At 64.8% G+C, this 115,343-nt stretch carries 93 protein-coding genes, 1 tRNA gene and 2 pseudogenes (1 of these 96 cut by a window edge); 40 read left to right on the top strand and 56 right to left on the bottom strand.

Annotated elements, in window-relative coordinates:
- Positions 1-863: 863 nt before the first annotated feature.
- From ACQR0U_RS02570 to ACQR0U_RS02555, 4 genes are all read right to left on the bottom strand, one after another.
- Positions 864-1,376 carry a GNAT family N-acetyltransferase gene (locus ACQR0U_RS02570; RefSeq protein WP_315715168.1) on the bottom strand — a complete coding sequence of 171 codons (513 nt, stop codon included), beginning with the start codon at positions 1,374-1,376 and terminating at the stop codon, positions 864-866.
- 460 nt (positions 1,377-1,836) lie between these two features.
- Positions 1,837-3,138, bottom strand: coding sequence for a flavodoxin-dependent (E)-4-hydroxy-3-methylbut-2-enyl-diphosphate synthase (gene ispG / locus ACQR0U_RS02565; RefSeq protein WP_434842563.1), 1,302 nt, complete (start codon positions 3,136-3,138; stop codon positions 1,837-1,839).
- A 13-nt stretch (positions 3,139-3,151) separates the two neighbouring features.
- Complete coding sequence (locus ACQR0U_RS02560) at positions 3,152-4,105, bottom strand: DMT family transporter (protein WP_315715166.1); 954 nt, start codon at positions 4,103-4,105, stop codon at positions 3,152-3,154.
- A gap of 194 nt (positions 4,106-4,299) precedes the next feature.
- Positions 4,300-4,791: a Fur family transcriptional regulator gene (locus tag ACQR0U_RS02555; protein ID WP_315751916.1), complete on the bottom strand. Its 492-nt coding sequence runs from the start codon at positions 4,789-4,791 to the stop codon at positions 4,300-4,302.
- A gap of 173 nt (positions 4,792-4,964) precedes the next feature.
- Between ACQR0U_RS02555 and ACQR0U_RS02550 the strand changes: the two genes are divergently transcribed.
- From ACQR0U_RS02550 to ACQR0U_RS02540, 3 genes are read left to right on the top strand one after another with little or no spacing between them, the layout of a single operon-like run.
- A complete protein-coding gene (locus ACQR0U_RS02550) occupies positions 4,965-5,444 on the top strand; it encodes a MarR family winged helix-turn-helix transcriptional regulator (protein ID WP_315715164.1) in 480 nt (159 codons plus the stop codon).
- Positions 5,437-6,594, top strand: a complete 1,158-nt coding sequence (locus tag ACQR0U_RS02545; RefSeq protein WP_315715163.1) for an HlyD family secretion protein — start codon at positions 5,437-5,439, stop codon at positions 6,592-6,594. Before ACQR0U_RS02550 ends, ACQR0U_RS02545 begins: the two co-directional genes overlap by 8 nt.
- Before the next feature lie 4 nt (positions 6,595-6,598).
- Positions 6,599-8,155, top strand: a complete 1,557-nt coding sequence (locus ACQR0U_RS02540) for an MDR family MFS transporter (RefSeq protein WP_315751914.1) — start codon at positions 6,599-6,601, stop codon at positions 8,153-8,155.
- Positions 8,156-8,418: 263 nt separating this feature from the next.
- Here the strand turns inward: ACQR0U_RS02540 and ACQR0U_RS02535 are convergent, their stop codons facing one another.
- The 6 genes from ACQR0U_RS02535 to pcaF all read right to left on the bottom strand — a co-directional run bounded on the left by ACQR0U_RS02535 (position 8,419) and on the right by pcaF (position 15,608).
- A complete protein-coding gene (locus ACQR0U_RS02535) occupies positions 8,419-10,110 on the bottom strand; it encodes a flotillin family protein (RefSeq protein WP_434842562.1) in 1,692 nt (563 codons plus the stop codon).
- A gap of 36 nt (positions 10,111-10,146) precedes the next feature.
- Positions 10,147-10,797: an OB-fold-containig protein gene (locus tag ACQR0U_RS02530; RefSeq protein ID WP_316234936.1), complete on the bottom strand. Its 651-nt coding sequence runs from the start codon at positions 10,795-10,797 to the stop codon at positions 10,147-10,149.
- Between the two features lie 22 nt (positions 10,798-10,819).
- Positions 10,820-11,992: a PspA/IM30 family protein gene (locus ACQR0U_RS02525; protein ID WP_316171118.1), complete on the bottom strand. Its 1,173-nt coding sequence runs from the start codon at positions 11,990-11,992 to the stop codon at positions 10,820-10,822.
- 257 nt (positions 11,993-12,249) lie between these two features.
- Entirely contained in the window at positions 12,250-13,314 is a 1,065-nt protein-coding gene (locus ACQR0U_RS02520) for a phosphotransferase (RefSeq protein WP_434842561.1), read from the bottom strand.
- A gap of 60 nt (positions 13,315-13,374) precedes the next feature.
- Complete coding sequence (locus ACQR0U_RS02515; RefSeq protein WP_434842560.1) at positions 13,375-14,268, bottom strand: dioxygenase; 894 nt, start codon at positions 14,266-14,268, stop codon at positions 13,375-13,377.
- 131 nt (positions 14,269-14,399) lie between these two features.
- Entirely contained in the window at positions 14,400-15,608 is a 1,209-nt protein-coding gene (pcaF, locus tag ACQR0U_RS02510) for a 3-oxoadipyl-CoA thiolase (protein ID WP_434842559.1), read from the bottom strand.
- Positions 15,609-15,968: 360 nt separating this feature from the next.
- Between pcaF and mutS the strand changes: the two genes are divergently transcribed.
- Together mutS and ACQR0U_RS02500 are read left to right on the top strand one after the other, a co-directional pair.
- Positions 15,969-18,713: a DNA mismatch repair protein MutS gene (mutS, locus tag ACQR0U_RS02505; protein ID WP_434842558.1), complete on the top strand. Its 2,745-nt coding sequence runs from the start codon at positions 15,969-15,971 to the stop codon at positions 18,711-18,713.
- Positions 18,714-19,107: 394 nt separating this feature from the next.
- Positions 19,108-20,106, top strand: coding sequence for a hypothetical protein (locus ACQR0U_RS02500; protein ID WP_434842557.1), 999 nt, complete (start codon positions 19,108-19,110; stop codon positions 20,104-20,106).
- A gap of 3 nt (positions 20,107-20,109) precedes the next feature.
- Here ACQR0U_RS02500 and ACQR0U_RS02495 read toward each other — a convergent pair whose 3' ends face one another.
- The 5 genes from ACQR0U_RS02495 to ACQR0U_RS02475 all read right to left on the bottom strand — a co-directional run bounded on the left by ACQR0U_RS02495 (position 20,110) and on the right by ACQR0U_RS02475 (position 24,628).
- Positions 20,110-20,907 carry a hypothetical protein gene (locus tag ACQR0U_RS02495; RefSeq protein ID WP_434842556.1) on the bottom strand — a complete coding sequence of 266 codons (798 nt, stop codon included), beginning with the start codon at positions 20,905-20,907 and terminating at the stop codon, positions 20,110-20,112.
- A gap of 219 nt (positions 20,908-21,126) precedes the next feature.
- A complete protein-coding gene (locus ACQR0U_RS02490) occupies positions 21,127-21,636 on the bottom strand; it encodes an OsmC family protein (protein WP_315715155.1) in 510 nt (169 codons plus the stop codon).
- A 57-nt stretch (positions 21,637-21,693) separates the two neighbouring features.
- Positions 21,694-22,479 (bottom strand): ABC transporter ATP-binding protein, encoded by a 786-nt coding sequence (locus ACQR0U_RS02485; protein WP_315715154.1) that lies wholly within the window; start codon positions 22,477-22,479, stop codon positions 21,694-21,696.
- Positions 22,479-23,327 (bottom strand): ABC transporter permease, encoded by an 849-nt coding sequence (locus tag ACQR0U_RS02480; RefSeq protein WP_315751905.1) that lies wholly within the window; start codon positions 23,325-23,327, stop codon positions 22,479-22,481. Before ACQR0U_RS02480 ends, ACQR0U_RS02485 begins: the two co-directional genes overlap by 1 nt.
- A 326-nt stretch (positions 23,328-23,653) precedes the next feature.
- Positions 23,654-24,628 (bottom strand): aliphatic sulfonate ABC transporter substrate-binding protein, encoded by a 975-nt coding sequence (locus ACQR0U_RS02475; protein ID WP_315751904.1) that lies wholly within the window; start codon positions 24,626-24,628, stop codon positions 23,654-23,656.
- A 196-nt stretch (positions 24,629-24,824) separates the two neighbouring features.
- Between ACQR0U_RS02475 and ACQR0U_RS02470 the strand changes: the two genes are divergently transcribed.
- The 3 genes from ACQR0U_RS02470 (at position 24,825) to ACQR0U_RS02460 (ending at position 29,686) form a co-directional block, all read left to right on the top strand.
- Positions 24,825-27,620, top strand: a complete 2,796-nt coding sequence (locus ACQR0U_RS02470; protein ID WP_315715151.1) for a [protein-PII] uridylyltransferase — start codon at positions 24,825-24,827, stop codon at positions 27,618-27,620.
- 94 nt (positions 27,621-27,714) lie between these two features.
- A complete protein-coding gene (locus tag ACQR0U_RS02465; protein ID WP_315825557.1) occupies positions 27,715-28,080 on the top strand; it encodes a DUF1304 domain-containing protein in 366 nt (121 codons plus the stop codon).
- Between the two features lie 379 nt (positions 28,081-28,459).
- Positions 28,460-29,686 carry an ABC transporter substrate-binding protein gene (locus ACQR0U_RS02460; protein WP_315715149.1) on the top strand — a complete coding sequence of 409 codons (1,227 nt, stop codon included), beginning with the start codon at positions 28,460-28,462 and terminating at the stop codon, positions 29,684-29,686.
- A gap of 255 nt (positions 29,687-29,941) precedes the next feature.
- Here ACQR0U_RS02460 and ACQR0U_RS02455 read toward each other — a convergent pair whose 3' ends face one another.
- The 4 genes from ACQR0U_RS02455 to ACQR0U_RS02440 all read right to left on the bottom strand — a co-directional run bounded on the left by ACQR0U_RS02455 (position 29,942) and on the right by ACQR0U_RS02440 (position 31,991).
- The gene (locus tag ACQR0U_RS02455; RefSeq protein ID WP_315715148.1) at positions 29,942-30,559 is read right to left on the bottom strand and encodes an ATP-dependent Clp protease proteolytic subunit; all 618 of its coding nucleotides are present in this window, start codon (positions 30,557-30,559) and stop codon (positions 29,942-29,944) included.
- A gap of 43 nt (positions 30,560-30,602) precedes the next feature.
- A complete protein-coding gene (locus ACQR0U_RS02450) occupies positions 30,603-30,962 on the bottom strand; it encodes an SRPBCC family protein (protein WP_434842555.1) in 360 nt (119 codons plus the stop codon).
- Positions 30,959-31,273: an ArsR/SmtB family transcription factor gene (locus ACQR0U_RS02445; protein WP_315715146.1), complete on the bottom strand. Its 315-nt coding sequence runs from the start codon at positions 31,271-31,273 to the stop codon at positions 30,959-30,961. Before ACQR0U_RS02445 ends, ACQR0U_RS02450 begins: the two co-directional genes overlap by 4 nt.
- Positions 31,274-31,562: 289 nt before the next feature.
- Positions 31,563-31,991, bottom strand: coding sequence for a DUF1330 domain-containing protein (locus ACQR0U_RS02440; RefSeq protein WP_315715145.1), 429 nt, complete (start codon positions 31,989-31,991; stop codon positions 31,563-31,565).
- 154 nt (positions 31,992-32,145) lie between these two features.
- On the opposite strand from ACQR0U_RS02440, the gene ACQR0U_RS02435 reads away from it, so the two are divergent.
- The gene (locus ACQR0U_RS02435) at positions 32,146-34,344 is read left to right on the top strand and encodes a transglycosylase domain-containing protein (RefSeq protein WP_315751901.1); all 2,199 of its coding nucleotides are present in this window, start codon (positions 32,146-32,148) and stop codon (positions 34,342-34,344) included.
- A gap of 49 nt (positions 34,345-34,393) precedes the next feature.
- On the opposite strand, the gene ACQR0U_RS02430 is transcribed toward ACQR0U_RS02435, so the two are convergent.
- The 5 genes from ACQR0U_RS02430 to ACQR0U_RS02410 all read right to left on the bottom strand — a co-directional run bounded on the left by ACQR0U_RS02430 (position 34,394) and on the right by ACQR0U_RS02410 (position 41,475).
- Positions 34,394-37,057 carry an EAL domain-containing protein gene (locus tag ACQR0U_RS02430; RefSeq protein WP_316171016.1) on the bottom strand — a complete coding sequence of 888 codons (2,664 nt, stop codon included), beginning with the start codon at positions 37,055-37,057 and terminating at the stop codon, positions 34,394-34,396.
- 317 nt (positions 37,058-37,374) lie between these two features.
- The gene (locus tag ACQR0U_RS02425) at positions 37,375-38,214 is read right to left on the bottom strand and encodes a M48 family metallopeptidase (protein WP_434842554.1); all 840 of its coding nucleotides are present in this window, start codon (positions 38,212-38,214) and stop codon (positions 37,375-37,377) included.
- A 208-nt stretch (positions 38,215-38,422) separates the two neighbouring features.
- The gene (locus ACQR0U_RS02420; protein ID WP_434842553.1) at positions 38,423-39,751 is read right to left on the bottom strand and encodes a polyhydroxyalkanoate depolymerase; all 1,329 of its coding nucleotides are present in this window, start codon (positions 39,749-39,751) and stop codon (positions 38,423-38,425) included.
- A 123-nt stretch (positions 39,752-39,874) separates the two neighbouring features.
- The gene (locus ACQR0U_RS02415; RefSeq protein WP_315715140.1) at positions 39,875-40,687 is read right to left on the bottom strand and encodes an ABC transporter permease; all 813 of its coding nucleotides are present in this window, start codon (positions 40,685-40,687) and stop codon (positions 39,875-39,877) included.
- Entirely contained in the window at positions 40,684-41,475 is a 792-nt protein-coding gene (locus ACQR0U_RS02410; RefSeq protein WP_316171018.1) for an ABC transporter ATP-binding protein, read from the bottom strand. Before ACQR0U_RS02410 ends, ACQR0U_RS02415 begins: the two co-directional genes overlap by 4 nt.
- A gap of 97 nt (positions 41,476-41,572) precedes the next feature.
- Between ACQR0U_RS02410 and ACQR0U_RS02405 the strand changes: the two genes are divergently transcribed.
- Positions 41,573-42,928 carry an ActS/PrrB/RegB family redox-sensitive histidine kinase gene (locus ACQR0U_RS02405; RefSeq protein WP_315751897.1) on the top strand — a complete coding sequence of 452 codons (1,356 nt, stop codon included), beginning with the start codon at positions 41,573-41,575 and terminating at the stop codon, positions 42,926-42,928.
- A gap of 175 nt (positions 42,929-43,103) precedes the next feature.
- Complete coding sequence (locus ACQR0U_RS02400) at positions 43,104-43,658, top strand: ActR/PrrA/RegA family redox response regulator transcription factor (protein ID WP_315715137.1); 555 nt, start codon at positions 43,104-43,106, stop codon at positions 43,656-43,658.
- Between the two features lie 23 nt (positions 43,659-43,681).
- Here the strand turns inward: ACQR0U_RS02400 and ACQR0U_RS02395 are convergent, their stop codons facing one another.
- The 3 genes from ACQR0U_RS02395 to ACQR0U_RS02385 form a co-directional block, all read right to left on the bottom strand.
- Positions 43,682-44,047: a hypothetical protein gene (locus tag ACQR0U_RS02395; RefSeq protein WP_315715136.1), complete on the bottom strand. Its 366-nt coding sequence runs from the start codon at positions 44,045-44,047 to the stop codon at positions 43,682-43,684.
- Between the two features lie 218 nt (positions 44,048-44,265).
- Positions 44,266-44,562, bottom strand: a complete 297-nt coding sequence (locus ACQR0U_RS02390) for a hypothetical protein (protein WP_315715135.1) — start codon at positions 44,560-44,562, stop codon at positions 44,266-44,268.
- Complete coding sequence (locus tag ACQR0U_RS02385) at positions 44,555-44,824, bottom strand: hypothetical protein (RefSeq protein ID WP_434842552.1); 270 nt, start codon at positions 44,822-44,824, stop codon at positions 44,555-44,557. Before ACQR0U_RS02385 ends, ACQR0U_RS02390 begins: the two co-directional genes overlap by 8 nt.
- Before the next feature lie 504 nt (positions 44,825-45,328).
- Here ACQR0U_RS02385 and ACQR0U_RS02380 point away from each other — a divergent pair.
- The 3 genes from ACQR0U_RS02380 (at position 45,329) to ACQR0U_RS02370 (ending at position 46,190) form a co-directional block, all read left to right on the top strand.
- Complete coding sequence (locus tag ACQR0U_RS02380; protein ID WP_172115158.1) at positions 45,329-45,466, top strand: hypothetical protein; 138 nt, start codon at positions 45,329-45,331, stop codon at positions 45,464-45,466.
- Positions 45,467-45,583: 117 nt separating this feature from the next.
- Positions 45,584-45,826 carry a hypothetical protein gene (locus tag ACQR0U_RS02375; protein WP_315751895.1) on the top strand — a complete coding sequence of 81 codons (243 nt, stop codon included), beginning with the start codon at positions 45,584-45,586 and terminating at the stop codon, positions 45,824-45,826.
- 103 nt (positions 45,827-45,929) lie between these two features.
- The gene (locus ACQR0U_RS02370) at positions 45,930-46,190 is read left to right on the top strand and encodes a DUF1488 domain-containing protein (protein ID WP_315715133.1); all 261 of its coding nucleotides are present in this window, start codon (positions 45,930-45,932) and stop codon (positions 46,188-46,190) included.
- 156 nt (positions 46,191-46,346) lie between these two features.
- On the opposite strand, the gene ACQR0U_RS02365 is transcribed toward ACQR0U_RS02370, so the two are convergent.
- Entirely contained in the window at positions 46,347-46,829 is a 483-nt protein-coding gene (locus tag ACQR0U_RS02365) for an MmcB family DNA repair protein (RefSeq protein WP_315751894.1), read from the bottom strand.
- A 124-nt stretch (positions 46,830-46,953) separates the two neighbouring features.
- Here ACQR0U_RS02365 and ACQR0U_RS02360 point away from each other — a divergent pair, with 124 nt between their 5' ends.
- Positions 46,954-48,675 (top strand): alpha-amylase family protein, encoded by a 1,722-nt coding sequence (locus ACQR0U_RS02360; RefSeq protein WP_434842550.1) that lies wholly within the window; start codon positions 46,954-46,956, stop codon positions 48,673-48,675.
- A gap of 27 nt (positions 48,676-48,702) precedes the next feature.
- Here the strand turns inward: ACQR0U_RS02360 and ACQR0U_RS02355 are convergent, their stop codons facing one another.
- From ACQR0U_RS02355 to ACQR0U_RS02345, 3 genes are all read right to left on the bottom strand, one after another.
- Positions 48,703-49,359, bottom strand: coding sequence for a nucleotidyl transferase AbiEii/AbiGii toxin family protein (locus ACQR0U_RS02355; RefSeq protein ID WP_315825562.1), 657 nt, complete (start codon positions 49,357-49,359; stop codon positions 48,703-48,705).
- Positions 49,331-49,672: a hypothetical protein gene (locus ACQR0U_RS02350; RefSeq protein ID WP_315825563.1), complete on the bottom strand. Its 342-nt coding sequence runs from the start codon at positions 49,670-49,672 to the stop codon at positions 49,331-49,333. The genes ACQR0U_RS02355 and ACQR0U_RS02350 overlap by 29 nt, the downstream gene beginning before the upstream one ends.
- A 239-nt stretch (positions 49,673-49,911) precedes the next feature.
- Complete coding sequence (locus ACQR0U_RS02345) at positions 49,912-51,510, bottom strand: alpha-amylase family glycosyl hydrolase (RefSeq protein ID WP_316174420.1); 1,599 nt, start codon at positions 51,508-51,510, stop codon at positions 49,912-49,914.
- 152 nt (positions 51,511-51,662) lie between these two features.
- Between ACQR0U_RS02345 and ACQR0U_RS02340 the strand changes: the two genes are divergently transcribed.
- The gene (locus tag ACQR0U_RS02340) at positions 51,663-52,331 is read left to right on the top strand and encodes an MBL fold metallo-hydrolase (RefSeq protein WP_316174419.1); all 669 of its coding nucleotides are present in this window, start codon (positions 51,663-51,665) and stop codon (positions 52,329-52,331) included.
- A gap of 44 nt (positions 52,332-52,375) precedes the next feature.
- On the opposite strand, the gene ACQR0U_RS02335 is transcribed toward ACQR0U_RS02340, so the two are convergent.
- Positions 52,376-53,776, bottom strand: coding sequence for an extracellular catalytic domain type 1 short-chain-length polyhydroxyalkanoate depolymerase (locus ACQR0U_RS02335; protein WP_434872080.1), 1,401 nt, complete (start codon positions 53,774-53,776; stop codon positions 52,376-52,378).
- Positions 53,777-53,910: 134 nt separating this feature from the next.
- Between ACQR0U_RS02335 and ACQR0U_RS02330 the strand changes: the two genes are divergently transcribed.
- Positions 53,911-54,192: a hypothetical protein gene (locus ACQR0U_RS02330; protein WP_434842548.1), complete on the top strand. Its 282-nt coding sequence runs from the start codon at positions 53,911-53,913 to the stop codon at positions 54,190-54,192.
- A gap of 45 nt (positions 54,193-54,237) precedes the next feature.
- The gene (locus ACQR0U_RS02325; protein ID WP_315751888.1) at positions 54,238-55,479 is read left to right on the top strand and encodes an LLM class flavin-dependent oxidoreductase; all 1,242 of its coding nucleotides are present in this window, start codon (positions 54,238-54,240) and stop codon (positions 55,477-55,479) included.
- 175 nt (positions 55,480-55,654) lie between these two features.
- Here ACQR0U_RS02325 and ACQR0U_RS02320 read toward each other — a convergent pair whose 3' ends face one another.
- Positions 55,655-56,065: a response regulator gene (locus ACQR0U_RS02320; protein WP_315825568.1), complete on the bottom strand. Its 411-nt coding sequence runs from the start codon at positions 56,063-56,065 to the stop codon at positions 55,655-55,657.
- A 289-nt stretch (positions 56,066-56,354) separates the two neighbouring features.
- Between ACQR0U_RS02320 and ACQR0U_RS02315 the strand changes: the two genes are divergently transcribed.
- The 4 genes from ACQR0U_RS02315 to ACQR0U_RS02300 all read left to right on the top strand — a co-directional run bounded on the left by ACQR0U_RS02315 (position 56,355) and on the right by ACQR0U_RS02300 (position 60,261).
- Complete coding sequence (locus ACQR0U_RS02315; RefSeq protein WP_434842547.1) at positions 56,355-57,173, top strand: outer membrane protein; 819 nt, start codon at positions 56,355-56,357, stop codon at positions 57,171-57,173.
- A 115-nt stretch (positions 57,174-57,288) separates the two neighbouring features.
- Entirely contained in the window at positions 57,289-57,600 is a 312-nt protein-coding gene (locus tag ACQR0U_RS02310) for a hypothetical protein (RefSeq protein WP_315715122.1), read from the top strand.
- A 216-nt stretch (positions 57,601-57,816) separates the two neighbouring features.
- A complete protein-coding gene (locus ACQR0U_RS02305; protein ID WP_434842546.1) occupies positions 57,817-57,975 on the top strand; it encodes a hypothetical protein in 159 nt (52 codons plus the stop codon).
- A gap of 909 nt (positions 57,976-58,884) precedes the next feature.
- Entirely contained in the window at positions 58,885-60,261 is a 1,377-nt protein-coding gene (locus ACQR0U_RS02300; protein ID WP_316166299.1) for a cytochrome P450, read from the top strand.
- 173 nt (positions 60,262-60,434) lie between these two features.
- On the opposite strand, the gene ACQR0U_RS02295 is transcribed toward ACQR0U_RS02300, so the two are convergent.
- On the bottom strand, positions 60,435-61,277 hold the full coding sequence (locus tag ACQR0U_RS02295; protein WP_315715120.1) for an SDR family NAD(P)-dependent oxidoreductase: 843 nt from the start codon (positions 61,275-61,277) through the stop codon (positions 60,435-60,437).
- 181 nt (positions 61,278-61,458) lie between these two features.
- On the opposite strand from ACQR0U_RS02295, the gene ACQR0U_RS02290 reads away from it, so the two are divergent.
- From ACQR0U_RS02290 to ACQR0U_RS02245, 10 genes are all read left to right on the top strand, one after another.
- The gene (locus ACQR0U_RS02290) at positions 61,459-62,427 is read left to right on the top strand and encodes a sensor histidine kinase (protein WP_315825570.1); all 969 of its coding nucleotides are present in this window, start codon (positions 61,459-61,461) and stop codon (positions 62,425-62,427) included.
- Between the two features lie 191 nt (positions 62,428-62,618).
- Positions 62,619-64,397 (top strand): putative bifunctional diguanylate cyclase/phosphodiesterase, encoded by a 1,779-nt coding sequence (locus ACQR0U_RS02285; RefSeq protein WP_315825571.1) that lies wholly within the window; start codon positions 62,619-62,621, stop codon positions 64,395-64,397.
- 134 nt (positions 64,398-64,531) lie between these two features.
- Positions 64,532-65,725 carry a substrate-binding domain-containing protein gene (locus ACQR0U_RS02280; protein ID WP_315715117.1) on the top strand — a complete coding sequence of 398 codons (1,194 nt, stop codon included), beginning with the start codon at positions 64,532-64,534 and terminating at the stop codon, positions 65,723-65,725.
- Positions 65,726-65,791: 66 nt separating this feature from the next.
- Complete coding sequence (locus ACQR0U_RS02275; protein ID WP_315751883.1) at positions 65,792-66,556, top strand: ABC transporter ATP-binding protein; 765 nt, start codon at positions 65,792-65,794, stop codon at positions 66,554-66,556.
- The gene (locus ACQR0U_RS02270; protein WP_315715115.1) at positions 66,553-67,275 is read left to right on the top strand and encodes an ABC transporter ATP-binding protein; all 723 of its coding nucleotides are present in this window, start codon (positions 66,553-66,555) and stop codon (positions 67,273-67,275) included. The genes ACQR0U_RS02275 and ACQR0U_RS02270 overlap by 4 nt, the downstream gene beginning before the upstream one ends.
- Positions 67,272-68,282 carry a branched-chain amino acid ABC transporter permease gene (locus ACQR0U_RS02265; protein WP_315715114.1) on the top strand — a complete coding sequence of 337 codons (1,011 nt, stop codon included), beginning with the start codon at positions 67,272-67,274 and terminating at the stop codon, positions 68,280-68,282. Before ACQR0U_RS02270 ends, ACQR0U_RS02265 begins: the two co-directional genes overlap by 4 nt.
- Entirely contained in the window at positions 68,279-69,349 is a 1,071-nt protein-coding gene (locus tag ACQR0U_RS02260) for a branched-chain amino acid ABC transporter permease (RefSeq protein WP_434841457.1), read from the top strand. Before ACQR0U_RS02265 ends, ACQR0U_RS02260 begins: the two co-directional genes overlap by 4 nt.
- A gap of 203 nt (positions 69,350-69,552) precedes the next feature.
- Complete coding sequence (locus ACQR0U_RS02255) at positions 69,553-72,654, top strand: bifunctional diguanylate cyclase/phosphodiesterase (protein ID WP_434841458.1); 3,102 nt, start codon at positions 69,553-69,555, stop codon at positions 72,652-72,654.
- A 145-nt stretch (positions 72,655-72,799) separates the two neighbouring features.
- Positions 72,800-73,204 carry a YccF domain-containing protein gene (locus ACQR0U_RS02250; RefSeq protein WP_315715111.1) on the top strand — a complete coding sequence of 135 codons (405 nt, stop codon included), beginning with the start codon at positions 72,800-72,802 and terminating at the stop codon, positions 73,202-73,204.
- Between the two features lie 141 nt (positions 73,205-73,345).
- Positions 73,346-73,422: transfer RNA gene (locus ACQR0U_RS02245), tRNA-Arg, on the top strand.
- A 406-nt stretch (positions 73,423-73,828) separates the two neighbouring features.
- Here the strand turns inward: ACQR0U_RS02245 and ACQR0U_RS02240 are convergent.
- The gene (locus ACQR0U_RS02240; protein WP_316166305.1) at positions 73,829-74,926 is read right to left on the bottom strand and encodes an IS256 family transposase; all 1,098 of its coding nucleotides are present in this window, start codon (positions 74,924-74,926) and stop codon (positions 73,829-73,831) included.
- A gap of 814 nt (positions 74,927-75,740) precedes the next feature.
- Here ACQR0U_RS02240 and ACQR0U_RS02235 point away from each other — a divergent pair.
- The 3 genes from ACQR0U_RS02235 to ACQR0U_RS02225 are packed head-to-tail and all read left to right on the top strand — an operon-like array spanning position 75,741 to position 84,126.
- Positions 75,741-77,288: a ShlB/FhaC/HecB family hemolysin secretion/activation protein gene (locus tag ACQR0U_RS02235; RefSeq protein ID WP_434872079.1), complete on the top strand. Its 1,548-nt coding sequence runs from the start codon at positions 75,741-75,743 to the stop codon at positions 77,286-77,288.
- Complete coding sequence (locus tag ACQR0U_RS02230) at positions 77,288-82,579, top strand: filamentous hemagglutinin N-terminal domain-containing protein (RefSeq protein WP_434872078.1); 5,292 nt, start codon at positions 77,288-77,290, stop codon at positions 82,577-82,579. The genes ACQR0U_RS02235 and ACQR0U_RS02230 overlap by 1 nt, the downstream gene beginning before the upstream one ends.
- On the top strand, positions 82,579-84,126 hold the full coding sequence (locus ACQR0U_RS02225; RefSeq protein WP_316202436.1) for a sensor domain-containing diguanylate cyclase: 1,548 nt from the start codon (positions 82,579-82,581) through the stop codon (positions 84,124-84,126). Before ACQR0U_RS02230 ends, ACQR0U_RS02225 begins: the two co-directional genes overlap by 1 nt.
- A 787-nt stretch (positions 84,127-84,913) precedes the next feature.
- On the opposite strand, the gene ACQR0U_RS02220 is transcribed toward ACQR0U_RS02225, so the two are convergent.
- The 21 genes and pseudogenes from ACQR0U_RS02220 to ACQR0U_RS02120 all read right to left on the bottom strand — a co-directional run bounded on the left by ACQR0U_RS02220 (position 84,914) and on the right by ACQR0U_RS02120 (position 110,626).
- Complete coding sequence (locus ACQR0U_RS02220) at positions 84,914-85,315, bottom strand: hypothetical protein (RefSeq protein ID WP_434842711.1); 402 nt, start codon at positions 85,313-85,315, stop codon at positions 84,914-84,916.
- Positions 85,308-85,406: pseudogene (locus tag ACQR0U_RS02215) on the bottom strand (conjugal transfer protein TraD); the annotation flags it as partial. The pseudogene ACQR0U_RS02215 and the gene ACQR0U_RS02220, both read right to left, overlap by 8 nt.
- A 67-nt stretch (positions 85,407-85,473) precedes the next feature.
- A pseudogene (locus ACQR0U_RS02210) lies at positions 85,474-85,665 on the bottom strand (conjugal transfer protein TraA); the annotation flags it as partial.
- Positions 85,666-85,967: 302 nt separating this feature from the next.
- Positions 85,968-86,747 carry a GntR family transcriptional regulator gene (locus tag ACQR0U_RS02205; RefSeq protein WP_434842520.1) on the bottom strand — a complete coding sequence of 260 codons (780 nt, stop codon included), beginning with the start codon at positions 86,745-86,747 and terminating at the stop codon, positions 85,968-85,970.
- A 12-nt stretch (positions 86,748-86,759) separates the two neighbouring features.
- Positions 86,760-88,037, bottom strand: coding sequence for an MFS transporter (locus ACQR0U_RS02200; protein WP_316166460.1), 1,278 nt, complete (start codon positions 88,035-88,037; stop codon positions 86,760-86,762).
- A gap of 283 nt (positions 88,038-88,320) precedes the next feature.
- The gene (locus ACQR0U_RS02195) at positions 88,321-89,679 is read right to left on the bottom strand and encodes a sigma-54-dependent transcriptional regulator (protein ID WP_315715081.1); all 1,359 of its coding nucleotides are present in this window, start codon (positions 89,677-89,679) and stop codon (positions 88,321-88,323) included.
- Positions 89,680-89,697: 18 nt separating this feature from the next.
- Complete coding sequence (locus tag ACQR0U_RS02190; RefSeq protein ID WP_434842519.1) at positions 89,698-91,539, bottom strand: ATP-binding protein; 1,842 nt, start codon at positions 91,537-91,539, stop codon at positions 89,698-89,700.
- A gap of 175 nt (positions 91,540-91,714) precedes the next feature.
- Complete coding sequence (locus tag ACQR0U_RS02185; protein ID WP_434842518.1) at positions 91,715-92,428, bottom strand: GntR family transcriptional regulator; 714 nt, start codon at positions 92,426-92,428, stop codon at positions 91,715-91,717.
- Between the two features lie 259 nt (positions 92,429-92,687).
- The gene (locus ACQR0U_RS02180; protein ID WP_434842517.1) at positions 92,688-95,594 is read right to left on the bottom strand and encodes a helix-turn-helix transcriptional regulator; all 2,907 of its coding nucleotides are present in this window, start codon (positions 95,592-95,594) and stop codon (positions 92,688-92,690) included.
- Between the two features lie 702 nt (positions 95,595-96,296).
- Positions 96,297-101,936: a LysM peptidoglycan-binding domain-containing protein gene (locus ACQR0U_RS02175; RefSeq protein WP_316166310.1), complete on the bottom strand. Its 5,640-nt coding sequence runs from the start codon at positions 101,934-101,936 to the stop codon at positions 96,297-96,299.
- Positions 101,937-102,229: 293 nt separating this feature from the next.
- Positions 102,230-103,279, bottom strand: coding sequence for an EscU/YscU/HrcU family type III secretion system export apparatus switch protein (locus ACQR0U_RS02170; protein WP_315715076.1), 1,050 nt, complete (start codon positions 103,277-103,279; stop codon positions 102,230-102,232).
- Entirely contained in the window at positions 103,276-104,094 is an 819-nt protein-coding gene (gene sctT, locus ACQR0U_RS02165; protein WP_315715075.1) for a type III secretion system export apparatus subunit SctT, read from the bottom strand. The genes ACQR0U_RS02170 and sctT overlap by 4 nt, the downstream gene beginning before the upstream one ends.
- 51 nt (positions 104,095-104,145) lie before the next feature.
- Positions 104,146-104,415: a type III secretion system export apparatus subunit SctS gene (gene sctS, locus ACQR0U_RS02160; protein ID WP_315715074.1), complete on the bottom strand. Its 270-nt coding sequence runs from the start codon at positions 104,413-104,415 to the stop codon at positions 104,146-104,148.
- A 24-nt stretch (positions 104,416-104,439) separates the two neighbouring features.
- Positions 104,440-105,087 carry a type III secretion system export apparatus subunit SctR gene (gene sctR, locus ACQR0U_RS02155; protein WP_315825604.1) on the bottom strand — a complete coding sequence of 216 codons (648 nt, stop codon included), beginning with the start codon at positions 105,085-105,087 and terminating at the stop codon, positions 104,440-104,442.
- A gap of 9 nt (positions 105,088-105,096) precedes the next feature.
- The gene (gene sctQ / locus ACQR0U_RS02150; protein WP_434842516.1) at positions 105,097-106,164 is read right to left on the bottom strand and encodes a type III secretion system cytoplasmic ring protein SctQ; all 1,068 of its coding nucleotides are present in this window, start codon (positions 106,162-106,164) and stop codon (positions 105,097-105,099) included.
- Positions 106,161-106,613: a hypothetical protein gene (locus tag ACQR0U_RS02145; protein WP_434842515.1), complete on the bottom strand. Its 453-nt coding sequence runs from the start codon at positions 106,611-106,613 to the stop codon at positions 106,161-106,163. The genes sctQ and ACQR0U_RS02145 overlap by 4 nt, the downstream gene beginning before the upstream one ends.
- A gap of 32 nt (positions 106,614-106,645) precedes the next feature.
- Positions 106,646-107,989 (bottom strand): FliI/YscN family ATPase, encoded by a 1,344-nt coding sequence (locus ACQR0U_RS02140; RefSeq protein WP_409997691.1) that lies wholly within the window; start codon positions 107,987-107,989, stop codon positions 106,646-106,648.
- Positions 107,989-108,606, bottom strand: coding sequence for a type III secretion system stator protein SctL (gene sctL, locus ACQR0U_RS02135; protein WP_315825608.1), 618 nt, complete (start codon positions 108,604-108,606; stop codon positions 107,989-107,991). Before sctL ends, ACQR0U_RS02140 begins: the two co-directional genes overlap by 1 nt.
- Complete coding sequence (locus tag ACQR0U_RS02130) at positions 108,603-109,265, bottom strand: SctK family type III secretion system sorting platform protein (protein ID WP_315825609.1); 663 nt, start codon at positions 109,263-109,265, stop codon at positions 108,603-108,605. The genes sctL and ACQR0U_RS02130 overlap by 4 nt, the downstream gene beginning before the upstream one ends.
- 63 nt (positions 109,266-109,328) lie before the next feature.
- Entirely contained in the window at positions 109,329-110,186 is an 858-nt protein-coding gene (gene sctJ / locus ACQR0U_RS02125) for a type III secretion system inner membrane ring lipoprotein SctJ (protein WP_434842514.1), read from the bottom strand.
- Between the two features lie 2 nt (positions 110,187-110,188).
- The gene (locus ACQR0U_RS02120; RefSeq protein WP_315825611.1) at positions 110,189-110,626 is read right to left on the bottom strand and encodes a hypothetical protein; all 438 of its coding nucleotides are present in this window, start codon (positions 110,624-110,626) and stop codon (positions 110,189-110,191) included.
- Between the two features lie 343 nt (positions 110,627-110,969).
- Here ACQR0U_RS02120 and ACQR0U_RS02115 point away from each other — a divergent pair, with 343 nt between their 5' ends.
- The 5 genes from ACQR0U_RS02115 to ACQR0U_RS02095 form a co-directional block, all read left to right on the top strand.
- Positions 110,970-111,566 carry a nodulation protein NolW gene (locus ACQR0U_RS02115; RefSeq protein ID WP_315751844.1) on the top strand — a complete coding sequence of 199 codons (597 nt, stop codon included), beginning with the start codon at positions 110,970-110,972 and terminating at the stop codon, positions 111,564-111,566.
- 61 nt (positions 111,567-111,627) lie between these two features.
- A complete protein-coding gene (locus ACQR0U_RS02110) occupies positions 111,628-111,840 on the top strand; it encodes a hypothetical protein (RefSeq protein ID WP_315751843.1) in 213 nt (70 codons plus the stop codon).
- Positions 111,841-112,103: 263 nt separating this feature from the next.
- Complete coding sequence (locus ACQR0U_RS02105) at positions 112,104-112,619, top strand: hypothetical protein (RefSeq protein ID WP_316186535.1); 516 nt, start codon at positions 112,104-112,106, stop codon at positions 112,617-112,619.
- A gap of 513 nt (positions 112,620-113,132) precedes the next feature.
- Positions 113,133-114,122: a SctD/MshK family protein gene (locus tag ACQR0U_RS02100; protein WP_316189443.1), complete on the top strand. Its 990-nt coding sequence runs from the start codon at positions 113,133-113,135 to the stop codon at positions 114,120-114,122.
- A 54-nt stretch (positions 114,123-114,176) separates the two neighbouring features.
- A protein-coding gene (locus ACQR0U_RS02095) for a flagellar biosynthesis protein FlhA (protein ID WP_316189442.1) crosses the window boundary here: on the top strand, positions 114,177-115,343 show its 5' portion. 849 nt of this gene lie beyond the right edge of the window; 1,167 of the gene's 2,016 nt are visible here — the first part of the coding sequence; the start codon lies at positions 114,177-114,179; the stop codon falls past the right edge of the window.

Genomic DNA, 115,343 nt, shown 5'->3' with positions numbered 1-115,343 from the left:
GTCGGCGCCGCACCAACGCATGCGCGTTGGCCCGCTTGCCCGGGACGACAGCGGAGGTTGTCGAACATGGCGCCTCATCCTCGCGCCCGCTTTTCGCGTCCGAGCGTTGATCGGTTTCGCCCTCTCTCGTCGGAGGGCGCAGGGAAGGCCGGGCCCCGACTGAGGCCCGTGGCCCGCCTGCGAAAAGAATGCAGGCGGCAGGTACCACAGGTTCAGCCGGACAAGACCCGGCCTTCCCTGCGCGATGGTTTTAACGGCTGCTTCGCATTCTCCCCGGGGACCGGGCTTGTTTGCCCCCGTCACCAGCGGATCATCACCGCCAGCTTGGCATCAGCATCGGGATGTCAGGACCATGCGACTTGACCGTCCGCGCCATGACGTTCGTCCGCAAGCACTGAAGCTCACTGCGCCACGTCGCGTCCACCGCATCCCGCCTCCACGTTCGTGACGACCGCGAAGCGCCCCTCGTGAGTGAGGCGGGACGGGCGGAAGCATCGATCTGATTTGCCCGACGGCACAAGGCCCGGAGGTGCGACATGGTAACGCGGCGGGCACATCAGCGCTGGCTGCGCCTGCAGCGGCGCAGAAGGAAGCACGCGCTCTCCACGCGTCATTCCGGAGCGCGCGGAGCGCGAGCCCGGAATCCATAGCCACAAGCGGTTACGAGGAGGCGGGATGCCTGTGGCGCCCATCTTCGACCAACGACCGCTTGTGGCTATGGATTCCGGGCTCATTCGCGCTGCTTCAAAATGGCTTCGCCATTTTGCGCGCGAATGCCCCGGAATGACGGCGCGGAGAGAGCCGGGCATAATTTCATCGATGTCAGGTGCTGCACGCGAATGACACGTGCGCAACGCACATCCTCACCGCTCGATCATCCAGCGCGTCACGGCCTGATGGTAGTTCATCGGACCAGGCACGGTCTTGTAGGTCTTCAAGTAACGGAAGCCGGCCTTCTGCAGCGCACGGTTGGGGGCGGTGTTGTAGGCGTGCGGCTCGCAGAACAGCTGCTTGAGCCGCAACCTCTCGAAATAGAAATCGATGCTGCGGCGGACGCATGCAGTGCCGAGGCCGCGGCCGCGCAGCTCCGGTTCGGTGACGTGCAGGTGCATGTGGGCGCGGTTGCCGTAGACGATGCGGTCGCAGCTGGAAAAGCCGATGGCGCGGCCGTCGAGCCGCCAGATCACCAGCAGCGCCGCGCGCTCAGCCAACGGCGTCTCGTACAGTGTCTGGAAGAGTCCGGCCCACACCGGCCTGGTCGGCATCCGCGTCGGGTCGATGCCCATCAGGTCGAGTTGCTCGATGCTCGACGAATAGAAGTAGTCGATGACCAGCGAGGTCTCGGCAAGTTCCATTTCGCGGATATCGAGAGTCATCGAGGCGTCCTCTTCAGCAGGCCTCAAGGTGCTGATCATGCGGGCGGCAGTGGGGCGGCGCCGGCGCGTCCGATTACGTCGGCTGCAGCCGATCCGCGCGCGAAAATTTCAGACCGCGGCGCGCGGCACAAGCAGCCGTCGGTTGCAGGTCGGCTGTCGCTCTCACGGCAGGCCGATTGGACATGAAATCTAGCTGCGGACTCGTTCTCAAGCTCCCCGCCTGCGACTGAGCGATCGCATATGACGATCGGAGTTGTGCGCCCGTCTGCTGCCACATCGTCATGGCCGGGCTCGTCCCGGCCATCCACGCCGCTCGGCATCCTCGGAATGACGTGGATGCCCGGGACAAGCCCGGGCATGACGGAGTAACGAATGGTCAGGCCTTCTCGCCGCAAGCAACCGCGCGATCAACCCAGCGGACAGGAGGCGCCGCTGGCTGAGCCGGGACCAGCGTGCCGCCCTACTCCGCCGCGGTCACGTTCTCCGGCGCTTTCGCGCCGCTGCCGTATCGCTGGTCGATGTAGTCGATCACCAGCGCCTTGAAGTCGGCGGCGATGGTGGGCCCGCGCAGGGTGCGGAACTTCTTGCCGTCGACGAAGACCGGCGCGGCCGGGGCCTCGCCGGTGCCCGGCAGGGAGATGCCGATATTGGCATGCTTGGATTCGCCGGGGCCGTTGACGATGCAGCCCATGACGGCGACGTTGAGCGCCTCGACGCCGGGATATTGCGTCTTCCAGGCCGGCATCTCCTCGCGGATGAAGTCCTGGATCGAGCGCGCCAGCTCCTGGAACGTGGTCGAGGTGGTGCGGCCGCAGCCGGGGCAGGCAGCGACCAGCGGCACGAAGGTGCGGAAGCCCATGGTCTGCAACAGCTCCTGCGCGACCTGAACTTCGAGGGTGCGGTCGCCGCCGGGCTCGGGGGTCAGCGAGATGCGGATGGTGTCGCCGATGCCCTGCTGCAGCAGGATGCCGAGCGCCGCCGAGGAGGCGACGATGCCCTTCGAGCCCATGCCGGCCTCGGTGAGGCCGAGATGGATGGCGTAGTCGGAGCGTGCGGCGAGGTCCTGATAGACCGCGATCAGGTCCTGCACGGCCGAGACCTTGGCCGACAGGATGATGCGGTCCTTGGGCATGCCGAGCTCCTGGGCCCGGGCGGCCGACAGCAATGCCGACTGCACCATGGCTTCGCGCATCACCGCGCGCGCATCGCGCGGGTTCGCGGAAGCCGCGTTCTCGTCCATCAGCTTGCTGAGCAGCTCTTGATCGAGCGAGCCCCAATTGGCGCCGATGCGGACCGGCTTGCCGTATTTGTTGGCGAGCTCGATGATGGTCGAGAATTGCGTGTCCCGCTTGTCCTTGAAGCCGACATTGCCGGGATTGATGCGGTATTTCGCCAGCGCCTCGGCGCAGGCCGGATAGTCGGTCAGCAGCTTGTGGCCGATATAGTGGAAGTCGCCGATCAAAGGCGTGGTGATGCCGCGCTTGTCGAGCTGCTCGCGGATCTGCGGGACGGCCGCGGCGGCCTCCTCGCGGTCGACCGTGATGCGGACCATCTCGGACCCGGCGCGCGCCAGCGCTGCAACCTGGGCCACCGTCTGGTCGACGTCGGCGGTGTCGGTGTTGGTCATCGACTGCACCACGATCGGGGCGCCGCCGCCGACGGCGACGTTGCCGACCATGACGCGGGTGGTCTGATGCCGGGGAGCGGGTCCGGCGACATCGGACGCTGAGGTGTTCTCGGTCAGGATCTCGGGCTTGTTCATGGGCGCTCGGATATCAGGTTTTGGTGACATTCAGCAATGGATCAGTCGCGGCCAGGACCACGCGGTTCGGGCGGTTTACGAGAAAAAGCCCAACGATCACAAGCACGGCAGCCAGGCCAAAGGCCAGCGTCAGGGCGTCATGCAGGATGAAATAGCTCGCCACCACCCCGAATAAAGGGGTGATGAAGGTAAATGCCGACAATTTGCTGGCCGAGTAGGCCTTGATCAGGGCGAACCAGATCGTGAACGTGGTCCCGACCACCCAGATCGACTGGTAGGCCATCAGGCCGATCACGAACGGGCTGGGAACCTGGGTCAACCGCTCCCCGGCAATGAGGGCCGCCAGGGCCATGATCGGGACGGAGACCGCCACCTGGTACCCCAATGCCCGCTCGGGCGCGATGAAGCGCAGCCGGGTGCCTTTGACGAACACCGTGGTCACACCCCAGAGCAGGCCGCCGCCGACCACCAGGAGATCGCCGAGCAGCACGCGGCCGTCGACATCGGCCTGGGGAATGCCGATCGCCAGCGCCACACCGGTGAAGCTGAGCGCCAGCCCGCCCCATTGCGCCGGCCCCATCCGTTCGCCGAGGAAGCGGAACGAGCCGAGCGCGACGAAGAACGGCGCGGTATACAGGAACACGATGGCGCGCGACGCCGAGGTCAGCAGCAGGCCCTGATAGATCAGCACGAATTCCAAGCCGAACAGCAGGCCTGCCACCAGGCCGAGCCCCAGCGTGCCGTCGCGCTCGAACATCTTCACGCCGCGCACCCGCGCGAACACCAGCAGCACCGGCAGCGCACCGAGCGAACGGAAGGTGGCCTGCAGCAGCGGCGGAATTTCAGGCAGCGCGAGCTTCACGGCGATCTGGTTGAACGCCCAGGACAGGCACAGCACGAGGATGACGGCGATCGCGCCCAGACCGAGCGGCCGGGTCGCGGCGGATGAGGTTGACGTTGCGGACACGAGGACGTTGGCTCCCTGGCGCGTTTCGTTTTCTGGACCGCCATCAAGGTGTGGTCAGCTTTGTCTTGGTCGGTCGGAGATGATGCGGACGTAGAGCGGCGGTGCTGGCCTCTCCCTGCGCGCACCGGTCTCGCGCAGAAACTCGAATACGACGGTCATTCACACGTGTACAGCTTGGGCCGCAGTGAGCGTTCTCACGCCGCCTTCTGGCAATGGGCACACAGCCCGGTGATCTCGACGACCGACAGTTTCGGCGTGAAGCCCGATGCCGCGGCGGCCAGCTTCAGGCTTTCCGCGATCGGAGCCGCCGGTACCTCGCCGACGGCGCCGCAGCTCTCGCAGATCAGGAACGCCACCAGCGCGGTCTGCTCGTGGTCATGGGCGCAGGCGAGGAAGGCGTTGCGGCTCTCGATGCGGTGCACCAGGCCGTTCGCCATCAGGAACTCGAGCGCGCGATAGACTGTGATCGGCGCCGGCCGCGCGGCGACCTTGGCAAGTTCCTCGATGATCTCGTAGGCGCCGAGCGGCCGGTGGCTCGACAGCAGCGCCTCCAACACCTGGCGGCGCTGCGGCGTGAACTTCTGGCCGCGCTGGGCGCAGATGCGCTCGGCATGGTCCAGGGCATCGGCCGCGCAGCGGCCATGGTCGTGATCCGGCGCCGGGAAGGTGGGCTTTGCGAGGGTCATTGCCGACAATCTAGCATCTCGGGCCGGTCTCGCCAAAGGCCGCGGCCGAGCCATGCATCTGCGGCGGGGCGGGTGCGCTCGGCAGGGCCATCAAATATTCATAAGCTTGCTTATCATATCCGAGGCTCATTACAGCCAAAGCTTAGTTCCCCCTCTTGGAATCGAGATCAGCCATGACCCGCACGTCGGTGGACGTGAACTTCCTGTTTACGCTCGGCGAGCTGCAGCGCCTGGTGCGCGCCTATGCCGACAAGGAGGCGGCGCGCTTCGGCATGACCCGCGCGCAATGGGCCGTGCTGGCGAAGGTCGAGCGCTACGAGGGGATGAAGCAGTCCGAGCTCGCCGAGCAGATGGAGATGCAGCCGATCACGCTGACACGGCTGATCGACAAGCTCGCCGAGGCCGGGCTGATCGAGCGGCGCGGCGACGACAGCGACCGTCGCGTCAACCGGCTCTATCTGAAGAAGGCCGCGCGCCCGCTGCTCGCGAAGCTCGCGGTGCTGCGCGGCGATCTGACCGACACCGCCCTCCAGGGCATCAGCGCCGGTGATGCCGAGCGGCTGATGACCCATCTCGAAGCCATCAAGGAAAACGTGAGAAACGCGCTGCAGTCGCTGTGCGACGAGCAGCGAAAGGAGCAGCGCTATGGCTGAGCCCGCCCTGAAACTCGCCCCCGACCAGAAGGCCAGCCCGGATGCGGCGCCGCCCGCGGCCGCCGACGCGAAGCCGGCGCGCCCCGGATTGCTGCGCCGCTACCGTCGCACGCTGCTGCTGGTGGTGCTGCCGCTCGTCGCCGCCATCGGCGGCCTCGTGCTGTATCTCAATGGCGGCCGCTACGTGACGACCGACGACGCCTATGTCGGCGCCCAGAAGGTGCTGATCACGCCCGACATCTCCGGCAAGATCGTCAAGGTCGTCGTCAAGGAAGGCCAGCAGGTGCAGAAGGGCGACGAGCTGTTCGAGATCGACCCCGTGCCCTATCGCCTGGCGGTCGACCAGGCCAAGGCGGCGCTGGAGCAGGCGCGCATCAGCTACGACAACCTCACCGCCAACATCAAGATCTACGGCCAGATGCTCGATCTCGCGCAGCAGGGCATCGACCTGAAGCAGAAGGACGTCGAGCGCAAGCAGACGCTCGCCAAGAGCAATTTCGGCTCGCAGCTCGACCTCGACAATGCCGCGAATGCGCTGGTGACCGCCGGCGCACAGGCGCAGTACATCAAGCAGCAGCTGTCGAACGCGAAAACGCAGCTGCTCGGCAATCCCGATCTGCCGCTGGAGCAGTTCCCGCCTTACGTCCAGGCAAAGGCCAAGCTGGACGACGCGCAGCGCGACCTCGACCACACCACCTTGCGCGCGCCGATGCCGGGCATCGCGACCCAGGTCGACCAGATCCAGCTCGGCCGCTTCGTGGCCGCGGGCACGCCGGTGTTCTCGGTGATCGACATCAGCAATCCCTGGGTCGACGCCAACCCGAAGGAGAGCGACTTCACCTATGTCGCGGTCGGCCAGCCGGTCGAGCTCGACGTCGATGCCTTCCCCAACCACCGCTTCAAGGGCACGGTCGGCTCGCTGTCGCCGGGCACCGGCGCGCAGTTCGCGATCCTGCCGCCGCAAAATGCGAGCGGCAATTTCGTCAAGGTCGTGCAGCGCGTGCCGGTCCGGATCTATTTCGACAAGGCCGACAGATTCGTCGCGAAGCTCAAGGCCGGCATGAGCGTCAACGTGTCGATCGATACCGGCCACGAGCGCACGCTGGCCGGGCTGTTCGGATCGGCGCACGCGGCGGACAAGGACGAGTAGCGTCATGACCGCGCCTGCGGCCTCATCCGCAGTTCCGGGCCTCCGCCGGAACATGGTGACGATCTGCGCCATGACGGCGACGATCATGCAGGCGCTCGACACCACCATCGCCAACGTCGCGCTGCCCTACATGCAGGGCACGCTGTCGGCCTCGCAGGACCAGATCAACTGGGTGCTGACGTCCTACATCGTCGCGGCCGCGATCATGACCGCTCCGGTGGGATGGATCGCCAACCGCTTCGGCCGCAAGCGCACCTTCATCGTCTGCTCGGCCGGCTTCACCATCGCCTCCGTGATGTGCGGGCTCGCCCAGGACATCACCCAGATGGTGCTGTTCCGCCTCCTGCAGGGCGTGTTCGGCGCCTCGCTGGTGCCGCTGTCGCAGGCGGTCATGCTCGACTCCTACGCGCTGCATGAGCGCGCCAAGGCGATGGCGATCTGGGGCATGGGCGTGATGCTCGGCCCGATCATGGGGCCGTCGCTCGGCGCCTGGCTGACCGAGACCTATTCCTGGCATTGGGTGTTCTTCGTCAACCTGCCGTTCGGCGCCGTGACCGTGCTCGGCCTGATGGCGTTCATGGAGGAGACCAAGCCGAACGCGGAACTGACCTTCGACTGGTTCGGTTTCGCGGCGCTCGCCATCGGCATCGGCTCGCTGCAGATCGCGCTCGACCGCGGCGAGGACCAGGGCTGGCTGGAGAGCAACGAGATCATCATCGAGTTCATCATCGCCGCCGTCGGCTTCTATTATTTCCTGGCGCATTCGCTGACGACGCAGCGGCCGTTCATCCAGTTCGCGCTGTTCAAGGACCGCAATTTCGTCGGCGGCTGCGTGTTCATGACGGTGATGGGCCTCGTGCTGTTCTCGACCATGGCGCTGTCGTCGCCGTTCCTGCAGAACGTCATCGGCTATCCCATCATCACCGCCGGCGTGCTGCTCGCGACCCGCGGCTGCGGCACCTTCGTCGCGATGATGCTGGTCGGGCGTCTCTTGCGCTATATCGAGGCGCGCACGCTGATCATCGTCGGCCTGGCGCTGACCGCAGTGTCGCTGTTCCAGATGACGGCGTGGACCGACCAGACCGGCGTGCCCGAGATCATCACCATCAGCATCATGCAGGGGTTCGGCTTCGGCCTCGTGTTCGTGCCGCTTTCGACCGTGGCATTCCTGACCTTGCCAGGCGAGTTGCGGACTGATGGAACCTCGATGCTGACCCTGGTGCGAAATGTCGCAAGCTCGATCGGCATCTCGATCGCGATCGCGCAGCTCACCGAGGGAACACGGCGCAACCACGCGATCCTGGTCGAGCACATCAACCCGTTCAATCACGCGCTGCAGATGCCCAATGTTGCCGGCCTCCTGAACCTGTCCACCGATGCCGGGCGCGCGATGGCCGACGCGATGGTGACCGTACAGGCGCAGATCCTGGCATTCTCGCACGACTACCAGCTGGTCATGACGTTCATCCTGGTCTCGATCCCGCTCGCGGTCATGATCGGCTCGACGCGCACCGCGTTGCGCGCGCAGTCCGCCCCGGCCGACCACGCCGTCATGGAGTGACTGCTTCCCCGCGACGGAAAATGCGCGCGCTGTCGAGACACGGTGGGGGCGGGATAGCAAAAAGGTGACCGCGACGTGATGGATTTGTAACTTCAATCCGGCGCGTTTCGGGCTATCTTCTGCCCACCCCACTCGGTTCTGTGCGTATGAGTTGCGCGCAGGGACTGCACTTCATGAGCGCCCCACTCGTGATGTGCCGGGCGGGGGCGGTGGCTCCTCCAGCGCCGCCCCCAGCCCCGGGGCCTCCCTTTTCACATCTTGGCCTACGGCTTCTGCAGCGGCTCGATCTTCGCCGGTGCGGCAGCGGGCCTGGCCTCGGTCGTCGGCAGGATCACGCCGGCCAGCGCCTGCACCGGATCGTCGCCGGGCTTGAAGCCGGACTGCACCAGGATCTCGTCTATCAACGGCTTCAGCGCGTGCACGCGCAGCAGTTCGCCGGCGAGGCCTTCGCCGAAGCCGACATTGCCGCCGGCACCGCCATTGCCGCCGAACGCGCCGCCGGTGTGCAGGATGCGAACGTCCTTCAGATTGGCGATCGGCTTGACCATCTCGCCGAGCGCGGCCGGCATGGTCGCGATGCGCTGCTTGGCGAGCTCGAAATCGATCACGTTGCTGCCGAGCTTGTTCTGGGCTTCGTTCTTCATCAGGATGACCGCGGCTTCCGCCTCGCCGATCTGGCGCACGCCGACGGCCTTGATCTTGTTGGCCTCGGCCTCCGCTTCGGCCAGGGTCTTGGCCGCCGCGCCGCGATCGACCGCGGCGCGCTTTTCTGCCTCGGCGGCAACGGTAATGCCGGTCGAGCGCTGCTCGGCCTCTTTCCGCGCTGCCATGACCGCGGTCTGACGTTCGCGGTCGGCGATTTCGATGGCGCGCGCCGTCGTCACCTTTTCCTCCGCGGAGACCGCAAGCGCCTCGGCCGCCTTGGCGACCGCGCGCGCTTCCGAGGTTTCCTTGCTCTTGGTCGCGATCTGGATGTCGTTGTCCTGGGTGGCGATCTGGATCTCGCGGTCGGCGTCGGTCTTGCGGCGGTTGATCGCGAGATTGCTTTCGATCGCCGCGGTCTCGCGCACCTTCAAGGCTTCCGCCTCGCGCTGCGCGATCTTCTGCTGCGCCTCGATGCGCGCATTCTCCTCGGTCTGCCACGCCGTCTGCGTCGCGCTTGCGACCTCGGCGCGGGTGCTCGCGGTCTTGTTGGCGATGTCGCGCTCCTGGCTGAGCTCGGCCTCCTTCTTGGTGCGCTCGATCTGGAGCGTGAGCTGGCGCGCCTCGAGGTCCTTCTGCGCGATCGCGACCTCGTTGTCGCGCACGATCGCGTTGCGGTCGCGGCGCCGCGTCTCGGTGACCGTCTTCAACAGCGTCAGGCCTTCGGCGTCGAAGAAGTTCTCGGCATTGAAGAACGAGATGTCGGTCTGGTCGAGCTTGGTCAGCGAGACCGATTCCAGCTCCAGGCCGTTGGACTGCACGTCGGCCTCGACTGCGGCCTGGACGTGCTTGACGAAATCCGAGCGCTTCTCCTGCAGGTCCAACAGCTCCATCGTGGCCGCGACCGAGCGCAGGCCGTCGACGAACTTGGCCTCGACCTGGTCGCGCAGCAATTCGGCATTGTTGGTGACGGCGCCGAGCGTCTGCGCCGCCAGTGCGATCGAATCCACGTCGGGCTTCACGCGCACGTAGAACTCGGCGTCGATGTCGACGCGCATGCGGTCCTTGGTGATCAGCGAATCCTTCTTCGAGCGCTCGACGCGGAGCCGCAAGGTCTTGAGGTTGACGCGCGCGATGGAGTGGAAGATCGGCAGCACCACGGCGCCGCCGTCGAGCACCACCTTCTTGCCGCCCAGGCCGGTGCGCACGAACGCCTCGTCGCGGGTGGACCGATGGTAGAGAACGGCAAAGACAGTGCCGAGAACAACCAGCAGCACAACGCCGATCGACGCAGGCAGAACCAGATCAAACATGGGATTTACTTTCGGGTTGAGGAAAGTGTCTTGGAGCTAAAGTGTCTTGGAGTTCGTGAGTTCGTCGGCTGCGGCGATCGCGATGAAGCGGCCATCCTTGCGGTCGACGAGGAGAACCGACGCGCCCACCGGCAATGACGGCGAATCCGGCGCGGCCGAGGCCGTCACCATGTGCCAGTTGCCGTGGACATCCTTGACGCGGACGCGGCCGGGCAGCCCGCCATCGAGCGGGCCGACCGCCACCTCGCCGGTGCGGCCGACGAGATCGGACAGCCCGACCGCATAGCTCTCATCCTGCGGCACCAGCCGCGCCGCGTAGCGCGTCGAGCGCCGCAGCAGCGGCACCGTGACGACGGCGGCGAGCACGCCCGCGGCCGTTGGCGGCAGCGCCACCGCCACCAGCCGCGCGGCATCCTGGATCAGAAAGCCCGTGATCGAGAAGATGCCGAGCGCGAGCAGGATGCAGATCATCAGCGGCACGCCGCCGACATTGATCCAGGACAGCACGTGGCCCACGCTGGTGCTGTGGCCGTCGTGACCGAGATCGACGGTCTGGCCGAGCAGCTCGCTGATCGACAGGCCGATCAGCATCGAGCCGATCTCGACGCCGCCGACCAGAACGATCATCACGGCGGCAATCGCGAACGGCCGCACCTCGGGTTGCATGAAATGGTCGACGATGGTCATGGGACGACGCGCCCCCGCCCGTTCAATTCTGCGATTTCAGCCGCGCCAGCCGCTCGGCGATGTCCTTGTCACGCTTCAGCTTCGACAATTCGTCGATGTCGGGCGACGGCGGGATGCCTTCCGGCACGCCGGTGGCGCGGGCGATGACGCGGGAGGCGCGCGCGGCCTTGGCGAGGCCGGCATCCGGCCCCTTGCGCGATGTGGCCTTCGGCTGGTCGGCGAGCGCCTCGCTGTGCTCGAGCTCGGCGAGACGCGCCTGCGCGTCCTGCAGGCTCGACAGAATCGCACGCAGGGTCGTCAGCACCGCATCGATGCGCTCGGCATTCTCGTCGATCGCCTTCGACAGCACCTCGAACTGGGCTTCGAGATCCATCTGCCGGGCGATGCCGGCGCGGGCGAGGTCGTCGCGGTGCTCGACGATGGCGACGCGGATCTGCTCGGCCAGCACGGTCGTCTCGCGCTCGATCTCGGCGCGGCGTGCATTGAGCCGATATTCCTCCGCGCGCGCATGCGACAGGCTCTCGCGCGATTCGCGCTCGGCCTGCTCGATCTCGCGGATCGCCTGGCTGACCAGCGCGACCCGGTTCTTGTCCTCGGCCTTTTCGATCGCTCCATACGCGATCCCGGCGATGAGGCGCCCGGCGCGTGACAGGAGCGTGTCGGGGGCCGGCGCGTGTTCGGCGAGCATGACGTGGTCCTTTCGTGGGCTGACGGTTGGGCTGAGACGAGCGTGTGACGTTGCGGTAACGCCGAAATGGACTTCGAAGTCATCTTCGTCCGTTCGCACGAGCTGCGCCGGCGTCGCGTGCGGCCAGCCCGCGACGTAGCCGGTCACCTCGAACGGGATCGCGATGCGACCGCGCGCGGTGCCGAGCGACAACATGCCGGCATTCCTGACATTCACCAGACGGTCGTCGAGCGGCAGCCGCGGATTCGAGGCGGCGCGATAGGCGGCACGGTCGCGCAAGCCGAGCGTGACGAGGCGCGACGGCAGCCGCGTGGCCTTGCGGATCGGGTCGTAGGCATGGCCGTGCAGCGCGACGAGATTGGCGCCGATGCCTTTGCCAGCAGCGATCTCGTCGAGCATGTCCATCATCCGGGCATAGTCGGCGAAGGTCGCCTCGATCGCGTCCCGCGCCTCGGGGGAGAGGAGCAGACGGTAGCGAACAGCCTGATCGTAGGTGCTTCCGGCCATCGGGAATGTTAAAGCACAATATCCGTGCTTTAGCAAGCCAGCTCCCGATCCAAGAACGCCGCTCCCTTCCGTGACCATGTCGAACGCCATGCCCATGCCGATATGTCGCGCCGATGCTGGCCGGCGGTTTAAGGCCGGCGAACAATCTCTGGTGATCGTTAAGGGGGCTGCTAGCGACGCCGGCAAATGCACCGCAGTGACGTGTAGCGACAAAGATCTCGCCGCGCGCGTGCGGCCCTGTCGCGAGGGAAGCGCCGTCAGTCCAGCAATTCGCGGCAGCCGAGATCGTCGAACGCAAGGAAGATGCGCTCGAGATTATTCCACCAGATCACCGGCGGGAGCTGGATCGCCCATTGCCAGACCGGCTGGGCGATGTGCCAGAGCACGGCGAGACGATAGTCCTGATCCAGCGCCGCCCTGTCGTAGCCGGTCACACCGCCTGCGACCAATGTCTGATGATAGCTGTCGAGTAACGGCCGCTCGATCCGCGCCCGACGGTCGGGATAGATTTGCAGCGCGATCATGTAGGCGAGATCGTTCGCGGGCACGCCGATCCGCCACTGGTCGAAATCAAAGGCGCGCACGTCGTCGCTGTCGGCGGCCTTCGGCACCAGGAAATTCCAGACATGCGCGTCGCCATGTAAAATGCTGAGGTTTCGCCGCGACAGATAGCGTTCCGGGAGCCGCGGCGTCGCCGCCATCAGGCGTTCGTAGACCGCGCGCCGGTCCGCGCTCAGGCGGTCTCCCAACTGATCGGCGAAGCGCTGGTAGTGGCCGGCAAAGGTCCTGCTGCGCTCGGCGCGCTCGTCCGCGGTCGCGAAGCTGCCGATGGACACGCCGAGCCGCGGATCGTCCCACCACGCCGCATGCAGCCGCGCCAGCGCCCGCACGATCCCCTCGGCCTGGGGCAGCGCGGGCGGCAGCGGCCATGGCGTCGCCGTCTGGTGCGTGTCGGTGAGATCCTCGAGCAGCAAGTGCCAGGTCAGCGCGGCTTCGTCCCACGCGCCGCCGTAAGAGCCGGGCACCAGGCCCGTCGGCATGAGCCGCGCCAGTCCGCGATAAAAATTGACCTCGTGGCGCCCGCCCCGCCACAGCGTCTTGGCGAAGGCCGGCATCGGGATTTTCAGGATCAACGCCTTCGGCGCGTCCGGGGCCGCGCCGCTATAGGACAAGCCAAGGCGGATGATGCGCGACACCAGCATCGGCCGGTCGCTGATTACGGCGACGTCCGAGACCGCGCCGGACTCGAGCACACCCGCCTCACGCATCGTCGCCGTCAACGCGGCGGGCTTGGCGACGGACGGCAAGTCGGTGGAGGACATGTGGGGGCCGTCCCTTCAGGGTTGCAGCTTAGCCCACACTAGCATGGATATTCCGAATCGCTACTTGATCGGCGCGCGCGGCAGCACGGTGTCGCCGATCTCCATCCGGTAGACGTGATCGAGCGAATACCAGGGCGTGGTGACGTCGGGCTCGGTCGGGTGCGGCATGTCGTGGCGAATGAAGTTGCCGAGCAGCGCCTTCGTGACGCCGAACTGCACGTCGCTGTCGATGTGCGGGTCGTTGGGGTCGTAGACCTGCGAGATCAGGACCTTGAATCCCGGCTTGACGATCAGCGCATGCAGATGCGCCGGGCGATAGGGATGGCGGCCCTGGGCCTTCAACAGGCGGCCGACGACGCCGTCGGTCGGAATCGGATAGCCGACCATCATCACGGAGCGAAACCAGAAGCGGCCGTCAGCATCGGTGGTGAGCTTGCCGCGCAGGTTCATGTCGGCCTGATCGGGGTCCTGGTTCTCGTAGTAGCCAACCGGCGAGGCGTGCCAGACATCGACCTCGGCGCCGGCGACCGGCGCGCCATGGGGATCGACCACGCGACCGTGCACGAACAGCGCCGGGCCTGATGTCGCCGAGCGCACGATCGAGCCGCCGTTGTCAGTGCGCGGCGAGTTCAACCGCCAGAACGGGCCGAGCAGCGACTGCGCGGTCTCGGTGTTGCCGCCATCGCCATTGTTGAGCAGGCAGACCAGCGGCGAGACGCCGAGCGAGCCGGCCGTCAGCACGACCTCATTGTGGCTGTCGTTGGTGCGCTGACCGAGCTCGGCGATGATGGCGGCGGCTTCGCGAAATTCGGCCTCGGTAAGCCTGACATCGCGGACGAAGCCGTGCAGGTGCTTGATCAGCGACACCATGATCTCGCGCAGCCGCGGGTTCTCGGTGCGCTCCATCACCGCCAGCACCGCCGGCGTGACGTCCTGCTCGCGGGAGATGGTCATCGTCAGGACTCCCTCATTCCGGGGCGACGCGCCAGCGTCGAACCCGGAATCTCGACACGATAGGACTCATCTCCAGATTCCGGGTTCAGCCCTGCGGGCTGCCCCGGAATGACGAAGCGCTCAGCGCGTCGTCAGTTGATCGTCTCGACCGCCAGTGCGACGCCCTGGCCGACGCCGACGCACATCGTGGCGAGCGCACGCTTGCCGCCGCGGACCTCGAGGCCGTGCACCGCGGTCATCGCGATGCGCGCGCCGCTCATGCCCAGGGGATGGCCGAGCGCGATGGCGCCGCCATGCGGGTTGACGAAATCGGCGTCCTCGGCGACGCCGAGCTGACGCAGGCAGGCGATGCCCTGGGACGCGAACGCCTCGTTCAGTTCGATCAGGTCGAAATCGGTGATCTTGAGGCCGAGCCGCTCCATTAGCTTGCGCACCGCCGGCACCGGGCCGATGCCCATGATGCGGGGCGGCACGCCGGCCGAGGCGAGGCCGAGAACGCGCGCGCGCGGCGTGAGGCCGTGCTTCTTCACGGCGGCTTCCGACGCGAGGATCATGGCGGCGGCGCCGTCATTGACGCCCGACGCATTGCCGGCGGTGACCGTGCCCGGATTGCGCACGATCGGCTTCAGCTTGGCCAGACCTTCGAGCGTGGTCTCGGGGCGCGGATGCTCGTCCTTGTCCACCGTCACAGGGCCGGCCTTGCCGCCGGGCACCATGACCGGCGTGATCTCGGCGGCGAAATAGCCCGAGGCGATGGCCTTTCCGGCGCGCTGCTGGGAGCGGATCGCGAACGCGTCCTGGTCGGCGCGCGAGACCTGGAATTCCTCGGCGACGTTCTCGCCGGTCTCCGGCATCGAATCGACGCCATACTGCTGCTTCATCAAGGGATTGATGAAGCGCCAGCCGATCGTGGTATCGAAGATCTCGGCCGAGCGCGAGAACGCTTCCGTCGCCTTGCCCTGCACGAACGGCGCGCGCGTCATCGATTCGACGCCGCCGGCGATCGCGAGATCGACCTCGCCGGCGCGGATCGCACGTCCCGCCGCGCCGACCGCGTCGAGACCGGAGGCGCAGAGACGGTTCAAGGTCTGGCCGGGAATGGAATCCGGCAGGCCCGCGAGCAGCAGCGCCATGCGCGCGACGTTGCGGTTGTCCTCGCCGGCCTGGTTGGCGCAGCCGAAGAACACCTCGTCGACGGCAGCCCAGTCGAGATTGGGATGCTTCGCCTTGAGTGCCTTGAGCGGGGTGGCCGCGAGATCGTCGGTGCGCACCTTGGCCAGCGCTCCGCCGAACCGGCCGATCGGAGTCCGCACCGCATCACAAATGAACACGTCTCGCATCGCTCTCTCCCGAACTTTCGTGTTTCTGGTCAGAATTGACGGCGGTTTTAGGAGTGCGATCGGGGCAGGTCAAATGACGGGAGCGCGGGGTGGCATGCGCGGCGCTGTCGTATGCGACGCTATCTCAACGCGAGCGGTGCGCCCCCTCCCCCGCTTGCGGGGGAGGGTTGGGGTGGGGGCCGCCCCAAGCGAGAATCCCCGTGAGGAGAGACTTCCCCCACCCGTATCGCATCTTCGATGCGATACGACCTCCCCCGCAAGCGGGGGAGGTGCAACAGCAGGCACCGCTCATCGTGGAAAACCGGGACATCGCCTGCAAAGCGGTAGGACCGTCCGGGCAAATTGGCTAGTTTCCGCGCCATGACGATCCAGCAGCCCATCTCCGCCCCGGTTCCGCAAGAATCAGTGCCTGCGGCCGCGCCCGCCGAGGCGCCGGCCAAGCTCACGCCGATGATGGAGCAGTATCTCGACATCAAGGCAGCGCATCCGGGGCTGATGCTGTTCTACCGGATGGGCGACTTCTACGAGCTGTTCTTCGAGGATGCGGAAGCCGCCTCGAAAGCGCTCGGCATCGTGCTGACCAAGCGCGGCAAGCACCTGGGCCAGGATATCCCGATGTGCGGCGTGCCGGTGGAGCGCTCCGAGGACTATCTGCATCGCTTGATCGCGCAAGGCATCCGCGTCGCCGTCTGCGAGCAGATGGAGGATCCGGCGGCGGCGCGGGCGCGCGGCAACAAGAGCGTGGTCAAGCGCGGCGTGGTGCGCGTGGTCACGCCGGGCACGCTGACGGAAGACAATCTGCTCGATGCGCGCGCCAACAACTACCTGCTAGCGATCGCGCGCAGCCGCGGCTCGTCCGGCGGTGACCGGCTCGGGCTCGCCTGGATCGACATCTCGACCTCGGACTTCATCGTCACCGAATGCGCGTTCGCCGAGATGACGGCGACCTTGGCGCGGATCAATCCCAACGAAGTCATCGTTTCCGACGCGCTGTATTCGGACGAGGCCTTCGAGCCGGTGCTGCGCGAGCTCGCCGCGGTGACGCCGCTGACCCGCGACGTGTTCGACGGCGCCACCGCCGAACGGCGGCTGTGCGACTATTTCGCGGTCGCCACCATGGACGGCCTCGCGGTGCTGTCGCGTTTGGAAGCGACCGCGGCGGCCGCCTGCGTCACCTATGTCGAACGCACGCAAGTGGGCCAGCGCCCGCCGCTGGCGCCGCCGGCGCGCGAGGCGACCGGCAGCACCATGGCGATCGATCCGGCCACCCGCGCCAATCTCGAGCTGACGCGCACGCTCGCCGGCGAGCGCCGCGGCTCGCTGCTCGACGCCATCGACTGCACGGTGACCTCGGCCGGCTCGCGCCTGCTGGCGCAGCGGCTCGCCGCGCCGCTGACGGAGCCGGTGCAGATCGGCCGGCGGCTCGATGCCGTCAACGTCTTCGTCGCCGACAGCGCCGCGCGCGAGGACATCCGCTCGATCCTGCGCGGCGCGCCCGACATGACCCGTGCGATGGCGCGGCTGTCCGTCGGCCGCGGCGGTCCGCGCGATCTCGCCGCTCTGCGCGACGGTATCGTTGCGGCCGACCAGGCGCTGGCGCGGCTCAACGCGCTCGATCAGCCGCCGCAGGAGGTGGCGTCGGTCATGTCCGCGCTGGCGCGGCCGGCGCGTGCACTCGCTGAGGAGTTCGCGCGCGCGCTCGACGAGCAGCTGCCGCTGATCAAGCGCGACGGCGGCTTCGTGCGCTCCGGTTACGACGCGACGCTCGACGAGACGCGCAATCTGCGCGACGCCTCGCGCCTCGTCGTCGCCTCGATGCAGGCGCGTTACGCCGACCAGACCGGCGTGAAAGCGCTCAAGATTCGGCACAACAACGTGCTCGGCTACTTCGTCGAGGTCACCGCGCAGCACGGCGACAAGCTGATGTCGGCGCCGTTGAACGCGACCTTCATCCACCGCCAGACGCTGGCGGGCCAGGTGCGCTTCACGACATCAGAGCTCGGCGAGATCGAGGCCAAGATTGCGAATGCCGGCGAGCGCGCGCTCAATCTCGAGCTCGAGATCTTCGACCGGCTGTGCGCACAGGCGCTCGCGATCGGCGACGATCTGCGCGCCGCCGCGCACGGCTTCGCGATGCTCGATGTCGCGACCGCGCTGGCGAAGCTCGCGGTCGACGACAATTATGTGCGCCCGGAGGTCGACGGCTCGCTGGGCTTCGCCATCGAGGGCGGCCGTCATCCGGTGGTGGAGCAGGCGCTGAAGCGTGAGGGGCAGCCGTTCATCGCCAATTCCTGCGACCTGTCGCCGACGCCGGGGCACAAGAGCGGTCAGCTCTGGCTGCTCACCGGGCCGAACATGGCGGGCAAGTCGACCTTCCTGCGCCAGAACGCGCTGATTGCGCTGCTGGCGCAGATCGGCTCGTTCGTGCCGGCGAGCCGGGCCCGCATCGGCATCGTCGACCGGCTGTTCTCGCGCGTCGGCGCCGCCGACGATCTGGCGCGCGGACGCTCGACCTTCATGGTCGAGATGGTCGAGACCGCGGCGATCCTCAACCAGGCCGGCGAGCGCGCGCTGGTCATCCTCGACGAGATCGGGCGCGGCACCGCGACCTTCGACGGCCTCTCAATCGCCTGGGCGGCGATCGAGCACCTGCACGAGAGCAACCGCTGCCGCACGCTGTTCGCCACGCATTATCACGAGCTGACGGCGCTCGCCGCCAAGCTGCCGCGGCTGTTCAACGCCACGGTGCGGGTCAAGGAATGGCAGGGCGACGTCGTGTTCCTGCACGAGGTGCTGCCCGGCTCCGCCGACCGCTCCTACGGCATCCAGGTGGCGAAGCTCGCCGGCCTGCCGCCGGCCGTGATCAGCCGCGCCAAATCGGTGCTGGCGAAGCTGGAGGCCGCCGACCGCGGCCAGAACGCCCGCGCGCTGGTCGATGATCTGCCGCTGTTCGCGGTGCCGTCGCGCGCAGCCGTGGAGCCGACAATGTCGAAGGACACGGAGGAGCTGATCGCCGCGGTGACGGCACTGCATCCGGATGAGATGACGCCGCGCGAAGCGCTGGATGCGTTGTATCGATTGAAGGCCAAGCTGCCGCCCAATTGATGTGTTTCTCCGTCATTCCGGGGCGCGCATCAGCGCGAACCCGGAATCCATCTCTCGTCAGCGCACGCAGCCCAATGGATTCCGGGCTCACGCTTCGCGCGCCCCGGAATGACAGCGGTGGGTGGGGAGACGCGTGCGGCCACACTCACCGTCATTGCGAGGCGCCCTTGCGCCGAAGCAATCCAGAGTCCCACCCGAGCCCCTGGATTGCGTCGCTTCGCTCGCAATGACGGCGAAGAGAACGATCGGGGCTGCGGCGATTTATCGGGCGGATAGCGGGAGGCCAACGGCAGGCTTGTCAGCAGTGATGGAGCGATGTCCGCTTCCAAAACCGGCACGAGACTGCCATCCTGGCCAGATGACGACGCATCCTCGAACAGCGCTGCCTCGCGCCTTGATCGCCAAGCTGTCCGCGCTGACGTCCACTCGCGAAAACTGGGATGACGAGTTGCCGGCGATACTGACCGAGCTGTCTGCTTTGCCACCACAGCTTGTCGTCCTGGCTTCGCGCCAGATCGCGCTGGCCGCCCATCTCGGCTGGCCGACATCAATGGATCGGCTGATCCCTGGATTTTTCGGTGAACGTATCTATTTCCGCGAGCTCTCCATCATGCGACGAACTCCGGAATGTGCGTGGATTTTCCTGTTTCATCCAAACGGCCATGTCCGCGAGGCGGCGCTCGACACGCTACAGACACCTCCCTTATCGGCGTTCTTTCTCGCCGCCGTAGCGTGGCGGTTGAACGATTGGGCCGAGCCGGTCCGGCGCGCCGCCGCGCGCTATGTGCAGCGCGTCCAGCGGCAGATTGCGCCGGATGTGGCAGCAAGCAGTGCCCCCTATCTCCTTGATCGCCGACACAGCTGGGGACGCTGGGGTAGCAGCGAAGCCGACCTGCTCGACGAGGTTTTCGGCAGACCGGACGTGCTGCCGATCATCGCCGGCTTTCTGCAACGGACGGCCAACGGCTCGCTCGCCAAGTATCTGCGTCTCGTGGTGCGCTATCCTGCCATCGATCAGTATCTGCCCGCGCTGGCCGCATCGGCGATCCAGCCGCAGGTCAGAGCCATTGCCTATCGCTGCCTGCTGACAGGTAGCGTCACATGGTTTGCGGGCTACGGATTGGAATGGATCGACAAGGTCTACGGCATCAGGAAGCGCATTCCGAAATTCGATCGCCGTCCCCTGCAGGACATCGCACTGCCGCCTGGTCTGTTCTGGCAGGCGGCGCGCGACGCATCGGTGATCGTGCGGCGTGCCGCAGCCGATGCGCTGATCGCCAGTCGTGCGGCCGTACCCGATGAAGACCGGCTGATCGCGCATTTCGAGCAGGACAAGAACCCATCAGTGCGATCGCGCGCCGACTTCCTGCGCCGGCGGCGACGTCTATCGTAACGATCAGACGCCCGCCGCTTTCCGTCGCCCCAGCCACCATAGTCCGAGATTCCAGCCGACGCAGGTCGCCAGCGCGCCGCTGAGGCCGACCGCCGCGCCGAGATGCAGGCTGCCGAGATGCAGCACGACGACGGCCAGCGAGAAGCCGATCAGGCCCCAGGCGCCGTTGGCCAGCACGGCCGCCGTCGCCGGCCCGCCGATGCGCGGCTGCAGGATCAGCATCATCGAGGTGAAGACGATCGGAAAAAGCGCCAGGATGCCGGACACGCTGGCGCCGGCCCAGCCGGACACCGAGGTGACGGTGGCAACGAGCGTTGCCACCAGCGAGGCGCGCAAGGGCACGTCGTACCAGCGCCGGGTGATCAGCGGCATCTTCGCATGGCGATAGCGCTGCAACAACGGCAGGCAGATCGCGAAAGTGACGATGTTGGCGACGATGCCCATCAAGAGCGTCCATTGCACGCTCTTGATCAGCGCGGCGAGACCGAGCCACACCGCGACCGCGGTGGCGCTTGCCACCAGCACGCTGCGGCGCTGCGCCAGCACGGCATAGGCAAGGCTGAGGAAGATCGTCGCGGCATTGATCGGCAGGCTGGTCAGCGCGCCCTGCGCGATGAAGGCGGCATCGTGATCCAGCGCCAGGAAAACGTAGGTCGGGCCGGCCGAGATCGGCAGGGTCGCGACCAGCGCGCCGATCACCGGGCCGGTGCGCTCGGCGATCATCGACGCCGACACCACGAACGACGCCGCGATCGCCATGCGCAGAGCCAGCAGCAGCAGGAAGGAGGGATCGAGGGACATCAGTTCATGCTGCGCAGGCGGTGGGCTCCCTCCCCCGCCTGCGGGGGAGGGCTGGGGTGGGGGCGCGGCTCGGGTGGCGATGATGGGGTGTGCCGTGTGGAGAGAAGTCCCCCACCCGCCTCGCATCGGCGATGCGAGGCGACCTCCCCCGCAGGCGGGGGAGGCGCAGACCGAGCGAGCCTCAACAGCTTGTCTCCTCAGAGGCAGCGCCGCCGCGCACTACACCCGCTTCAAGCTGACAGACACCTTCGGGCCGTTCTTGATGGTCTGATAGACCACGCAATAGCGCTCGGTGAGCTTGAGCAGGAGGTCGAGCTTGTCCTGCGGCGCGTCGGTGTCGACCTCGAAGCGCAGACGGATTTCCTGGAAGCCGACCGGCGCCTCCTTGTCGACGCCGAGCGTGCCGCGGAAATCGAGATCGCCTTCGGCGAACACGTGGCCGCTCTTGAGCGGCACCTCGACGGCGGTCGCGACCGATTTCAAGGTGACGCCGGCGCAGGCCACCAGAGCCTCCAGCAACATGTCGCCGGAGCACAGCTCGAGCCCCGAGCCGCCGGTTCCGGGATGCAGGCCGGCCACCGCCATCGCGCGCCCGGTCTCGAGCTTGCAGGTCAGCCCCTCCTGCCCGACCTCGCCCTTGGCCTTCAAGGTGATCACGGCGGCGGACGGGTCGGCCTTGTAGCGTTCCTTGATCGGCGCCTGCATGGCGCGCAGCTCGGCAGCATCCATTTGTCGTTCTCTCCCGGATTTATTTCAGACGAGATGTACCGGGCCGGGCCGCCAAAGTCACCACCACAGGCCGCCGCCGGGCTCACGCCTGCCCTGCGTGTCCGGCATCGTCCGGTCGAGCGAGCGGTCCAGCGCGGTCAAGACATGCCGCTTGAACTGCTCGAACAAGGGCGCGTTGCGGTCGCGCGGCCGCGACAGATTGATGGTGATCTCCTCGAACAGCCGGCCCGGATGCGGCCGCATCACCAGCACGCGGTCGGCCAGCACCACGGCCTCCTCGACGTCGTGGGTCACGAGCACCAGCGTCGGGCGCGTATCGGCCCAGAGATCGAGCAGATGATCCTGCAGATCCTTGCGGGTGAAGGCATCGAGCGCAGAGAACGGCTCGTCGAGCAGGAGCACCTCCGGCTGCGCCACCAATGCGCGGGCGATCGCGACGCGTTGCGCCTGGCCGCCGGACAGTTCGCGCGGCCAGACCTTGGCCTTGTCGGCGAGGCCCACACGTTGCAGCGCGCGGGCGACACGGTCGCGACGCTCGGCTGCCGGCAGCTCGGACAGGCCGAAGCCAATGTTGTCGGCGACCGTGAGCCACGGCAGCAGCCGCGGCTCCTGGAAGATGATGCCGACCTTGGGATGCGGCGCAATGATCGCCTCGCCGTCGAGCGTCACGGTGCCGGCGCTGGCGCGGTCGAGCCCGGCGATGGTGCGCAACAACGTGGACTTGCCGCAGCCGGAGCCGCCGATGATGGCGATGATCTCGCCGAGCTGGATCCCGGCCGAGAACCGCTCCAGCGCGTGGACACCGTTGGGATAGACCTTGGTGACGGATGCGAGCTGCAGCATCAGGCCGCCCCGCTCTGGCGCGCGAAACTGTCCTGCCAGCGCAACAGCGGCGCGGTTGATATCTCCAGGAGCCAGTCGGTGACCTTGCCGATGATCGCGAAGATGACGATGGCCGCCACGATCTGTGCCGGCTTGCCGAGCTGCTGGCCGTCGATCAGGAGGTAGCCAAGCCCTTCGGAGGCGCCCATGAACTCGGCGGCAACGACGAACATCCACCCCAGGCCGAGGCCGACGCGCAGCGCCACCACATAGGCCGGCAGCACCGCGGGCATCAGGATGCGGCGGATCATGGCCGGTCCGGACAGGCGGAAAACGCGGCCGACCTCGACGATCTTGCGGTCGACCGAAAGAATGGCACCGGTCAGGCCGAGATAGACCGGGAAGAACACGCCGACTGCGATCAGCGCCACCTTGGAGGTCTCGAAGATGCCGAGCCACAAGATGAACAACGGCACCCAGGCGATCGACGGAATCGCACGCAGCGCCTGGATCGTCGGATCGACCAGCCGGCGCGCGAAACCCCAATAGCCGCAGATGCCGCCGAGCAGCGTGCCGGCGGCGACGCCGAGGCCGAAGCCGATGCCGACGCGGGTCAAGGTCATCGTGATGTGGCGGGAGAGTTCGCCGGAGCGGGCGAGCTCGGCGATGGTGGTGAAGACCTTCGAGGGCGGCGGCACCAGCCGGCCGTTGGACCAGCCGGCCCGGACGGCAAGCTCCCAGGCGAGTGCGAGCGACAGCGGCAGCAGCAAGCCGAGCAGCGGGCGCATCAGCCGCGTGAGCCATGGCTGGCTGGCGGTCTGCGGTGTGGCCGCCGCGGCGGGGGCCTGGAGTTCGACGGTCATGGTCATAGTGAGAACAGCGCTCGGGTGCGAATGCAAGGCGTGGGGGCGGATGGCGATGGAGGCCAGGGACGGCGCCCCAAAACTCGCTGTCGTCCCGGCCTTGCGCCGGGACCCATACTCCGCGGCGGTCGTTGTGGAGCGAGATGCCGCTCAAGCGTGGTCAACAACAGGCGTCACGGAGTATGGGTCCCTGTGTCTGGAAAGTCTGCCGGATCTGCGCCCGCCAACGCTATCGCGTTGGCGAGCTTGTCCGGGACGACACCGGTTTTTGATCGCCGGCTCTTGGCATAGGCGATTTGGCGCAGCGGCCTATTGCCCGAGCCGCGCAAGTCCTAATTCGTCGGCAACGGGACCTGGTCGTCGATCAGGGCGTCCAGCGTGGCCTTCACATCCACCTTGGCATCGACGACACCGGCCTGCTGCAGCGCCAGGCCCGCAGCCAGAATCGACTCGCGCTGGGGTGCGCCGATGCGGCTATGGGTCAGCTCGGTGCGCTCCTTGAGCTGCTTGTCGACCACCGTCTCAGGCAGCTTCGTGACGGCGATGAAGGTCTTCTTGAGGTCGTCGTAGTTGGCCAGCGCGTCCTTGCGCGCGACCTCGTAGGTGGCGAGCACGCGGCGGACGATCTCCGGATTATCCTTCAGGAACTGCTCGCGCACGTTCAGGATGCCCCAGGTGTTGGCGTCGGCCTTGCGGTAGAACAGCCTGGCGCCCTCCTCGACCTCGGCCTGCGCCATCATCGGATCGAGCCCGGCCCAGGCGTCGACGTCGCCGCGGATCAGCGCCGCCTTGCCGTCGGCGTGCTGCAGCAATACCGGCGTGATGTCCTTGTCGGTGAGGCCCGCCGACAGCAGCGCGCGCACCAGGAAGATGTGCGGATCGGTGCCGCGGGTCACCGCGACCCGCTTGCCCTTGAGGTCGGCCACGGAGGCAATCTTGGAATCCTTGGCCGTGACCAGCGCGGTCCATTCGGGCCGCGAATAGACGTAGACCGACTTGATCGGGTTGCCGTTGATCCGGGCGACCAGCGCGGCGGAGCCGGCGGTCGAGCCGAAATCGAGCGAGCCGGCGTTGAGGAATTCGAGCGCCTTGTTGGAGCCGGCCGACTGCACCCAGACGATGCTGATGCCGTCCTTGGCGAACTCCTTCTCCAGAAGTCCTTTCTGCTTCAGCACCAGCGACACCGGATTGTAGGTCGCCCAATCCAAGCGGATCTCCTTCACCGGCTCGGCTGCGCGTGCAGCGCCGCATCCCAGTAGAACCACGGCCGCAACCGCAGCAAATCCGCGCCTCGACAATCCACCCATCGTCACCCCTCCAACCCTCAAGAAACATTGCTGTTGTTTCAATGAGTTATGCCAGGGGCGCGCGAGAATTGCTTTTCCTTTCGACGGCGCCGTTCAGAACGATCATCATCCCGTGAGCACCGATGACAGCATGGATCGATTGTTGCATTGGAAGTTTCGTGACAGCACAGGCCTTGTTCGATATCCGGTTGCATCCATGGACAGCGTCGCCCCCCATTCCCACCCTGATAGCCTTTCCGATTTCGACAGCGCCGGCATCGCGGCTGCGGTCGACGCGTTGGCCGCGCAGCATTCGGGACGCGAGGACATGTTCCGCGCCGCCGTGGTGCAATTCCTCAAGGCCGAGCTGGTCAAGGCGCGCGCGGCGGCCCAGGCGCAACTGTTGAAGGACCGCCACGGCCGGCGCTGCGCCGAGCAGCTCTGCTTCGTGCAGGACGAGATCATTCGCATCCTCTACGCCGCCGCCACCCAGCACCTCTATCGCTCGCAGGTGCCGAGCGGCGCCGAGCGCATGGCGGTGGTCGCCACCGGCGGCTATGGCCGCGGCCTGATGGCGCCGGAGTCCGACATCGATCTCCTGTTCATCCTGCCCTACAAGCAGACCGCCTGGGGCGAGCAGGTCGCCGAAGCCATTCTGTACTCGCTGTGGGACATGGGATTGAAGGTCGGCCACGCGACCCGCTCGGTCGACGAGTCGATCCGCCAGGCGCGCGGCGACATGACCATCCGCACCGCCATCCTGGAGACGCGCTATCTCGCGGGCGACCGGCCGCTCTATGACGAGCTGGTCGCGCGCTTCGACACCGAGGTCGTGCAGGGCACCGCAGCCGAGTTCGTCGCCGCCAAGCTCGCCGAGCGCGAGGAGCGGCACCGCCGCGGCGGCCAGTCGCGCTATCTGGTCGAGCCCAACGTCAAGGACGGCAAGGGCGGCCTGCGCGACCTGCACACGCTGTTCTGGATCGCCAAATACGTCTACCGCGTGCGCGAGACCGCCGAATTGGTCGAGCGCGGCGTGTTCGACGCGCATGAATACCGCACCTTCCGGCGCTGCGCGGACTTCCTGTGGTCGGTGCGCTGCAACCTGCATTTCGTCAGCGGCCGTCCGGAAGAACGGCTGTCGTTCGACCTGCAGCGCGAGATCGCGGTGCGGCTGGGCTACACCAGCCATCCCGGCATGCAGGATGTCGAGCGCTTCATGAAGCACTACTTCCTGGTCGCCAAGGAGGTCGGCAATCTCACCGCCATCCTGTGCGCCAAGCTCGAGGACCAGCAGGCCAAGCCGGCGCCGGTGCTGAGCCGGATGATCTCGCGCCTGACCACCGGCGCCACCTGGCGGCGCGTGCCGGAGAGCGACGACTTCATCGTCGACAACAACCGCATCAACCTCGCCGCGCCCGACGTCTTCAAGCACGATCCGGTCAATCTGATCCGCATCTTCCGGCTGGCGCAGAAGCACAACCTCGCCTTCCATCCCGACGCGATGCGCGCGGTCACGCGCTCCTTGAACCTGATCAACACCGAGCTGCGCGACGATCCCGAGGCCAACCGGCTGTTCATGGAGATCCTGACCTCCAACGATGCCGAGGTCGTGCTCCGGCGGATGAACGAGACCGGCGTGCTCGGCCACTTCATTCGCGCCTTCGGCCGCATCGTCTCGATGATGCAGTTCAACATGTATCATCACTACACGGTCGACGAGCACCTGATCCGCTGCATCGGGTTCCTGCAGGAGATCGAGCGCGGCGGCATCGACGAGTTCACCCTGGCCTCCGACCTGATGCGCAAGATCCGGCCCGAGCACCGCGCTGTCATCTACATCACCGTGCTGCTGCACGACGTCGCCAAGGGGCGGCCCGAGGACCATTCCATCGCCGGCGCCAAGATCGCGCGCCGGCTGTGCCCGCGGCTCGGCTTCAACAATGCCGACACCGAACTGGTCGCCTGGCTGATCGAGGAGCATCTGACGATGTCGACGGTGGCGCAGTCGCGCGACCTGTCGGACCGCAAGACGATCGAGAATTTTGCCGCCGTGGTGCAGTCCGTCGAGCAGATGAAGCTGCTGACCATCCTGACCACCGCCGACATCCGCGGAGTCGGCCCCGGCGTCTGGAACGGCTGGAAGGCGCAGCTCCTGCGTACGCTGTATTACGAGACCGAGCCGGTACTGACCGGCGGCTTCTCCGAGGTCAACCGCGCCAAGCGCATCACCGCGGCGCAGGCCGAATTCCGCAACGCCTTCACCGACTGGCCCGAGGACGAGCTCAACACCTATATCGGCCGGCACTATCCGGCCTACTGGCTCAAGGTCGAGCTGCCGCGCAAGATCCGCCATGCCCGCTTCGTGCGATCGAGCGAGGATGCCGGCCACAAGCTCGCGATCAACGTCGGCTTCGATCCGGCGCGCGGCGTGACCGAGCTGACGATCTTCGCGATGGACCATCCCTGGCTGCTGTCGATCATCGCCGGCGCCTGCGCCTCGGCCGGCGCCAACATCGTCGACGCCCAGATCTACACCACGACCGACGGCCGCGCGCTCGACACCATCGCGATCTCCCGCGAATATGAGCGCGACGAGGACGAAGGCCGCCGCGCGACGCGGATCGGCGAGACCATCGAGCAGGTGCTGGAGGGCAAGCTGCGGCTGCCGGACGCCGTGGCGCGGCGGACGACGCGGGGCAAACAGCACAAGGCGTTCTCGGTCGAGCCGGAGGTCACCATCAACAATCAATGGTCGGAGCTCTACACCGTCATCGAGGTCTCCGGCCTCGATCGCCCCGGCCTGCTCTACGAGCTGACCACCGCGATTTCGAAGCTGAATCTCAACATCGCCTCGGCCCATGTCGCCACCTTCGGCGAACGCGCCCGCGACGTGTTCTACGTCACCGACCTGCTGGGCGCGCAGATCAACGCGCCGACCCGGCAGGCCGCGATCAAGAGCGCGCTGCTGCATCTGCTGGCGAACGACGACGCGGCCGCTCAACCGGCGGCATGAGCGACCATCGCGCGGCCCTGAGCCGCTCGGAGCTCGATTTGAACGAGGGGACCGGCACCAGCGCCGGCCCACGCAGGCTTGGGGGAGCCGAACCATGGCATTGATTGCAGGCATCGTCGTCGGGCTGATCGGCCTGCTGCACGTCTACATTCTGGTACTCGAGATGTTTCTCTGGACCAAACCGGCCGGCTTGAGAGCGTTCAACAACACGCCGGAGCGCGCGGAGCAGACCAAGGTGCTCGGCGCCAATCAGGGCCTCTACAACGGCTTCCTCGCCGCCGGCCTGTTCTGGGGCCTGGCGCACCCGACGCCGGCCTTCGCGTTCCAGATCAAGATCTTCTTCCTGCTCTGCGTGCTCGTCGCCGGGCTCTATGGCGCCGCCACCGCCAGCCGCAAGATCCTGTTCATCCAGAGCGTGCCGGCCACGATCGGCCTGGTGCTGGTTTGGCTCGCGGGCTGAGCCGGGCTGTATCTCCATCCTCTGTGTCGTCCCGGACAAGCCGTGACGCGCACAAGCGCGTCGCGGCGCCGATCCGGGGCCCATAATCCCAGGCAGCGTTTTGGGGCAGGATCGCCACTCCGAGCCGTAGCCACACGACGGCCTGTGGCCATGGATCCCGGCTCTGCGCCCGACGTCGCTGCGCGACGCCGGGCTTGGCCGGGACGACACCGAACTTGTTGAGCCAGTTGGGCTCATCATAGCGACATCGACGGAACCGCCGCACCCGTGCTCCCCTCGCCTTGCGTCCGCCCAGCCCTTCCTCCACACTCCCTCCCAGCGATGGCGCCCCGGTCGGGCAGACCAGCCGCATAACAAATCAGGAGGAACGATAGACCCCATGCGACAGGGATATTTCCGTCTTGCAGGGGCGGCCGCTTTGGCCGTCACCCTCTCCGTCACGTCAGCCTCGGCCCAGAAGAAGTACGACCCCGGCGCCTCCGACACCGAGATCAAGATCGGCCAGACAGTGCCGTTCTCGGGTCCCGCCTCGGCCTATGCCTCGATCGGCAAGACCCAGGCCGCCTATTTCAACATGATCAACGAGCAGGGCGGCATCAACGGCCGCAAGATCAAGCTGATCCAGTATGACGACGCCTATTCGCCGCCCAAGGCCGTCGAGCAGGTCCGCAAGCTGGTCGAGGACGACGGAGTTCTGCTGACCTTCCAGATCATCGGCACGCCGTCCAACGCCGCGGTCCAGAAATACCTCAACGCCAAGAAGGTGCCGCAGTTGTTCGCCGCCACCGGCGCCACCAAGTTCACGGACCCCAAGAACTTCCCGTGGACCATGGGGTACAATCCCAACTACTTCACCGAGGGCCGCATCTACGGCCAGTATATTCTGAAGGAGCATCCCAACGCCAAGATCGGCGTGCTCTATCAGAATGACGATCTCGGCAAGGACTACCTGAACGGCATCAAGGCCGGCCTCGGCGACAAGGCGTCGACGATGATCGTGTCCGAAGCCTCCTACGAGGTTTCCGATCCGACCATCGACTCGCAGATCCTGAAGATCAAGTCGGCGGGAGCCGACCTGTTGTTCTCGGCCGCGACGCCGAAACAAGCCGCGCAGGCGATCAAGAAGCTCCATGAGCTCGATTGGCACCCCGTGCACATTGTCGACATCAACGCGACCTCGGTCGGCGCGGTCATGCAGCCTGCGGGCCTCGACGCTGCCAAGGGCGTCATCTCCGTCAACTACGGCAAGGATCCGCTCGACCCGCAGTGGAAGGACGATCCGGGCCTGAAGCGCTATTTCGATTTCATGGCCAAGTATTATCCCGAGGGTGACAAGAACTCGAACTTCAATACCTACGGCTATTCGACCGCGCAGCTCCTGGTCACCGTGCTGCAGATGTGCGGCGACAACCTGACGCACGAGAACGTCATGAAGCAGGCGGCGTCGCTGAAGGATGTAACCGGCGACTTCTCGCTACCGGGAATGAAGATCAACACCTCGCCGACCGACTATCGCGTCAACAAGCAACTGCAGATGATGAAGTTCAACGGCGAGCGCTGGGAGCTGTTCGGCCCGATCCTGGAGGACAAGGGCGCGGCGGGCTAGCTGCACTCGACGTCGTTCCAGGGCGTCGCGACAGCGACGAACCAACCTCGAGATTCCGGGTTCGATGCTGCGCTTCGCCCCGGAATGACGCGGTCAACATCGATGGTACGGGGCTGCGCGATGGCGCGGCCCCGTTCTGCATTGCGGCACGGGTTGCGCCCGTTCGCCGCTGCGTGCGCTCGCCGACGGTCATTCGACCGCATCGCGGGTAACGACGGCTGTTGCGGCAGGATCCGCCGCCGCGTCGAGGGAGTATCAGTCGTTGATGACGTCACCCAGGTCGCGTTGCTTGACGACGCGGTCGATCAAGCCCCACTGCAAGGCTTCGTCCGCGGTCATGAAGTGATCGCGATCCAGGGTGCGCTCGACGTCCTCATAGCTGCGCCCGCAATGCTCGGCGTAGAGCCTGATCATGCGGTGCTTGGTCTGCTCCATCTCCCTCGCGTGAATCAGGATGTCGGACGCCTGGCCCTGAAAGCCACCGAGCGGCTGATGGACGTGAAGGCTTGCATTGGGCAGCGCCGTCCGCTCGCCGGGCTCTCCCGCCATCAGAAGAAACGAGCCCATCGAACGGGCCGTTCCCATGCAGAGCGTGTGCACCGGTGCTTTGACGAATTGCATCGTGTCATACATCGCCAGGCCGCTGGTGATCACGCCACCGGGTGAATTGATGTAGAGATGGATCGGCCGCTTTGGGTTCTCCGCCTCGAGGAAAAGCAGTTGCGCGCAGACCAGGGCGGAGACCGTATCGTTGACCTCGCCGTTGAGGAAGACGATCCGCTCGCGCAGCAGCCGCGAATAGATGTCGAAGGATCGCTCTCCCCGGCTCGACTGCTCGATGACCATAGGGACGAGTTGCATCGTGTCGCGCATGCGCGAACTCCCGGTTTCAGTGAGGTGTCGGTGACTTGGAGGATCAGGCCGCGCGCATCAGGCTGCGCCTGTTGCTGTTCGCCGCCGACGGCGTCCGCCGCATCAGCGTCGTGGCGACCAACCCGTGAATGATTCTGAGCCGGGTGCCGCCCTCGGCATTGGGCATGACCTGGAACGTCACGATGCTCTCCAGGTACGGCGGTTCGTGGTCGCGCATCCGGTAGCGGACTTCTTCGCCGGGCGTCGCGGTGATTGGCGCAGCGTCGGCGAGGTCGCCGCGCGGCAGCCAGTTCTCGCGCAGCGCAGGAATGCTGATGGCACGCCAGACCTTCTCCGGCGGCGCGTCCAGTTCGTAGTCGAGCACCAGATCGTCGCTCTGCAGGTCAGCCTTGATATCGGTCATTGGTCCATGTCCTTCAGCACGGCCTTCAACGCATCGACCCGCGACGGCCAGTAGGCACGGTACTTCGCCAGCCAGCGCGCGATCTGCGCCAAGCCCTCCGGATCGACCTCATAGTTGACGAAGCGACCCTGCCGTTCTTCCCTCACCAATCCCGCGCTTCGGAGAACCGCGAGGTGCTGGGACATCGCCGGCTGGCTGATCGTCAGACCCTCGCGAAGCGCGCTGGCATTCATGCTGCCGTTCGCCAGCTTCTCGAAGATCGCGTATCGCGTCGGATCAGCCAGGGCCCTGAAGATGTCACTCTCGATCATGCCGACACATAAGCATAAACTTATGTGTCGTGCAAGCGGCAACGGAGGCTGAGAACGCGGATGTCTTCGAGCAGAGCGACGCGCCCGGGCGCTTCTGGATCAGCATTCGCTCTCACCCAGCCCACTGCCGCGCTCCCTCCCCCCTTGTGGGGGAGGGTTGGGGAGGGAGTAGCCACGGAGACGGTCGCCCGGAGCGCCCCCTCTCCCTAGCCCTCCCCCACACAGGGGGAGGGAACGTACCTTTTGCTTGGCGACTGGGAACTACCAATCTTGCGGGTGGTAGTCAGACTTACACCGCTGGCACCTCGCCAAAGTTCTTGCCCACCGGCAGCACGGCGTGGCGGATCAGGCGCGAGTCTTCGACCGCCGCCTGGCGATGCTTCACCGCCTCGCGATAGACGGGATCGCGGATCATCTCGACGAAGGCCTGCACGCTCGGATATTCGGCGATGAAACAGTGGTCCCAACGTTCGTCCTGCGGACCGATCAGCATCAGCTCGAAGCGGCCCTGCCAGACGATGCGGCCGCCGAGGCGCTCGAACACCGGGCCGCTCTCGCGGCCATAGGCGGCATAGGCTTCCGCGCCGCTGACCTTGCGTCCATCGGGATAGGCTGCCTCCCTGCGCAGCCGCACCAGGTTCAGCATGTGGATCGGCCCCGGGCGGTCGTTCTCCCGAAACTGCGCGAACACCTCCTTGGTGGGATCGATATGGCCCATGAACTCCCTCGCCTGTTGTTGTTTACCTTGGCTTAACCATAACGCGGCGTTAGCGGCGCGAAACTCCTAATCGCGCGTTAAGGTCTTTCTAACTGCCCCTTAAACTCCGGACGTTACCGTGGTCGGACGGCGGGGTCGCGGGCTCGGGTTGCGTATGGCGCGGGGACGGAAACAGGGCGGCGGACGCAAGGAGCCGCGATTCGGTCTTGCGGCCGCGATGGCCGATCTGCGCCTCGACCCCAAGGATCGCATTCCCTCCGACGACACGCCCAAGAAGTCAGTTGCAAAGACTGCAAAGAAAAGGCCGGTCGAGCCCGACGACGAGGACGATGTGCCGGCGCGCGAGCCGAAGGCCTCGACACCGAAACCAAAGCCGAGACGTGGCAAGTCGCGCTGGGGAATGTCGATCGGGCGCATGTTCTACTGGGCGCTGGTCTGCGGCCTGTGGGGCGTGATCGCGCTGGTCGGCGTCGTGATCTGGGCCGGCGCGCATCTGCCGCCGATCCAATCGCTGGAGATCCCCAAGCGGCCGCCGACGATCGAGATCGTGGGCTATGACGGCACCATGCTGGCGCAGCGCGGCGAGATGGCCGGCGCCAACGTCGCGCTGAAGGATCTGCCGCCCTATCTGCCGAAGGCGTTCATCGCCATCGAGGACCGCCGCTTCTACCAGCATTTCGGCATCGACCCGATCGGCATCGCCCGCGCCGTCGTCGCCAACATCCTGCATCGCGGCGTGTCGCAGGGCGGCTCGACCCTGACGCAGCAGCTCGCCAAGAACCTGTTCCTGACCCAGGAGCGCACGCTGGCGCGTAAGCTGCAGGAGGCGGAGCTGGCGCTGTGGCTGGAGCGCAAATATTCCAAGCGCGAGATCCTCGAGCTGTATCTCAACCGGGTCTATTTCGGCTCCGGCGCCTATGGCGTCGAGGCGGCGGCGCAGCGCTATTTCGGCAAGTCGGCGCGGCAGGTGACGGTGGGCGAAGCGGCGATGCTCGCCGGCCTCGTCAAATCGCCGTCGCGGCTGGCGCCGAACCGCAACCCGGAGGGCGCGGCCAAGCGCGCCCAGACCGTGCTGGCGGCGATGGCGGAGGCCAAGTTCATCACCGAGGCCCAGGCGCAGGCCCAGATCGCGCATCCATCCGTCGCGGTGAAGCCGGCCGGCGCCGGTACCATCAACTACGTCGCCGACTGGATCGGCGAGGTGCTCGACGACCTCGTCGGCCAGGTCGAGGAATCGATCGTGGTGGAGACCACGATCGATCCGAAGCTGCAGAGCGTGGCGGAAGCGGCCATCATCGACGAGCTCGCGGCGAAGAGCGTCAAGTTCAACGTCAGCCAGGGCGCGCTGGTGGCGATGACCCCCGACGGCGCCGTGCGCGCCATGGTCGGCGGTCGCAACTATGCCGACAGCCAGTTCAACCGCGCCGTAACCGCCAAACGCCAGCCCGGCTCGGCGTTCAAGCCGTTCGTCTATCTCACCGCGATCGAGCAGGGCCTGACGCCGGACACGGTCCGCCAGGACGCGCCGCTCGATCTGAAGGGCTGGAAGCCGGAGAACTACACCCGCGAATATTTCGGCCCGGTGACGCTGACCCAGGCGCTGGCGATGTCGCTCAACACGGTCGCGGTGCGCGTCGGCCTCGAGGTCGGACCGAAGAACGTGGTGCGGACCGCACACCGGCTCGGCATCGCCTCCAAGCTCGATCCCAACCCGTCGATCGCGCTCGGCACCTCCGAGGTGTCGATGATCGAGCTGGTCGGCGCCTACGCGCCGTTCTCCAATGGCGGCCTCACCGTCTCGCCGCATGTGGTGACGCGGATCAGGACGCTCGACGGCAAGCTGCTCTACATGCGCCAGACCGAGCAGCCGGTGCAGGTGATCGAGCCGCGCAACGCTGCGATGATGAATCAGATGATGCAGGAGACGCTGATCTCCGGCACCGCGAAGAAGGCGGAGATCCCGGGCTGGATCGCTGCCGGCAAGACCGGCACCAGCCAGGATTTCCGCGACGCCTGGTTCATCGGCTACACCGCGCATCTCGTCACCGGCGTCTGGCTCGGCAATGACGACAACTCGCCGACCAAGAAGGCGACCGGCGGCGGCCTGCCCGTCGAGGTCTGGACCCGCTTCATGCGATCAGCGCATCAGGGCGTGCCGGTCGCGGCGCTGCCGAACGCGCAGGGCTCGGGCCTGGTCCCGACCCTGGCGCAGATCGCCTCGCAGATCACGGCGCCATCCGCGCCGGCACCGAGCGCACGCTCGGCGCCGCCGAGCCGCGGCAACGCGCGGCCGGAAGCCGCCGCGGGTCTCGACGGCTGGCTGGTGGATCGATTGTTCGGTGGAAAGCGCTGAGCCGGCGAAGATGAGGTGAGAGGCGCATCCGCGAGGGGATGCACCCTTCTCAGCTGGCGGCTGCGGCGATGGGACGCGCTGCCGGCTCGGCGGTTGCCGCGCCGGACGCTCGGGCCAGTTTGCGCCCGATCTGCCGCAGCATCAGGCTCGCCCGCAGCGCGCTGTAGTCCAGCAGCCAGCGGCTGAAGGCGCTGGCGGCCATCGGCCGCGCGAACAGGAAGCCCTGCATTGCATCGCAACCGAGCTCGGCCAGCAGCTTGCGCTGCGGCTCGGTCTCGACACCTTCGGCGACCACAGCCACGTCGAGGCTCTGGCCGACGCGCACGACCGCGGTCACGATCGCCCGCGTGCCGCTGTCGTTCTCGAAATCGCGCATGAAGCTGCGATCGATCTTCAGCTCGTCGATCGGCAGCTGGGCCAGTCGGCTCAGGCTCGAATAGCCGGTGCCGAAATCGTCCAGCGACAGGCCGACGCCCATGTTGCGCAGTTCGTTCATGGTCGCGATCACGGTGGCGCGCTCGTTGAGGATGACGCCCTCGGTGATCTCCAGCATCAGCATCTTCGCCGGCAGGTCGTTGGCGGCCAGGATCTGCGCCACCATCGCCGCCAGGTTGACGTTCTGGAAGTTGATCGGCGACAGGTTCACCGAGATGCAGGGGATGTCGAGACCGGCGCGGCGCCACGACGCCATCTGCTGGCAGGCCAGCTTGATCGACCACACGCCGATCTGCTCGATCAGGCCGCATTCCTCGGCGAGCGGAATGAACTTGGCGGGCGAGACCTCGCCGAGCACCGGATCGTGCCAGCGCGCCAGCGCTTCCACGCCGTGGATCGCGCCGTCGCGGGTGCGGATCTGCGGCTGATAGTGCAATGTCAGGGCCTCGCTGGCGATCGCCTCGCGCAGCGCGGTCGAATGCATCAGCCGTTCTTCGGCGAGCTTGTCGATGTCGGCGCTGAAGAAGCGGTAGGTCGCCCGGCCGCCGCGCTTGGCCTTGTACATCGCCGCGTCGGCCTGCTTGATCAGGGTCTCGATGTCCTTGGCATTATCAGGATAGAGGCTGAGCCCCATGCTCGCCGACATCGGCACTTGGCGCTTGCCGATCGTCAGCGGCATCGCCAGCGCGGCGGTGATGCGCGCCGCCGCGAGCGAGGCTTCCAGGGCATCGCGGTTCTGCAGCACGATCACGAACTCGTCGCCGCCGAGCCGGCCCAGCATGTCGCCGGGGCGGATCTGCGCTCGCAGGCGGTTGGCGAAGCCGACCAGGAACTCGTCGCCGGCGGCATGGCCCAGCGTGTCGTTGACGTCCTTGAAATTGTCGGCGTCGAGGAAGGCCACGGCGACGTGTCCGCCGTCCGGACACGCCTTGATGGCTTCGGCGATCAGCGACGGGATGCGGGCCCGGTTCGGCAGGCCCGTCAGCATGTCGTGATAGGCGACCTGTGAGATCGTCGAGCGGACCTCCTGGCGCTCGATGGCGAGCGCACCGAGCTGGACGCAGGCGGCGACGATCTGCTCGTGCCAGGGACTGGGGCCGCGGCATTCACGGAAGTAGAAGGCAAAGGTGCCGATGACGCGGCCATCCTTACCCTTGATGGGCGACGACCAGCAGGCACGCAGGCCGGCGGCGAGCGGGCCGGCCTTGTAGGGTTGCCAACGCGGATCATTATCGATGTCGTGCGACAGCACCGGCTCGCAGAGATAGGCGGCGGTGCCGCAGGAGCCGACGTCCGGCCCGATCGCGACGCCGTCGAGGCTGGCCGAATAAGCGGGCGGCAGGCTGGGGCCGCCGAGCGGATGTACGTGCCCATCGGAATCGACGTGCAGGATCGAGCAGACGGCGTCCGGAGCGAGCTCTTCGACCCGGCGGCACAGCTGATCGGCGATGGTCGTGATCGAAACGTCGGACGCCAGCGACGCCATGATCAACTGCTGCAGCGAGCGCAACTGCTTGGTCTCCCGGATGTCCGTGAGCAGCCCGAACAGATATCTGACCTTGCCCCGCTTGGTCCGGTGCGCCTTGACATAGGCGGTCGTCCAGATCTCGCGGCCGTCCTTGTCGTAGACCAGCACGTCCTCTTCGATGCCACGGTCGTCCTCGAGGCATTGTCTCAGCCGGTCGACGATGGCGGGATCGGTGCAGGGGCCGATCAGCAGCTCCTCGGCGCGGCGCCCGATCGCCTGTTCAGGCGTGTAGCCGAACAGGCTGGCAAAGGCGGCGTTGGTGTAGAGGATGTTGAGATCGCGGTCGGTGACGATGACGGCCCGGTTGGTCCGGTCGGCGACCGACGTCAGCAGCGCATTGCGCTCGCGCATGTCGACTTCGGTGGTCACGTCACGAATGAACAGCAGCGAACGGACCGGCTCATCCTCCCGGCCCGGCGGGAGCGCGCACAGCGACAGGCGGAGGCGGGTCCGCCCGCCGTCGGCATGGCGCATCGTCGTTTCGCGGGCGTCGGACTGGTCCGCCTCGTGCTGCGCGTCGGTCGTCTCGTCGCACGCGATCGCCGGGATCAGATCCGCGGGCAGACCCAGACTTTCGAGGTCGGCGCCGACCAGAGCGGCCGGCTCGCGCCGCAGCAGCACCGACGCCGCCCGATTGGCGTGCTGGACGTGGCCCTGCGCGTCGAGAAAGAGAATCGCCTCGGAAACACCGTCGAGCGCGGCCGAGAGCAATTGTGTGGATGCGGCCGGTTGGAACTCGCTTGCAAGCATCGTTCGATTCGAGGCGCGCTGCACGTTTCGAGAGAAACGATCTGCGCTTTGGTTGCAGCGAACGACCCGGCAGCTCGCTGGGACGTCACCTTGGGTTTGATTGCGGTAAATCTGGCGAGCGCAGCGTTACAGCCACGTTAAAGCGCCGCCGAATTGGGCAATATCCTCCGACTGCAGGCGAGAAGGCTTAAGAATTCGATAGTCCGCAGGCGGGTTCTGAGTTCATCATTGCAGATTGGAACCCGACGAAGAAATGGCCCGGACCAGAAGGCGGGGCCATTGGGATTCACATCGTCGAGCGGTCCGTCGTCGATACCTCAATCGTCGATGCCGTAGCGATGCAGGTCGTTGCCGCAGGTGTCGAGCCACTTCTTGGCGCGCTCGACCGAGGCGCAGATCCGGCCACACACCTTCCAGAACCGCGGCGAGTGGTTCATCTCGATCAGATGCGCGACCTCGTGCGCCGCGAGATAATCGAGCACGAAGGGCGGCGCCAGGATCAGGCGCCACGAGAACGACAGCGAGCCGGCCGAGGTGCACGAGCCCCAGCGGCTGGACTGGTCGCGGATCGACAGCCGCTTGACCTTGACGCCAAGCTGCTCGGCATAGGCGTCGGCCGCCTTCTGCAGGTCACGGCGCACCTCGCGCTTCAGGAAGTCGAGCACGCGGCGTTCAGTGTGCTCGATCCCGCCGGCCACGCACAGGATCTTCTCGCCACTGTCTCGCGTCTCGGTCCACACCGTGCCGCGTTCGCCCGCGCGATGCACGATCTTGTGCGGCACGCCGCGAAGCGGCACCAACGTGCCCGGCAGGAACGGCGCCGCCTTCGGCAGACGTCCTAGACGGGCTGCGATCCAGGCGCCGTGACGCTGCGCGAAGTCTTTCGCCTCGATGATGGTGCCGCGCGGCGGCATCGTGAGGATCGCCTCGCGATCCGACGGATGAATTCTCAGGGTATAACGTCGCGCACGACGGTGACGCCGCAATCTAATCGAGTAGATTTGCGAGCCATGCTTGACGAGAAGACGCGAGGGTTCGGCGGGCCGCCGATAGAGTAGCGCGCGAGTGGCCATTTCTGTCAGTCCGGGGGGTAAGAGCTCGCCCGGATTTTGCCATATCCACCGCCAGGGAAAGCGCTCGGCGCAAAAACAAATCATTTGCCCAACATACAGGGGTTCAGAAGGTTCCGCACCCTAGCAGTTGGGCCTCGCGCGCCCCCGAAAACATGAATTCAGATTCAAAAGCATCGCTCAAGAAGCGACGCCACATTCACTGCTTGAGTCACTCCTGAGTTTCGGTTTCGACCGTCCCTTCAAAGGGTTACCGCGCAGCCGGATTCGGATGCGCGGTGACCATCGTCTTCGCTCATTCAGCCGCAATGGCGAGCAGCGACTTCGGATCGGCTGCCGACAACATGAAATCGTTGATGCGCGGCACGATCTCCGACTTGAATCGCGAGCCGTTGAACACGCCGTAGTGACCGACACCCGGTTGCACGTAGTGAACCCGGCGGTGATCCGGGATCGACGAGCAGAGTCCGTGCGTCGCCTCGGTCTGACCGAGACCGGAGATATCGTCCTTCTCGCCTTCGACCGTCATCAACGCCACACGCGTAACCTTCGACGGATCGACCAGGGTGCCGCGATGGGTCATCTCGCCCTTCGGCAGCGCGTGCTTGATGAACACCGTCTCCACCGTCTGCAAATAATATTCCGCAGCCAGGTCCATGACGGCGAGATACTCGTCGTAGAAGTCGCGATGCTTGTCGACCTGATCGCCATCGCCCTTCACCAGGTTGGCGAACAGCGCCTTGTGGGCGTCGACATGGCGGTCGAGATTCATGCTGATGAAGCCGTTCAGCTGCAGGAAGCCCGGATAGACGTCGCGCATCACGCCCGGATGCGGGAACGGCACCTTGGTGATGACGTGGTTGCGGAACCAGTCGATGCCGCGCTCCTGGGCGAGATTGTTCACGCCGGTGGGGTTGCGCCTGGTGTCGATGGGGCCGCCCATCAAGGTCATCGAGATCGGCGCAAACGGGTCACGCTCGGCCTCCATGACAGACACCGCCGCCAGCACCGGCACCGCCGGCTGGCACACCGCCATGACGTGCATGTTGGTGCCGAGGAAGCGCAGCATGTCGATGACATAGTCGATGTAGTCGTCGAGATCGAAGCGGCCTTCGGCCAGCGGGACCATCCGCGCGTCAGACCAGTCGGTGATGTAGACCTCGTGGGTCGGCAGGAACGCTTCCACCGTGCCGCGCAACAGGGTCGCGTAATGGCCGGACATCGGCGCCACAATCAGCAGCCGGGGCTGGGGGCTGCGCAGCGGGCGGGTCAGCTTGCGGTCGAAATAGAGCAGCCGGCAGAACGGCTTTTCCCAGATCGAGCGGACCTCGACGGGGGTCCGGATGCCGTTGACCTCGGTCTCGTCGAGGCCCCATTCGGGCTTGCCGTAGCGGCGCGTGGTGCGCTCGAACAGCTCGCAGGCCGCCGCGACCGATTTGCCCATCTGGGTGTGGGCCCAGGGATTGAGCGGGTTCTGAAACAGGATCTTGGTGGCGTCGGTGACAGCGCGCGCCGGATTGAGCGAGGCGTGCGCCATTTCGTACATCCAGTACATCGGCGTCGTCAGGACCGGACTGCCTTCCGACGCCAGGGGCGGTGCACCGCCAAACTCACCTATCGGCATTCTCGTTCAACCTCTCTGCAGCGCAGCATACTGCCGAATGCGCAATTATGCGTCAATGCGGTGGTGTACGAGAAGGTGCCTCAAAGCGACGAAAAAGCCCGGAAATCCACGGGAAAAGCGTAATTATTCCCCTGCCGCCAGCAGCGAGCCGGCGCGGCGTGCGCTGCGCAAGAGAGCAATGAATGCCGCAAACGACGCCAGCAGCAGGGCGGCATTGAGCCCGAGCGCGGTCAGCATCAGGTCGGACCGGAAGACGTGATCCGCCAGCAGCGCGCGCATGCCCTCGAACACGTAGGTCGGCGGCAGGGACCAGGCAACCAGTTGCAGCCAGTGCGGCAGCACCTGAACGGGATAGTACACGCAGGCCAGCGGCATCAGCGCGAACATCAGTGTCCAGACGATGCTTTCGGCGCCGAGCCCGTTGCGCAGCACCAGCCCCGACACGAAGATGCCGACCGCCCAGGAGGTGAAGATCAGGTTGCAGAAGAAGGCGATCAGCGGCAGGCCGATGCTGTAGAAGTTGAAGTCGAAGAACCAGACCGCGATAAGGGTCATCGGAATGATGCCGATGGCCAGCCGGATCAGGCTCATCGTCATCAGCGCCAGCAGGAATTCGATCGGGGTCAGCGGACTCATCATCAGGTTGCCGATGTTGCGCGCCCACATCTCCTCCAGGAAGGAGATCGAGAAGCCGAGCTGTCCGCGGAACAGGATGTCCCACAGGATCACCGCGCCGATCAGGGTGCCGCCGGCGCGGGCGAAGAAGCCGGCATTGGCGGCGATGTAGGTCTGCAGAAACCCCCAGGTGATGATCTGCAAGGTCGGCCAGTACATCAGCTCCAGCAGCCGCGGCCAGGACGACAGCAGCAGATACCAGTAGCGCAGGATCATCGCGCCGATCCGGTGCGGGGCGATGCGGAGCGAAAGATCGTTCATTGCGCCGCCTCCCGGTCGCGGCCGCGGGCGACGTCGAGAAAGACCTCCTCGAGCGTCGAGCGGTTGTAGCGCGCCATGATCTGCGCCGGGCTGTCGTCGTCCTCGATGCGGCCGCGCTTCATGATGATGACGCGGTCGCATAGACGCTCGACCTCGAGCATGTTGTGGGAGGCGAGCAGGATGGTGGCGCCGCGGCGCTGTCGGTATCGCTCAAGATGGCCGCGCACCCAGTCGGCGGTGTCGGGATCGAGCGAGGCCGTCGGCTCATCCAGCAGCAGCAGCTCGGGATCGTTGATCAGCGCCTTCGCCAGCGCCACGCGGGTCTTCTGCCCGGCCGAGAGCTTGCCATTGGCGCGATCGATGAAGTCGCTCAGGTCGAGCTGCGCCGCGAGCTCGGCGATCCGCTCCTTGAGGTGGTCCACCGCATAGAGTCGGCCGAAGATGGTGAGGTTCTGCCGCACCGTGAGCCGCATCGGCATGTCGACATAGGGGCTCTCGAAATTCATCCGCCCCAGCACGGCCGCAGCCTCGTCCGGCATCCTGTGGCCGAGCACGGCGACCTCGCCCGAGGTCGGCTGCACCAGCCCCATGATCATCGCAATCGTCGTGGTCTTGCCGGCACCGTTGCCGCCGAGCAGCCCGGTGATGCTGCCCCGGCGGATCGCAAACGAGACGCCGTCGACAGCGGTCGTCGTCTTGTAGACCTTGGTCAGCCGCGACACGGCAATCGCGGGGGAAACCGAGCTGGAATCGGATGAGAGGGTCGGCACTGCGTCATCTTGCGTCATGGGAGGGGTTCATTGAGGCATTGTGCCGCAAACCGCAACAGGCCACCAACGGCGGGCCAGATTTGTCGCCGTGCTTGCGCGGCATTAGGTTCCCGTCATGACCGACGACGCCCTGATCATCGACACGCCCGACACCGACTATCGCCATCCGCGACAGCGCGTCCGGCTCGACACCATCCTGCGGCTGCGCTGGCTGGCCGCGCTCGGTCAATTGAGCGCGATCTTCATCGTGGTGCAGGGCCTGGAGTTCGACCTGCCAGTGGTGCCCTGTCTCGCGGTGATCAGCATCTCGGCGCTGCTCAATCTCGGCCTGCAGATCGCCTTCAACCCGATGCAGTTGCTGGAGCCGGCCCACGCCGGCGGCCTGCTCGCGCTCAACATCATCGAGCTGACGGTGCTGCTCTATCTCACCGGCGGGCTGGAGAATCCCTTCTCCTACATGTTCCTCGCCCCGGTGCTGATCTCGGCGACCGCCCTCCCCGTCCGCCTGACGATCATGCTCGGCCTGCTCGCCGTCACCTGCGCCACCGCCTTGTTCTTCATGCATCTGCCGCTGCCGTGGGAAGGCGAGGAGCCGCTGATCTTCCCGCCGATCTATCTGTTCGGTGTCTGGCTCTCGATCGCGCTCGCGATCGGGGTCACCAGCCTCTATGCGTTCCAGGTGACCGAGGAGGCGCGCAAGCTGTCGGACGCGTTGGCGGCGACCGAGCTGGTGCTGGCGCGCGAGCAGCACCTCACCCAGCTCGACGGCCTCGCGGCGGCCGCCGCGCACGAGCTGGGCACCCCGCTCGCGACCATCGTGCTGATCTCGCGCGAGTTGGAGCGCGCCCTGCAGGACAACAGCCAGGTCACCTCCGACATCAAGACCCTGCGCGAGCAGGCGCAGCGCTGCCGCGACATTCTCGGCAAGATCACCCAGCTGTCCTCGATCGGGTCGATGTACGACCGGATGAAGCTGTCGACCTTGATCGAGGAGACGGTCGCACCGCATCGCGACTTTGGCGTCGACATCAAGGTGCGCGTCGCGGTCACCGCGGCCAAGGAGCCGGTCGGCTCGCGCAACCCCGCAATCCTCTATGGCGTCGGCAACATCCTGGAGAACGCCGTCGATTTCGCGCGCAACGCCGTCGAGGTGAACGCCTGGTGGAACAACGAGACGGTCGAGATCGTGGTGTCCGACGACGGCCCCGGCTTTGCGCCTGATATCCTGAAGCGGATCGGCGAGCCCTATCTGTCACGCCGGCCCAGCGTCGAGGACGGCCCGGGAGGTAACCAGGGCGGCGGCCTCGGGCTCGGCGTGTTCATCGCCCGCACCCTGCTGGAGCGGACCGGAGCCAAGGTCTCGTTCAGCAACCGCACCTTCCCCGACCATGGCGCCGTGGTCCAGATCGTCTGGCCGCGGCGGCGCTTCGAGGCCAGCGAGGACGATGATGGCGAGGCGGAGCCGGAATGAAACCTCCGGGGCAGCCGCCGCTGGCGCGGTCCTGGCATACAGCAAACCGGCCCCGCGCGGCGTCACGCCGCAGACTGCGGCAACCCGCGATCTTGGCAGCGGCGACTCGGCAGACCATATGAGGATGGACCAGATCGTCTCGCAACCATCGAGCCTTCTTCTCAAGGATATGACCGTGGGCGCCATCGCCGAACTGACGAACCATCCGGACCGCTCTCTCCTCATCGTGGAGGACGACAAGCCGTTCCTGGAGCGCCTGTCGCGCGCCATGGAGACCCGCGGTTTCACGGTGACCTCCTGCGAGAGCGTCGCCGAAGGTATTTCACAGATCGGCAAGGCGGCGCCGGCCTTCGCCGTGGTCGACCTCCGGCTGGGCGACGGCAACGGCCTCGACGTGGTGTCGGCGCTGAAGCGCAAGCGTCCCGAAGCGCGCGCCATCGTGCTGACCGGCTACGGCAACATCGCCACCGCCGTGACGGCGGTGAAGATGGGCGCCGTCGACTATCTCGCCAAACCGGCCGATGCCGATGACGTCGTTGCAGCGCTGCTGTCGACCACCAGCGAAAAATCCGAGCTGCCGCAGAATCCGATGTCGGCCGACCGTGTCCGCTGGGAGCATATCCAGCGCATCTATGAGATGTGCAACCGTAACGTCTCGGAAACGGCGCGCCGGCTCAACATGCACCGCCGCACCCTGCAGCGCATCCTCGCCAAGCGCGCACCGAAATAGGCGGATTTTTTGTTCGCCGCGGGTCAATGCGACTTCACGAACGCCTGCAACGCATGGAAGACGGTGCGCCGCGGGTTGCGGCTGCACCAATTGCGCATCCAGCTGTCGACCTCGGTCAGATCGAGCTTGATCTGCCGGCCCTCATCGCCGCGATCCGCGTTGATGGCGGACACGTAGCCCATCATCCACTGCTGATATTTTGAGATGGCGTTGACGTAGGGGCCGTCGCCACTGGTGATGGCCTTGTAGGTGCCGGGTGGCTGCTCCTCGGCGGCGGCGATGAAGCGCTCGCAGGAATCGGCGCCCACGCCCAGGACGTAGAACGCCATTTCCTCCGCGCGGACTCCGGTCGCGAAGAGCAGTGTCAACGCCAAGACCACCCGTCGCATCTGTCGTCCCTGTCCGCACCCCTGGGCTGGATACCGCTCGAGCCTTAAAAATGTTCCGGCATGTTGCGCCCCATGCGGGGCAATTGTCGGGCAGAGCCGGGGAAATTGCCAGGAGGCCGGGACGAGCGGATGTTGTCGCGCGCTGGCAACGGTCCTGAATCGGGCGCGGGCGGATTCACAGGTGGATCTGGAAGGCGCCACGATGCGCCGGCCCGACGTCAGCTCTCCCCCGTCAGCCGGGAGAAATCGGCCAGGACAGCAGCGATCAGCTCCCGATGCCTGGTATCCTGTTCCGCAAGGCTCGCGGCGTAGATGTTCAGGAGATAGCGCGCCTTCGCGGCGGCTTCCGGCCACGACTCGGCCGCGTTGGCGAGCAGGTGCTGCTCGAGAACAGCCTGCCGATCGCGCAGCTCCCGCGCATGACTTTCGGCCTCTGCCAACGCGCGACGGAGGTCCACGGCCTTCTGCGCGCTCATCCCGCGGTGCCTGTCGAGATCGAGCGGCTCGTCAGTCATCCGACGCACTCGCGTCGACACGCTGCGCGTCTGCAAGATCGACCGAGCTGATGGACAGCATCTCGACGGCAGCGGAGCGCGAACCGGCGACCGGGACCATCATCATTGTCGCAACCCGGCGGTAGGCAGCAAAGGACAATCCCTCGATCAGTTCCTCGTCCGTGACCACCTCGTAGGTGCCCTCGGGCAAGAGACGCTCGATGCTCCTGATCCGGAACGGGTGTTTGAATGTGACGAATTTGCGCCGCGAGCGGATGCTCATCTGCGCCTACCTTTCGCAACGGCTGTCGCTGTCGCGACTTCGAAGTCTTTCGAAGCATGCGCCTTGCGGCCGGCAATAGCCACCGCTTTCTCATCAGCACGACGTGATGAGCGGCGTGGCGTCATCGGACCGTGTCGCTGCGCTTTGGTGCTCGCTATTGCAGGAGCCAGGGTGTATCAATGGCGATCACCGCCATTCCGACGGCATTCACCGGTGACTGAGGGTCACGAGCGCTCCCGCCGCAAACCACGCGAGGGGTAGCCAATGCCGCAGTTTCGTCTGAGCGAGTGGATCGTTCCACCCATTATCGTGCCGCTTCTGCTGATCCTTCTCGCGCTCGCAGTTGCCGCACTGCATTCGTAGATCCGACCACCGCGGCGCCCGCATCGGCAACCGGTGGACGACGGCCGCCCGGCCGACCGGCAGTGACGCTGCGCACGCAGGATCGACGGGGCGCTCGTCCGATGCGTTGAACCAGCTCCAACCCGAGTCGAGGAGACCGACATGGCCAAAGGTCAGCAAAAAGGCAATCGCGAAGCCAAGAAACCCAAGAAGGAAAAGCCCAAGAGCATTGCCGCAGCGCCGAGCCAGAAGGCCGGAGCATGGCAGCCGGATTTTTCCAGCGACAAGAAGAAGCGCTAGGGGATTTCCGGTCCTCATCAGTCTGGATGGTCTCCCGCACGCAAGGCCGTGCGCAATCAAGGCCGCGCGCAAGCAGCGACGACGCGGCCGACCGGTAGACAGCCCAAAGGACAGAACATGGCGCGCGAAACGATCTATGTCGTTCAGGCGTTCAGCGCCGGCCGGGGCGGACGCGCGAAAGCCGAGACGCCGATCGCCTGCAAGACGGAAGCGAGCGCGCTCCGGACTGCGGAACGGCTGGTGTCCAGCAAGGCAGGCGTCGTCGCGTTCTCATCCTCGGGCGATCCCGACATGGGCGACTATGACGATGAGCCGACGATCTTCTTCCGCCACGGTGAGTTGCCGTCGGCCTTCGATTGAGATGCGCGCAACCCCTTTGTCGCCGGCGACCATTGCCGAACGACGCCCCTTGGATGACGTCCGCCCTCACCGCGGTGTCCTCCGAACCTGATCGGTCACACACATGATTGAGTTTCCAAATCACAGCCGCTCCTATGACCGCACGCGACGTGCCGTACGGTTCTGGGGCTATGACAGCGCGATGGAAGCGTCGTTCTTCGTCGACGAGGGTGCGTTGAGACGCCTTCAGCCCGACGCCCGCCCCGACGAGTCGGGCTTTCTGACCGCATTCGATTCCAACCGCGAGCGGATCTGCGCCGCCGCCGCCCGGCTCTATGTCCGCGGCAGCCGGGGCTCCTACGATCTCGTCGCCGCCAATTTCTGAAGGCGATGCCTGCCGGCGATCGGCCAGGCCGGCGGTGATGCGGATCGGTTCTCAGCGATGCTGATGTCTCTCATCTCGAGACTCGTGACCTGACGGAGCCTCTGTCACCTACCTAGGCGGGGAAACCCCGTCCAGTGGAGCGCATTTGAGGATTGTCTAGCGGTCCGCGTGGCCCTGCGGGTCGATCAGCCGGTTGATCCGCTGCGCCGCCGCGAGCCCGAAGCGTACCGTCATCAACTTGCGCGTCGGTGCCGGCAATCTGTGCTCAGGCGCCTCGCAGTGCAGGTGGGCGCCATAGGCATCGGCGACGATCAGGCCGGTGTCCTGCGGAAAGATCTCGCACGGCAGATCCTGCGTGAAGGCGAAGAACAGCCGGTCGCAATGGGCACGGTAGTCCTCCCATTTGTGATCCGCGCGCAGATCCTCGACCGACGACTTGATCTCGACGATCCAGATCTCGCCGCGCTCGTTCAGCGCCACCAGGTCGGCGCGACGGCCCGACGGCAGCGGCAGCTCGCTGATGGTGGCAAAGCCGAGCGAGCGCAGCAGGCGCGAGGTGCCGCGCGCGATCGCCAGCGCCGTCTCCGACTGGCGGCGGTCGGTGGGAACGAGGCTGATCCTGGCGGCGGACGATTCCATTGCCGCAGCATAACCGATTCCAGGCGTCGCCCAAGCCCGCCGATCACCCGGGAACCGGAACCTGACGCCGGCCTTCCGCTTAACAAGCCGGCCGCCGGCCGGGCGGCGCAGCGAGGCGCCGTCCATGATCGACGATCTCTGGTACAAGAACGCGGTGTTCTACTGTCTGTCGGTCGGCACCTATATGGACGCCGACGGCGATGGCATCGGCGATTTCAAGGGGCTGACGCGCCGGCTCGACTATCTGCACGGGCTCGGCATCACCGCGATCTGGCTGATGCCGTTCCAGCCCTCGCCGCAGCACGACGACGGCTACGACGTCGCCGACTATTACGGCGTCGACCCGCGCTACGGCACGCTCGGTGATTTCGTCCAGTTCACGCATGGCTGCAAGCAGCGTGGCATCCGGGTGATCATCGACCTCGTCGTCAACCACACCTCCGACCGGCATCCCTGGTTCGTCGACGCCCGCAGCTCGAAGAGCGCCCGCTACCGCGACTGGTATGTCTGGTCGGACAAGAAGCCGGCCAATGCCGACAAGGGGATGGTGTTTCCCGGCGTGCAGAAGTCGACCTGGACCCGCGACAAGGAATCGGGCGCCTGGTACTTCCACCGCTTCTACGACTTCCAGCCCGATCTCAACACCTCCAATCCCGAGGTGCAGGCAGAGATCCTGAAGATCATGGGCTTCTGGATCCAGCTCGGCGTCTCCGGCTTCCGCATGGACGCGGTTCCGTTCGTGATCGCGGCCAAGGGCGCCGATGTCAGGAAGCCGGTCGAGCAGTACGACATGCTCAGGACCTTCCGCGAATTCCTGCAATGGCGCCAGGGCGAAGCGATCATCCTGGCCGAAGCCAACGTGCTGCCGGAAACCGACATGGAGTATTTCGGCGACGACGGCGACCGCATGCACATGATGTTCAACTTCCACGTCAACCAGCATCTGTTCTACGCGCTGGCGGCCTCCGACACGCGGCCGCTGGCCGAGGCGCTTTATCAGACGAAGGCGCGGCCGGCCTCGGCGCAATGGGGCCTGTTCCTGCGCAATCACGACGAGCTCGATCTGGGACGCCTGACCAAGCCGCAGCGCGCGGCGGTGTTCGCGGCGTTCGGCCCGGACAAGAACATGCAGTTGTACGATCGCGGCATTCGGCGGCGGCTGGCGCCGATGCTCGGCGGCGACCGCCGCCGCATCGAGCTCGCCTACAGCCTGATGTTCACCTTGCCCGGCACGCCCGTGATCCGCTATGGCGACGAGCTCGCGATGGGCGACGATCTCAGCCTGGCCGAGCGCAACTGCGCGCGCACCCCGATGCAATGGTCGACCGAGCCGCATGGCGGCTTCACCAAGAGCGACGCGCCGGCGTCTCCGGTGATCGATCACGGCCCCTATGGCTATGATCACATCAACGCCGCCCGGCAGCGGCGTGATCCGAATTCCATGCTGAACTGGACCGAACGCATCATCCGCATGCGCAAGGAGGTGCCGGAAGTCGGCTGGGGCGATTTCGAGGTGATCGCGACCAGGGATCCGGCCGTGCTGATCATGCGCTACGACTGGCGCAACAACTCGGTGCTGTTCGTGCACAATCTCGACGAGAAGCCGCGGGAGATCAGCTTCGATGCCGGACTGCCGGACGATGGCGGGAAGCTGCTGATCAATCTGCTGTCGGAGGATCACAGCCAGGCCGACGACCGCGGCCGCCACACCCTGGTGCTCGAGCCCTACGGCTACCGCTGGTACCGCGTCGGCGGATTGGACTATCTGCTGCGGCGAAGCGATATCGAGACGAAGAGCCCGGTGAAAAAGCGGCGGAAGACGCGGCGGCGATCGACGACCAACTGATGACGGGCGTCTTCAAGGAGAACGGCTTCAGCCGCTCGGCTGCGCATCTCGTTCGTGAACGAGGCGCTGAATTTCGACCAGCGCCTCCAACGCCATTTCGCAGGAGGTGTCGACGAACTGCTCTCCGCGAGCCGTCAAATTGATGAGGTCTCGCATTTCCGCCTGGAACTGATATCTTGCCAGACTTAAACGATTGTGTGCGGCCGATACGACATCGCGGGTCATTGCCGGAGATTGCGCGATCTCGCCGAGCGCCGGTCGATCATAGAGATAGACCGCGGCAAGGTCGAACGTGTCGCGCGCCGTGTAGGTCGATGCACGATAGATCAACTTTTTCGTCGCAATCTCTGCCGGTCGCTCCGCCGGTATAATCCGGCCGCCGAAGCTCAACGGATACGTCGGATGATCCGTAAAGGTGGGCGCATTCAAGAAATCGATCTCACCTACGTCCCGGAGAATCAGCTTCAGATATTTGCCCGGCCATTGCCACGTATCGCAAAGGGCCTTCGTGACAGGATTCATGTTCGGCGCGAGCCGCTTCAGGGCCGTGCTCGAATCCAGAAAGATGTCGACGTCGTAGCTGATGCGATGATCGAAGCTCTGCGCCAGGGCCGTGCCGCCCCCGAACGTCCACGCCCCAGGGCCGCCCTCCAGGCTATCGAGGGACAGCAGCGCCTTCTGCATGAGGTCTTGCCACCTCGAAGGCCGCCATTTCCCTGACCCATCTCTCATTTTCGGACCCCACAACCTGCCAAGTGTCGATCGCCTTCGATAGTTCTTCGAACGTCACAGCCTTGTCGAGGACGAGATGATGGATCACAGAGGCATCAATTTCGTCAAAGAACGCCTGCACGTGGACACGCCATTTCGGCTCCAGTTTCTCGGCTTTGAGGCAGGCCAGCAACGTCGCCTCGCCAATGCGGACCGGCAGCGGCGTATTGATCGTGGTCACGGCCGCGGTGAGACTGTCAGACGTCGTCGGCGGCGGCGTATTCATCAGTTCGAACTCCCGCGAAGTACCGGTTTCGGAGACCAGTACACGTCATCTCCTTGAAGGCCGAAGATTCCCCGGCATCTGTCGCGCAATATGGCGCCGTTCGGTGGGAACCTCAACAATTCCGGGGACACGGCGGCACGGAAGACCCGAGCAATACCGCTGAAGGCGTCCAGCGAAGCCCTGCGATCGGGCCTCAACGACATCGATTGCGACGCGCCGCCCCCTCGCCGGAGAAGTGGCTACGTCCTCCTGCCGACGACCACGCCCTCATTGCCGCGCAGATCCAGCGTGCCGTCGATGCGCTCGCCGCCGCGGTCGAGCCAGGTCGAGAGCAGGATCTCGCCGGTAAGGCCGCCTGCTTCGGTCGCGATGGAAACCGGCTCGCCGCCGAGATTGAGCGCGATGGTCAGCACCTCGCCGTCGTCTTCGCGGCGGTAGAGCAGGAGATCGCCTTGCGCCGCGACCGACCGATAGGACCCGGTGACGAGCACGCGGTGCTGCTTCCGCAGACGAATGAGCGCACGGGTGAGATTGAGGATCGAGCGCCGGTCGGCGGTCAGATTGACGACATTCTCATGCATGTAGTCATCGGCAACCGGCAGCCACGGCGCGGCTTGGCTGAAGCCGGCCTGCGGCAGCGCGCTCCATTGCATCGGGGTGCGGCAGCCGTCGCGGCCGACGCCGATGCCGGGCACGTTCTTCTCGAAGGGATCGCGCACCTGCTCCGGGCTGATGGCGACCTGATGCATCCCGATCTCGTCGCCGTAATACAGCGTCGGCGTGCCGCGCAAGGTCAGCAGCAGCATCGCCGCTACCCGCGCCTGCTCGGGCCCGACACGGCTCGCCACCCGGGGCCGGTCGTGGTTGCCGAGCACCCAGTTGGGCCAGGCGCCCGGTGGCAGCGCGGCTTCGTAGTCGGCGATGATCCTCTCGATCTCGCGCGCATGCCAGGGCGCGGACAGCAGCGCGAAATTGAACGGCAGATGCGCGCCGCCGAGATCCTTGCCGTAATAGGTCATCAGCCGCTCCAGCGGCAGGTAGATCTCGCCGATCAGCACGCGGTCGTCGAATTCGTCGATCACCTGCCGCATCTCGGCGACGACCTCGTGCACGTCCGGTTGGTCGGCGGAGTAGCGCGACAAGATCTGCTCATGCGGCGGCCTTCCGCCGTGATAGTCGGGATTGGCCGGGTTGTCGCGAAACTCGGCGTCCTTGATGAGGTGCCAGATCACGTCCACGCGAAAGCCGTCGACGCCCTTGCGCAGCCAGAACCGCATGACGTCATAGATCGCCGCCCGCACCTGCGCATTGCGCCAGTTCAGGTCCGGCTGCTGCGCCAGGAAGGCGTGATAGTAGTACTGCCCGGTCTGGGACTCGAACTGCCAGGCGCTGCCGCCGAACTCGGACAGCCAGTTGTTCGGCGGCCCGCCATCGGCGGCGGGATCGCGCCAGATGTACCAGTCGCGGTGCGGGTCGTCGCGCGAGTGGCACGCCTGCAGAAACCAGGGATGCTGATCGGAGGTGTGGTTCGGCACGAGATCGAGAATGAGCTTGAGGCCGCCGTCATGCGCGGCCTTCACCAGCGCGTCGAAATCCTCCATCGTCCCGAACAGCGGATCGATACCGGTGTAGTCGGCGATGTCGTAGCCGAAATCGGCCATCGGCGAGGTAAAGATCGGCGACAGCCAGATCGCATCGACACCGAGCGTCAAGAGATAGGGCAGGCGATGGATGATGCCGGTGAGGTCGCCGACCCCATCGCCGTCGCTGTCCTGGAACGAGCGCGGATAGATCTGGTAGAAAATCCCCTCGCGCCACCAGGCGCCCTGCTCCGCCATGTCGACCGCTTTCTGCTCGCAACGTGCGGCCCAACGCAGGAACCGGCGGCAGGTTCACAAGCCCCCCTTGGTCGCCCTGGCCGGGACGTCGAGCCGCCGCCCGCAGGGTGTTTTTCACTTGGCGCATTGCGAAAAATCGGCATGCTGGCGCCATGACCGAGCAGAACCAGACCAGGGCGAAGGCCGGCGCGATGATCGTGCCCGTGACGCCGTTCGAGCAGAACTGCACCATCCTGTGGTGCGAGGCGACGAAGAAGGCGATCGTGATCGATCCCGGCGGCGACGTGCCGAACATCCAGGCGGCGATCGCGCAGGCCAATGTCACCGTGGAGAAGATCTGGCTGACGCATGGCCATATCGATCACGTCGGCGGCGCGGCCGATCTGCGCGATCAGCTGAAGGTGCCGATCGAGGGGCCGCATGTCGCCGACAAATTCCTGCTCGACAACGTCGTCGCCAGTGGCGCGCGCTTCGGCATCACGGGCGTGCGCGACGTGACGCCCGACCGCTGGCTCGAGGAAGGCGATAGGGTCGAGATCGGCGAGCTCGTCTTCGACATCCTGCACTGCCCCGGCCATTCGCCGGGCAGTGTCGTGTTCTTCAACAAGGAAATGCGCTTCGCCCATGTCGGCGACGTCTTGTTCAACGGCTCGGTCGGCCGCACCGACCTGCCCGGCGGCAGCCACGACACGCTGATCCGCTCGATCAAGGACAAGCTGCTGCCGCTCGGCGACGACGTCGGCTTCATCTGCGGCCATGGCGCCGGATCGAGCTTCGGCCAGGAGCGGATGACGAACCCGTTCCTGACGGGGACCGTCTGACCCGCGCGTCTCTCGCGCGCGAGCCATGAACGGCTGCGGCGCGTCTACTTCAGGCCGGCCGCTTGCAGGGCACGGTCGATCACGGCGGCGACGTTGATGGCCCGGCGCCGCGGCTTGGCGGTCACGCCACTGCCGTTGATCGAAGATTCGCCGGTCGACGACTCCAGCCGTTTCGGCTCTGGGGGCTTGGAGACGGCCACGGGCTTGGACTCCGGCGCGACCTTGGGCTGCGGGACCGCAGCGGATGCCGGTGCAGAGAGCAACATGCCGGTCGGCGACATTCGGGGCTCGACCACTTTGATCTCGGCTGGCTTGACGTCGACCGGCTCCGCAGCGGGGGATGGGGCGTCCGCCGCGCGTCGCAAGATCTTGGTCAAGGCCGGCACCGCCGAGATCGGCGACACCTGCGGGATCAGCTTCGTGCTCGGCGACGTCGTGGCCGCCTTGAGCGGACGAATCCAATCGGTGACGCCGAAGAATTTCGCGATGTGATAGGACGAGGAAATGCCGGCCTCGAGCAGGAACGGCCCGGCCTTGCCATAGCGCTTGTCGTTGGCCGCGAGCCCGATCGGCGTGCCATGCGCCATGTTGGAAATCGTGAACGATTCCACGACGGTCTCGCCGTCGGCATTCCACCATTGCTCATGCGGATAGCCGTTCACCTCGGCTGCGGCCATTGGCGCCAACGGCAGATGGTGCAGGTCCAGCCACTGCTTGACGATCTCGCCCGCATTGTCGGGATGCACCGTGTAGTCCGCTGTGCCGTGCCACACCGACAGCTTCGGCCACTTGCCGCGGTGGTTCGAGGCACGGCGAACGAGATCGCCGAGCTCGCCGGCGGGGCGCGCCGGCGGCATCCGCATCTGCAGGATCGCGTCGCGCATGCTGCGCGCGGTGCCGAACGGCAGCCCGGCGATGACGGCGCCGGCCGCGAACAATTCGGGATGCGCGGAGAGCAGCGCCATGGTCATCGCGCCGCCCGCCGACAGGCCGGTGACGTAGATGCGCCTGGGATCGATGGCATAGTCCGCCACCATGCGCGCGATCATCTCACGGATCGAGGCGACCTCGCCCTGGCCACGTGTGATGTCCTCCGACTGAAACCAGTTGAAGCAGCGCTGCGGATTGTTGACCCGCTGCTGCTCCGGCAACAGCAGCGCGAAGCCGAAATGCTTGGCGAGCGTCGACCAGCCGGCGCCGAGATCGTACTCGGCGGCGCCCTGCCCGCAGCCATGCAGCACGACGACCAGCGGCGCCAGCGGCTGACGCTGCGCCGGCACATGGGCGAACATCTTCAGGCGCCCAGGATTGGTGCCGAAATGCTCGATCTCGATCAGCGGAGTCTCCGGGGCGCGACGCGGCTGACGATGAAAATCGGCAAATCCGCTGATGCTGTTCAGCTCGCGCAGCCTTCGCAAGTACTCAACATTTTCAGCGAGGGACAACGGCAAGCTCCTTAGGCATTCACGTATTCACGTCAGCGGGTAGACAATCCACCATCACCCAGATGGTTGCTGCAGTGCAAAAGAAAAAGCCCGCGAGACTGCGGACCTCAGCAATTTGATTGCGAATTTCGTTCTTGCTGCGATCTAAATGCCACGCCGAGGCGGCACTTCACGCAGCAATCACCGAAACGCGAACCGCGGAGCACGTCAATCGCCGCGAACGTGAGAGCGAGGCGCGCCGCAACCAGCAAGACCCGCACCACGCGCTCGACGGCATCATTCTTCATCACATGGCGAATCGCTCCGCGCGAATGAAGTGTGAGCACCGATCGGCGATCAGTAAACAAACAAATGGCAGCCATGCACCGGTCGCCGTGCGCGGCAAGATGATTGCCTCACACCGAGGCGCCAACTAGCCTGATCGGCAAGCAACAACGAATTCCGCTTGGGAGAAAACACACATGGCGCGGCTCAAATTTGGCGCTTTCCTCGCTCCGCATCATCCGATCGGCGAGCATCCGATGCTGCAATTCCGCCGCGACCTCGATCTGGTTTCTCAGCTCGACGAGCTCGGCTATGACGAGTTCTGGTGCGGCGAACATCATTCCAGCGGCTGGGAAATGATTGCCTCGCCCGAGATGTTTCTCGCCGCAGCCGGCGAGCGCACCAAGCGCATCAGACTCGGCACCGGCGTCATCTCGCTGCCCTATCATCATCCCTACAACGTCGCGCAGCGGATGGTGCAGCTCGATCACATGACCGGCGGCCGCGCCATCTTCGGCTCGGGCCCGGGCGCGCTCGCCTCCGATGCCCACACGCTCGGCATCGATCCGATGACGCAGCGCGACCGTCAGGACGAGGCGATCGCGATCATCCGTCGCCTGTTCAACGGCGAACGCGTCACCGCCAAGAGCGACTGGTTCACGATGAATGACGCAGCGCTGCAGATCCTCCCCTTGCAGGAGGAGATGCCGTTCGTCGTGGCATCGCAGATCTCGCCGTCCGGCATGACGCTCGCGGGCAAATACGGCATCGGCATCATCTCGCTCGGCTCGATGTCGACGCAGGGCCTGATGGCGCTGCCGCAGCAATGGGAGTTCGCCGAAGATGCTGCGAAGAAGCACGGCACGAGCGTGAGCCGCGCGAACTGGCGCGTGCTGTTGTCCTGGCACATCGCCGAGACGCGCGAGCAGGCACGCCGCGAGGCGGGCCCCGGGCTGATGCGCTGGCACAACGAGTATACCGTGGGCACCCTGATGCGGCCGGGCCTGAAGCCGTTCTCTTCGCCCGATGAAGCCGTCGACAAGACCGCCTTCGTCGACGGCGCGGCGTCGACGATCGGCACGCCCGACGATCTCGTCAAGACGATCAAGAATTTGATGCAGGTGTCGGGCGGCGTCGGTCACATCATCGGCTTCGTGCACGACTGGGCCAATCCGGAGAACACGCGCCGCAGCTGGGACATGGTCGCGCGCTACGTCGTGCCGGAGATCAACGGCTACATCGACGGGCTGCGCCGCTCGCAGAAATTCGTCATCGAGAACCGCGCCATCTTCGAGCGCGCCGGCCAGGCCGTGATGGCCAAGATCATGGACAACGACAAGGCCGCCGCGGCGCTGTCGCAGACGGGACCCGGCCGCGTCGCGATTCCCGCGGTGAATGCGCCGGACCTGCAGCAGGCCGCGGCGAAGCAGCGGGGGTGAATCAACGACGGTGCGTAGGGCGGATTAGCGCAGCGTAGTCCGCCGACCCTCACGAGAGACTTCATCAGGTCGTCGTCGGTATCACGATCGAGCATCGTATATGCCAGGTGGGCAGGTCACTACGCCGTACCCTGACGGCGGATTACGCTGCGCTAATCCGCCCTACCCATGGCCCTCACCTCACCGCCGCGACCAGCCTCTCGCAGTCGGCGATGGTCGCGATCTGCTTCAGTGTCTCGCGGAGCGCCGGCAGGTCGACGGGCTTCTGGAATTGCGGATAGACGACGAGCCCGAGCACGGTCGCGAGCCGGACGTGCTCCTCGCGCGTGGCGTCCTCGGCGCCGCTGATGAAGATCACCGGCGTGCGCGATTTCAGCTCGTTGAGCAGCAGCAGGATATCGGCGCCGCAGCGATCGCCGAGCGACAGATCCAGGGTGATGCAGTCGAAGGTCCGCTGGCGCAGCACCTCCGCCGCAGCCCCGACCGAGGTCACGCAGGTCGCCTCGTAGCCGCACTGCGCGGCGATCTTGCGCAGGATCGACAGATGCACCTCGGCATCCTCGATCACCAGCAACTGATTGCTCATGCCCTTGCCCTCGCTGTCTGCTGACCAGACGTCAGGTCTGGCCGTTGCTAGATGAGGCCGATGGCCGGGTGGTAAACATTTGGCTCCGTGGATTTACGGGTCAAGAGCACGCGGGGGCCGACCTCGGGCGGGGTGGACCGTCCAACGTCGCTTCGGCCAAGTCGACGTATCCCACCAGCAACACCGCGAACTTTTTGGCTCAGCCGATCGCGATGCAATTGCCGCGTTCGATGCAACCGGCGATGGTGCCGCAACCATGTCGAATCGACGTCGCGCGCTAGGGCAAAGCATGACGAAATCTGGAGTAGCGGCGATTGCGTTCGCGTTCGCGAGCATCGCGCTGGCGGGAGCGGCGAAGGCGGCCGACCTGCCGGTGAAGGCACCGCCGGTTGTCGCCGCGCCGTCGTGGACCGGCGTCTATGCCGGCGTGTCGGTCGGCGCCCGCTGGGCGGACAATGATTGGCGGACCAGCGACATCTCCCCGAACTTCGGTGCCGGCGTGTTCGTGCCGACGGCCGGCACCGGCGGGGCGATGGACAGCGTCGCCGCCAGGATCGGCGGCTATCTCGGCGTCAACTGGCAGTTCGCTCCGTCATGGGTGGCTGGCGTCGAGGGCGACTTCGGCTGGGCCGACAACCCCAAGCGGGCGAGTGCGCTGCCGGGCACGGCCGGGCTGTTCTTCGGCATCCCGCTGGTCGGCCTTCCGTCCGGCTCAGTGAAGGAAACATGGGACGGCAGCGTGCGCGCCCGTCTGGGTTATCTGATCGCGCCATCTACGCTGGTCTATGGCAGCGGCGGCGTGGCATGGCAGCGCCTCGAGCTGAACGCCAGTTGCACCATCGTTCCCGGCAACCCGTTCTGCTTCGGCAGTCCGCACGATGAGACCTACGCCTCGACCCGGGTCGGATGGACCGTCGGCGGCGGCATCGAGCACATGATCGGCGGCCGCTGGCTGGTGCGGGCCGACTACCGCTACGCCGATTTCGGCACCTGGACTCAGCCCTTCTTCGTCGCCGGCGGCGTCGGGGTCGGGTTCGACGACCGCTTCACCGCGCACGTGACGACGCGAACTCATACGGCGACGATCGGCCTCGCCTACAAGTTCTGAGGCGCGGCTGGTCCTGACGCGCACTGTCATGCGCTCGCCGATGAGAGTGAGCACCGTCAAACCATAGGGCCGGCGAGGCTTGGCTCCAAACTGCCCGGGCGCTACTTTGAGCGGCATGCCTGCTGCCAAACCTCAATGCTTTCCACGGCCGCCCGCCCCCGTGTCTGCTGATGAAATCATCTTCATCAAGGACACGATCAAGCGATTCTATGGCGACGACGCGATCGTGCGCAACTTCGGCCCAGACCCGGCTCGCCTACAGCTGCACGTCGAAACCAGCCGCGACATTGGAGCGGCGAGATATGACTGCCTCGGCGTCTTGATGACCCGAATCGACCGCGATCAGATCGCCCTTGAGGTGACGCGGCGGGGCACACGGATATACGGCCACGCGAAACTCGCCTACCGTCATGGCGTCGCACTTTGAAAATCGGCGCCTTGGGACGAACCGACGCGTGCGCGACGCGGCTACGCGCGCAGCCGAGGACGCATCGGCGCTCGGGTGTCACGAGGATTTTCTTAACCCCGGCCTGCCATGTTCGCCGCCAATCGCGCACGGTCCGCGGGGGACCGCTCGCGCGTAGGATGCGCCAGGCAGCCCGCCGTCTCGACCCGGCAGGTTTTTCCGCGAGAAAGGTCGCAAATGTCGCTCTCCTCAGCCAAGAACTACGCGCTGCGCGCCGAACGTTCGCAGGACCCCAAGGAGGCCGCCGACCTCCTGGCAAAGGCGATCCTGGAGCTGGCGGCCTCGATCGAGGCAACCGACGCCAAGGTGAAGAAGATCAACAAATCGGGCTGCTGATGGACTTGGCTCCAGGTCGGAACGCGTGGCGGCTTCTGCCTGCGGCGAGGCTTGCCCGCCTCGAAAGATGATCCGCTGACCCTGCGCGGATTGACCGCCGAAATCGCGGCATCACCGGCGAGCGACAGCAGGACGTATTGGCGACCGTCGGGGCCGACGGGCAAATCGCTTCCAGCAAAGCGCCTTTGAGAAGGCGAAACCGCACCGCGCCGGCCTGTCGATCACAGGCTCATCACCATGAAGCGGTGCGCGCCGAAAAACTCATTTCACGAAACACCTCAATCACATCATCCCTGTCCAGTCCTGCGCGCAAAAATATTCTGCTTTCGTTTTTCCGAATCAAGCATACCTTAACGCAGTCCCGTCTCGATTAAGAGGGGCGCTTCGCGGGTCGTCACGAACGTTGAGGCGGGATGCGGTGGGCGTGTCGATGTCGCAGCGTGGTTATCCCGCGCGGACGAACGGCGGCGATGCGCACGGTCAAGTCGCGTGGTCCTGGCACCCCGATGCTGGTGTTACGCTTGCAGCGGCGCTCACGCGTCGCGCAGGCAACGGTGGCCAAAAAGCCCGGCGCACCGGGGAGAACGCGAAGCAGCCGTGAAAACCATCGCGCGGGGAATGCCGGGATGCCTCGGCTGAACCTGTGGTACCTGCCGCCTGCATTTTTTTCTGCAGGCGGGCCATGGGTGCGGCCAGCGCCCGGCATTCCCCGTGCCCTCTGCTTGGGGGGCAGCAAGTCCAGCAGGACTCGGACGCATGAAGCGCGTCGCGAGATCGCCAACGCGTGCGATGCAGCACAACTACACCGAGACGAAATAACGCAGCGTATTGCATGATGGCTGCAACCGCCCTTCAATGATGTGCCGGCGCGTCGCCGCGCCCCGCCGCCTCGAAAACGGAGCCTCCTTGATGTCGATGCAAAGTGTGGCCACGCCATCGTTCCGCCTGACCTCGCCGCGGCGCAACTCACTGACCCATATCCCCGGCGACGAAGGCTGGCCGATCATCGGCAAGACATTCGAGACCCTCGCCGACCCCAAGGGTCACGTCGAGCGCAACGCCAGGAAGTATGGCCCCGTCTACCGCACCCACATGTTCGGCGAGGTCAACGTCGTGCTGCTCGGCCCCGAGGCCAACGAGCTGGTGCTGTTCGACCAGGCCAAGCTGTTCTCGTCCGCGCATGGCTGGGGCCACATCCTCAACCTGCTGTTTCCGCGCGGCCTGATGCTGCTGGACTTCGACGAGCATCGCATGCACCGCAAGGCGCTGTCCGTCGCCTTCAAGGCCGGGCCGATGAAGTCCTATCTCGCCGGCCTCGACCGCGGCATCGCCGCGCGCATCGCGCAGTGGAAGGCAAATCCGGGCGAGATGCTGTTCTATCCGGCGATCAAGCAGCTCACGCTCGACCTCGCCGCGACGTCCTTCCTCGGCACCGAGATCGGGCCGGAGGTCGACGCCATCAACCGCGCCTTCGTCGACATGGTCGCGGCCTCGGTGGCGCCGATCCGCAGGCCGCTGCCAGGCACGCAGATGGCGCGCGGGGTCAAGGGCCGGCAGCGCATCGTCGCCTATTTCTCCGAGCAGATCCCGTTGCGACGTGCGAAAGGCGATGGCGACGATCTGTTCTCGCATCTGTGCCGCGCCACCGATGACCACGGCGCGTTGCTGTCGACGCAGGACATCGTCGACCACATGAGCTTCCTGATGATGGCGGCGCACGACACGCTGACCTCGTCGCTGACCTCCTTCGTCGCCCAGCTCGCCGCGCATCCACAGTGGCAGCAGAAGCTGCGCGACGAGGTGACGAGCCTCGGCCTCGCCAAGGACGAACCGATGACCTCGGAGCATCTGGAGAAGATGAAGCTGACCGAGATGGCGTTCCAGGAGACCCTGCGGCTGATGCCGCCGGTGCCGTCGCTGCCGCGCCGTCCGATCCGGGATTTCACCTTCAAGGGCTACGCGATTCCCGCCGGCACCGGCGTCGGCATCAACCCGATGTACACCCATCACATGCCGGAGATCTGGCCGGAGCCGGAGCGGTTCGACCCGATGCGCTTCACCGACGAGGCCCAGCGCGGCCGCCACCGCTTCGCCTGGGTGCCGTTCGGCGGCGGCGCGCACATGTGCCTCGGCCTGCACTTCGCCTACATGCAGGTGAAGTGCTTCGCGCGGCACTTCCTCGCCAACCTCGAGGTCTCCTTCGCCCCCGGCTATCAGCCGAACTGGCAGGTCTGGCCGATCCCGAAACCGCGCGACGGGCTGAAGGTGATGCTGAAGGCGGTGTGACCCGCGCGCATTGATACAGCGAGGGCGCCAAGGATCTTGGTTTGTTGCGGACTTTTTCGCCCTCGTCTTCCTCCTCGTCATGGCCGGGCTTGACCCGGCCATCCATCCTGCTGCAACGCGCGGATGAGAGACGTGGATGTCCGGGCATGACGAAATGTATACCTCGCCGTCCCCTACTCCACCGCATCCCCCAGCAGCTTGCGCATCGCCTGATAGCCCTGCTGCTGCTGGCTCCAGTTGCGGCCGCCGGTGATGGCACCGTCGATGACGAGATCATGGCCGTTGATGAAGCTCGATTCGTCGCTGGCGAGAAACACCGCAGCGTAGGCGATGTCGTCGGGCAGGCCGGCACGCGGAATCGGCTGCGCCGTGGCATAGGCGTTGCGGATCGTCTCCGGCGTCTTCTCGGCCGCCTCGGTCGACAGGCCCAGCGCCTTGCCGAAGATGCCGGTGGCGATCAGTCCGGGCGAGATCGAGTTGACGCGCACGCCGGACTCGCCGAGCTCCATCGCCACGCATTTCGTCAGATGGATCACCGCCGCCTTCGCCGTGCTGTAGACCACCGAGGTGGAGAAGCCGGCGAGCCGGCCGGCGATCGAGCCGTTGTTGATGATGCTGCCGGAGCCTTGCCGCTTCATGTGGGGCGCGGCGTATTTCATGCCGAGCATGACGCTGCGCACCAGCACCGCCATGGCCTGGTCGAACCGATCGGCGTCGAGGCCTTCGATGCCGCCGGTCTGCGCCGGACCGCCCGCATTGTTGAACACGCAATCGAGCCGGCCAAAGCGCTCGACCGCGCCATCGATCAATGCCCGCATCTGCCCGTCGACCGTGACGTCGGTCTGCCGGAACACGCAGCTCGCGCCGAGCCTGCTCGCCAGCGCCTCGCCCTCGGCGCTGCGCCGGCCCGCGACGACGACCTTCGCACCCTCGGCTACGAAGATTTCCGCCGTACGCAGGCCGATGCCGCTGGTCGCACCCGTGATCACGGCGACCTTGCCCTCCAACCGTCCCATTCCCTGCTCCTTCCTTTGCTGCTGCGTGCTCGTTCTGGGCGGCGGAATAACAAGCGCCTGAGTTCCGCCGCGGAACCATCATCCTGCGCGCCAGGTTGCAGCACACGCAAGACGGCCTCCATCAACCGGACAAATTACCGCCACGTCGGCCTTAATTTGGTTGCGCGGTTGAGGCTCATGGATGTCCATGACGCGACTCATCGACGACATCAAGCGGATCTGGCGCGGCGAGCAGCAGCCTTCCCTGACATGGAGCTGCATGTTTGCAGCGATGTGCCTGCTCGCAGCCACGGCGATCCGCTACGGCATGGCGCATCTGCGGCCCGACGTGTTCTTCACGCCCTACCTGCCGGCCGTCTTCTTCGCCACCGCGATGGGCGGATCGGGCGTCGGCCTGGCGACGGCGATCGCAGGCGCGGCGCTCGGCCTGACGCTCGATTTTGGCGGCGGTCCGGCCGATGGCGCCCGGCTCGCGCTGATGGCGATGTATATGGTCGTGGCGCTGCTGGTGATCTGGGGCGTCGATCACTACCGGCGCCTGGCCGCCAAGCAGCGCGAGATCGCCCGGCGGCTCACCCAGGAGGAGCAGTATCGCAAGCTCCTGGTCGACGAGCTGCACCACCGGCTCAAGAACAAGACATCCACCATTCACGCCGTGCTGCATCAAGTGCTGTACGACCAGCCGCAGGTGTGGAGCCGCATCGACCAGCGCATCCGCGCGCTCGCGACCGCGGACGACCTGATCGCGCGCGCCGACGGACAGGGCTGCGACCTGAAGGATCTGCTGGTCTCGGAGCTCGGGCCATATGGCCATGTCCGCTTCGAGCTCCACGGCCCGCCGCTGTTCCTGCCTGCCAAGCTCGCCGTCAGCCTCGCTTTGATCTTTCACGAGCTTGCGACCAATGCCGGCAAATACGGCGCCTTTGCCTCGCCGCGCGGCTTCCTTCAGGTGTCATGGACGATGCAGGAGGACCGCCTCCATCTGACCTGGGACGAGGCCGCGGGTCCGCCGATCGGTCCGATCGGCAGGCCCGGTTTCGGAAGCAAATTGCTGAAGTCCGTGCTGTCGTCGTTCGATGGCAGGACCGAGACCAGATTTCTCGAATCCGGCCTTCACTGCACCTTGCAGTGTCGCGTGCCACCAAGCTGAACCGGCCGCCGGGCGGCCATTCCTGCCTACCACTTTCGCCGCATGCGCGCGGCCGCGTCGCTGCTCCGATTCAGGAACGGTTAATGACGCCGCGGCACAAAGCTCCGTCATTCCCGAGACTTGGCTCGCGCGTTCCGGGTTTCTACGTAGCGCTTAACTAAAATGAAGCGGGAACTTTGCACAATCGGCGCATGTACAGCAGCGACCGATTCAACTTTTCCCCCGGGCCGAACGAGGGGCTGGGCTCGACCGAGGCCGAGCTGCGCTTCCTGCGCAGCGTCCTCAGCCAGCTGCCGTCGGGCGTCACGGTCCAGGACGAGCATGGTCGCTTTCTGCTGGTCAACGATACGGCCGCCGTCCAGCTCGGCGCCGCCGCCAACAGCATCGACGGCCTCTCGGCGCCGCATCTCCATAACCGGCGCACGGCCTGCCGCGAGATCCTCGGCCGGGGTCGGACGGTGATCGGCGAGGAAAAAGTGGCAGGCGAGCGCGGCGCGCAGACCCTGCTGACCGCGCATCGGCCGGTTCGCATCGGCGACCAGACCGTCCTCATCTCCAGCTCGGCCGATATCAGCGAGCAGAAGGAGTTCGAGGACCAGTTGTTTCGCGCCGCCTATTACGACGAGTTGACCGGCCTGCCGATGCGCCGCGTGGTCGAGCATCGCGCCGACCTGCTGGTCCGGCGCGGCCGCGTCGACGGACGCTTCGCACTCGCCTTTCTCGACCTCGACAATTTCAAGTACATCAACGACTATTACGGCCACGCCACCGGCGATGCGCTGCTGGTCGAGCTCGCCAAGCGCATCAGCCGCGACCTGCGCGAGTCGGACCTGCTGTCGCGCATCAGCGGCGACGAGTTCCTGCTGCTGCTGCATCCGATCGAGCGCGCCGAGGAGGTCGCCGAATTCCTGCACGCGATGCTGGAACGCCTGAACGCGCCCTTCTTCATCGACGGCGCCGAAGTGTTCGCCTCCGCGTCCGTCGGAGTGAGCCTGTTTCCCGAACACGGCGCAAGCTACGACGTGCTGCGCCAGAACGCGGATCTGGCGATGTACCGCGTCAAGAACGGCGGCAAGGGCACGCTGGCCTTCTTCTCCAGCGCGATGGAGCACGAGGCGCTGGCGCGCATGAAGGTCGAGCAGTCGCTGCGGCTCGCGATCCTCGAAAAGCGCTTCTGCTGCGCGTTCCAGGCCAAGGTCGACATCCGCACCGAGGAGATCAAGGGCATCGAGGCGCTGGTGCGGCTGCGCGACAATGAAGGCGTGATCCAGGCACCCGGATCGTTCATCAACCTCGCGGTCGAGCTCGGTCTCATCGACGAGCTCGCCCATCTCGTGCTCGACGAGATCATCAAGTCGATCGATCTGATCAACGACGCGTTTGGGCCGGAAGCGACGATCAGCATCAACGTCGCGGCGAAACAGGCGTCGAATCCGGAATTCATGCAGCCCTTCGCCCGGGCGATCGCAGCGACCGGCTTTCCCAAGCGGTTCATGATCGAGGTCACCGAGGACGCGTTCGTGACCCGCAGCCATTTCCAGGACGAGATCGTGCCGCTGCTGCGCGGGATCGGCGTCGGCATCTCGATCGATGATTTCGGCATCGGCTATTCGTCGCTGTCGGCACTCGCCGACATCACGGCGGACGAGATCAAGATCGACCGCTCCTTCATCACCGACATTCATAAGCGACCGCGCAGCCAGGGCATCCTGCGTGCGATCGAATCCCTGAGCGAGGCGCTGGGCATGACGGTGATCGCGGAGGGCATCGAGTCGTTCGAGGAGCTCGCCTATCTGCAGGCCGCGACCAAGATCCGCTATGCGCAGGGCTACTACTTCTCGCGTCCGATCTTCCTGGAGGAGCTGAAGCCGGCGGCCCCGCTTGCAAGCGAAGCGCGCATCAGTCTCGCCAGTCGCCCTGTGCAGGAAAATCGCCAGGTCTATGCGCGCAGCAGCCGCTATCGGCGCTGAGCTTTTGGAGGACGATACCCTTCGACCCAACGTATGAGCCATCACGGGCTGCCGCCGAAAGCGGCCTTGACCCAGGCCGAGCCTGCACACTATCAGTTGCAGGCAACAGCCGCCAGTAGCTGGGAGGAAGGCTCGTGAAGACGTCACATATTCTCAAAGGTATTGTTTCATCATTGACCGCCGCCCTGCTGGCGACCGCCGCCCAGGCCGATGATCTGAAAATCGCTCTCATCTACGGCAAGACCGGCCCGCTCGAGGCCTATGCCAAGCAGACCGAAGCCGGTCTCCGCCTCGGCTTCGAATATGCCACCAAGGGCACCAACATGATCGACGGTCGCAAGATCGTCATCATCACCAAGGACGACCAGGGCAAGCCCGACCTGTCGAAGGCCGCGCTCTCCGAAGCCTATCAGGACGATGGCGCCGACATCGCGATCGGCACGACCTCCTCGGCCGCAGCGCTGGCCGATCTGCCGGTCGCCGAGGAGAACAAGAAGATCCTCATCGTCGAGCCTGCGGTCGCCGACCAGATCACGGGCGAGAAGTGGAACCGCTACATCTTCCGCACCGGCCGCAACTCCTCACAGGACGCGATCTCCAACGCGGTCGCGATCGGCAAGCCCGGCGTCACGGTCGCCACCCTTGCGCAGGACTATGCCTTCGGCCGCGACGGCGTCGCTGCCTTCAAGGAGGCGCTGGCCAAGACCGGCGCGACGCTGGGCGCCGAGGAATATGTGCCGACCAGCACCACCGACTTCACCGCCGTCGGCCAGCGCCTGTTCGACGCGCTGAAGGACAAGCCCGGCAAGAAGATCATCTGGGTGATCTGGGCCGGCGCCGGCGATCCACTGACGAAGCTGCAGGACATGGATCCGAAGCGCTACGGCATCGAGCTGTCGACCGGCGGCAACATCCTGCCGGCGCTTGCCGCCTACAAGCGTCTGCCCGGCATGGAAGGCGCCACCTACTACTATTATGACATTCCCAAGAACCCGGTGAACGACTGGCTGGTGGCCGAGCACCAGAAGCGCTTCAACGCGCCGCCGGACTTCTTCACCGCCGGCGGCTTCTCGGCCGCGATGGCCGTCGTCACCGCCGTAACCAAGGCCAAGTCGACCGACACCGAGAAGCTGATCGCGGCGATGGAGGGCATGGAGTTCGATACGCCGAAGGGCAAGATGATCTTCCGGAAAGAGGATCACCAGGCGCTGCAAAGCATGTATCACTTCCGCGTCAAGGTCGATCCGAACCTTGCCTGGGCCGTCAACGAGCCGGTGCGCGAGATCAAGATCGACGAGATGGCGGTGCCGATCCGCAACAAGCGGTGAGATAATGGATCGCGTGCCCGGCCCTCGCGCCGGGCACATTCTTACTGGCAGTGACAAGCTGGCGACATGGCCCTTACCCTCGAAACCCGCGACCTCACCATCCGTTTCGGCGGTCATGTCGCGGTCAACAGCGTCAGTTGCAGCTTCAGGCCGGGTGAGCTGACCGCCATCGTCGGCCCCAACGGGGCCGGCAAGACCACCTATTTCAACCTGATCTCCGGCCAGCTGACGGCCTCCTCGGGCTCCATCCTGTTCGACGGCCGCGACATCACCGGTCTCTCGGCGCCGCTGCGCACCCGCGCCGGCTTGGGACGCGCGTTCCAGCTCACCAACCTGTTTCCCAATCTCAGCGTCGAGGAGAACGTGCGGCTCGCCGTGCAGGCGCAGAGCGGCGTGCACTATGACCTGCTCCGCCCCTGGATGGCGCGGCGCGACCTGATTGCCCGCGCGGACGCGATCCTCGACCAGGTCGCGCTCGGCGGCCGCCGCAGCGTCACCGCGACGACGCTGTCGCATGGCGACCAGCGCAAGCTCGAAGTCGCGCTGATGATGGCGCTGGAGCCGAAGGTCTTCATGTTCGACGAGCCCACCGCCGGCATGAGCATCGACGAGGTGCCGGTCGTGCTCGACCTCATCGGCAGGCTCAAGCAGGACACGAGCAAGATCATCCTGCTGGTCGAGCACAAGATGGACGTCGTGCGCTCGCTCGCCGACCGCATCATCGTGCTGCACAACGGACAGCTGGTCGCCGACGGTCCGCCCGCGGAGGTCATCGCCTCGCCAATCGTGCAGGAAGCCTACCTTGGCGTGGCGCCGCGGAGTGCGGCATGAGCACGCTACTGAAGCTTGCGGGCGTCGAGACCTATATCGGACGCTATCACATCCTGCAGCGCGTCGACTTCGAGGTGCCCGAGGGCCAGACCACGATGCTGCTCGGCCGCAACGGCGCCGGCAAGACCACGACCTTGCGCACCATCATGGGCCTCTGGCAGGCCAGGAACGGCACCATCTCACTCGCCGGCGAGCCGATCGAGAGGCTGGCAACGCCCGACATCGCGCAGCGCGGCGTCGGCTACGTGCCCGAGAGCATGGCCGTGTTCTCCGACCTCACGGTGAAGGAGAACCTGATCCTGGCGGCGCGCAACGGCCCGCTCGACGATGCCCAGCTCGCCTGGATCTTCGGCTTCTTTCCCGCCTTGAAGAAGTTCTGGCTGTCGCGCGCCGGCAGCCTGTCCGGCGGCCAGAAGCAGATGCTGTCGATCGCCCGCGCCATCGTCGAGCCGCGCAAGCTGCTCCTCATCGACGAGCCCACCAAGGGCCTGGCGCCGGCGATCGTGGTGTCGCTGATCGAATGCCTCAAGGAGATCAAGCGCCGTGGCGCAACCATTCTCCTCGTTGAACAGAATTTCCACGCCGCGCGCGAGCTCGGCGACCAGGTGCTTGTGATGGACAATGGCACCATCGTCCATCGCGGCGAGATGGCCGCGCTCGCGGCCGACGTGCCGTTGCAGGAGCGCCTGCTCGGCCTCAGCCTGGAGGCGCATCAATGAGCGAGATCGCTGCGACCGAGGCACTGCCGAAACCGAAGCGCGACATCGCGCCGCTGCTGCTGCCGGTCGTGCTGGCGCTCCTGATGATCCCGCTGGTCGGGTCAGCGAGCTCCTGGGTGACCCTGACGGTCGCGAGCCTCGCGATGGGCATGATGATCTTCATCATGGCCTCGGGCCTGACGCTCGTCTTCGGCCTGATGGACGTGCTCAATTTCGGCCACGGTGCCTTCATCGCCGTCGGCGCCTACGTTGCGACGCTGGTGCTGCTGCCACTGGCGGGCTGGGCCCAGTCCGACTCGCTGCTGACCAACCTTGCCGTCCTCGTTCCGGCGGCGCTGCTGTCGATGGGCGTGACCGGCGCACTCGGCCTCGTGGTCGAGCGCGTGCTGGTGCTGCCGGTCTACGGCCAGCACCTCAAGCAGATCCTGATGACCACCGGCGGACTCATCGTCGCCGAGCAGACGCTGTATGCGCTGTTCGGTCCGCAGATCATTCCCATGCCGCTGCCCGCGGCGTTGCGCGGGTCTTTCATCATCGGCGACGTCGCGATCTCGAAATACCGGCTGCTGGCCATGCTCGTCGGCTTCGCGATCTTCGTCGCCATCGAGCTGGTGCTGAACCGGACCAAGATCGGCCTGTTAATCCGCGCCGGTGTCGAAAACCGCGAGATGGTCGAGGCGCTCGGCTATCGCATCCGCCGGCTGTTCCTCGGCGTGTTCATGACCGGCTCGGCGCTGGCCGGCCTCGGCGGCGTGATGTGGGGGCTGTATCGCGAGCAGGTGCATGCCTCGATCGGCGACGAGCTCACCGTGCTGGTGTTCATCGTCGTGATCATCGGCGGGCTCGGCTCGATCACCGGCTGCTTCATCGGCGCGGTCCTGGTTGCGATGGTCGCCAACTATGGCGGCTTCCTGGTGCCCAAGCTCGCCCTCGTCTCCAACATCCTGCTGATGGTCGCCGTGCTGATGTGGCGGCCGCGCGGTCTCTATGCGGTGACCAGCCGATGATGATCCTGTCCGGCGATCCGCCCCGCAGCCGCGCGCTGTCCATCCTGCTCACCGTCATCATCCTGGCGCTGCTGGCGACGCCCTTCATCTTCCCCGGCGCCAAGGCGCTCAACGTCGCCGCCAAGATCTGCATCTTTGCCGCGCTGGTCGCCTCCTACGATCTGCTGCTCGGCTATACCGGCTCGGTGTCGTTCGCGCATACGATGTTCTACGGCATTGGCTCCTACGCGGTCGCGATCGCGCTCTATGGCCTCGGTCCCAACTGGTCATCGGTGGCAATTGCCGCCGCCGCCGGGTTGCCGCTCGCGCTGCTGCTGGCGCTCGCGATCGGCCTGTTCTCGCTGCGGGTCGAGGCGATCTTCTTTGCCATGATCACGCTCGCGGTCGCCTCGGCCTTCCTGGTGCTGGCATCGCAATTGTCGTGGCTGACGGGCGGCGAGGACGGCCGCAGCTTCCAGCTGCCCGAGCTGTTGCGCCCGGGCACGGTGTTCATCGGCAAGGACTGGTTCGGCTTCCCGATCAACGGTCGCATCCTGACCTATTACCTGGTGCTGTCGGCCTGCGCGCTGATGATCCTGGCCCTGCTGCGCGTCGTCAACTCGCCGTTCGGCCGCGTGCTGCAGGCGATCCGCGAGAACCGCTTCCGCGCCGAGGCGCTCGGCTATCGCACGGTCTTTCATCTCACCTATGCCAACTGCATCGCAGCCATGATCGCGGCCTGCGCGGGGATGCTGAACGCACTCTGGCTGCGCTATGCCGGCCCCGACACGTCGCTCAGCTTCTCGATCATGCTCGACATCCTGCTGATGGTCGTGATCGGCGGCATGGGCACGATCTACGGCGCCATCATTGGGGCTGCCATCTTCATCCTGGCGCAGAATTATCTGCAGGCCCTGATGGGGATCGTTTCGACCGCGGCGGCGGACGCCGGACTGCCGCTGCTGCCCGGCCTGCTGCACCCCGACCGCTGGCTGCTGTGGCTCGGCCTCCTGTTCATCGCCAGCGTCTATTTCTTTCCGACCGGCGTCGTCGGCCGCCTTCGCAACAAGCCGGGCGCGGCGCGCTGAGCTGCAAGTACCCCCGAAATTCTGCGCGGCGGCGCCGGAGCAGCCTCGGCCGCACGGTATCCACATGCGGAAATTATCGTTTGCCGCGAAGTTTCGACGCGCGCTTAAGCGACGGCTAACCGCATTTCCTAACCGGACCGGCACCAGTGCCTTGTTATCAAGCGAGCTTGCAACAAGTCATTTCCTCCCGGGTCGATCAAGGCATGCAAGGCGCAGCAGACACGTCAGGGACCGGCGGTAGCGAGCCGGAATGGATTGGCACGTCCCTCTGGCGCGGTCCGGTGCCATGGCTGATCGCGTGCGGAGCGCTTCTGATCGCAGCCATCGTCATCGGGACGATCGTCATGGCCAGCGGTTTTCGGGCGCGTGCGATCGCCAACAACGAGCGCGAACTCGAAAACACCGTACTGCTGTTGAGCCGGCATTTCGCGCAGCAATTCGAAGACGCCGAGACCGCGGTTTCGCATGCGATCCGCCGCATGCAGCTCGAGTCGATCGGTTCGCCGGAGGCGTTCCGGTCCGAGATGGCAAGACCCGAGATCAGCGAGATGCTGCGCTCTCAGGTCAGCGGCCTGTCCTATATGGGAGACCTCACGATCGTCGACGTCGACGGCAATTTCGTGAACTGGTCGTCCAGCGACCCACTGCCGCCCATCAACGTCGCGGACCGCTCCTACTTCAAGGACCTGCAATCGGCATCGCGGCCGGACAGCTTCGTGATCCTGCCGGTCATGAGCCGCGTCACCGGCGGCTGGGCGACCATCGTCGCGCATCGCCTGAACGGCGCCAACGGGGAATTCCTCGGCTTGCTGACCCGCCGCGTGGATCCGCACACCTACGAGACGTTCCTGGAATCGATGGCTCTCGGGAAGGGCTCGTCGATCATGCTGGTCCATTCCGACGGCGCCGTGCTGGCGCGCTACCCGCACGCCGAATCCCTGATGGGCGCCAGGATAGGGAACGACGAGTTGCTGAAGGGGGGCGCCGAGAGTGGCCTGCGCACGACCCTGCTCACGAGCTCCGTCGACAACCTGGAGAAGATCGCGTCGGCTTCCAGGATCGGGCGCTTTCCGCTCGTCATCTCGGCCAATAGGCCGGTCGACGATGCGCTCGCGGACTGGCGATCGCAGATGGTGCTGATCGTGGGTGCGGCGGTGCTTGCGATCGCCGTCATCGCCGTGACGTTCACCCTGATGATCCGGCAGATCGTGCGACAGGGGCGTGCGGCAACGCGTCAACTGGAGACCGAGAAGCAAAGGGTCGAGACTGCGCTGGACAACATGACGCAGGGGCTGATCTCGTTCGACGCGAACGCATGCGTCGTGATGTTCAATCAGCGCTTCATCGACCTGCTCGGCCTGTCCACGGACGTGATCAGGCCCGGCGCCCACCTCAGCGAGGTCATCGCGCACTGCAAGGCGCGCGGATCCTTCAACGGCGACGTGACCGACTTCTGCGCCGACATCATCGACAGAGCCGCGGCAGGCGGCACGTCGCAGATGATCGCGGAGGGCGGAGCCGGCCGCTTCTTCAACATCATCGACAAGCCGCTGGCCTCGGGCGGATGGGTCACGACGATCGAGGACATCAGCGAGCATCGCAGGCTCGAGCAGGAGCGCGACCGCAACTACGCATTCCTGCGCGAGATCATCGACCACATCCCGTCGCACATCATGGTCAAGGACGTCCGCGACCGGCGCTATGTACTGGTCAACCAGTCGACCGAGCAGCGCTTCGGCGTGCCGCGCGAGGACATCGTCGGCAAGACGGCGTTCGACCTGCTGCCGCGACCGGTCGCGGAAAAGGTGACCGCGGACGACGACCGGGCTCTGGAGCAGTCGGACGGGCTGTTTCTCGCCGAACATCCCTGGCAGAGTCCGGGGCTGGGATTGCGTTACATCACGTCACGGCGCATCGCCATCGCGGATGATGCGCAGCGGCCGCGCTATCTGATCAACGTGATCGAGGACACCACGGAGCGGCGGCTGGCCGACGAGAAGATCGCCCATCTCGCGCATTTCGACGCGTTGACCGAGCTGCCGAACCGCGTGCTGTTCCAGGAGCGCATCGACGAGGAGCTGGAACGCGCGCGCCACGGCACCTTCTTCGCGCTGCTCTATATCGATGTCGACGAGTTCAAGGGCATCAACGATTCGCTCGGCCATCATGTCGGCGACGAGCTGTTGAAGACGATCGCGCGGCGCATCGAGAGCTGTCTCGCGCCGGAGGATATGGTGGCCCGGCTCGGCGGCGACGAATTCGCGGTGCTGCTGACCACCGTTGCGGACCGGGACGAGGTCATCGTGGCCGTGAAGGAGATCCTCGACGCGATCCGCAAGCCCTATAAATGCCTGGGCCACCAATTGTCGACCGATGCCAGCATCGGCATCGCGCTGGCGCCCCATGACGGCGTCGAGCGCGACCAGCTGACCAAGAATGCCGACCTCGCAATGTATGCCGCCAAGGCCGGCGGCCGCCGCACTTTCCGTTTCTTCGAGCCCGCGATGGATGAAACCGCGCGCGCGCGGCTGCAGTTGCAGCAGGACCTGCGCCGGGCGATCACCGAAGGCCAGTTCGAGCTGCATTACCAGCCGCTGCTCGGCTTCAGCGAGAACGTCATGACCGGCTGCGAGGCGCTGTTGCGCTGGCGTCATCCGGAGCGAGGGATGGTGCCGCCGCTCGACTTCATTCCGCTCGCCGAGGACACCGGGCTCATCAACGAGATCGGCGACTGGGTGTTGCGCACCGCCTGCGCCGAGGCCGCGCATTGGCCCGCCGGCATCCGCATCGCCGTGAACGTCTCGCCGGTGCAGCTCAAATCGCCGACCCTGGCGCTGCGGATCGCAGGCGCGCTGTCGACGGCCGGCCTTGCGCCCGAACGGCTCGAGGTCGAGATCACCGAGGCGGTGCTGATCAGCGACGACGACGTCGCGCTCGGCATCCTGCACCAGTTGCACGACATGGGCGTGCGTATCGCACTCGACGATTTCGGCACCGGCTATTCGTCGCTGAGTTATCTGAAGCGGTTTCCGTTCGACAAGATCAAGATCGACCGCTGCTTCGTCAGCGACATCGGCGCCGGCAGCTCGTCGGCGATCGTCCAGGCGGTGGTGAGCATCGCCACCGCCAGCAACATGACGACCACGGCCGAGGGCGTCGAGACCGGGGCGCAGCAGACGGCGCTGCGCCAGCTCGGCTGCACGGAGATGCAGGGCTACCTGTTCAGCGCCCCCAAGCCGGCGGCCGAGCTGCGCAAGCTGTTCAGTCCGGAAGCGGCGGCAGGGAGCTTGCATGCCGCCGGCTGAGCCCGCTTTGCGGCGCCGTCAACGCCTGGCCGCCCCGGCCGAGCCTGCGGCGCGAGGCCACGCAGATTTCGACGACCGGCCCGCTACCGGCCTTGGCGCGGCGTTCCTATATCCGGAGCGGCAACAACGGAGTTGGCAGGTCGTCATGCAGCCGGTTTCCATGCTTCTGAACATCCTCTGGATCCTGTGCGGCGGCGCCTACATGGCGTTCGGCTGGCTGGTCGCCGCGGTCGTCATGGCGATCACGATCGTCGGGCTGCCCTGGTCCCGCGCCGCATTCAACATCGCCGCCTATACGCTGCTGCCGTTCGGCTCGCGCGCCGTCCGCCGCGACCAGCTCACCGGCATGGAAGACGTCGGAACCGGCGTTCTCGGGCTGCTCGGCAACATCATCTGGTTCGTACTGGCCGGCTGGTGGCTGGCGCTCGGCCACCTCCTGACCGCAATCGTGCTCGCGGTAAGCATCGTCGGCCTGCCCTTCGCCTGGGCCCATCTGAAGCTCGCCGGGCTGGCGCTGTGGCCGATCGGCAAGACCATCGTGCCGGCGTAAGGCGGGTCGGCGGGAGCGGTCCGGCCGCGCACCCCGCCGAACTGCCCCCGCGCCTCGCGGCGCGAGCGGCCGTCCGCCTGGTCCGGGAGCATCCAAGGCCGTTGCCGTCGCCCAGGCAATCGGCTAAACGATTTGCCGTACGCACCCGTAGCTCAGCTGGATAGAGCGTTGCCCTCCGAAGGCAAAGGTCACACGTTCGAATCGTGTCGGGTGCGCCAGTCCTGGCTTGGTCCCGTGACGCGGTTGGACAGCCTGCTGGCTTTTGCCTCGCCTGCGCATCGGTCCGCAGCGCATTCTCTCCCGGCCCTGCTCAATATCCCCGGCGAGCATTCTGATCGTCGCGTGCCACCGTCGCAGCAGCCCTAGCTAGCTGGTCCAATCGGGTTGCTGGTATGAGGACGACCTCGCCGAAGCGGTGCGTTCCTATTTTCCGGTTACGCACAACGTTGCCGATGGCGCGGGTGGCGCTCCGCTTGCCGGGCTTTTGCAAGAGCGCGCCCGCTTGGCCGGAAAGAAGGTCGGGGTGATTTTGTCGGGCGGCAATATCGATGCGTCGGGATCGTGTCCCATTGCGTGGTGTAGCTAGCGGTGGGGCAGCGCGTTCGCCGGGGAGAGCTGGGCAGGTCAGCTGGCGATCGCCGGAAGGCTGACGGTGGGATCATCGCTCAACGGCGCGATTGTTTCCAGTGTCATGTAGCGGGCGTGCTGGACGGCCCATTCATCGTTTTGCTCAAGCAGGATCGCGCTGATGAGGCGGACGATGGCGTCTTCATTGGGGAAGATGCCGACAACCTCGGTCCGGCGCTTCATCTCGCCGTTGAGGCGCTCGATCGGATTGGTCGAGTGCAGCTTGGTCCGGTGCTGCGGTGGGAACGTCATATGGGCCAGCACATCGGTTTCGGCCTCGTCGAGGAAGCCAGCAAGCTTGGGCAGTTTGGGGCGGAGTTGATCGGCGACCGTCCGCCACTGCGCTCGTGCAGCCTCGGCATCGTCCTGGGCAAAGGCGGTGGCGATGAAGGCGGAGACCACGCGCCGGCCGCTCATGCCGGCATGCGCCAGCGCGTTGCGCATGAAGTGCACGCGGCACCGCTGCCAGCTGGCGTTGAGCACCTTGGCGACGGTGGCCTTGATACCTTCATGGGCGTCGGACACGACCAGCTTGACACCGCGCAGGCCGCGGCGGGCGAGCTTGCGCAGGAAAGCGGTCCAGAACGTCTCGGCTTCAAAGGGACCGATGTCCATCCCGAGCACCTCGCGTCGGCCATCGCTATTGACGCCGACCGCAACAATCACCGCGACCGACACGATGCGCCCGTTCTGACGCACCTTCACGTAGGTGGCGTCGATCCACAGATACGGCCAGTCGCCTTCGATCGGACGGGCGAGGAACGCCTTCACCTTGTCGTCGATCTCCGCGCAGAGCCGGCTCACTTGGCTCTTCGAAATACCGGTCATGCCCATGGCCTGCACCAGATCGTCCACCGAACGGGTCGAGACGCCCTGCACATAGGCTTCCCGAACCACGGCGGTGAGCGCCCTCTCGGCCATCCGGCGCGGCTCCAGGAAGCCGGGGAAGTAGGAGCACTTGCGCAGCTTGGGGATGCGAAGCTCGACCGTGCCGGCACGAGTCTCCCAGGTCCGGTCGCGATGGCCGTTGCGCTGGGCCAGGCGCTCGGGGGTCTTATCCACGAGCGTGCGCAGGTTCATCATTTCGTCGGTCATCGGTGGTTCCTCGGTTGCGTTGGCGTGTCGCAACCCGATCCTACCGGAGAACTGCCGGTGACCACCGCAAAGCCGCCCGCCCGCTACGGCGCTATCGGAGGCGCGCGTCCGAGCGGCTTTGCTCTACCGAGCTACACCACCACCGGGGACACGACCACGCGCCCCAGCCCATCGCTCAATCGCCGGGTGGTCAAATATGGCATAATGGTCAATCAAACTGCACTTTAGTGAGGCTTACATCTGCGGATTGTTCGCGGCGCCTAACGCCGGTCTCGGCCAGGGCGCCGGCGTCCTGCGAGACGCTCAGCACCCTGCCGTAGACAAGGCCGTAATGGGTGAAGTTGAAGGTGTCGATCTTTATCTCGGCCGCCTCGCCGAAATTGACGAAGCCGAAGTCCCAATGAGATCATGGCTGCGGAATAGCCGTGCGTCTCATGGAGCGTGTACCTGTCGGCGAGGAGGACGGCTTGGCGCTGGCTGGCTCATGATCGCTCCGTGGAATTACTGGCTGGCCCCGCAGAGAGCTCCACTTCAACGTCCCATTAAGCATGAAGCGCTTAGGTCGTTGGGCTGAAAGAAGTGCGCGCGCCTCGGACAACACCGTTGGCTCGCGGAGTGACATGAGTCGAAGCGGCATATGGCGAAGCCTGTCAGCCCCCTTCTATGTGCCGCAGCCAGTATCGGGGCGCTGATGTACTCCTCGTCCGCGCTATCCCAGATCGCAGCTCCCAGTCAGGTGACTCCGCCGAGCCTGCGACCTCAATTCCCGGCGGGCGAGCAGCCGTTGCGACTACCGGGGCCGTTGGAAACGGCCGTGCCGCCCGGCAACGCAGCCATGGCCGTCGTGGTCGGCGAGGCGCAGCTCGATGGCGCGTTTCCCGAGCTTCGCACGCTCACCGACCCCCTGATCGCTCGCGTCAAGGGCCAACGTGTCAGCGTTGCCCAGATCTATGCGCTCGCGACCAACCTCGAAGGCCTCTATTCGCGCGCCGGCTATCCGCTGGTGCGGGTCAGCGTGCCGCCGCAACAGCTGGTCGACGGCGGGACACTTCGCCTTGTTGTCATCGACGGCTTCATCGAAGCGATCGACGTCAATACGCTTCCTGAGCGCGTGCGAAACGTGGTCGCCGGCCGGACCAACTTGCTCCTGGGGCGGCCGCATCTCACGACCGAACAGATCGAGCGTGCGCTGCTGATCGCGGGCGACGTTCCCGGCTTGAGGCTGCGCAGCACCCTGGTGCGCGGCACGCGCGAAGGCGGGGTACGGCTCGTGCTCGAGGGCGAGCATCGGCTGATCTCGGGCTCGGCCGGAGCCGACGATCGCCTGTCGCGTTCGCTCGGCACTTGGCAGCTGCGCGGCACGCTGGCGCTCAACAGCGCGCTCGGCGCTGGCGAGCAGATCTACGGCACGGCCGGACTCAGCACGGATTTGCGTGCGGCCTCGGCAGGCGACGCGCCGGTCTCGCTCTACGGCGGCGGGGCCGTCGTGCCGATCGGAGCGGACGGCATCACGGTCAATCCGGAATACACGCATTCGCGGACGGTCACGAAGCAGACGCCCGGCGCCCCCGCTTCGCTCGGCAGCTTCGACCGGTTCGCGCTACGCCTGCGCGGGCCGATCGGGCTGTCGCGAAAGGCGTCGCTCTACGCCAACCTCGCCGTCGAGGATGTCGAGCAGCAGATCTCGGCGCCGGATTTCGGGGTGGCGCTCAGCCACGATCATTACCGCGTGCTTCGCGGCGGCATCGACTACGCCACGACGTTGCCGTCGCAGGCAGGGCTGCAGCTCGGAGCGCAGCTCTCGAAGGGGCTCGGCGGACGCAATGCCGAGGACGCGATCACCTCGCGCGTGCCGTTGTCGCGGATCGGCGCGACGCCCGACTTCGTCAAGCTTGCGGCCACCGCGCGCCTGTCGCAACCTTTGCCCGCCGGCTTCCGCTTCGATGTCATCGGCACCAGCCAGATCACCGGCGGCAAGGCCATGCTGCGCTCCGAGCAGCTGTCGCTCGACGGAAGCGACGCGCTGTCTGCCTTCGCGTCCGGCACGTTGAATGCCGATGAGGGCTTCACCTTGCGCGGAGAGCTGGCCTACCCGTTCGTGTTCAATGCGTTCGGCACGGGGGCCGCCGCATCGCCCTATCTGTTTGCAGCCGGCGGCCGGGGCTGGATCGCGAGTCCCTCGGCCGTCGAACAAGCCGCCCTCAACGCGGGAGCCGTGGGGACCGGCGTCCGCAGCAGCGTCAGCATTCCCGGCAGCTCCGCCGATGCGAGCCTTGCAGTCGAGATCGCGCGCGGCTTCACCGACGTCAGCGGCGTGCGGCAGGGCTGGCGGGCCAATTTCCTGGGCACGGTGAGCTTCTGATGCGCGCGTTCGACCACGCACGAAACGCGCGAGCGGCGAGCGGATGGCGCAGACGCGCTGCCCTCTTGCTCGGCTGCACCTCTCTGCTCGCCATATCATCGCGCGCGCTGGCGCAGGCCGGTCTGCCGCAGGGCGGCAGCGTCGTGTCAGGTCAGGCCACGATCGGCGCGCCGGCGGGCAATACCCTCACGATCAACCAGACATCCTCCAGGGCGATCGTCGACTGGAACAGCTTCTCTGTCAGTGCCGGAAACAGCGTCAACTTCGTCCAGCCGAACTCGAGCGCAGCCATCCTCAACCGGGTCACGGGGACGACGACCTCGACCATTGCCGGCCAGGTCAGCGCAAACGGGCAGGTGTTCCTGGTCAATCCCAACGGCATCGCAATCACGCCAACTGGGTCGGTGCAGGTTGGCGGCGGCTTCGTGGCCTCGACGCTCGACATCGGCAATGCCGATTTCAACGCCGGCCGCCTGATCTTCACCGGCAAGGGCGCTTCGGCCGCCGTCAGCAATGCCGGCGCGATTTCCGGCGCGAGCGGTGCATTTGTCGGGCTGATCGGCGGGACCGTGTCCAACAGCGGCACGATCACCGTGCCGCTCGGCCGCGTCGGGCTCGGCGCCGGAGAGGCGATCACGCTCAATCCGACAGGCGACGGCTTCCTGCAGGTCGCGCTTCCCACCAAGTCCACCACCGCCGATGGCAAGGCGATCATCGACATCGCCGGCAGGATCAAGGCGGCGGGCGGCGCGATCGAGATCAAGGCGGCGACGGCCCAGCAGGCCGTGCGCGACGTGGTCAACGTGTCCGGCGTGCTCAGCGCCCGCTCGCTGTCGGGCCGCTCCGGCCGCATCGTGCTCGGCGGCGGAAGCGGCGCGGTGACCATATCAGGACGGCTTGCGGCCAATGGCGGCCGCAGCAATGCCGGCGGCACCATCGTGGTGACCGGGAAGAAGGTTGCGCTGACCGCGACCGCGAAGGTGAGCGCCGACGGCAAGAGCGGCGGCAAAGTGCTGATCGGCGGCGATATGCGCGGCGGCCGGGATCCGTCCGCGAAGCTGGTCGCCGATGACGTGCCGACGGCCGAGACCACTTCGGTCGCGCAGGGCGCGACCATCTCGGCGAAAGGCAGTGCCGGCGATGGCGGCAAGGTCGTGCTGTGGTCGGAGCAGACGACCGACTTCCGCGGCAGCGTCGTTGCGACCGGCGCTGATGGCGGCAATGGCGGCGGCGCCGAGGTCTCGAGCCACGGCCTGCTGGACTTCCGCGGCAGTGTCGACCTGACCGCCACGGGCGGCAAGACCGGCACGCTGCTGCTCGACCCCTATGACGTGACCATCTCGACCGCGGCCGATAGCAACATGTCGAGCAGCGGCAACACCTACTCGCCGACCGGCAACAGCTCGGTGCTGTCGGTCGCCACGCTGCAAGGCGCGCTGGCGACGGCAAATGTCACCGTCGACACCGGAAGCGGCGGGTCACAGAGCGGCGACATCACCGTGGCGAACGCAGTGACCTGGGCCAGCGGCCACTCGCTGACGTTGAACGCCGCGCGTGACGTCAACGTCAATGCGGGCATCAGCACCAGCGGCGGCGGGACATTCTCGGTGTCGGCCGGCCGCGACGTGAATGTCAGCAGCAGCATCACGGCCACCGGCGGAGCCCTCAACGTCAATCTGGCTGCGTCCGGAAGCTCGGGCTCGCTCGTTATCAACGGCGCAACCATCGACACGAATGGCGGCGCGCTGACCGGGTCCGCAGTTCAGGCGGGGAGCAACGCGGCTGTCTGGCTGGCCAATAGCACCCTCAACGTCGGCGCTCTGACGCTCACGGGCACCTCGGCCTCCGGCAACGGGGTCGTATTCGCCGGATCGAACGCCATCACCAACACCGGCGGCGGCACGTTGAGCATCAGCGGAAGCAGCCCCACGTTGCCGGCGTTCGTGTTGCAGGCCGGTGCGAGTCTGGATACCGCCGGCGCAGTCAGCATCACCGGAACGTCGAACAGCAGTGTCGGCGTCTATCTGCTGGGCAACAACACCATCACCGATCATTCCGGCGGTCTGACCCTGAGCGGGACGACGTCATCCAACGTCGGATTCTGGATCAACAGTGGCAACAACACCTTCACCAACTCTGGTGGCGGCACGCTCGCGCTGAACGGCACGGTCACGACCTCATCCGGATCCCAGGGCATCGCATTTAACTCAGGCGTGGGCCTGACCACGTCGGGCACGGTCACGCTCACCGGCACATCGATCACCTCCAACGGTGTCGAATTCCAAGGCTCGAACCTCGTCACCGACACTGCCGGAAACCTTACCGTCAGCGGAGCCAGTACCACCGGCATCGGCGTCTTCTTTACCGCCACACCAACAACGCTGACCAATTCCGGGACGGGAGCTCTTTCGATCTCAGGCAGTTCGGCTGCGGGCGCGGGAGGGGGATTTGGCGCGGCCATCAATTCCGACCTGACGACGTCGGGCAACATCTCGATCTCCGGCACCGACACCGGCACCTCCTACGGCCTGTACCTGAACGGCTCCGCGATCACCAGCAACTCGGGCAATCTCACGCTGAGCGGCTCCTCGACGGGTTCGAATGGCGTCTGGGATCAGGGCAACGGCACCTTGGCGCTGACCAACGCGGGGACCGGCACATTCCAGCTGATCGGCAGCACACCCAGCGCCAGTCGTGGCATCCGCTTCAATACCGGCAGCAATCTGACCACCCTGGGCTCCGTCTCACTGAACGGGTCGTCGGGAAGCGGTGAAGGCCTGTCGTTCAAAGGCAGCAACATCGTCACGATTCTGAACGGCACGCCGAGCTTTGCAGGCAGCTCGACCTCCGGCAGCGGCGTCTTCTTCCAGGGCGCCACGACCATCGATAACCAGGGGACCGGCACGGCGACGTTCTCGGGCACGTCAAACAGCGGCTTTGGCGTGAACTTCACCGGGACGAACACTGTGTCCGGCAACGTATCGTTCGCGGGCATCTCGACGGCGAGCGACGGCGTCAGCTTTGGATCAGCCTCGAGCCTCGCCGTAACGGGCGGGAACGTCGCCGTCAGCGGCATCTCCACCGCCACGAGCGGGTCGGGCTCGACGGTCGGCACTTACTTCTCCGGTGCGACGGTCAGTAACTCGGGCAGCGGATCGCTGACCATCACTGGAACCTCCAACGACACGGGGCCGACGAACAGCGGGAGCGCCGGCGTGCTCTTTGCCGGCACCGACGCCATCAGCAATTCCGGCGCTGGCACGCTGGCCATTTCGGGATTCAATCCGTCCGGCTACGGACTCCAGTTCCGGAATTTCTCTGCTGTAACTACATCTGGCACCATGTCGCTGGCTGGAACGTCGAGCACGGGTTATGGCGTGTTGGCATCGCTCGCCAGCTTCACCGCAACGGGAAGTGTGACGCTGACCGGCACCTCGAACAGCAATGTCGGCATGGTCGCCAACGGAGGCAACACGCTGACCGCGGCGAGCGGCGCTTTGATCCTGCAAGGCACTTCGGTGTCCGCTGATGGCCTGCAACTGCGCGGGACGCTCGCCACCAGCGGCTCGGGGCTTGTGTCGATCAGCGGAACGAGTAGCGGCGGAAGCGGCGTCGCGGTCAACGCCAATGTGACCTCCTCCGGCACCACGTCGATCTCAGGCAGCTCGACCAGCGGCAACGGCATCTATTTGCGGGGCAGCACCACGATCGACAATCTGAGCGGAACCGCCGTGACGTTCGCCGGCACGAGCACCAGCGGGGCCGGAGTGACGATCGATCAAGGCAGCACGCTCACGACCTCAGGCGACCTGCAGCTGAGGGGGACGAGCAGCACCGGATCCGGCCTCGTCGCCAGCGGTAGCAACGCCATTACGGCCAACTCGGGCGCGGTCACCCTTGCAGGCAGCACCTCGTCCGCCTCGGCTGTCGGAATCGACACGTCTGCAGCCGGGGTTGCGATCACCAACAACGGCACCGGCACCCTCATCCTCGACGGTCGCGGCGGCGACCGGCTCGGCGCCACGATCACCTCAGGCGCGGCGCCGGTGGTGATCAGTGACACTGGTGCGGTGAGCCAGATCGGCGGTGCCATCGCTGCTACGGCGCTGCGGCTGTCGGGCGGAACGAGCTACGTGCTTGGCGCCAACAACACTGTCGGCACGCTTGCCGCCAGCGGCATCGGCGCGCTCACCTTCAACAACGCACAGAGTTTGACCATCGGTGCGGTACAGGGGATCAGCGGAATCAGCGCCAGCGCCAACGCGACGATCCTCTCGGCCGGCGACCTGACGATCGCAAGCGGCAGCGCGGTGGTCGCCGCAAGCCCGGTCCTATCGGCAGCTCGTGCCTTCATCAACAATGCCGGCAGCGGCGCGGTGAGCGCGACGTCCGGCCGCTGGCTGATCTATTCGGCCGCACCCGGCGCCGACAGTTTCGGCGGATTGGACAGCGGCAATCCTGCGATCTGGAACGCGACCTACCAGTCGGTGCCGCCGGGGAGCGTGAGTGCGCCGGGCAATCGTTACCTGTTTGCGGCTGCCGCGCCCGGGACGGCCGGCAATGGCTCATCGTCCGCGAACACGGATCTCATTCCGGCCCCATCGACGCCCGCTCTGATTCCCCCCTCGCCGTCCTCCACGCCCGATTCCGGCGTCTTGAACGGCTTTGGAGCCGCAGCTGAGTCAGTGAACAATGGAAGGACCAGCGGCGGTGCTGGACGTGGCCATGGCGGCTTGGGCGGTGCGGCCTCTGCCTCGAGCGCTTCCCAGGGTTCGGCAGGCCAAGGCCCTGCAGCCGGCCCGGCAAAGTCCGCAGCCGAGCATGCCGCTGCGGCTCCGCCGGCCGCCGCACCCGTGCCGCCGCCGAGCCAACCCGCCCAAGCTGCCCCCGAGCCACCGATCTTATCCGCGCCGCCCACCACGATCGCGCCTGCGCCAGCCCGAAGCATGGTCGATCTTGCGCTGTCGCGCCTCAATCGCGAAGCGCTCGCGACCACCATTGCCGAGGAAATTTCGCGTGTGGCCCGCTCCGCCGCGAGGTCATTGAGGGCCGCCGAATTCACCATTGCGGCCGCAAGCTCGGTCCTGACCGTCGGCTTCATCGCTTGGCTGCTGCGCGGCGGGACGCTGCTCGCCGCGTTCCTGGCCTCGGCCCCGCTGTGGCGCGGCTTCGATCCTTTGATGGTGGTGCTGCGGCCGCGGAGGACGGAAAGGACCCGCGCCACATCCAAGGTTGATGCGATGTTCGAGGGCGGCCAGGGAGCCGGTCGATCGCTCGCGGACATCACGTGATGAAGCGATGGCTGTCCCCCAAACTCCAGCTCAGCCTCGGTCTGGTATCCTTGACCGTCAGCTTAATTCTCGTCGCCGCCTCGCTTGGCTTGCTGCCAAACGAGGAGAGAGCCGAGCTGGAGCAGCGCGGCGTCACCGCAACCGCGATGGCGGTGCAACTCGCCGTCCTCGCCAGCCGCAATGACACGGCCGCGATCAAGGACACGATCGACGTCGTGGTCAGCCGCAGCCCAGCCATCCTCTCCATTGCCATCCGCGACGCGCATGGCAATATCCTCGCCGGATCCGATCGCCACCTGACCCACTGGCGCGAGCTGCCCGACGGCAAGTCGACCGCGACGCATATCCAGGTGCCGCTGTTCAATGATGACACGCCTGCCGGTCGGATCGAGATCGCCTTCAGGCCGCTCACCAGCGGAGCGAACCCGCTCGATCTGGGGCCGGCCCTGTTCGCGTTCGTGGGATTCATGGCGGTTACGGGCTTTGCCGGCTTCTACCTGGTGCTTGGCCGCGCCCTGCGCGAGCTCGATCCGAGTCGCACGATTCCGAAGCGGATCGAGGCGGCGTTCGATACCCTCGCTGAGGGCGTGCTGATCATTGACGACGACGAGCGCGTGCTGCTCGCAAACCGGGCTTTCAAACACAACGTTCTGACCGGTGGCGAACTTGAGCTCGGCTCTCCGGCCAGCGGATTGCCGTGGCTTTCGTCGGTGGCGGCTCCGGTTGCGCCAAGCGATCTGCCGTGGCGTGTCGCCCTGGAACATGAGCATCCGGTGCTCGGCGCGGAGCTGAGCATTCGCGATGCCGGCGGCGGCATGCACCGGCTCGTCGTCAACGCGACGCGCATCCTCGACGGCAGCGGGACGGCACGCGGCGCCATCGTCACGTTCACCGACGTGACGGCCTTGCATGAAACCAATATGCGGCTGAGCGCCTCGGTCGAGGAGCTGCGCAAGGCACAGCGGCATATCTCCGATCAGAATCTCGAGTTGCAATATCTTGCCTCGCGCGACCCTCTGACCGGCTGTCTCAACCGTCGCACCTTTTTCGAACAGGCGGAAGCACTGCTGACCGAAGCAATCCGCACTCGGCGTCCGTTCGTCTTCATGATGGTCGACGCCGACCACTTCAAGCGGATCAACGATCGGTTCGGCCATGCCTTCGGCGACAAGGTGCTGGTCGGGCTCTCCGACCAGTTGCAGACATTCTGCGGCGGGCCGCATCTGGTCGGCCGCTACGGCGGTGAAGAGTTTTGCGTCGCGCTGATCGGCCTGAGCAAGACCTCGGCCGAACACGTGGCCGAGCAGGTGAGACGGTCGGTGTCGAACGTCGGGACTTGGCTGCCGGGCAGCGAACGCGTGACCGTCAGCATCGGGCTCGCGCCTCTCGACGATCCGCGCGACAAGCTCCTCGATCTGGTCAACCGCGCAGACAAGGCGCTTTACGCAGCCAAGACGGCGGGCCGAAATCGCGTGGTCGTGGAACGCACTAAGGATGCGGCGCCCACGTCGTGCGAGAGCGGCTTCCCGGGCCGGTTGGCGCTGTGATCCCTAACGAACGACGCAGGCGGTCGGCCTTAGATGCCCTACCGTATCGGGGCGGACGCCGTCGCAGCGCTCGGCCAGCGGGCTCGCCGGACGACGGAATGCCAGCAATGGCTGATACGCAAGCCCTCGCGATCGCCGGTTCGTAGGTCGTGGGCCATGCTGCGCTCATCGGTACCCTTGATGGTGGTGACGCTCGGCGAAACGCCGACGCAGCGGGTCGGCATGGTCGACACCTCAACGACCCGATTTGCGAAATCAAGGTCGTCTTGGATGTTGCACGACGAGCAGTGACCGATGATCGTTCAGATCAAAGCGCTGGTTCTCAAAGAGCCGGGCCCGTCATGGATTAGGACGTTCCGGGATAACGTTCCCGTCCCGATACTACTTTCACATCCCGAGCGCACCAAGCAGGCGCGGCGGGGTCGCCGAAGAATATGCGAGCATGAGCGAGAACTGCAGCGCAAGCTTCGTCGTAAGGCGGACTGAGGTTGCCTCGACTGAAGGACCCTTGCGCCGGAGAGCTCCGTGCAAGCCTACGCCGCGCTTGCCACAACGACTCTCGGTCGAAGGAGTCGACGTAGTTAGTTCGGGTGGAGTTCTTGTAAGATGGCGTTACAGGGTCGTTGGTCAACATTGAACGGCACCAAGTTACGGTGGCCAGGACAGATTCTAGAAACACCGTCCCAACGGCGTTGGGGCGGCCCTGGAGCGCCTGGACCATCCCGAGATCGGCGGACGGCTCCTGAGCATCGTCTGCGCGAGGCGGCGCGCAGACGACTTGCCGATCTCAGCTCAGCCCGGTCATCCGTGCGAAGCGGGTTGCTGTCCTCACCTCCGGCTGCTGTTCAATCTCCGGCTGTTCCGACCGGTTCAGCTCCGCCAGGGAGATCAGGACGATCTGGGCGACATATTCGATCACCATCGAGAACAGCTCACCGTCCGGGCTGTGATAGTCGATCCGCGTTGCCTGGCCATCCTGCACGGTCTTGACGACCGTCCAGCCCAGCGGATTGCTGGTATGTCGGATCAGTTCGCCGATGGTGTGAATCTGAAAACGTGATGGGTCCTGCCGCAGGATCTCGCGCGCCTTTGCGTTCATCGTCAGGATGCGCGCGCTCTCGACCCTGTTCTGACCATCCATGACCGGCACGGCCGCGATGATCCCGAGCGGCGATCGGTCCGCGATCATCGCCGGTCAAGTCCACGACACGAGCCTTGACGACGAGGCCGCCGAGTTCAATGAGATGCCGCGTGCGCTTGCGGCGCACGACCTGCCGCATATCATGCCGCACCCTTGCTGCCTGTTGACGATTGCGCGCCGCCCGGTTGCGCCCGAGAGCCGCCAGCGAAGCGGTCGGCGCGGCGGCCCGAATCGATGCGCAGTTCGGTCTCGAGCTGGAGCGCGCGGCTGGCGCGGTTGACCCGGCTGCCAGCCGCTTCGCGGGCAAGCTCAGCGTTCTTGTAGGCGGCTTCGGCATCGAGCGAGCCATAAGGCCGCACCTCCTCGAATACCCGGCGGATCTTTTGTAGTTCATCAATACCGGCTTAGCTCCACTTCCTCATAGCGCTCCAGGGCCTGGATGCCCGGGATGCTGAGGTAGCCCTCAAACCGCGGCCGCTGCTCGTCGACCGTGAACGGCTCGAGCGCAACCATCAGGAGCGGCTCCTTGCGGTCGGCTGCACACGTCCGCAAACGTCGAGTTAGGTCGGCACGAGACTGCAGCTAAAGACCAGTTTGCCGGTCCACACGAACGCAAACGACCCACCAGCTCGATCGATGGCAACGATCGACCGTCGAACTTCGCGGGCGCCGTGAGCGCGAGACCACCAGGTGGGATGGTTCAGCCTGCAGCGGCGGCAATGGCCCAGCGCGATCTGGCCTCCCGTATCAATTCTGGCAAATTTGCGATCGTTCGGTGCATGTGGGCTTCCAGGCGCGCGCACGCGCGCGCGGCGTTCTGGCTGCGGACGCCGTCCGCGATATCAAGACAGTCACGGAGCTCGGAGTCCGGATCGGCGTCTTGGGAGATGACGAGGCATCGAATATACCGGCTGCGGTCGTTGAAGTTTTTTATCATTCGCAGCATCTCCTCGTTCCTCGATATCTGCGCGATCTGCTCGAACACACCCTCGATGGCGGCAGCATAATGCTTGGCGCGATTCCTTGCCGAATTCGCGGGCAGAAGCGCCGCCACTCTCATCGCGCTTCGGCCAAAGCGTACGGCCGACGACGACTCCAAAGCCTTCCTGAGATTATACGCGAGTACCAGCCGAGCAAACTCATAGAGGTCCTGCAGCTCCGCTGCGTCCGGGACCCTCGAGAAGAAGCCTCGCTTCGGAACGATATCAATCAGCCCCTCGCCATGAAGACGCTCGAGAGCTTGTCTCACCGGTGTCGCGCTCGCCCTGACGTAGTCAGCAAGCTCGTCGATGCGCAGGTGCTCGCCTGGCAAAATGATCTTCGACTCCGACGTCAACTCGTAATGTGTGACCAATTCCTTGATTCGGGCGTAGGCAACATCGACTCGATTGAATTCGCTGTCCATATCGATACCTGCTGCGCGAGGATTGCTGATCCGGCGGGCTTGAGCCGAAGGCTGCGCGGCGCGTCGCGCGCTCATGCGACGCGCCGCTCATCTCGCTTTCTGCTCACGATCGATCGCCGAGTGCCGCCGGGTGTCGCGCATGGCGAGATAGACGACAAGAGAGGTCGCAATGCAGCCGGTGAGGTAGAAATAGAACCAGCTTTCGTGACCGATCGACTTGAACCAAAGCGCGATCGACTCTGCCGTGCCGCCGAAGATCGAAACGGTCAACGCATATGGCAGTGCTACGCCCGTTGCTCGAATTGCAGTTGGGAAAAGCTCGGCTTTGACCACCGCATTGATCGAGGTATAGCCGGATACGATCAGCCACGCCGCCGCGATCAGGAGGAATGCGGTGAACGGATCGTGGACTCCCTGCAGCGTGTTCAGAAGCGGAATCGTGAACAGGGTTCCGCCCAGTCCGAACCCGATCAACAGCCATTTGCGTCCGATGCGATCGGAAAGGGCGCCATAGAGCGGCTGCAGCGCCATCGCGAAGATAAGGCTACAGGCGGTGACCATGGTCGTTTGATCATCGGTCAGCTTGACGGAGAGCTTCAGGTATTTCTGCATGTAGGTGGTATAGGTGTAGAAGGCCGCAGTCCCGCCCATGGTTAGTCCAACAACGAGCAGGACTTCACGTCGGAAGTGACCCAGCGCACGCAGCGAACTCCCCTGTCTTGCCGACTTCGCGCGGGTGAATACATCCGTTTCGTGCAGATTGCGGCGCATGACGGCGGCCACGACGGCCAGCAGCGCGCCGATCACGAACGGAATACGCCAGCCCCATCCCCGAAGCTGCTCCTCCGTCAGAAGCACCTTCTGCAAGACCAGGAGAACGACGATCGCGCAGAGCTGGCCGCCAATCAAAGTCACATACTGGAAGCTGGAATAGAATCCGCGGTTCTTTTCGTCCGCGACCTCGCTCAGGTAAGTTGCGCTGGCGCCATATTCACCGCCAAGGCTGATTCCCTGCACGATTCGCGCGAAACCGAGCAGGACCGGCGCCGCAAAGCCGATCGACGCATAGGTGGGCGTCACGGCGATGATCAGAGAGCCGAAGCACATCATCAAGACCGACAAGGTCAGGGCATTGCGGCGGCCATGATGATCGGCAAAATGGCCGAATAGCCAGCCTCCGAGCGGGCGGACAAGAAAGCCGGCGGCAAACAGCAGCGCGGCGTTCAACTGCTGCACCACCTCGTCGCCCTCAGGAAAGAACGATTTGGCGAAATACAACGCAAACGCAGCATAGGCGTAGAAGTCATACCATTCCACCAGATTTCCGATCGAGCCCACGAAGATCGCGCGCAAGCGGCTACCCATCCTAGGGCCGTCACGGCGTGCTTCATCGGCGGCCGCAACGAAGGTGGGGTTGATAGCTCGCTCAAAATTCATGGCGTCCTCCGAGTGCACGTTTTCTTAGGCTCTAAGGCCAATCGTGCTCATGCCTGAGCAACCCGCGTGCCAGCCGGCCGCGGCCGCCGACCGCGCCGGCAAACAAAGCCATTTCAGATGGTTGCATTGCGCCCCGCGTGAAACGGGCTCGCGGCGCTCAGCGGAATTCCGCCGATCCGCGTCGGCGTGTGAGCGGGAATCCGCCTCGTGCCTAGCAGGAGGTTCGGCTGGGTCGCAGCAAGCCGTACCTTGCCATTTTTTCGTTGAGCGTCCGCCGTGGCACGCCGAGACTTTCCATAACCGCCACAACCGACCAGTTGTGCTCCAGCAAAGACGCCTCGATCAGCATGCGCTCATAAGCTGCGACACGCTCGGAGAGCGAGCGTCTTGCGCCCGCTCCCTCGGCCCGCCGCAGAATTTCCGCGACGCGGCGACCCGTTGCGGCCAGGCCGAGCGCGTAGCGTTCAGCCACGTTCTTCAATTCCCGAACGTTGCCTGGCCAGTCATGGGTCAGCAGCGCATCGAAATCCTCGGCTCCGAGTGGGGTCAAGTCACGGCCGCTGCGCCGGGCGGCTTCCGCGGCGAAATGCTGGAATAGCAGCAGCACGTCGTTGCCCCGTTCGCGCAGCGGCGGCAGACGGATCTCCGCCGCGGCCAGGCGGAAGTAGAGATCGGCACGAAAGCGGCCGCTGCGGCTGTCGGCCGCGAGATCGGCCTTCGCGGCGGCGATCACACGGACGTCGATCGGGATCAGCCGGTTCGATCCCACCCGCTCGACCACGCGCTCCTGGAGAACGCGCAGGATCTTGACCTGAAACGCGTGTGGCATGCTTTCAATTTCATCGAGCAGGAGGGTTCCGCCGCTGGCATGTTCGAACTTCCCGATGCGAGCCCCGCGTGCGCCGGTGAACGCTCCCGCCTCGTGACCCAGCAACTCGCTCTCGAACAGCTCGGCGGGGACGGCCGCGCAATTCACCGCAACGAAAGGAGCTCGTGCCCGCGGACCAAGGTCGTGCAGTGCGCGAGCGACGACCTCCTTTCCCGTGCCGCTCTCGCCGAAGAGGATCACATCCCTGTCGTGCTCGGCGAGCTCGCCAACGGACTTTCGCAGCGTGGCCATCGCGGGCGATGTCCCGAGGAGACGTCGCTCCAGCTCACCTTCGGCGCCGAGCCGGCTCGTGAGTTGCCTGAGTTGACGCTTCAATCCTGATTGTTCTGCCGCCCGTGCCAGCACGGCAGACATATGATCCGGGTTGGCAGGTTTCTGCAAAAAGTCGTAGACGCCCTCGCGCATGGCCGCTACCGCGAGTGCAACGTCGCCGTGAGCAGTCAGCAGTATGACCGGAATGTCGGGATCGATGCGCTGCACGTCGCGCATCAGTTCGATGCCGGATCGATGCGGCATCCGGAAGTCGGTCAGTACCACGTCGGGCAGCTCGGCCTGAAGCATCGACAGCGCCTCGTCCGCATTTCGGGCGGTGCGCACGTCGAAGCCGCCCAGCTCCAGCCATTGTCTGATCGAGCTGCGAACGATCTCCTCGTCGTCGACGACAAGAATCGATTTGCTCATCCACATACCCCGATAGATCTAGGCCGGCGCGGACGGCGCCGGCAGGGTCACCCAAAACCGGCTTCCGATTTGCAGTTCACTCTCAACCGAAATCGTGCCTCCGAGCTCCCTCACGATTCCATAGCTGATTGAAAGACCGAGGCCGAGCCCTTCACCGATTTCCTTGGTGGTGAAGAACGGATCGAACAGCGACTTCATGTGATCCGCCGAGATTCCGCTCCCGGTGTCTGCGACCTCGATCGTAACCGTGCTCTCCGCACGCCGGATGCAAACGCTGAGAACTCGGCGCGGGCGGTCCCGCATCGACTGGACCGCGTTGGAGAGCAGGTTGACGAAGACCTGCTCGAGACGGATCGGGTTCGCTTCGACGTGAGCCGGCTCCGCGGGCAAGTCCAGGACAACCTCGATACCTTCATTTCTGATCCGGTACTGCAGAAGCCGCATCGCATTGCCAAGTGTCACACCGACATCGACTCTGCTGGTTGCCCCGGTCTCCTTGCGCGCGAACATGCGCAAGTGACCGATCAATGCCATCATTCGCTCGGCTATGGATGACATCAAGTCGAGGTTCAAGGCCGTTCGTTCGATCTCGTTGCGTTGCAACAAGACTCGGCTGCTTGCGATATAAGTGGTGAGTGCCGCGAGTGGCTGGTTGATTTCATGCGCCACCCCCGCCAGCGCCTGTCCAAGACTGGCAAGCTTCGCACTCTGCACCAGGCTCTCGTGGGTTTGTCGCAACTCCTGTTCGGTGCGCGTCCGTTCCAGGACTTCACTCGTCAGCTGACGATTGGCTTCGCGAAGCTCCATCGTGCGCTCCGCAACACTTCGTTCCAGCAGCTCGTTCGCTTCGCCCTTGGCTTTCATCGATTGCCGCCATTGATAGGCTACAAGTCCGAGCAGCTGTACTGTGAGAACGGCAAAACCGGCTGTGGCGGCGACCGTCATTGCATGCCGGCGCGCGTCTCCGATATCCGAGAAGATCAGGAGCTGCCACCCATGCGCCGGCAGATGCCGCGCACGCAGCGCATATTCGTGGATGTCATTGTCGTCGCCCAGTCCGACCGATACGTTACCTGATGCCGCCGACGAACGCAGGATCGGGGCATTTTCGATCGTGTCGCCGAACTGCCGGGACTTGTTCAGACGCGCGACCGCGCTCGAGGGCAGCGTTCGCAGCGGGTGATATTTCCACCGCGCGCGGCTGGCCAGGATCACCACGCCTCCTTCATCTTCCATGGCCACCAGATCACCGGCCCTGACCCAATCGGCTTCCAGCGGCGTCAAATCGATCTTCACGACGGCGACCCCGATCGTAAGCTCGCCTTCCGTGATCCGTTGCGACAAGAAGTAACCAGGCAGGCCGGTCGTCACCCCGACGGCATAGAGCTGCCCTTCCCCGTCACGGATTGCGCTCTGGAAATAGGGGCGAAAGTCGTACGCATGCCCGACGAAGCTCTTTGCTCCATCATAATTGCTTGCTGCCAGCGCCACCCCTGCCGTGTCCAGTACGTAGAGCTCGGCCGATCCCGCGGCCTGATTTAGCGACTTGAGATAGCGGTTGGCTGCTTCGACGACTGCCCCGTCGCCCGGTGTCCGGAACAGCCGGCGCACCGGGTCGGCGAGTGAAAGAACCGTGGGCAGATATCGGAAGCGGGCAACGGTTGCATCGAACGTGCTGCCGATCAACGTGAGCCGATCATCGGAATCGCGGCTCATCTGCGCGAGCCCAGCGCTCAGGGCCAATCGGTAGGACAGCAGCGCGACTGCCACGATTGCCAGGATGGCAATGGCCGCGATAACCGGCCAAGCCCTTGAGAGCTCACGCGGCAGTTCCAGTCGGCTCGAAAAAAACGCCGACATTGATGCACTCCCGCTCACGCCAGGGCTCGAATGATGGACCTGACCTACGCTTCGGTCACCTCGCGAATTCTCCCCGCGCATGCCGGATCCAGAGCTTCACCCGCAACCGGAGTCTTGGACCCTCTTATGAGTCGAAGGTCGATGTACCCCGCGGCGTTTTACGGTCGAATGAGATCTATACGGCCGCAGCCATCGTCCAGCGTGACCTGGCGTCCCTGATGAGCTCCGGCAGATCGACGATCATCCGACACATGTGCGTTTCCAATTTGGCACACGCACCTTTCGGATCCTGATCACGGAGCAATTCGATCAACTCGAGACATTCTCGTACCTGGGCGCCTTGATCCGGGCTTTGCAGGATCGAGAGGCATCGGACATATCGGCTGCGATCATTGAAGTTCCGCATCATTCTCAGCATCTGCTCGTTTCGCGACAGCTGCGTGATCTGCTCGAAGACGCCTTCGATGGTCATCGCATGATGTTTGACACACTTCGTTGCCGAGTGACCCACTGCAACGGCTTCCACTTTCATCAAACCCCGGCCGAGACGCGCGACCGAGGACGGATCGAGTGGCGTCGTGATATTGTGCTCAAGAACCAGCCGGGCAAACTCATACAGGTCCTGCAGCTCGGACGCGTTCGGAACCTTGGAAAAGAAGCCTCGCTTCGCGATGCTGTCGATCAGTCCCTCGCCTTGCAGGCGCTCCAGCGCTTGGCGCACAGGCGTTGCGCTCGCATTGACGCGATCCGCCAGATCGTCAATGTGCAGATGCTCTCCCGGAAGCACCCGGACCTTGCTGTCAGGGACCAGATCATAGTGGATGACGAGGTCCTTGAGCTTAGTGTAAGCGGTGTCTACCTTGCTGATATCCCCGTCTGTATCACGCATGCCACGTCCCCTTGAACCACCCTAGGCGGACGCAACTTGCCGGCCGCAGACGTAGCACCGGAGAGGCGTATGCCTTGTTCCCGGAATGCTCCGACCGCGCCGACGAGCACGCATGAACGGGTTCGGCGACGCCCGACGTCGAACCCTTGCCCTGCTACTCGTTGTCCGCCCATGACTGTCATTTTTTTACACACCGTAAGCTTACGCACTCATTGCAGCCGTCACCATCATAAAAACTATGCAATCAATGTGTACTGGTTCACTGGAGCATGCTGAGACGGTGTCTCATCGCGTAAGCGGTTGCAGCGGCGCGCGAGCTCACGCCGATCTTCATATATATGTTCGCAATGTGTCGATTGACGGTCGGCACACTGAGGCGTAGTTCCGCGGCAATGGCCTTGGAGCGGCTGCCGGCGGCGAGCTTGCTGAGGATCTCCATTTCTCGTGGCGAAAGATCATCAGGGCCTCGCGCGCATAAGTTGCGGGGCTCGACTTCGACTCCCTCTATCCGTGCTCGATCGACACGCTCCTGCCAGCTTCGCATGCCGAGTGCTACGAACTGCTCGCGTCCCCGCTGCAGCAGCGCGTGCGAGGACGGCTTGTCGCTTGAGGTTCCCGTCACGATCGCCTCGTCAAGATCGACGAGCGCTCGGAGGCAGACCTGGCCTGCCCGCTCAAGGTCGCCGCGGGCCTTTGCGAAGTGTGCGCATGCCGCAACCGTGTGACCCTGAAGGGCCGCCAGGCGTCCGAGGATGAATTCACGGCATTCACCGGCTGCACCGATCGTGCTTCCGTGTTTTGGAGCGCGGACCAACGCTTCGAACCGGCGCGCGCGCTTGACGTCCTCACGCTGCCAGGCGGCGCAGACCCCGAGCCCAAGTGCATCATCCGACAGCTGTCTGTCGCAATTTGTGTTCTCCAAGGATCGGAGCAGCGCCTCGATGCGAACGTCATATTCGTTTTCGCCAGGCAAGAACGCTTCAGTCAGAGCGGCGAAGCCGAGCACGATCTGTCCAAGGCGCACCGGATGATCCTTGACGATCTGCAGCGCACGCGAAGCGATTCGGCCGATTGCCGGCCAGTCGCCACCATACAAATAGGCCCGCCATGCGACCGCGGAAAGCTCCAGGGCGAGATGCAACCGGTGCCACGGTCCCAGTCGGACAGCCAGCGCACGCGCGTCGCGCAGCGCCGCGTCGGAGCTTGTCAAATGGCCCAGGCTCGCCTCGGCAATCGCGAGAGAGGTTAAGGCCTCGATCTGGCCAGGAAGCGACCCGAAACACTTGGCATCCCGCAACAGGTCGTGCGCAGTTTCGACCCCCATGGCGAGTTGTCCATGCCGATAGATCCAATCATGGGTGACGACCTCTCGAGCCCGGATGATGGCCGCCGGACTCTGCCATTCGGCGGCCCAACGTTGCACCTGCTCTGTCTGTTCGATTGATCGAGGAGCATACAGGTCGAGCGCCGAGGCACGGTCCTCTTCGTCTCCAAGCTGATGAACGAGATCGAGCGCACGCGGATCCGGCGCGTGGTAGATCGTCTCAAACGTCCCGTCATTCCATCGGCATCGCCAGTGCTGTCGGAGCACCTCCAATCGGGCCCAGTGCAAATCTCGGCGAGCACCGCAGGCCTCCAGTCCGCGCTCCACCAGAGGCTGCCACATCTCGGTGGGAGCGCCGGCGTCGCGCAGCCTGCGGGCAATCGTCACCAAGAAACTCATGATCCATGATGGCTGCCGCTCCCAGCATCGGCCGAACAGAAGGCGCGACGTCGCGTCGGCGGCTTCGACATCGAGTGATGCGGCCTGGGCAAGCGCGAGATCACGAAGCATCTCGTCCGAGACAGCATCGCCTGCGAGATCGCAAGCGATCCGAAGGAATGCAGCTTCGTGCTCGCTGATATAGTTCGCTCGCGCGCGCTCGGCTGCCTTCAGTGCGAAGACCCGGCCGATCTCGGCACCCGCGATGCGCTGTGAAGCGTGATACTGATGTGCAATCTCTCCGGGATCGGCATCGAGCTCGGCGAGACGCGTCGCCGCGCGCCGATGCAAGATCGCTCGCCGGTCGGGGTTCAGTTCGTCGTACATGGCACGCCGCAGCAACGCATGCGCAAAGACGTAGCCATCACCTCGCACGACGAGGACCCCGGCCCTCATCGCCTCGTCGATATGGTCGAGAATCGTCTCTTCGGAATCCGATATCAGAAGCTGCAATCGGCCGAGATCGAAGCCTTCCGGAAATATCGCAGCGATCCGTAGCATCCCCAGGGTCGGCCCCGAGAGCCGCGCGAACCGTCGCGACAGCAGCGGACGCAATCCGGCCGGGATGCCGACACCGTTGGTCACGAGATCGGCGGGCCATTGGCCCTGGCGCCCCGGAAATCTTCCCTCCTCGACGAGGTGGTTGAAGAGCTCGCGCACATAGAACGGATTGCCGCCAGTCTCACGATGAATTGCCGTCGCAAGCGATGCGGGAAGCCGCTCGCCAGCCAACGACTCAAGCATGCGCATCGTGTCCGCAGGCTCGAGCGGCCGAACCGCGATCCGGTGAAGTTCGCTCTCACGCGCCATCGCACTGAGTTCCAGCGGCTCGCCACCGGTCTCGTCGGGACGGAGGGTCATGACGGTTAGCAAGGGGAGAGATCGCGTCGAGCGTAAGCAATGCAGCAACATCGACCAGGATTCGCGATCGGCCCAGTGCAAGTCCTCCAGCACGAGCAACAGTGGAGATTCGACTGCAACCGCATGAAGCAGATGAACGGCGGATTCGAACAGCCGAAACCGCTCGTCCGGTCCGGAGAGTCCTTTGAGAGCAGGAAGATCCGCAGCGGCCGCGAACGCCGGCACCAGGCGAGACAGCGGCCGAATCATATCATTGCGAGCATGGTTGAGGAGTGTCGGCTGCTCGCGAGCCCATTGGGAGAACGTGTCGGCGAACAATCCATAGGGCAGAGGTTCGGCCATCTCGTAGGCGGCCCCCCTCGCGACACAGAAACCGCGCTGCTTCGCAGTTAGGGCCAGTGCCTCGACCAGACGGCTCTTGCCGATACCAGCCTCTCCTATCAGGACCGCGCCGACAGCGCGTCCATTCGTGCTCGGGAGAAGCTCGCGAAGCCGGTTCGACTCCTGGTCCCTTCCTATAAGCGGAACACCGCTATCCTTCATGCGCTAACCAATGGCCAACCTACACGATACTCTTTCATGGCTGCGGCACGACGCACTGCCGCCCGTGCGATTCAACCGTCTCCGACAACTTAAGATTGCTTTGAGAAAATATCAGCTCGGCACGATAATACCAAGCGTCAAATCAATGTTGCGCTGCGCATATGGGACTCATCTCGCGAAGACTGTCGCGCAATCGCGACCGGCGAGACCCGAAGGACTCAGATCGATCACGATCTCCATGGCCAGTTCAGCCAATGATTGCTTGCCCTAAAAGACACACAACCATCATGAGGTGCAACTACAAAACTCAACCGAAGCATGAAACATCATTGAGTCGTTTTCTTGACGAAATTCCCCTGGCCCAACGAGCTGGCGATCGAGGAATCGCGGCGACGCCGCTCTCGACTACTCGGCGTCGGAGGCGACGCACACATGGGCCAAGCATCTGCTGCAACGCCGGAGAGAACCATGCGTTCGCATACAGGCTCAGGAGATAGCGATGGCCTCAGGAGATCGCGGGTCCTTCATATCGTCCAACAACGCACCTTCAGCGTTCGGCGGCTTGGTGCCGAACCCCGACGCGCGAATCATTTCGGAGCGTCGGATTGCGCGCATCGGAGCCGCGGCAAACCAGTGACGAGTGCTGCTTGGCACATGACATCCGGCACGCAGATCTACTGAACCGAATGTCAGAACCGTTCCTTAGGGCCGGAACGATTCGATGTACTTGATCAAACCCTTGGCGCCGAAAGAAAGTCCGGAGGTCCACGCGTCGCGGGGACGGGCCCTCGCCCATTTCTTTGCTGCACCACTCTTCGCAACGGACCCGACCGCTGAACGCGTTGCAGCAAGGCCGACCCCGACAGCGACACCGACATCGGGACCAATGAGCGCCCAGTTCCCCGCGTGAGCGTGTACATCAGCCGCTACCAGATTGCCCGGAACGAGCCCAATCGCGCCGACAAATTGAAGGCCTTTTCCGGATTTGGTTGATGTTTCCCAACTTGACTTGGTGGGAATATTTACAGTTGGAGGAGCCAAGTCCTTCTTGTTTGCAGAGCTGGCCTTATTGTAGCTCATCAATTCTTTCGTCGTGCGCCCCGTTCTCCGCGCCACCTGCACCCATGTCAGCCTGCCCTTCGACGGATCTTGGACGTCACGATTATCGTAGACGCGGTCGACCGAGAGCTTGTCACCGACCCAAGCCCCGGCCCGCGGAAGCTCGTAAGTCTGGGGGATCCAAGTCCGGTTCTCGGACACGATCTTTCTGACTGTTGTGCCATGCTCCTTTGCGAGATCCCTCAGAGATTGTCCCGGCTGGAGATCGACGGCTTGCTTTTGCCCGGGAACGTGCAGATTCTGGCCGCTCATCGACAACAGACGTCGGAGAGGCACACCGGTTTTTTTGGCGATCTGTTCCCATGTCACGGCTGTTGGGTTGCTGGCCGACGAGGCTTGGCCCGGAACGTCAATTCGCAAAGGTGCACGACTGTCCTTGTTTGCCGTGATCAGCTTCTTGATCCCGACACCATGCCTGCGAGCGAAACTCTCCAGTGACTCGCCTGGTTGCAAGCGATCGGTCGTTGCCCCGCGAAGCACGCGGCCACCGCTCGCTGCATCATAAACCCGTCGTGGTGGGATGGACAAACCACGGTGCCCGTTCGCCTCCAACAGCCGCTTCAGGCTGAGTCCCTGATCGGTTGCAAATTCCCCGTAGGTCACGCCATTCGTGACCTGACGAAGCCGCTGAGGAACCAGGATCTCGGCGGGCGCTACATTCTTGGCGTTGGCCTTGGCGATCGATCGCAGCGAGGTGCTGTGGCTGTCGAGAAACTCCTGCGGGCTTTGACCGGCTTGCACGCGTGCGTCATCGACTGCCGGAACGGATGCGCCTGCGGAATCCTTCCGAGCGGGGATCGACCATCCATGCCGATCCAGGTTCAGCGCCACGAGCGTCTTGACATCGACCCCCTCGCGCTTCGCAATCTCGGCCCATGTCGCACCAGAACTGTTGAGAGCGGTAACTGTCGGATTGATGTCTTGAACGCTAGGATTGCTTCGCGTGAGGTCGCGCGGTATGAGGCCAAGCCTTTGGGCAATGCTGACCATCGTATCGCCTGGCAGAACGTCGACTTTCGTCCCGCGCGAGCGCATCAGCGCTTGGGAGCTCACACCATTGCGCAAGGCGAAAGCTGCCTGCCCAAGACCGAGCAAACCGTCCGATATGGCGGCGGCCCTGTCTGTATGCCATCCACTCGCAGCCTTCATGAAATTGATCGAGGCGTTGGTCCCGAAACTCGAGGCGACGACGGCGCGAGCCGCCGCTTCACGAGACGACCCGAGCCACGTCCTAACCCGCGCATGCGCCAGGGGACTGTTGAAAAACGCGCGACCTACTGGATTAAGATCAGCGATGGCCTCGCCCAATGCCGGCGCACCATGCGTGGCCAACACCAGTTCGCCGGCAACGGCTGCCGATGCTGCGGCGGGCGGAGCGGCAGCGACCCATTCTCTCAATCGATTCGCGATGCGCTTGGCGCCGCCTCCCGCCTGAGGTGTCGTCGAGGCGGCCAGAGCCCAATCGGCCGCGTGATCTTGGCTGATTGGCGTATCCTGCAACCCCAAAGCGGTCTGCCGGAACGATGCGAGTGCCGCTGGATCGCCTCCGAAAACCGCCTTGTGGAAGTCGGTCTCCCCCATCCGGTCGCGAATGGCCTCCGCGATCTTTGCCTCCGTCGCATAGGGCGATGTGCCGCGGCGCGGCACGACCTGCGAGGCGAGAAACTCGGTCACACCTTCGTTCAAGTTCGAATGCGGCCGGCTTGAATCAACGACCAAGGTGCTTGCGAGCTTCTTGAACGATTCCGAGGTCAGTGCATGCACGGCCTCGTGTGCGACCACGTCCGGGCTCAATCTGTCGGTCCGCACATAGACGCGATGCCCCTGATCCGATGCGATGCTGAAAGCATCGACGGCCGCCGGATCGTGCTGGCCGCCGGCTTTTTGATATGCACGGGCGAAATCGGCAGGATCCATGGCCTGCAGCCGGATGCCATTCGGCGCTGAGCCGCTCGTCCGACCTTGATAGGCGTCAAACACCTTCCTTCCCGCGTCGAGCGCAGCGGGCTGTCCGGCAAGGCCCGCTTCGGTCGCGGTGCGGGATCTGCTCTGCTGATAGTGATGAGAAGCCACACCGGAAACTGTATTGAGTCCGATGGACAGATAGTCTTGCGTGGTCGGCGCCTTGCCTGACAGGAGGCCGGGACCCGCAGTCAGCATGGTGTTCGCGCCCAGCTGGGAGGCTGTCTGATAAAGCGGGTTCGACACGAGGCCATTCGGCCGTGCCGCGCTTGCGGTCCGCACGGCGACCTTGCCGTCGACGAACTTCGTCAGACCGCCAGTCACCCCGGCCATCGCGACATTCTTGAAGTATCCCGAGAACGCATCCTTCATCTGCGCGTTGGCTTCGTCCTGCGTGAGCCGTCCCTCGGAGAGCTGATACTGGGACTCGACATAGGTCCCCGCGACGTTGCCGAGGCCCATGACCCCCTGATTGGCGACCATGACCGTTGATCCGGTTGCCAGCTTCGAGACGACCGAGCTTGCGGCCTGGTCGAGGCCGCGCGTAATGAAGGCCTCCGTCGCTCCGCCCGTCAACGCCCCGCCTGCTGCGCCCAGGGACTGCACGCCCGATACGGTCGCATCGACGCCCGCCTGCTTCACCTCATCCCAGCTGCCGCCACCCTTGAAGAAGTTGTTGGTCAGCGCCGCATCGAGTGAGATGTGAGAATTGCTGTGAATGTCGCCGCCACCGAACACAGTTGCTGCATTCTGGGCCGTGTCGATGGCTTCGGCCGTTCCCGTTCCCACCAATGTGCCCGCCGCGAGGGCGGCCAAGACCGGCGCGCCGGCTCCGGCCGTGGCCATCGTAACCGCGGTCGCAGCCGCGGCGATCGCGACGTCGCGCACGACTTCCTGTGCACTCGACCAATTGGCGTCGGTCTTGCGCTCGTTCTCGAACATCCGGTCATTCTGGGTGGCCAGATTACCCATGATGTTCAGATACTGGGCATTGACCTCCTGGGCAGTCATCCCTCCCTGATTTTTCTGCAGGGCCGTGAGCGCCTCTTTTTTGTCCTGCAGATCCGACTCGAGCTCAGACCGGTTGGCACCGAACAGTCCCCCGACCCAATCGCCGCCCTTCTGCAGAAGGCTGCGGTTGCCGAGCGCTTTGTCTTCCCTGTCGATGGCATCCTGCAGCTCATGCAGCCCTTGACCGATATCCACTCGCGCGTTCGCGTCCTTGAGGCTCGCAAGCTGCTCAGCGACCGCGCCATCGCTCAAGGCGCCCGGATGCTGCGCAAAGAATGTATTGTACGCATGCGAGAGCGCGCTCTGGTCAGCGGCCGTTTGCGGATCGAGTAGATTTTGCGGCAACGTCAGCCGAAACTGAGAGTCCAGCAGCTGATATTGAGCCAGCTTCTGTTGAAGCTGTGCATATTGAAGCGATTGCTGAGCCGTCGTCAGGGCGCTGCCCGCTTTGGTGAAACCTACAGCCTGTACATTGCCAGCTTGTACCAAATCAGTGTTGGCGGACTGCTGCGCGGTCGCGACCGCCGCCTCGCTCTGTGTGACACGATAATCCTGAACCAGCCTGTTGGTCGTTGCAGCCAGCTCTTTCGTGATCAGGCCGGCCGATGCCGCATCAGTTCTTGCCTGCGCTATCTGCTGCAACACCGGCGAGTTTGAGGGCAAGGGAACATGGCTATAGGTCTGCTCCAGATTAGCCAATGTCGTATTGCGCCGGTCGGCGTAGGCAAGCCCGGTTGCCGACTTGAAGCCCGCCGTCGCAATGTCGGACATTGTCGAGAGCTCGCGCAACTGATGCTGCGCTTGGTTCAGCTTGAGCTCCGTGGCGGCCGTCGGATTCTTGATATAGGCGGCCTGCGCATCCGAGACGGCCTGGTGGCCCTTGATCAGGGCGAGGTCGGTCCCGACTTTGTTCTGATAGGCGCTTGCCTGATCGTAGTCGATCTTCGCCGTGGTAGCGGTCTGCCGGGCTTGCGGGGACAATTTGGCAAGATCGGAGTCCTGCGCTGCCTCAAGATCGGTCTGCGCTGCCGCCGCAAATGCCACTCGGTGCTGAGCCGCGGCCCAGCCTGCATTCTGGTAATCAGCATTCCCGTTCGCGAGCTTGAGATCGAGCGATGCCTGCTGCGGATCGCTGCCGCGCGTTGCACGTACGGTGTACCCCAATGGATGCAGAGCGTCGTTCACCCGATCCTGGGCATCCTTCGCAACCGTCCCGTATTTCTCGTAATTCGAAGCATAATACTGGAGCTGGGCCTTGCCCTGCGCGACCATGCCGACATCGGCGTTGAGCTTGCTCCGCGCCACGGTGAAGTCGTCATAGGCGCGCAGCTGCGATGGCGTCAAATTCGCCTGGGTCGGATTTTCGTTCTGGTCGATCGTGACACCGGCTTTCTTCAGCGCTGTGGAAGCGCTCTCGAGCTCTTTCTTGTCCGCCGCGGCCTGCTGCCCGTAGACGACGCTTTTCCCTGCCGCAAGGTCGGCGCTCGCGGCATCAAGCTTGCGCTGGTCCGTCGCCAGCTTGTGTTGCTGCGCATCCTGCTGCTGATTCAGCAACGACAGACGGTGCAATGTTCCGGCGCTGATCCCCCGGTCCATCTCGGTGTCCAGACGGCCGAGCTGCGATTTGGTCTGCTCGAGAGCAGCCGTATCGGCGGTGACCTTGGCCTTTCCCGCGGAAACCTGGGCCGAGGCCGCGTCGACGAGCGGGGCAACTTTCCGCGCGACTGGATCTTTCACGGTGACCGGCGGCGGTGCCGGCTTGTAGTTCGCTGCGGCGGCGTCGATGCGTTGTGCAGCACTCAGATTGCTCTTGGCCGAACTCAACACCGCCTGGTCGGCGGTGACTTGCTGCTGAGCGGCCGCAACCTGCTTCTTCAGATCGCTGATATGGGCTTGATGCGCAGCCGCCGCGGCGCCCGCGCCGCGACCGTACCCGATCGGAGCCTTCGTTCCCTGTGCATCATTCAGTTCGGTCTGCAGTTTATGCAGCTTTCCAGCATCACCATCGAGTGTCGTCTGCGCCTTTGTCTGAACCGCTTTTGCCTGCGAAACGGCGTCTGGGACCGGCGCCGCCGACGCCGGGGCGGGGACCCCCGGACACGCGGCCACCGCCTTCGGCGGAACAGGGGGACCAAACAACACAGGCGTCGGTTGCAGAACCGGACCCATGAATGGCCGAGCGGGCTGAAAGAGCGGCAAAGGTGCCGTCGATGACGATCCAACGCTGTGCGTCGAATTGCGATCGAGCATGCCCGAAGACGACGCCGTGGACTTCGGCCGCGGAGGTGGCGGCGGCGGAGGAGGTGGTGGCGGGGGTGGCGGCGGAGGCGGAGGAGGCGGCGGGCTGGCGACGACCGAACCACCACCTGCGTCATCTATCCGCATTCGCGCGTCTCCCCGTCAATGGCGACAGTGCTGCTTTGGCCGGCGCATATCGTCAGCCGTGCAGCCCATTCGGTGAACTCCGAGCGGCATTGTAGGACGTCAGCCAGCCGCTGATCCGGAATATATTATGAAAATACTGTTGGGCGGCGCAGCGACAGTCAGGACATGCCGCTCGCGCGCAACGCCGACGCCACCGGCTGGAAAAACTCCTCAGTGATGTAATGGTCCTGGGCGATGCGGCGATCGAGTTCCGCTGCAAGGTCTGGATTGCGCAGACGAGGAATGCCGAGCTCAGTGGCAGCTTCGGTGAGGTTGTGCGCGCGGACGGAACGTCCCTTGCACACAAGCCTTGGGACCTGTGTCTCACCCGGAACATAGCGCAACCCGACCATCACATCGTCGCCCTCAATGACCAGTGTTGCGCTTTCGATTCCTCCCCGCCCTCCCCCGTGCGCCAGCGATTGACGCTGACGGCGTTGTGCGGAGCGCACCTCCGGCAGGCCCTCCTGGTCTCTCCGCTCGCGCTTCGCCTCGCTTCGTGTCATCCGCATCTCGCGCATGAACAGTCCGCGCTGCAAGAGAACGTCGATAAGGCCGCCCACCATCAGCACGACGATTGCCGCGACGACGAGCGGTGCCATCACCGCCCCGATCACCGGCGCGAGGCACGAAAGGCCGCATCCTGGCGTGTGAACCAAGGAGTTGAGCGACATCGCGAGGACGAAAACCGAGATCGTGACGAGCAGGGTCGTCTTGACCAGACTCTTCACCAGCTCGATCAGGCTCTTGAGCGCGAAAATTCGCTTCAAACCCTTTGCGGGATGCAAGCGCTCTGCGCGGGGCTTGATAGGGTCAAGGCTGAAGACGATCCCCTTGGTGACGGCGACGTTGACGACGAGGGACATTAGGACGACGATGGCCGCCCCCCTTGCAAGGTATGGCACGGCGGCTTCGTACATCATCGTTCCGATCGTGCCCGCAGCTTCCCGAAACGGTTGCCCGCCCGCATCGCCCACGAGCATCATGGCTCCCCGTAGCCGCGCGAAAAGCTCCGGCAAGATCAGCCAGAGATAGAGCAGCATGGACGACAGGCATGCACCGGCGACCATATCGGTGCTGCGAAAGACCTGTCCCTTTTCGCGCGCCTTACGTAACTTCCGCTCGCTCGGAGGCAGCGTCCGCTCCTCAGTGCCGCCATCCTCACTCATCGCAGGAACTGCCCTAGCTGGTCCAGGATTCCGGTCAACTCTCCAAGCTGAGTACCGAAGTGATCGAGCAGAACGGCCGCATAGGGCGGCAGAACCAGGAAATAGACCAAGTTGCGCGCCGCCATCGAAAGATCGAACACATTCAACTGCGGTGCGAAACGGGCGATCACCATCAGCGCGAACATCGCAACGAACATGGCCGCCAGCACTGGGAATGCCAGGATCAATGCCAACTGCAGCACGCGGACGAGCATTTCCAGCGCCAATAGGCCGCTCTCCGCGCGTAGCAACGGCGCGAGCTCAATGACCGGCCAGAGCCTGTAGCTGCCATAAAGGGCTTCGACGACGCTATGAAAGCCGTCGGCTGCGACGAACAGAACCACCGCAGCGAGCATAAAAAGCGTGCCAGACGCGGTGGACTCGGTCATGGCGTTGGGATCCTGAAGCTGGGCATCGGGGGCCTGACGTTCGTAGTCGAGCAGGTCGCCCGCGACCTCGGCGGCCCAGAACGGGATCCCAAGCAGCAGACCAAGGAGCCCTCCGATGATCGCTTCCTTGAACCCGACCGCGACCAATCGCAATGTTTGCGTGCCGATCGGAGGAAGCACCTCAACAAGTCCGGTCATGACCGGTAGCGAGATCGCGACCACGAAGGCACCACGAATCAAGCCGGTCAGCCCGAGGCGAACAAACACCGGAAAGGTCATGACGAAGGCGCTGGGACGCGCGATGGCGAGCGCCAACGAAAGAAGATGACGGAAGACGAGATTGGCCCCCGCCTCGATGCTGTCCAACGGCATGAGGTCAAGCCCCATCGCCACTCCGCGTCGCCCATGTCCCTCCGAGCGCTATGAAGGGAAGGCCCGTCAACGCGTCAGTGCAGGAAAATCCGCAAGGATCTGATCGGCATATTGGATCAGCGGTGCCGCCAACACTGCGCCGAACACCGCCAGCGTGGCCACGACGGCAATCAGTTTGATCGTCTGCGGCAGCACCTGATCCTGAATCTGGGTTGCGGCCTGAAGAATTGAGACGAAGAGGCCAACAACCATCGCCACACCCAGGGGAGGCATGGCAAATATGAGAACGACCGTCAGACCCCTGACCAGATGATCGACGATCGTTGCTTGGCCCATTGCTTCCCCTCCCCATCTCGCAGGCTATCCGTAACTCAACACCAGGCCATGCATCAGCTTGGACCAGCCCTCGACCATCACGAACAAGAACAACTTGAATGGGACGGAGATCGTCGATGGCGGCACCATCGACATGCCCAGGGACATCAAAACCGCGGACACCACGAGATCAATCGCGATGAAGGGCAGATAGAGCAGGAATCCGATCTCGAAGGCGCGCTTGAGCTCCGAGCTCATGAAGGAGGGAACGAGGATAACGAGATCTTCGCTCGATAGCTTGGCCCTGCTGCTATCGGGCCATAAGCTGCCGGTGGCGGTGACGAAAAACTCCCGCTCCGCGACCGTCGTGAACCGGCTCAGATGTTCGCGAATTGGCTGGCCTGCCCGCTCAGCAGCATCTTTCCAGTCGGTAAAGGTTTGAAACTCGCTGGGACGATCATTGACGCGCTCATACACGGTCTCCACTAGCGGCGCGCTGACATAGGCCGTCAGAACCAGCGCAATGGCATAGAGCACGAGGTTTGGAGGCGTCTGCTGCACTCCCAGCGCGTTCCGGATCAGGAACAGGACCACGGCGATCTTGACGAACGATGTCATCGTCACGACGACAAAGATGACAAGGCCAAGTCCGGCGATGACCGCGAGAACAGCGAACAAATTGAACTGGGTCACGGCTTCAGCTCATTCGTGATTGAACAATCTGTTGATCCGCACGCCGATTGCCTCGCCGATCCTGACGATCTCGCCCTGCCCGATCCGCCGATTCCCCGCGTGTATCTCAATTGCATGTCGCGGATCCCGACCGAGATTGAAGACATAGCCGGGCGCAATCATGCGCAACTCGCCGAGAGGTATCTCGAGCTGGCCGATCTCAAATAGGAGCTTGATCTGGAGGTCGTCCAGGCTCACATCGTCTGCGCCTGTATCGACGCTTTCATATGCCGTCATGTCCACAGCCGTCCAATGATGATGAAGATCGCCTCTGATCTGGTGCAACGTGTCCACCACTGTCGCGTCGCTTCCCTCGAAGCGGCATGAGGTGAGACGACGCTCGCCGAAGACGGCGGCGACGCGTCCATCCGGCATCGCGTGTTCGATGATCACGATGTCTCCCGGCCGTAAGCTCGCAAGCAAGCGGGCGCTAACGCGCGTAACACCAAGCCGGAAGGCCGCGCAGATCGGAACTCCGGCGGCGGCAGCCGGACCCAATGCTTGAACTTGATTTGCCAAACGGGATTCGTATGGCTCTGGTAAAGACAGGTAAGCACTGAACGATCGTTCGCCAAACCTGCCGCGACACAGGATTCCGATCGAGTCCGGAACGCTGCCATCGAAGGAAGCATGCGTGAGGATGACGGGGAGGCCGAGCGTCTCCTCGATTGCATCAAGTATGGCGGCGCAGGCGAACTCGATCAGAAGCAGCAGATCGGGCTCGGCGAGCGTAGTTCGAGGCGGACCATCAATCGCCTGCAGCGTTGCATCGATCACCTCGACAGGCAGACTTACGGCGCATGGATCACCGCCGATCGTAAAATGCAGACGACACGCCGGCCGGCTCCAAACGCCCGAGGAGGCGCCCGAGAAGGAAATCCGCAGCGGCAGACCCGCCAACTCGCAGGTGAGTTCAGCCAGTCGCCGACACCAACGACGGGCACGTAGAACATCAGCGATGGATAGCACGTCCGGATGAAATTCGGTGATCTCACCGTCAGGCGCTCCGCGCCTGCGAGCGGGGAATGGCGCGTTCATGCTTGCCGCCCCGCCGCCCTGCCGTCCGAATTAGCCATCTCCTCTAGCAACGTCTCACGGTCCTCGCGACGGCGACGTGATTGCTGCGATAACTCATCCCACTTGCGACGCCTCCGATGAGCCTTCACGAATTCGAGGCGTAGACCCTGAACTTCGTTACGCGCAAGGTCGAGCGTACGGATGCTCGCAAGGCGCTGCTCGGCAAGCGCCATTGCCAGCGACTCGAGGCGCCTGAGTTGCGCGTCAAGTTGGGTGATCTCCCGCGCGGACATTGGACGCCCTACCATCTGCTGGTAGATCTGACCTTCGCGTGCGCCACGCGCCGCTGCTTGCAACGCAACCGCATGATTAATCTGCGTCAGTTCTGCAGCCGCTTCGACCTGTGCCTCCACGCCGCGCTGAAGCGCGGAATTCGCCCGCCGCTCCCTCTCTCCGAGAACGATCCGCATCCTGCGTATGCGCGTGAGCAGTGGATCGTACCTCATGACGCGAGCTGCTCGAGTTGATGGATCGTGCGATCCCACGGAACGACCTCGCCGAGGCCCTGCCGCAGAAAGGACTTGATAGCATCCTGCTTGGCGATCGCCTCATCGGCGATCGGATCGGATCCGGCCTTGTACTCCCCAACCTGCAGCAGGAACTCAAGCTCTGCATAGCGAGCTATGAGTTCACGCACCCTCCTGGCTGCAGAGCGATGACGGCTCGTCACGACCTGATCCATGACGCGGCTGAGGCTGGACACGATGTCAATCGCAGGGAAATGCGCCGACTGTGCGAGCTTAGGTGACAACGCGATGTGCCCGTCCAGAATGCTGCGCGTCTCCTCCGCGATCGGATCCGCGGTACCATCCCCCTCAACCAGCACGGTGTAAAATGCAGTGATTGAGCCGGCGACTCCGGGACCGGACCGCTCGAGCAACTCGGGCAATGCCGCAAACACCGACGGTGGAAAGCCCCGGCGCGTCGGCGGCTCGCCCGCGGCCAGTCCGATCTCACGCAATGCCCTCGCAAAGCGAGTGACACTGTCCTGCACCAGGAGCACGCGTGCGTTGCAATCCCGGAAGTACTCCGCGATCGTCACGGCGACATAGGCAGCCGTGACGCGCTCCGTCGGCGGCCGGTCGGAGGTTGCAACAATCACGACTGATCGCGCCCGAGCCGCTCCGGCCAGGCAGCGCTCGACCATTTCTCGAACTTCGCGCCCACGCTCGCCAATCAGTGCGACAACGCAGACGTCGACGTCCGCGTTCTGGACGATCTGGGCGACAAGCGACGATTTGCCCGCGCCGGGTTCGCCATAGATGCCGATCCGCTGCCCCTCGCCGCAGCTGAGCAGACCATCGATCGCCCGGATGCCAAGTGACAAAGGGCCGTCAACGAGCCGCCGTGCCAAGGGCGCCGGCGCAGCTCCGCGGACTCGTCGAATCTGGTCGAACTCGGGCCATCCTCGTTCCTGAACGTCGAGAGGGCGCCCGAGCCCGTCGACGACGCGGCCGAGCAGCGCTGGCCCAACCATGATGCCGAGGGCCTGCCTTGTCGAGACGACTTCCGTTCTTGTTGAGAGACCCGCCACGTCTCCGAGAGGCGTCAGCAACGCGACTCCGCCTTCGATGCCCACGATCTCGGCCCGCAGATCAGCCGAGGCATGGGCAGAACGGAGCAAACAGATATCGCCAACACGCGCATCGGGAACGATCGCCCTGATGAGGGTCCCCGACACCTGAATCACGCGCCCGCGGATCGGGCGCAGTTGCGAACGGCCTGCAGCTTCACGCAACTGCGGCAGGATTCGCGCGAGTCGGTGCGTGGCAGAGCCTGCCGGCATCATGGCTCCACCCCCTCGAAACCGGCACGCAGCGCCAAGGCGAGCTGCTCCAGTTGGGCGTCAACGGAAACATCGATCTGCCCGAACTCGCTCCAAAGCATACAGCGCCCCGGCGCAAACTGCGGGTCCGACACGATGGTGAGCTGGTCGGCACCATCCTCCAGCAGCGTCGCCACTCGTACACGGATGGACTCCATCTCCTGCGGCGCAGTCATCAGCACGAGGGCCGTACCGGAACGCATCTCTTCGAGTGCTCTGGTGATGGCGCGCGCGGCGAGATCGTCCGGCTCAAAACTTCCGAGGATCTCCCTGATGATCTCGACGACGAGCGTGATAAGTTCGTCTTGCAGATCGGCGACGAAATCATCAACCGTGACCTTCGTTTCCGCAATCAGGCGGGCCGCCTCCTCAACTCCCGCGAGACGACCATCCTCGAAGCCTCTCATGCGCTGCTCTTCGAACGCGAGCCGGGCCTGCGCGGCGATCTGCTCGCATTGCCGCCGGGCGTCGGCAAGAGAGGCAGCCGCGGAAAACCAGGTCTCCGCCTCTTCGGCTCGAACCACGGGTCCGAGCGGATGGAACGTGCCGACAGGCTTGTCACTCTCGGGGGCTTTCACGGCACCATCCCATCGGCTAGAACGCGATCAACAATCTCCGGACCAAGCTGTTGGTGTCGCCGCGAGACCGAGGAGCCCAGCGGCGAGTTAATCGGAAATCGAAGAAGGATGCGGCTGCGCAAGGTGGCGGGGAGTCGCCAGATTGCGGCATTGAGACATTGCATCCCATCACCTCGGATGAGGTCCGCAAGCGCAGATGGATTCGGGGGGCGATCGGGTTTGGGCGACAGATCGATATTGGCGAGCGCGACCTTGTGGAGTCGGGAATCGAATTCTCCGAGATGCTCCCGGAGCGTAGTCTTGAGGACCGTGGAACGAATTGCGTGGGCATGCCAAACACCGCCGGCCAGCTCACCGACGCGGCATAGCTGCTCACAGTCGAGAAGCGCAATGCGACTGCGCGTGTCAGCGACGTCGGCTGCCGTGCAGCAATCAAGCTCATAATGCACAACGATCCGCTCTGAGATATCTCGGTGGAGTCGGTCGCAGGCGAGAATCCGTGCGGCAAGCCCGGGCGAAACGCCCGGTACGCACGCGAGAAATCGTTCAACGTGGATGTAGCGTGCCGGTAATCGACAAAACGTGTCCATATCGATCACCGGCCAATGCCCCACCGGCGCGCCGGGTTCGCAGCCACCGCCGACCTTCGGAGCACGCAAGCCAAGGGATGCTCCAGGTTGCACAAGCCTACTCATTTGCCGGCCAAGCCCACTTCAATCGCACTAGGATATGACACGCAGCCGATCACGCGCCGGCCTTCGCGCCTCCCGACGCGGCGCGTTGCGTTGCGCATATCCCACGCGTGCCCGGCGCCAGAGCTGGAAGATTCCGATCGATCCCAGCAGCCCCAGCCCTACCGCGGCTGACACCTGCAGGATGAGCGGACCGTCACGCAGGGCAGATCCGTCGTGAGATAGAACGGATGCCGTCGTCTCGATCGACGTGGAGGGGCTGACTTCGACGGGATCCGAACTGCCACGCACGAAAACCACGGCCACCCTGTCGTACGTCAGTCCTTCGACACTGTTGGCAATGAGGGTCTTGATCTGCGGTAGGAGCACGGCGATTTCGGCGCGCGCGTCGTGCTTGATGAACACCGATGCCGCCGACGACGGAACCTGATCGTGACGCAACGGGTCTATCTTAGGCAGCACCACGTGGACTCGGGCAGAGATGACTCCGTCGATCTCCATGATCGTCCTTGCCAACTCTTGATTGAGCGCGTGAATCAACCTGACTCGCTCCTCTGTGGGTGACGACACCAGACCATTGCTTGAGAATATGCTGCCCATGTCTTCGAACTTCGCACGCGGCAACCCGGACGCATTCAGCAGCGTCACAGCGTCGGCAAATCGCTCCTGCTCGACCCTGACAGTATTGCTGCCGTCCTTTGCCTGGAGTCGGTCGGCGGCGATGCCGTGGTGCAGCAGAAGGGCCACCATCAGATTAGCCTCCTTCTCGCTCAAGCGGCTATAGAGCTCACCCTTGCAACCGCTCAGCATGAACGCCAAGCCCAGCACCAGCGCCAAATTCAATCCGCGCCCTCGAGCGGCCAGCCATTGTTTGCCGCAACCGGCCATTCTCATTGTCCCTTCAAGAACGTGTTGAAGATCCGGGTTGACTCGGTCGAGATTTTCGACATCAGCGTCGCCTCAATGGCAAACGAGAATGCGTACTCCAGCATTTGCAGGGCCTGACGGCCCGCGTCTGGCTTGTCCGCTCCCAGGGCCGTTCCGCCAATGTTGGAAGACGCTGGACCGGATGCTGCCGGCTCCGGCATGAGATTGAGCTCGGGCGCGACATTGCGCTGGACCCGCTCGTACGAACTCTCCATCCACTCCATCACCTTGCCGCCGAGTTGGTCGACGGCGTGCTCAGGCTCCATAGGCAGTTTAGTGACCGATCTATGCAGAGCGTCCTGAAACGACTGCTGGGCGGCCGCTCCGGGCTCAACGGCTCCGAAACTGACACCAACTGTTCCGGAAGCTGTGACGCCACCCAACGGCGCAATCGTCGTCATGTCACCGCTCCATGCCGTCTCAGGACCCCTCGTGCTCTCGCCATTGCTCACTCCAAACAAATAATGACTCACAAGGACAGCCGGACCATGGCTTGCACAACGGATCAGACAGAGCTTTGCACGGCGCCCAGCGGGGCAGAGCATAATATTTTCCTAATATATTCTCCGACGCACCCGCGACCGCTGTGATTGAATGAGATGAGCTTGATAGCAACAAGTACATGTGAGTCTGCTCGTGGGTACGCGCGATCAACTACACGATTGCCACGATTGTTCCGCGACAAGGCCGCACGAAGGCCACGTTTTCCCATGCGACCCTTTGGCATCTCGGGTTCTGGTCCCATTGCGCAGCGGGGCTGCGATCGCGACCGTCTGCCTGACGCTCTCGGCGGCTGCAATCCACACCACGTCCGCAGACGCGGGTGAACCTGCTTGGCCGACCGAGTCCTACAGGTACACCATCGTCGACCAAGACCTTGGCAACGTTCTTCAGGAATTCGGACGAAATACCGGCCTGCGGTTAGAGGTGAGCCCGGAAGTACGGGGACGTGTGCGCGGGCCTCTGCCTGAACTCAAGGCAAGAGAATTCATCGAGCATCTATCCCGGAACTACGGACTCGACTGGTATTTCGACGGCTTCCGGATTTATGTCACTAGCAACAAGGAAGCTTCGAGCAGGCTCGTTCAACTCGGTGCCGTGCCGCTCCAGCGTCTCGAAGCCGCACTTCGCGATCTCGCGCTCTCCGACGCGCGATTCTCACTCAGATCCATCAAGCAGGCCGACATGGCCCTGGTCTCGGGTCCCCCGCAATACATCCAAGCGGTGGAGCGTACGCTCGCAGCACTGAAGCCTCGAGCTGACCAGCCATCGTCCGTCACCGTCTATCGCGGGGAGCACGTCCAAGTGGTCAAGCTCAACGCCCCAGGCGACGTGCCATGACGCAGATCAACGGGTTCGCAAGTCCTGCCAGATCGACCGGACGGATCAAAGGAGGGTCAGAATGGCCGTAGAAGCATCGAGCATGACGACCGCGATGGCAAGCGCCTCGAGCAGCAGCGAGGCAGTCTCGGCTGAGGATCAAGCAAAGTTCGAGGAGGCGTTTCTCAGCGCAATGCCGCAGGCGGCCGCGTTCATGCTCATGACTGTTGCTCAGGACGGTATTCAGGAGATGGCATCCGTTGGCGACGAGAATAGTGCAACCCCGGATCCGTGACGGAGCCTGCCGACTGACGCCTCGTTAGACCCTTTGCTCAGAACAAGACAGATAAGACATCGGATCGCAAACAAGGAGAGAGTTGCATGTCTAGGGTCAGCTCCCACGCATCATCCTCACGTGAAGCTCACACCGGTCACATGATGGGTCCGCACGGACACGCGTCGTCCTGGCCCGGCTTTGCAGGATTTCAGCCCACGCTCGGCGGGTCGTCAGCTCATCCGGCTCATCGCTGTGATGCGGGGGATTGGTGGCAGTCGTCGATGCCGCCCGCTTCGCAGCAGCAAGATCCGCGGACGTCTTCCATAGCATCGGACGTTCTTGGATTGGTCGCGGACGCAAAGACACCTGCAGACAAGGCGGCTCTGATCTCGGCGGCCATCAGCATCCTGAGGGGCGGACCGAGCCAGTGCGACGCGCGGAACAACGGCCGCGTTGCCAAGATCCTTGGTGACCTGACCCATCAGATCACGAATTCCACTGGGCCCAGCGATCCCGCCAAAGGTCAGCTGCTCGACGGGATCGCGAAGATCCTGAAGCAACTCGTGTCCGGCCCATCCCATCAACCCGGCGCGAACAGCTCGATACTCAAGACGCTGAATCAGCTCGTCAGCCAAGTCTCAGAGGCAAAGGGCCTTGACCAAGCGACGAAGAACAACATCCTCGACAAGCTTTCCTCGATCATTCTGCAACTCGCGGATTCAAGCTCGGGATCGCCATGCGACCGCTCCGCGGGACACCTCTCGGCCGACAACCATATCACCGACAGAGCTGAGTAAAGCAACGAGGCCTCATTCTCGCAACGCGACGAGAGCGATGAGACCAGGACGTTGAAGGAAGCGCGAGAGGCGTACCTCACAAGGTGCGCCTCGGGACGGGATCCAAGCCGCCGCTTCAGCCGAGAGGTGATCAGCGTGGACAACGCTAACGATCACTTCCCGGCTGGAGGGCATTCCCCGACAGCCCAATCCTCAACGCAACACGAACATAGAGAGATAAAGCGATGTCCCATTCAACAGGCTCCGTTTCTTCGACGACGTCATCGAACTCGAGCATCGATAGCGCGATCGCGAAGATGAAGAGTGCCTTCGACGAAGCGATCAAGACGAATGCCGAGATCACGACCAAGAAGACGCACTGGGGATCGATCGAGACGGTCGCGCAGCAGCGCCCGAACGTCGGCTGATCCAGCGATCGCCCTCGGACAGCTACCAACCGCTTACGGCACGGGGCGTTCGTACCGAGCGCTCCGCTGCCAACATGGCTGCTAGGCCCTGATGGAGAGGCAGAGAATGCCGGCATCACCGTCCCCATTCGAACTCACAATCCGATCGGGCCTTCATGCCGGGGTCAGGCAAGAACTCGACGCCGGGACCTATCTGGTGGGTCACTCGATGGACGCCGATGTCGTTCTCATGGATGACTGTCTGGCTCCTTTGCACGCGCGGTTCGCGCTAGAGGCGGACTGTTGCGAAATCGAAGGCACCGCAGATAATGTTCTGCTGAACGGCACCCTGCTCGGTGCCGGAGAAGCACGGATCAGTCGTTATCCGGCCGATGTCGTTCTGAATGGAATTCAGCTCCGCTTCACCCGCAAGCGCAGAACGACCCGCTATACCTTCTTGAGGTATGGACTCGGCACCGCCGCGATCCTGGTCTGTCTAGCCCTGCTTCTGCAGGGATTTCCCGCTGGTGCGGACAAGGTGCCCGGCGATGGCGGCTATGCCACAGCTGAGCGGCTGAGATCCCCCCGCTGCGACTCCGACTGTTCGACGAAATATCCGAGCAGGCACGCGCCCAATTCGCCCGCCCCCACCCTTACGCCCGCACGACTGCCCGGCCAGGACAGAACGGGACGGGCCGGCGCGGAGCCCGGCGCGCCGGTGGCGGATTTGAACAGCGCGGCGGACGCGCTGCGCCAGCGATTGCTGACTGCGGGCCTCACGACCGTCGAGATTGTCAGCGACTCAAACGCCATCACGGCGAGAGGAAGCATTGAACCCGCGGCGTTAGGCAGGTGGCGCGACATTGAGCGATGGTTCGACGGCACGTTCGGCATTGCCATCGTGTTGACGAGCCAGGTCGAGGCGAAATCTGTAAAGCGTAGCGCCCCTTTGACCGTTCAGGCGATTTGGGCCGGAAATGGGCCGTATGTCATTGATGGACGCGGTCAGAAGCTGTTCGCAGGCGCCGTTATCAGCGAAGGGTGGATCGTCGATCGAATTGAACAAGATCGGGTCGTATTGCGTCGCGGCGCAGACCTGCTCGCCGTGAGCTTGTAAGACCATGCCGCTCTGCGTTTCGATCAATGTGACGAAGGTTTCGATCCCGCTTGGATGGAACCGCAGATTATGACGGCCATTGTCGAGAGCTTGACCCGCTGGTCGAACGACAAGCGCGAGCTTCTCGTCGTCATCCTGATCGTCAGCACGATCATGGCGATGATCCTGCCGATTCCGACGGCGCTCGTCGACGTCATGGTGTCCGTCAACATCGGCGCGTCGATTCTGCTGCTGATGGTGGCGTTCTACTTGAACGCCGCGGTCGAATTCTCCGCACTTCCGGCAATCATTCTCATATCCACGGTGTTCCGGCTCTCGATTTCCATCACCATTACGCGCCTAGTGCTCAGCCAGGCCGATGCCGGGTCCATCGTTCAGACCTTTGGCGAGTTCGTCGTTTCCAGCAATGTCGTGGTTGGGCTCGTGGTGTTCCTGATCATCACGATCGTCCAGTTCGTCGTCATCACCAAAGGATCTGAACGGGTCGCCGAAGTTGCTGCCCGATTCACGCTCGATGCGCTGCCGGGGAAGCAGATGAGCATCGATGCCGACCTTCGCAACGGCGACATCAACCAGGCCGAGGCCCGGCGCCGCCGACGCCGGCTGGAGCGCGAGAGCCAGCTCTACGGAGCGATGGACGGCGCCATGAAGTTCGTCAAAGGTGATGCGATCGCCGGTCTCATTATCATCGCCGTCAACCTCGTTGGCGGCATCGTTGTCGGCACCGTGCAGCACAGGCTGCGTATCAGCGAAGCGATCCAGCTCTACTCGTTGTTGACGATCGGCGACGGCTTGGTCTCCCAAGTCCCGGCGCTGTTCGTGTCGATGGCGGCGGGAACGGTCGTGACCCGGGTTGCGACAGAAGCGCCGAGCAATCTTGGTTCCGAGATCATGGAGCAGATCACGTCGCAGCCGCAATCCCTGCAGCTGGCCGGTCTCATGATGCTCGGGCTGGCGTTCGTACCGGGTTTTCCGGCGCCGATTTTCCTTTTTATGGCCACCGTGTTCGGCGGCTCCGGCGTTGCGATGCTCTTGGCTCGACGGCGAGCCCAACGAACCTCCGGCACGGCGCAACCGTCCGACCCGTCAGAGCCCACGAGAAGTTCGCGGATCGCTATCCCGGCGGCCAAGTCTGCACCGATCATGATCCTCGCGGAAGCCGCCTTGTGCGATGAACTGCGGAGAGCCGGCATTCATGATCGGATCAGGCGGACGCGACAG

This window comes from Bradyrhizobium sp. HKCCYLRH3097 (assembly GCF_051167875.1).
GTDB lineage: Bacteria > Pseudomonadota > Alphaproteobacteria > Rhizobiales > Xanthobacteraceae > Bradyrhizobium.
Note: the sequence above shows the minus strand (reverse complement) of the source record. Positions and strands in the feature narration are given on the sequence as shown.

Bases quoted from the DNA above. Each gene is read 5' to 3' on its own strand.
- ACQR0U_RS02570 (WP_315715168.1), bottom strand. From the start codon at position 1,376: ATGACTCTCGATATCCGCGAAATGGAACTTGCCGAGACCTCGCTGGTC.
- ispG (WP_434842563.1), bottom strand. From the start codon at position 3,138: ATGAACAAGCCCGAGATCCTGACCGAGAACACCTCAGCGTCCGATGTC.
- ACQR0U_RS02555 (WP_315751916.1), bottom strand. From the start codon at position 4,791: ATGACCCTCGCAAAGCCCACCTTCCCGGCGCCGGATCACGACCATGGC.
- ACQR0U_RS02550 (WP_315715164.1), top strand. From the start codon at position 4,965: ATGACCCGCACGTCGGTGGACGTGAACTTCCTGTTTACGCTCGGCGAG.
- ACQR0U_RS02545 (WP_315715163.1), top strand. From the start codon at position 5,437: ATGGCTGAGCCCGCCCTGAAACTCGCCCCCGACCAGAAGGCCAGCCCG.
- ACQR0U_RS02540 (WP_315751914.1), top strand. From the start codon at position 6,599: ATGACCGCGCCTGCGGCCTCATCCGCAGTTCCGGGCCTCCGCCGGAAC.
- ACQR0U_RS02535 (WP_434842562.1), bottom strand. From the start codon at position 10,110: ATGTTTGATCTGGTTCTGCCTGCGTCGATCGGCGTTGTGCTGCTGGTT.
- ACQR0U_RS02530 (WP_316234936.1), bottom strand. From the start codon at position 10,797: ATGACCATCGTCGACCATTTCATGCAACCCGAGGTGCGGCCGTTCGCG.
- ACQR0U_RS02525 (WP_316171118.1), bottom strand. From the start codon at position 11,992: ATGGCCGGAAGCACCTACGATCAGGCTGTTCGCTACCGTCTGCTCCTC.
- ACQR0U_RS02520 (WP_434842561.1), bottom strand. From the start codon at position 13,314: ATGTCCTCCACCGACTTGCCGTCCGTCGCCAAGCCCGCCGCGTTGACG.
- ACQR0U_RS02515 (WP_434842560.1), bottom strand. From the start codon at position 14,268: ATGACCATCTCCCGCGAGCAGGACGTCACGCCGGCGGTGCTGGCGGTG.
- pcaF (WP_434842559.1), bottom strand. From the start codon at position 15,608: ATGCGAGACGTGTTCATTTGTGATGCGGTGCGGACTCCGATCGGCCGG.
- mutS (WP_434842558.1), top strand. From the start codon at position 15,969: ATGACGATCCAGCAGCCCATCTCCGCCCCGGTTCCGCAAGAATCAGTG.
- ACQR0U_RS02495 (WP_434842556.1), bottom strand. From the start codon at position 20,907: ATGTCCCTCGATCCCTCCTTCCTGCTGCTGCTGGCTCTGCGCATGGCG.
- ACQR0U_RS02490 (WP_315715155.1), bottom strand. From the start codon at position 21,636: ATGGATGCTGCCGAGCTGCGCGCCATGCAGGCGCCGATCAAGGAACGC.
- ACQR0U_RS02485 (WP_315715154.1), bottom strand. From the start codon at position 22,479: ATGCTGCAGCTCGCATCCGTCACCAAGGTCTATCCCAACGGTGTCCAC.
- ACQR0U_RS02480 (WP_315751905.1), bottom strand. From the start codon at position 23,327: ATGACCATGACCGTCGAACTCCAGGCCCCCGCCGCGGCGGCCACACCG.
- ACQR0U_RS02475 (WP_315751904.1), bottom strand. From the start codon at position 24,628: ATGGGTGGATTGTCGAGGCGCGGATTTGCTGCGGTTGCGGCCGTGGTT.
- ACQR0U_RS02470 (WP_315715151.1), top strand. From the start codon at position 24,825: ATGGACAGCGTCGCCCCCCATTCCCACCCTGATAGCCTTTCCGATTTC.
- ACQR0U_RS02465 (WP_315825557.1), top strand. From the start codon at position 27,715: ATGGCATTGATTGCAGGCATCGTCGTCGGGCTGATCGGCCTGCTGCAC.
- ACQR0U_RS02460 (WP_315715149.1), top strand. From the start codon at position 28,460: ATGCGACAGGGATATTTCCGTCTTGCAGGGGCGGCCGCTTTGGCCGTC.
- ACQR0U_RS02455 (WP_315715148.1), bottom strand. From the start codon at position 30,559: ATGCGCGACACGATGCAACTCGTCCCTATGGTCATCGAGCAGTCGAGC.
- ACQR0U_RS02450 (WP_434842555.1), bottom strand. From the start codon at position 30,962: ATGACCGATATCAAGGCTGACCTGCAGAGCGACGATCTGGTGCTCGAC.
- ACQR0U_RS02445 (WP_315715146.1), bottom strand. From the start codon at position 31,273: ATGATCGAGAGTGACATCTTCAGGGCCCTGGCTGATCCGACGCGATAC.
- ACQR0U_RS02440 (WP_315715145.1), bottom strand. From the start codon at position 31,991: ATGGGCCATATCGATCCCACCAAGGAGGTGTTCGCGCAGTTTCGGGAG.
- ACQR0U_RS02435 (WP_315751901.1), top strand. From the start codon at position 32,146: ATGGCGCGGGGACGGAAACAGGGCGGCGGACGCAAGGAGCCGCGATTC.
- ACQR0U_RS02430 (WP_316171016.1), bottom strand. From the start codon at position 37,057: ATGCTTGCAAGCGAGTTCCAACCGGCCGCATCCACACAATTGCTCTCG.
- ACQR0U_RS02425 (WP_434842554.1), bottom strand. From the start codon at position 38,214: ATGATTTGTTTTTGCGCCGAGCGCTTTCCCTGGCGGTGGATATGGCAA.
- ACQR0U_RS02420 (WP_434842553.1), bottom strand. From the start codon at position 39,751: ATGCCGATAGGTGAGTTTGGCGGTGCACCGCCCCTGGCGTCGGAAGGC.
- ACQR0U_RS02415 (WP_315715140.1), bottom strand. From the start codon at position 40,687: ATGAACGATCTTTCGCTCCGCATCGCCCCGCACCGGATCGGCGCGATG.
- ACQR0U_RS02410 (WP_316171018.1), bottom strand. From the start codon at position 41,475: ATGACGCAAGATGACGCAGTGCCGACCCTCTCATCCGATTCCAGCTCG.
- ACQR0U_RS02405 (WP_315751897.1), top strand. From the start codon at position 41,573: ATGACCGACGACGCCCTGATCATCGACACGCCCGACACCGACTATCGC.
- ACQR0U_RS02395 (WP_315715136.1), bottom strand. From the start codon at position 44,047: ATGCGACGGGTGGTCTTGGCGTTGACACTGCTCTTCGCGACCGGAGTC.
- ACQR0U_RS02390 (WP_315715135.1), bottom strand. From the start codon at position 44,562: ATGACTGACGAGCCGCTCGATCTCGACAGGCACCGCGGGATGAGCGCG.
- ACQR0U_RS02385 (WP_434842552.1), bottom strand. From the start codon at position 44,824: ATGAGCATCCGCTCGCGGCGCAAATTCGTCACATTCAAACACCCGTTC.
- ACQR0U_RS02380 (WP_172115158.1), top strand. From the start codon at position 45,329: ATGGCCAAAGGTCAGCAAAAAGGCAATCGCGAAGCCAAGAAACCCAAG.
- ACQR0U_RS02375 (WP_315751895.1), top strand. From the start codon at position 45,584: ATGGCGCGCGAAACGATCTATGTCGTTCAGGCGTTCAGCGCCGGCCGG.
- ACQR0U_RS02370 (WP_315715133.1), top strand. From the start codon at position 45,930: ATGATTGAGTTTCCAAATCACAGCCGCTCCTATGACCGCACGCGACGT.
- ACQR0U_RS02365 (WP_315751894.1), bottom strand. From the start codon at position 46,829: ATGGAATCGTCCGCCGCCAGGATCAGCCTCGTTCCCACCGACCGCCGC.
- ACQR0U_RS02360 (WP_434842550.1), top strand. From the start codon at position 46,954: ATGATCGACGATCTCTGGTACAAGAACGCGGTGTTCTACTGTCTGTCG.
- ACQR0U_RS02355 (WP_315825562.1), bottom strand. From the start codon at position 49,359: ATGCAGAAGGCGCTGCTGTCCCTCGATAGCCTGGAGGGCGGCCCTGGG.
- ACQR0U_RS02350 (WP_315825563.1), bottom strand. From the start codon at position 49,672: ATGAATACGCCGCCGCCGACGACGTCTGACAGTCTCACCGCGGCCGTG.
- ACQR0U_RS02345 (WP_316174420.1), bottom strand. From the start codon at position 51,510: ATGGCGGAGCAGGGCGCCTGGTGGCGCGAGGGGATTTTCTACCAGATC.
- ACQR0U_RS02340 (WP_316174419.1), top strand. From the start codon at position 51,663: ATGACCGAGCAGAACCAGACCAGGGCGAAGGCCGGCGCGATGATCGTG.
- ACQR0U_RS02325 (WP_315751888.1), top strand. From the start codon at position 54,238: ATGGCGCGGCTCAAATTTGGCGCTTTCCTCGCTCCGCATCATCCGATC.
- ACQR0U_RS02320 (WP_315825568.1), bottom strand. From the start codon at position 56,065: ATGAGCAATCAGTTGCTGGTGATCGAGGATGCCGAGGTGCATCTGTCG.
- ACQR0U_RS02315 (WP_434842547.1), top strand. From the start codon at position 56,355: ATGACGAAATCTGGAGTAGCGGCGATTGCGTTCGCGTTCGCGAGCATC.
- ACQR0U_RS02310 (WP_315715122.1), top strand. From the start codon at position 57,289: ATGCCTGCTGCCAAACCTCAATGCTTTCCACGGCCGCCCGCCCCCGTG.
- ACQR0U_RS02305 (WP_434842546.1), top strand. From the start codon at position 57,817: ATGTCGCTCTCCTCAGCCAAGAACTACGCGCTGCGCGCCGAACGTTCG.
- ACQR0U_RS02300 (WP_316166299.1), top strand. From the start codon at position 58,885: ATGTCGATGCAAAGTGTGGCCACGCCATCGTTCCGCCTGACCTCGCCG.
- ACQR0U_RS02295 (WP_315715120.1), bottom strand. From the start codon at position 61,277: ATGGGACGGTTGGAGGGCAAGGTCGCCGTGATCACGGGTGCGACCAGC.
- ACQR0U_RS02290 (WP_315825570.1), top strand. From the start codon at position 61,459: ATGTCCATGACGCGACTCATCGACGACATCAAGCGGATCTGGCGCGGC.
- ACQR0U_RS02285 (WP_315825571.1), top strand. From the start codon at position 62,619: ATGTACAGCAGCGACCGATTCAACTTTTCCCCCGGGCCGAACGAGGGG.
- ACQR0U_RS02275 (WP_315751883.1), top strand. From the start codon at position 65,792: ATGGCCCTTACCCTCGAAACCCGCGACCTCACCATCCGTTTCGGCGGT.
- ACQR0U_RS02270 (WP_315715115.1), top strand. From the start codon at position 66,553: ATGAGCACGCTACTGAAGCTTGCGGGCGTCGAGACCTATATCGGACGC.
- ACQR0U_RS02265 (WP_315715114.1), top strand. From the start codon at position 67,272: ATGAGCGAGATCGCTGCGACCGAGGCACTGCCGAAACCGAAGCGCGAC.
- ACQR0U_RS02260 (WP_434841457.1), top strand. From the start codon at position 68,279: ATGATGATCCTGTCCGGCGATCCGCCCCGCAGCCGCGCGCTGTCCATC.
- ACQR0U_RS02255 (WP_434841458.1), top strand. From the start codon at position 69,553: ATGCAAGGCGCAGCAGACACGTCAGGGACCGGCGGTAGCGAGCCGGAA.
- ACQR0U_RS02250 (WP_315715111.1), top strand. From the start codon at position 72,800: ATGCAGCCGGTTTCCATGCTTCTGAACATCCTCTGGATCCTGTGCGGC.
- ACQR0U_RS02240 (WP_316166305.1), bottom strand. From the start codon at position 74,926: ATGACCGACGAAATGATGAACCTGCGCACGCTCGTGGATAAGACCCCC.
- ACQR0U_RS02230 (WP_434872078.1), top strand. From the start codon at position 77,288: ATGCGCGCGTTCGACCACGCACGAAACGCGCGAGCGGCGAGCGGATGG.
- ACQR0U_RS02225 (WP_316202436.1), top strand. From the start codon at position 82,579: ATGAAGCGATGGCTGTCCCCCAAACTCCAGCTCAGCCTCGGTCTGGTA.
- ACQR0U_RS02220 (WP_434842711.1), bottom strand. From the start codon at position 85,315: ATGATCGCGGACCGATCGCCGCTCGGGATCATCGCGGCCGTGCCGGTC.
- ACQR0U_RS02205 (WP_434842520.1), bottom strand. From the start codon at position 86,747: ATGAGCGCGCGACGCGCCGCGCAGCCTTCGGCTCAAGCCCGCCGGATC.
- ACQR0U_RS02200 (WP_316166460.1), bottom strand. From the start codon at position 88,037: ATGGGTAGCCGCTTGCGCGCGATCTTCGTGGGCTCGATCGGAAATCTG.
- ACQR0U_RS02195 (WP_315715081.1), bottom strand. From the start codon at position 89,679: ATGAGCAAATCGATTCTTGTCGTCGACGACGAGGAGATCGTTCGCAGC.
- ACQR0U_RS02190 (WP_434842519.1), bottom strand. From the start codon at position 91,539: ATGTCGGCGTTTTTTTCGAGCCGACTGGAACTGCCGCGTGAGCTCTCA.
- ACQR0U_RS02185 (WP_434842518.1), bottom strand. From the start codon at position 92,428: ATGCGTGATACAGACGGGGATATCAGCAAGGTAGACACCGCTTACACT.
- ACQR0U_RS02180 (WP_434842517.1), bottom strand. From the start codon at position 95,594: ATGAAGGATAGCGGTGTTCCGCTTATAGGAAGGGACCAGGAGTCGAAC.
- ACQR0U_RS02175 (WP_316166310.1), bottom strand. From the start codon at position 101,936: ATGCTCGATCGCAATTCGACGCACAGCGTTGGATCGTCATCGACGGCA.
- ACQR0U_RS02170 (WP_315715076.1), bottom strand. From the start codon at position 103,279: ATGAGTGAGGATGGCGGCACTGAGGAGCGGACGCTGCCTCCGAGCGAG.
- sctT (WP_315715075.1), bottom strand. From the start codon at position 104,094: ATGGGGCTTGACCTCATGCCGTTGGACAGCATCGAGGCGGGGGCCAAT.
- sctS (WP_315715074.1), bottom strand. From the start codon at position 104,415: ATGGGCCAAGCAACGATCGTCGATCATCTGGTCAGGGGTCTGACGGTC.
- sctQ (WP_434842516.1), bottom strand. From the start codon at position 106,164: ATGAACGCGCCATTCCCCGCTCGCAGGCGCGGAGCGCCTGACGGTGAG.
- ACQR0U_RS02145 (WP_434842515.1), bottom strand. From the start codon at position 106,613: ATGCGGATCGTTCTCGGAGAGAGGGAGCGGCGGGCGAATTCCGCGCTT.
- ACQR0U_RS02140 (WP_409997691.1), bottom strand. From the start codon at position 107,989: ATGCCGGCAGGCTCTGCCACGCACCGACTCGCGCGAATCCTGCCGCAG.
- sctJ (WP_434842514.1), bottom strand. From the start codon at position 110,186: ATGGCCGGTTGCGGCAAACAATGGCTGGCCGCTCGAGGGCGCGGATTG.
- ACQR0U_RS02120 (WP_315825611.1), bottom strand. From the start codon at position 110,626: ATGACGACGATTGCGCCGTTGGGTGGCGTCACAGCTTCCGGAACAGTT.
- ACQR0U_RS02110 (WP_315751843.1), top strand. From the start codon at position 111,628: ATGGCCGTAGAAGCATCGAGCATGACGACCGCGATGGCAAGCGCCTCG.
- ACQR0U_RS02105 (WP_316186535.1), top strand. From the start codon at position 112,104: ATGCCGCCCGCTTCGCAGCAGCAAGATCCGCGGACGTCTTCCATAGCA.
- ACQR0U_RS02100 (WP_316189443.1), top strand. From the start codon at position 113,133: ATGCCGGCATCACCGTCCCCATTCGAACTCACAATCCGATCGGGCCTT.